Source organism: Pseudomonas sp. A1230 (assembly GCF_044218825.1).
Classification (GTDB): Bacteria; Pseudomonadota; Gammaproteobacteria; order Pseudomonadales; family Pseudomonadaceae; genus Aquipseudomonas; species Aquipseudomonas iridis.
Genome location: NZ_CP162582.1, coordinates 1,646,856 through 1,756,420, shown reverse-complemented (window position 1 = coordinate 1,756,420; position 109,565 = coordinate 1,646,856). Strand labels below are relative to the sequence as shown.

Annotated in this window: 121 protein-coding genes, 1 tRNA gene and 3 pseudogenes (2 of these 125 cut by a window edge); 47 read left to right on the top strand and 78 right to left on the bottom strand. The window is 56.4% G+C overall.

The genetic code is table 11. The annotated features are described in order from the left end of the window. The 4 genes from AB4P97_RS08445 to AB4P97_RS08430 form a co-directional block, all read right to left on the bottom strand. A protein-coding gene (locus tag AB4P97_RS08445) for a host specificity protein J (RefSeq protein WP_395602439.1) crosses the window boundary here: on the bottom strand, positions 1-1,990 show its 5' portion. The gene continues 1,574 nt to the left of window position 1, outside the view; the window shows 1,990 of its 3,564 coding nt (coding positions 1-1,990); the start codon lies at positions 1,988-1,990; its stop codon lies beyond the left edge, outside the window. A gap of 60 nt (positions 1,991-2,050) precedes the next feature. After that, the gene (locus AB4P97_RS08440; protein ID WP_395602438.1) at positions 2,051-2,548 is read right to left on the bottom strand and encodes a KilA-N domain-containing protein; all 498 of its coding nucleotides are present in this window, start codon (positions 2,546-2,548) and stop codon (positions 2,051-2,053) included. A gap of 427 nt (positions 2,549-2,975) precedes the next feature. Beyond that, entirely contained in the window at positions 2,976-3,584 is a 609-nt protein-coding gene (locus AB4P97_RS08435; protein WP_395602437.1) for a tail assembly protein, read from the bottom strand. A 26-nt stretch (positions 3,585-3,610) separates the two neighbouring features. After that, positions 3,611-4,009 carry a hypothetical protein gene (locus AB4P97_RS08430; protein ID WP_395602436.1) on the bottom strand — a complete coding sequence of 133 codons (399 nt, stop codon included), beginning with the start codon at positions 4,007-4,009 and terminating at the stop codon, positions 3,611-3,613. A 230-nt stretch (positions 4,010-4,239) separates the two neighbouring features. Between AB4P97_RS08430 and AB4P97_RS08425 the strand changes: the two genes are divergently transcribed. Next, positions 4,240-5,286, top strand: a complete 1,047-nt coding sequence (locus AB4P97_RS08425; RefSeq protein ID WP_395602435.1) for a hypothetical protein — start codon at positions 4,240-4,242, stop codon at positions 5,284-5,286. A gap of 70 nt (positions 5,287-5,356) precedes the next feature. Here the strand turns inward: AB4P97_RS08425 and AB4P97_RS08420 are convergent, their stop codons facing one another. The 30 genes from AB4P97_RS08420 to AB4P97_RS08275 all read right to left on the bottom strand — a co-directional run bounded on the left by AB4P97_RS08420 (position 5,357) and on the right by AB4P97_RS08275 (position 28,536). Beyond that, positions 5,357-6,112, bottom strand: a complete 756-nt coding sequence (locus AB4P97_RS08420; protein WP_395602434.1) for a C40 family peptidase — start codon at positions 6,110-6,112, stop codon at positions 5,357-5,359. A gap of 1 nt (position 6,113) precedes the next feature. Continuing rightward, positions 6,114-6,863 (bottom strand): phage minor tail protein L, encoded by a 750-nt coding sequence (locus AB4P97_RS08415; protein WP_395602433.1) that lies wholly within the window; start codon positions 6,861-6,863, stop codon positions 6,114-6,116. Positions 6,864-6,872: 9 nt separating this feature from the next. Then, entirely contained in the window at positions 6,873-7,211 is a 339-nt protein-coding gene (locus AB4P97_RS08410; RefSeq protein ID WP_016774017.1) for a phage tail protein, read from the bottom strand. After that, positions 7,211-10,681 (bottom strand): phage tail tape measure protein, encoded by a 3,471-nt coding sequence (locus tag AB4P97_RS08405; RefSeq protein ID WP_395602432.1) that lies wholly within the window; start codon positions 10,679-10,681, stop codon positions 7,211-7,213. The genes AB4P97_RS08410 and AB4P97_RS08405 overlap by 1 nt, the downstream gene beginning before the upstream one ends. A 10-nt stretch (positions 10,682-10,691) precedes the next feature. Continuing rightward, positions 10,692-10,985, bottom strand: coding sequence for a DUF1799 domain-containing protein (locus AB4P97_RS08400; RefSeq protein WP_395602431.1), 294 nt, complete (start codon positions 10,983-10,985; stop codon positions 10,692-10,694). Positions 10,986-11,002: 17 nt separating this feature from the next. Continuing rightward, the gene (locus tag AB4P97_RS08395) at positions 11,003-11,392 is read right to left on the bottom strand and encodes a phage tail assembly chaperone (protein ID WP_395602430.1); all 390 of its coding nucleotides are present in this window, start codon (positions 11,390-11,392) and stop codon (positions 11,003-11,005) included. Between the two features lie 3 nt (positions 11,393-11,395). After that, the gene (locus tag AB4P97_RS08390; RefSeq protein ID WP_395602429.1) at positions 11,396-12,052 is read right to left on the bottom strand and encodes a phage tail protein; all 657 of its coding nucleotides are present in this window, start codon (positions 12,050-12,052) and stop codon (positions 11,396-11,398) included. 69 nt (positions 12,053-12,121) lie between these two features. Further along, positions 12,122-12,541, bottom strand: a complete 420-nt coding sequence (locus AB4P97_RS08385; RefSeq protein ID WP_395602428.1) for a phage tail terminator-like protein — start codon at positions 12,539-12,541, stop codon at positions 12,122-12,124. Next, a complete protein-coding gene (locus tag AB4P97_RS08380; protein WP_395602427.1) occupies positions 12,538-13,134 on the bottom strand; it encodes a hypothetical protein in 597 nt (198 codons plus the stop codon). The genes AB4P97_RS08385 and AB4P97_RS08380 overlap by 4 nt, the downstream gene beginning before the upstream one ends. Further along, a complete protein-coding gene (locus tag AB4P97_RS08375; protein ID WP_395602426.1) occupies positions 13,131-13,499 on the bottom strand; it encodes a hypothetical protein in 369 nt (122 codons plus the stop codon). Before AB4P97_RS08375 ends, AB4P97_RS08380 begins: the two co-directional genes overlap by 4 nt. Positions 13,500-13,526: 27 nt before the next feature. Next, on the bottom strand, positions 13,527-13,703 hold the full coding sequence (locus AB4P97_RS08370; protein ID WP_395602425.1) for a hypothetical protein: 177 nt from the start codon (positions 13,701-13,703) through the stop codon (positions 13,527-13,529). A 34-nt stretch (positions 13,704-13,737) separates the two neighbouring features. Next, positions 13,738-14,241, bottom strand: a complete 504-nt coding sequence (locus AB4P97_RS08365; protein ID WP_395602424.1) for a DnaT-like ssDNA-binding protein — start codon at positions 14,239-14,241, stop codon at positions 13,738-13,740. Between the two features lie 57 nt (positions 14,242-14,298). Further along, positions 14,299-14,889 (bottom strand): hypothetical protein, encoded by a 591-nt coding sequence (locus AB4P97_RS08360; RefSeq protein WP_395602423.1) that lies wholly within the window; start codon positions 14,887-14,889, stop codon positions 14,299-14,301. A 45-nt stretch (positions 14,890-14,934) separates the two neighbouring features. Beyond that, positions 14,935-15,897 carry a major capsid protein gene (locus AB4P97_RS08355; RefSeq protein WP_395602422.1) on the bottom strand — a complete coding sequence of 321 codons (963 nt, stop codon included), beginning with the start codon at positions 15,895-15,897 and terminating at the stop codon, positions 14,935-14,937. A 12-nt stretch (positions 15,898-15,909) separates the two neighbouring features. Beyond that, positions 15,910-16,638: a hypothetical protein gene (locus tag AB4P97_RS08350; protein ID WP_395602421.1), complete on the bottom strand. Its 729-nt coding sequence runs from the start codon at positions 16,636-16,638 to the stop codon at positions 15,910-15,912. A 637-nt stretch (positions 16,639-17,275) separates the two neighbouring features. Continuing rightward, positions 17,276-18,370 (bottom strand): minor capsid protein, encoded by a 1,095-nt coding sequence (locus tag AB4P97_RS08345; RefSeq protein WP_395602420.1) that lies wholly within the window; start codon positions 18,368-18,370, stop codon positions 17,276-17,278. Further along, positions 18,345-19,763 (bottom strand): DUF4055 domain-containing protein, encoded by a 1,419-nt coding sequence (locus AB4P97_RS08340; RefSeq protein ID WP_395602419.1) that lies wholly within the window; start codon positions 19,761-19,763, stop codon positions 18,345-18,347. Before AB4P97_RS08340 ends, AB4P97_RS08345 begins: the two co-directional genes overlap by 26 nt. Continuing rightward, a complete protein-coding gene (locus AB4P97_RS08335) occupies positions 19,760-21,061 on the bottom strand; it encodes a terminase large subunit domain-containing protein (RefSeq protein WP_395602418.1) in 1,302 nt (433 codons plus the stop codon). The genes AB4P97_RS08340 and AB4P97_RS08335 overlap by 4 nt, the downstream gene beginning before the upstream one ends. Next, positions 21,033-21,509, bottom strand: a complete 477-nt coding sequence (locus AB4P97_RS08330; RefSeq protein WP_395602417.1) for a DUF2280 domain-containing protein — start codon at positions 21,507-21,509, stop codon at positions 21,033-21,035. Before AB4P97_RS08330 ends, AB4P97_RS08335 begins: the two co-directional genes overlap by 29 nt. Before the next feature lie 32 nt (positions 21,510-21,541). Continuing rightward, a complete protein-coding gene (locus AB4P97_RS08325; RefSeq protein WP_395602416.1) occupies positions 21,542-22,153 on the bottom strand; it encodes a putative metallopeptidase in 612 nt (203 codons plus the stop codon). Between the two features lie 436 nt (positions 22,154-22,589). Beyond that, positions 22,590-22,778, bottom strand: coding sequence for a hypothetical protein (locus AB4P97_RS08320; protein WP_395602415.1), 189 nt, complete (start codon positions 22,776-22,778; stop codon positions 22,590-22,592). Positions 22,779-22,831: 53 nt separating this feature from the next. Continuing rightward, a complete protein-coding gene (locus AB4P97_RS08315; protein ID WP_085747314.1) occupies positions 22,832-23,164 on the bottom strand; it encodes a phage holin, lambda family in 333 nt (110 codons plus the stop codon). A 603-nt stretch (positions 23,165-23,767) separates the two neighbouring features. Then, a complete protein-coding gene (locus tag AB4P97_RS08310) occupies positions 23,768-24,448 on the bottom strand; it encodes a hypothetical protein (protein ID WP_395602414.1) in 681 nt (226 codons plus the stop codon). After that, positions 24,445-25,050, bottom strand: coding sequence for a recombination protein NinG (locus AB4P97_RS08305; protein ID WP_395602413.1), 606 nt, complete (start codon positions 25,048-25,050; stop codon positions 24,445-24,447). Before AB4P97_RS08305 ends, AB4P97_RS08310 begins: the two co-directional genes overlap by 4 nt. Then, complete coding sequence (locus AB4P97_RS08300) at positions 25,047-25,517, bottom strand: hypothetical protein (protein WP_395602412.1); 471 nt, start codon at positions 25,515-25,517, stop codon at positions 25,047-25,049. Before AB4P97_RS08300 ends, AB4P97_RS08305 begins: the two co-directional genes overlap by 4 nt. Beyond that, positions 25,514-25,837 carry a hypothetical protein gene (locus AB4P97_RS08295; protein WP_395602411.1) on the bottom strand — a complete coding sequence of 108 codons (324 nt, stop codon included), beginning with the start codon at positions 25,835-25,837 and terminating at the stop codon, positions 25,514-25,516. The genes AB4P97_RS08300 and AB4P97_RS08295 overlap by 4 nt, the downstream gene beginning before the upstream one ends. Continuing rightward, on the bottom strand, positions 25,834-26,631 hold the full coding sequence (locus AB4P97_RS08290; RefSeq protein WP_395602410.1) for a hypothetical protein: 798 nt from the start codon (positions 26,629-26,631) through the stop codon (positions 25,834-25,836). The genes AB4P97_RS08295 and AB4P97_RS08290 overlap by 4 nt, the downstream gene beginning before the upstream one ends. Next, on the bottom strand, positions 26,618-27,544 hold the full coding sequence (locus tag AB4P97_RS08285; protein ID WP_395602409.1) for a helix-turn-helix domain-containing protein: 927 nt from the start codon (positions 27,542-27,544) through the stop codon (positions 26,618-26,620). The genes AB4P97_RS08290 and AB4P97_RS08285 overlap by 14 nt, the downstream gene beginning before the upstream one ends. A 265-nt stretch (positions 27,545-27,809) precedes the next feature. Continuing rightward, positions 27,810-28,277, bottom strand: coding sequence for a YmfL family putative regulatory protein (locus AB4P97_RS08280; RefSeq protein WP_395602408.1), 468 nt, complete (start codon positions 28,275-28,277; stop codon positions 27,810-27,812). Positions 28,278-28,341: 64 nt separating this feature from the next. Further along, positions 28,342-28,536: a hypothetical protein gene (locus AB4P97_RS08275; protein WP_395602407.1), complete on the bottom strand. Its 195-nt coding sequence runs from the start codon at positions 28,534-28,536 to the stop codon at positions 28,342-28,344. 99 nt (positions 28,537-28,635) lie between these two features. Between AB4P97_RS08275 and AB4P97_RS08270 the strand changes: the two genes are divergently transcribed. From AB4P97_RS08270 to AB4P97_RS08255, 4 genes are all read left to right on the top strand, one after another. Beyond that, positions 28,636-29,367 carry a S24 family peptidase gene (locus tag AB4P97_RS08270; protein WP_395602406.1) on the top strand — a complete coding sequence of 244 codons (732 nt, stop codon included), beginning with the start codon at positions 28,636-28,638 and terminating at the stop codon, positions 29,365-29,367. Between the two features lie 127 nt (positions 29,368-29,494). Further along, complete coding sequence (locus tag AB4P97_RS08265; RefSeq protein ID WP_395602405.1) at positions 29,495-29,770, top strand: hypothetical protein; 276 nt, start codon at positions 29,495-29,497, stop codon at positions 29,768-29,770. A 427-nt stretch (positions 29,771-30,197) separates the two neighbouring features. Continuing rightward, positions 30,198-31,763 carry a methyl-accepting chemotaxis protein gene (locus AB4P97_RS08260; protein ID WP_395602920.1) on the top strand — a complete coding sequence of 522 codons (1,566 nt, stop codon included), beginning with the start codon at positions 30,198-30,200 and terminating at the stop codon, positions 31,761-31,763. Between the two features lie 446 nt (positions 31,764-32,209). Further along, positions 32,210-32,974: a hypothetical protein gene (locus tag AB4P97_RS08255; protein WP_395602404.1), complete on the top strand. Its 765-nt coding sequence runs from the start codon at positions 32,210-32,212 to the stop codon at positions 32,972-32,974. Between the two features lie 51 nt (positions 32,975-33,025). Here AB4P97_RS08255 and AB4P97_RS08250 read toward each other — a convergent pair whose 3' ends face one another. Further along, positions 33,026-33,328: a hypothetical protein gene (locus tag AB4P97_RS08250; protein ID WP_395602919.1), complete on the bottom strand. Its 303-nt coding sequence runs from the start codon at positions 33,326-33,328 to the stop codon at positions 33,026-33,028. Positions 33,329-33,761: 433 nt separating this feature from the next. Here AB4P97_RS08250 and AB4P97_RS08245 point away from each other — a divergent pair, with 433 nt between their 5' ends. The 7 genes from AB4P97_RS08245 (at position 33,762) to AB4P97_RS08215 (ending at position 36,966) form a co-directional block, all read left to right on the top strand. Continuing rightward, entirely contained in the window at positions 33,762-34,166 is a 405-nt protein-coding gene (locus AB4P97_RS08245) for a hypothetical protein (RefSeq protein ID WP_395602403.1), read from the top strand. Then, positions 34,163-34,354: a hypothetical protein gene (locus AB4P97_RS08240; RefSeq protein ID WP_095135462.1), complete on the top strand. Its 192-nt coding sequence runs from the start codon at positions 34,163-34,165 to the stop codon at positions 34,352-34,354. The genes AB4P97_RS08245 and AB4P97_RS08240 overlap by 4 nt, the downstream gene beginning before the upstream one ends. Beyond that, positions 34,351-34,545 carry a hypothetical protein gene (locus AB4P97_RS08235; protein WP_085731233.1) on the top strand — a complete coding sequence of 65 codons (195 nt, stop codon included), beginning with the start codon at positions 34,351-34,353 and terminating at the stop codon, positions 34,543-34,545. Before AB4P97_RS08240 ends, AB4P97_RS08235 begins: the two co-directional genes overlap by 4 nt. 156 nt (positions 34,546-34,701) lie before the next feature. After that, complete coding sequence (locus AB4P97_RS08230) at positions 34,702-35,451, top strand: hypothetical protein (protein ID WP_395602402.1); 750 nt, start codon at positions 34,702-34,704, stop codon at positions 35,449-35,451. Further along, positions 35,448-36,011 carry a siphovirus Gp157 family protein gene (locus AB4P97_RS08225; protein ID WP_395602401.1) on the top strand — a complete coding sequence of 188 codons (564 nt, stop codon included), beginning with the start codon at positions 35,448-35,450 and terminating at the stop codon, positions 36,009-36,011. Before AB4P97_RS08230 ends, AB4P97_RS08225 begins: the two co-directional genes overlap by 4 nt. A 7-nt stretch (positions 36,012-36,018) precedes the next feature. Beyond that, a complete protein-coding gene (locus AB4P97_RS08220) occupies positions 36,019-36,540 on the top strand; it encodes a hypothetical protein (protein ID WP_395602400.1) in 522 nt (173 codons plus the stop codon). Between the two features lie 81 nt (positions 36,541-36,621). After that, complete coding sequence (locus AB4P97_RS08215; protein WP_395602399.1) at positions 36,622-36,966, top strand: hypothetical protein; 345 nt, start codon at positions 36,622-36,624, stop codon at positions 36,964-36,966. On the opposite strand, the gene AB4P97_RS08210 is transcribed toward AB4P97_RS08215, so the two are convergent. Beyond that, positions 36,935-37,387: a hypothetical protein gene (locus AB4P97_RS08210; protein ID WP_395602398.1), complete on the bottom strand. Its 453-nt coding sequence runs from the start codon at positions 37,385-37,387 to the stop codon at positions 36,935-36,937. The two genes, AB4P97_RS08215 and AB4P97_RS08210, sit on opposite strands and share 32 nt — an antisense overlap. A 269-nt stretch (positions 37,388-37,656) precedes the next feature. After that, the gene (locus AB4P97_RS08205; protein WP_395602397.1) at positions 37,657-37,845 is read right to left on the bottom strand and encodes a hypothetical protein; all 189 of its coding nucleotides are present in this window, start codon (positions 37,843-37,845) and stop codon (positions 37,657-37,659) included. Positions 37,846-37,996: 151 nt separating this feature from the next. Between AB4P97_RS08205 and AB4P97_RS08200 the strand changes: the two genes are divergently transcribed. Then, positions 37,997-38,173, top strand: coding sequence for a hypothetical protein (locus tag AB4P97_RS08200; protein WP_395602396.1), 177 nt, complete (start codon positions 37,997-37,999; stop codon positions 38,171-38,173). 15 nt (positions 38,174-38,188) lie between these two features. Here AB4P97_RS08200 and AB4P97_RS08195 read toward each other — a convergent pair whose 3' ends face one another. Continuing rightward, complete coding sequence (locus tag AB4P97_RS08195) at positions 38,189-38,788, bottom strand: hypothetical protein (RefSeq protein ID WP_395602395.1); 600 nt, start codon at positions 38,786-38,788, stop codon at positions 38,189-38,191. A gap of 99 nt (positions 38,789-38,887) precedes the next feature. On the opposite strand from AB4P97_RS08195, the gene AB4P97_RS08190 reads away from it, so the two are divergent. The 3 genes from AB4P97_RS08190 to AB4P97_RS08180 all read left to right on the top strand — a co-directional run bounded on the left by AB4P97_RS08190 (position 38,888) and on the right by AB4P97_RS08180 (position 40,250). Then, positions 38,888-39,034, top strand: a complete 147-nt coding sequence (locus tag AB4P97_RS08190) for a hypothetical protein (RefSeq protein WP_395602394.1) — start codon at positions 38,888-38,890, stop codon at positions 39,032-39,034. 23 nt (positions 39,035-39,057) lie between these two features. Then, a complete protein-coding gene (locus AB4P97_RS08185) occupies positions 39,058-39,270 on the top strand; it encodes a hypothetical protein (RefSeq protein ID WP_395602393.1) in 213 nt (70 codons plus the stop codon). Positions 39,271-39,371: 101 nt separating this feature from the next. After that, positions 39,372-40,250 carry a hypothetical protein gene (locus tag AB4P97_RS08180; RefSeq protein ID WP_395602392.1) on the top strand — a complete coding sequence of 293 codons (879 nt, stop codon included), beginning with the start codon at positions 39,372-39,374 and terminating at the stop codon, positions 40,248-40,250. 418 nt (positions 40,251-40,668) lie between these two features. Here the strand turns inward: AB4P97_RS08180 and AB4P97_RS08175 are convergent, their stop codons facing one another. Continuing rightward, positions 40,669-41,295, bottom strand: a complete 627-nt coding sequence (locus AB4P97_RS08175; protein WP_395602391.1) for a hypothetical protein — start codon at positions 41,293-41,295, stop codon at positions 40,669-40,671. Between the two features lie 56 nt (positions 41,296-41,351). Between AB4P97_RS08175 and AB4P97_RS08170 the strand changes: the two genes are divergently transcribed. After that, a complete protein-coding gene (locus tag AB4P97_RS08170) occupies positions 41,352-42,173 on the top strand; it encodes a hypothetical protein (protein ID WP_395602390.1) in 822 nt (273 codons plus the stop codon). Here the strand turns inward: AB4P97_RS08170 and AB4P97_RS08165 are convergent. Next, complete coding sequence (locus AB4P97_RS08165) at positions 42,110-43,687, bottom strand: hypothetical protein (RefSeq protein WP_395602389.1); 1,578 nt, start codon at positions 43,685-43,687, stop codon at positions 42,110-42,112. The genes AB4P97_RS08170 and AB4P97_RS08165 overlap by 64 nt on opposite strands. A gap of 193 nt (positions 43,688-43,880) precedes the next feature. On the opposite strand from AB4P97_RS08165, the pseudogene AB4P97_RS08160 reads away from it, so the two are divergent. After that, positions 43,881-44,204 (top strand): annotated as a pseudogene (locus AB4P97_RS08160) (hypothetical protein). Between the two features lie 376 nt (positions 44,205-44,580). Here AB4P97_RS08160 and AB4P97_RS08155 read toward each other — a convergent pair. Then, positions 44,581-44,790, bottom strand: coding sequence for a hypothetical protein (locus AB4P97_RS08155; RefSeq protein WP_095118632.1), 210 nt, complete (start codon positions 44,788-44,790; stop codon positions 44,581-44,583). Positions 44,791-44,894: 104 nt separating this feature from the next. Between AB4P97_RS08155 and AB4P97_RS08150 the strand changes: the two genes are divergently transcribed. Together AB4P97_RS08150 and AB4P97_RS08145 are read left to right on the top strand one after the other, a co-directional pair. Then, positions 44,895-45,137 carry a DUF4224 domain-containing protein gene (locus AB4P97_RS08150; RefSeq protein WP_095118631.1) on the top strand — a complete coding sequence of 81 codons (243 nt, stop codon included), beginning with the start codon at positions 44,895-44,897 and terminating at the stop codon, positions 45,135-45,137. A 1-nt stretch (position 45,138) separates the two neighbouring features. Next, complete coding sequence (locus AB4P97_RS08145; protein ID WP_395602388.1) at positions 45,139-46,188, top strand: tyrosine-type recombinase/integrase; 1,050 nt, start codon at positions 45,139-45,141, stop codon at positions 46,186-46,188. A gap of 107 nt (positions 46,189-46,295) precedes the next feature. Here AB4P97_RS08145 and AB4P97_RS08140 read toward each other — a convergent pair whose 3' ends face one another. The 7 genes from AB4P97_RS08140 to AB4P97_RS08110 all read right to left on the bottom strand — a co-directional run bounded on the left by AB4P97_RS08140 (position 46,296) and on the right by AB4P97_RS08110 (position 52,434). Continuing rightward, positions 46,296-46,475: a hypothetical protein gene (locus AB4P97_RS08140; protein ID WP_395602387.1), complete on the bottom strand. Its 180-nt coding sequence runs from the start codon at positions 46,473-46,475 to the stop codon at positions 46,296-46,298. Positions 46,476-46,677: 202 nt separating this feature from the next. Beyond that, positions 46,678-48,000: a cytosine permease gene (locus AB4P97_RS08135; protein ID WP_042558959.1), complete on the bottom strand. Its 1,323-nt coding sequence runs from the start codon at positions 47,998-48,000 to the stop codon at positions 46,678-46,680. Positions 48,001-48,111: 111 nt separating this feature from the next. Next, entirely contained in the window at positions 48,112-49,086 is a 975-nt protein-coding gene (locus AB4P97_RS08130) for a biotin-dependent carboxyltransferase family protein (protein ID WP_095191481.1), read from the bottom strand. Beyond that, positions 49,083-49,955: an allophanate hydrolase subunit 1 gene (locus AB4P97_RS08125; RefSeq protein WP_042558956.1), complete on the bottom strand. Its 873-nt coding sequence runs from the start codon at positions 49,953-49,955 to the stop codon at positions 49,083-49,085. The genes AB4P97_RS08130 and AB4P97_RS08125 overlap by 4 nt, the downstream gene beginning before the upstream one ends. Beyond that, positions 49,952-51,325, bottom strand: coding sequence for an acetyl-CoA carboxylase biotin carboxylase subunit (locus AB4P97_RS08120; RefSeq protein WP_395602386.1), 1,374 nt, complete (start codon positions 51,323-51,325; stop codon positions 49,952-49,954). Before AB4P97_RS08120 ends, AB4P97_RS08125 begins: the two co-directional genes overlap by 4 nt. 10 nt (positions 51,326-51,335) lie before the next feature. Continuing rightward, complete coding sequence (locus AB4P97_RS08115; protein WP_115147937.1) at positions 51,336-51,581, bottom strand: acetyl-CoA carboxylase; 246 nt, start codon at positions 51,579-51,581, stop codon at positions 51,336-51,338. A 94-nt stretch (positions 51,582-51,675) separates the two neighbouring features. Then, positions 51,676-52,434 carry a 5-oxoprolinase subunit PxpA gene (locus AB4P97_RS08110; protein WP_042558953.1) on the bottom strand — a complete coding sequence of 253 codons (759 nt, stop codon included), beginning with the start codon at positions 52,432-52,434 and terminating at the stop codon, positions 51,676-51,678. Between the two features lie 142 nt (positions 52,435-52,576). Between AB4P97_RS08110 and AB4P97_RS08105 the strand changes: the two genes are divergently transcribed. The 3 genes from AB4P97_RS08105 to AB4P97_RS08095 all read left to right on the top strand — a co-directional run bounded on the left by AB4P97_RS08105 (position 52,577) and on the right by AB4P97_RS08095 (position 56,161). Continuing rightward, positions 52,577-53,494, top strand: a complete 918-nt coding sequence (locus AB4P97_RS08105) for a LysR family transcriptional regulator (protein WP_273878541.1) — start codon at positions 52,577-52,579, stop codon at positions 53,492-53,494. 328 nt (positions 53,495-53,822) lie between these two features. Further along, complete coding sequence (locus AB4P97_RS08100) at positions 53,823-54,923, top strand: hypothetical protein (protein ID WP_395602385.1); 1,101 nt, start codon at positions 53,823-53,825, stop codon at positions 54,921-54,923. Between the two features lie 446 nt (positions 54,924-55,369). Continuing rightward, on the top strand, positions 55,370-56,161 hold the full coding sequence (locus AB4P97_RS08095) for a hypothetical protein (RefSeq protein ID WP_042558950.1): 792 nt from the start codon (positions 55,370-55,372) through the stop codon (positions 56,159-56,161). Between the two features lie 288 nt (positions 56,162-56,449). Here the strand turns inward: AB4P97_RS08095 and AB4P97_RS08090 are convergent, their stop codons facing one another. Continuing rightward, a complete protein-coding gene (locus AB4P97_RS08090; RefSeq protein ID WP_395602384.1) occupies positions 56,450-58,045 on the bottom strand; it encodes a DUF6119 family protein in 1,596 nt (531 codons plus the stop codon). A gap of 487 nt (positions 58,046-58,532) precedes the next feature. Here AB4P97_RS08090 and AB4P97_RS08085 point away from each other — a divergent pair, with 487 nt between their 5' ends. After that, complete coding sequence (locus tag AB4P97_RS08085) at positions 58,533-59,138, top strand: DarT ssDNA thymidine ADP-ribosyltransferase family protein (RefSeq protein ID WP_052491523.1); 606 nt, start codon at positions 58,533-58,535, stop codon at positions 59,136-59,138. Between the two features lie 2 nt (positions 59,139-59,140). Next, positions 59,141-59,842, top strand: a complete 702-nt coding sequence (locus AB4P97_RS08080; RefSeq protein WP_042558948.1) for a DUF6977 family protein — start codon at positions 59,141-59,143, stop codon at positions 59,840-59,842. A gap of 558 nt (positions 59,843-60,400) precedes the next feature. On the opposite strand, the gene AB4P97_RS08075 is transcribed toward AB4P97_RS08080, so the two are convergent. Together AB4P97_RS08075 and AB4P97_RS08070 are read right to left on the bottom strand one after the other, a co-directional pair. Beyond that, positions 60,401-60,712, bottom strand: coding sequence for a hypothetical protein (locus AB4P97_RS08075; RefSeq protein WP_042558947.1), 312 nt, complete (start codon positions 60,710-60,712; stop codon positions 60,401-60,403). Positions 60,713-60,911: 199 nt separating this feature from the next. After that, a complete protein-coding gene (locus AB4P97_RS08070; RefSeq protein WP_042558946.1) occupies positions 60,912-61,259 on the bottom strand; it encodes a hypothetical protein in 348 nt (115 codons plus the stop codon). 251 nt (positions 61,260-61,510) lie between these two features. Here AB4P97_RS08070 and AB4P97_RS08065 point away from each other — a divergent pair, with 251 nt between their 5' ends. Further along, positions 61,511-61,939 carry a hypothetical protein gene (locus AB4P97_RS08065; protein WP_234451916.1) on the top strand — a complete coding sequence of 143 codons (429 nt, stop codon included), beginning with the start codon at positions 61,511-61,513 and terminating at the stop codon, positions 61,937-61,939. A gap of 184 nt (positions 61,940-62,123) precedes the next feature. Here AB4P97_RS08065 and AB4P97_RS08060 read toward each other — a convergent pair whose 3' ends face one another. Further along, positions 62,124-63,041 carry a LysR substrate-binding domain-containing protein gene (locus tag AB4P97_RS08060; protein ID WP_200617814.1) on the bottom strand — a complete coding sequence of 306 codons (918 nt, stop codon included), beginning with the start codon at positions 63,039-63,041 and terminating at the stop codon, positions 62,124-62,126. A 227-nt stretch (positions 63,042-63,268) separates the two neighbouring features. On the opposite strand from AB4P97_RS08060, the pseudogene AB4P97_RS08055 reads away from it, so the two are divergent. From AB4P97_RS08055 to AB4P97_RS08045, 3 genes and pseudogenes are all read left to right on the top strand, one after another. Continuing rightward, a pseudogene (locus tag AB4P97_RS08055) lies at positions 63,269-63,376 on the top strand (hypothetical protein); the annotation flags it as partial. A gap of 89 nt (positions 63,377-63,465) precedes the next feature. Then, entirely contained in the window at positions 63,466-63,798 is a 333-nt protein-coding gene (locus tag AB4P97_RS08050; RefSeq protein WP_395602918.1) for a nuclear transport factor 2 family protein, read from the top strand. Further along, on the top strand, positions 63,792-64,568 hold the full coding sequence (locus AB4P97_RS08045) for an SDR family oxidoreductase (RefSeq protein WP_395602383.1): 777 nt from the start codon (positions 63,792-63,794) through the stop codon (positions 64,566-64,568). Before AB4P97_RS08050 ends, AB4P97_RS08045 begins: the two co-directional genes overlap by 7 nt. Positions 64,569-64,662: 94 nt before the next feature. On the opposite strand, the gene AB4P97_RS08040 is transcribed toward AB4P97_RS08045, so the two are convergent. After that, positions 64,663-65,583 (bottom strand): universal stress protein, encoded by a 921-nt coding sequence (locus AB4P97_RS08040; RefSeq protein ID WP_395602382.1) that lies wholly within the window; start codon positions 65,581-65,583, stop codon positions 64,663-64,665. Between the two features lie 565 nt (positions 65,584-66,148). On the opposite strand from AB4P97_RS08040, the gene fnr reads away from it, so the two are divergent. The 4 genes from fnr to AB4P97_RS08020 all read left to right on the top strand — a co-directional run bounded on the left by fnr (position 66,149) and on the right by AB4P97_RS08020 (position 70,494). Continuing rightward, positions 66,149-66,889 carry a fumarate/nitrate reduction transcriptional regulator Fnr gene (gene fnr, locus AB4P97_RS08035; RefSeq protein ID WP_273878601.1) on the top strand — a complete coding sequence of 247 codons (741 nt, stop codon included), beginning with the start codon at positions 66,149-66,151 and terminating at the stop codon, positions 66,887-66,889. A 510-nt stretch (positions 66,890-67,399) separates the two neighbouring features. Continuing rightward, on the top strand, positions 67,400-68,740 hold the full coding sequence (gene potE, locus AB4P97_RS08030) for a putrescine-ornithine antiporter (RefSeq protein WP_042558941.1): 1,341 nt from the start codon (positions 67,400-67,402) through the stop codon (positions 68,738-68,740). A 49-nt stretch (positions 68,741-68,789) separates the two neighbouring features. Continuing rightward, the gene (locus AB4P97_RS08025; protein ID WP_395602381.1) at positions 68,790-69,695 is read left to right on the top strand and encodes an amino acid ABC transporter substrate-binding protein; all 906 of its coding nucleotides are present in this window, start codon (positions 68,790-68,792) and stop codon (positions 69,693-69,695) included. 235 nt (positions 69,696-69,930) lie between these two features. Beyond that, complete coding sequence (locus AB4P97_RS08020) at positions 69,931-70,494, top strand: GNAT family N-acetyltransferase (RefSeq protein WP_047303411.1); 564 nt, start codon at positions 69,931-69,933, stop codon at positions 70,492-70,494. A 52-nt stretch (positions 70,495-70,546) separates the two neighbouring features. Here the strand turns inward: AB4P97_RS08020 and AB4P97_RS08015 are convergent, their stop codons facing one another. From AB4P97_RS08015 to AB4P97_RS08000, 4 genes are all read right to left on the bottom strand, one after another. Next, the gene (locus AB4P97_RS08015; RefSeq protein ID WP_395602380.1) at positions 70,547-71,470 is read right to left on the bottom strand and encodes a universal stress protein; all 924 of its coding nucleotides are present in this window, start codon (positions 71,468-71,470) and stop codon (positions 70,547-70,549) included. A gap of 129 nt (positions 71,471-71,599) precedes the next feature. Continuing rightward, entirely contained in the window at positions 71,600-72,841 is a 1,242-nt protein-coding gene (locus tag AB4P97_RS08010; RefSeq protein WP_395602379.1) for an MgtC/SapB family protein, read from the bottom strand. A 54-nt stretch (positions 72,842-72,895) separates the two neighbouring features. Beyond that, on the bottom strand, positions 72,896-73,108 hold the full coding sequence (locus tag AB4P97_RS08005) for a hypothetical protein (RefSeq protein ID WP_395602378.1): 213 nt from the start codon (positions 73,106-73,108) through the stop codon (positions 72,896-72,898). Between the two features lie 35 nt (positions 73,109-73,143). After that, complete coding sequence (locus tag AB4P97_RS08000; RefSeq protein ID WP_395602377.1) at positions 73,144-74,217, bottom strand: NAD(P)-dependent alcohol dehydrogenase; 1,074 nt, start codon at positions 74,215-74,217, stop codon at positions 73,144-73,146. Between the two features lie 278 nt (positions 74,218-74,495). Between AB4P97_RS08000 and AB4P97_RS07995 the strand changes: the two genes are divergently transcribed. After that, on the top strand, positions 74,496-75,422 hold the full coding sequence (locus AB4P97_RS07995; protein ID WP_395602376.1) for a universal stress protein: 927 nt from the start codon (positions 74,496-74,498) through the stop codon (positions 75,420-75,422). A 60-nt stretch (positions 75,423-75,482) separates the two neighbouring features. On the opposite strand, the gene AB4P97_RS07990 is transcribed toward AB4P97_RS07995, so the two are convergent. Next, entirely contained in the window at positions 75,483-76,679 is a 1,197-nt protein-coding gene (locus AB4P97_RS07990) for an MFS transporter (protein ID WP_395602375.1), read from the bottom strand. A gap of 359 nt (positions 76,680-77,038) precedes the next feature. On the opposite strand from AB4P97_RS07990, the gene AB4P97_RS07985 reads away from it, so the two are divergent. Next, positions 77,039-77,998 carry an EamA family transporter gene (locus AB4P97_RS07985; protein WP_395602374.1) on the top strand — a complete coding sequence of 320 codons (960 nt, stop codon included), beginning with the start codon at positions 77,039-77,041 and terminating at the stop codon, positions 77,996-77,998. 80 nt (positions 77,999-78,078) lie between these two features. On the opposite strand, the gene AB4P97_RS07980 is transcribed toward AB4P97_RS07985, so the two are convergent. Further along, on the bottom strand, positions 78,079-79,398 hold the full coding sequence (locus AB4P97_RS07980) for an ABC1 kinase family protein (protein ID WP_395602373.1): 1,320 nt from the start codon (positions 79,396-79,398) through the stop codon (positions 78,079-78,081). Then, a complete protein-coding gene (locus AB4P97_RS07975) occupies positions 79,395-79,859 on the bottom strand; it encodes a DUF3429 domain-containing protein (protein ID WP_395602372.1) in 465 nt (154 codons plus the stop codon). The genes AB4P97_RS07980 and AB4P97_RS07975 overlap by 4 nt, the downstream gene beginning before the upstream one ends. Positions 79,860-80,442: 583 nt before the next feature. Here AB4P97_RS07975 and AB4P97_RS07970 point away from each other — a divergent pair. Continuing rightward, a complete protein-coding gene (locus tag AB4P97_RS07970) occupies positions 80,443-82,059 on the top strand; it encodes an arylsulfatase (protein WP_395598810.1) in 1,617 nt (538 codons plus the stop codon). 386 nt (positions 82,060-82,445) lie between these two features. On the opposite strand, the gene AB4P97_RS07965 is transcribed toward AB4P97_RS07970, so the two are convergent. Both AB4P97_RS07965 and AB4P97_RS07960 read right to left on the bottom strand, forming a co-directional pair. Beyond that, positions 82,446-83,249 carry a 2OG-Fe(II) oxygenase gene (locus AB4P97_RS07965; protein ID WP_395602371.1) on the bottom strand — a complete coding sequence of 268 codons (804 nt, stop codon included), beginning with the start codon at positions 83,247-83,249 and terminating at the stop codon, positions 82,446-82,448. A gap of 80 nt (positions 83,250-83,329) precedes the next feature. After that, on the bottom strand, positions 83,330-84,139 hold the full coding sequence (locus AB4P97_RS07960; RefSeq protein WP_395602370.1) for a glycosyltransferase family 2 protein: 810 nt from the start codon (positions 84,137-84,139) through the stop codon (positions 83,330-83,332). Positions 84,140-84,719: 580 nt separating this feature from the next. Here AB4P97_RS07960 and AB4P97_RS07955 point away from each other — a divergent pair. Then, positions 84,720-84,983 (top strand): hypothetical protein, encoded by a 264-nt coding sequence (locus AB4P97_RS07955; RefSeq protein ID WP_395602369.1) that lies wholly within the window; start codon positions 84,720-84,722, stop codon positions 84,981-84,983. 6 nt (positions 84,984-84,989) lie between these two features. Here the strand turns inward: AB4P97_RS07955 and AB4P97_RS07950 are convergent, their stop codons facing one another. From AB4P97_RS07950 to AB4P97_RS07940, 3 genes and pseudogenes are all read right to left on the bottom strand, one after another. Beyond that, on the bottom strand, positions 84,990-85,412 hold the full coding sequence (locus AB4P97_RS07950; protein ID WP_395602368.1) for a DUF4952 domain-containing protein: 423 nt from the start codon (positions 85,410-85,412) through the stop codon (positions 84,990-84,992). Between the two features lie 679 nt (positions 85,413-86,091). Then, positions 86,092-86,226, bottom strand: coding sequence for a hypothetical protein (locus tag AB4P97_RS07945; RefSeq protein ID WP_395602367.1), 135 nt, complete (start codon positions 86,224-86,226; stop codon positions 86,092-86,094). Positions 86,227-86,331: 105 nt separating this feature from the next. After that, a pseudogene (locus AB4P97_RS07940) lies at positions 86,332-86,556 on the bottom strand (putative 2OG-Fe(II) oxygenase); the annotation flags it as partial. Between the two features lie 103 nt (positions 86,557-86,659). Here AB4P97_RS07940 and AB4P97_RS07935 point away from each other — a divergent pair. After that, positions 86,660-86,869, top strand: coding sequence for a hypothetical protein (locus tag AB4P97_RS07935; RefSeq protein WP_115147956.1), 210 nt, complete (start codon positions 86,660-86,662; stop codon positions 86,867-86,869). A gap of 3 nt (positions 86,870-86,872) precedes the next feature. Here AB4P97_RS07935 and AB4P97_RS07930 read toward each other — a convergent pair whose 3' ends face one another. Continuing rightward, positions 86,873-87,286: a cupin domain-containing protein gene (locus AB4P97_RS07930; RefSeq protein WP_047303372.1), complete on the bottom strand. Its 414-nt coding sequence runs from the start codon at positions 87,284-87,286 to the stop codon at positions 86,873-86,875. 276 nt (positions 87,287-87,562) lie between these two features. On the opposite strand from AB4P97_RS07930, the gene AB4P97_RS07925 reads away from it, so the two are divergent. Beyond that, positions 87,563-87,943 (top strand): RidA family protein, encoded by a 381-nt coding sequence (locus AB4P97_RS07925; RefSeq protein WP_042558925.1) that lies wholly within the window; start codon positions 87,563-87,565, stop codon positions 87,941-87,943. A gap of 312 nt (positions 87,944-88,255) precedes the next feature. After that, complete coding sequence (locus AB4P97_RS07920) at positions 88,256-90,244, top strand: U32 family peptidase (RefSeq protein ID WP_395602366.1); 1,989 nt, start codon at positions 88,256-88,258, stop codon at positions 90,242-90,244. 114 nt (positions 90,245-90,358) lie between these two features. Here AB4P97_RS07920 and AB4P97_RS07915 read toward each other — a convergent pair. Beyond that, positions 90,359-90,433 (bottom strand) — tRNA-Gln (locus AB4P97_RS07915). Positions 90,434-90,751: 318 nt separating this feature from the next. Here AB4P97_RS07915 and AB4P97_RS07910 point away from each other — a divergent pair. Then, positions 90,752-91,780: an alpha/beta fold hydrolase gene (locus AB4P97_RS07910; protein ID WP_395602365.1), complete on the top strand. Its 1,029-nt coding sequence runs from the start codon at positions 90,752-90,754 to the stop codon at positions 91,778-91,780. 71 nt (positions 91,781-91,851) lie between these two features. Here AB4P97_RS07910 and AB4P97_RS07905 read toward each other — a convergent pair whose 3' ends face one another. From AB4P97_RS07905 to AB4P97_RS07885, 5 genes are all read right to left on the bottom strand, one after another. Beyond that, positions 91,852-92,211 (bottom strand): DUF6124 family protein, encoded by a 360-nt coding sequence (locus AB4P97_RS07905; RefSeq protein WP_395602364.1) that lies wholly within the window; start codon positions 92,209-92,211, stop codon positions 91,852-91,854. Positions 92,212-92,316: 105 nt separating this feature from the next. After that, on the bottom strand, positions 92,317-92,682 hold the full coding sequence (locus AB4P97_RS07900) for a DUF6124 family protein (RefSeq protein ID WP_047303363.1): 366 nt from the start codon (positions 92,680-92,682) through the stop codon (positions 92,317-92,319). Between the two features lie 540 nt (positions 92,683-93,222). After that, positions 93,223-94,248: a GlxA family transcriptional regulator gene (locus AB4P97_RS07895; RefSeq protein ID WP_200617068.1), complete on the bottom strand. Its 1,026-nt coding sequence runs from the start codon at positions 94,246-94,248 to the stop codon at positions 93,223-93,225. 86 nt (positions 94,249-94,334) lie between these two features. Beyond that, complete coding sequence (locus tag AB4P97_RS07890; protein ID WP_047303359.1) at positions 94,335-95,495, bottom strand: radical SAM/SPASM domain-containing protein; 1,161 nt, start codon at positions 95,493-95,495, stop codon at positions 94,335-94,337. A gap of 123 nt (positions 95,496-95,618) precedes the next feature. Beyond that, positions 95,619-96,512 (bottom strand): LysR family transcriptional regulator, encoded by an 894-nt coding sequence (locus AB4P97_RS07885; RefSeq protein WP_395602363.1) that lies wholly within the window; start codon positions 96,510-96,512, stop codon positions 95,619-95,621. A gap of 114 nt (positions 96,513-96,626) precedes the next feature. Here AB4P97_RS07885 and AB4P97_RS07880 point away from each other — a divergent pair, with 114 nt between their 5' ends. The 5 genes from AB4P97_RS07880 (at position 96,627) to phnE (ending at position 100,518) form a co-directional block, all read left to right on the top strand. Continuing rightward, a complete protein-coding gene (locus AB4P97_RS07880; protein ID WP_395602362.1) occupies positions 96,627-97,028 on the top strand; it encodes a RidA family protein in 402 nt (133 codons plus the stop codon). A gap of 250 nt (positions 97,029-97,278) precedes the next feature. Further along, positions 97,279-98,142: a putative selenate ABC transporter substrate-binding protein gene (locus AB4P97_RS07875; protein ID WP_042558916.1), complete on the top strand. Its 864-nt coding sequence runs from the start codon at positions 97,279-97,281 to the stop codon at positions 98,140-98,142. Continuing rightward, positions 98,139-98,936 (top strand): phosphonate ABC transporter ATP-binding protein, encoded by a 798-nt coding sequence (locus tag AB4P97_RS07870; RefSeq protein WP_395602361.1) that lies wholly within the window; start codon positions 98,139-98,141, stop codon positions 98,934-98,936. The genes AB4P97_RS07875 and AB4P97_RS07870 overlap by 4 nt, the downstream gene beginning before the upstream one ends. Continuing rightward, positions 98,930-99,754 (top strand): PhnE/PtxC family ABC transporter permease, encoded by an 825-nt coding sequence (locus AB4P97_RS07865; protein WP_395602360.1) that lies wholly within the window; start codon positions 98,930-98,932, stop codon positions 99,752-99,754. The genes AB4P97_RS07870 and AB4P97_RS07865 overlap by 7 nt, the downstream gene beginning before the upstream one ends. Then, the gene (phnE, locus tag AB4P97_RS07860) at positions 99,751-100,518 is read left to right on the top strand and encodes a phosphonate ABC transporter, permease protein PhnE (protein WP_042558913.1); all 768 of its coding nucleotides are present in this window, start codon (positions 99,751-99,753) and stop codon (positions 100,516-100,518) included. Before AB4P97_RS07865 ends, phnE begins: the two co-directional genes overlap by 4 nt. Before the next feature lie 14 nt (positions 100,519-100,532). Here phnE and AB4P97_RS07855 read toward each other — a convergent pair whose 3' ends face one another. The 4 genes from AB4P97_RS07855 to AB4P97_RS07840 are packed head-to-tail and all read right to left on the bottom strand — an operon-like array spanning position 100,533 to position 106,804. Beyond that, positions 100,533-103,427 (bottom strand): bpX6 domain-containing protein, encoded by a 2,895-nt coding sequence (locus tag AB4P97_RS07855; protein ID WP_395602359.1) that lies wholly within the window; start codon positions 103,425-103,427, stop codon positions 100,533-100,535. Continuing rightward, the gene (locus tag AB4P97_RS07850) at positions 103,414-105,252 is read right to left on the bottom strand and encodes a hypothetical protein (RefSeq protein WP_395602358.1); all 1,839 of its coding nucleotides are present in this window, start codon (positions 105,250-105,252) and stop codon (positions 103,414-103,416) included. Before AB4P97_RS07850 ends, AB4P97_RS07855 begins: the two co-directional genes overlap by 14 nt. Next, positions 105,252-105,686, bottom strand: a complete 435-nt coding sequence (locus AB4P97_RS07845; RefSeq protein WP_115147966.1) for a hypothetical protein — start codon at positions 105,684-105,686, stop codon at positions 105,252-105,254. Before AB4P97_RS07845 ends, AB4P97_RS07850 begins: the two co-directional genes overlap by 1 nt. After that, positions 105,683-106,804 (bottom strand): AAA family ATPase, encoded by a 1,122-nt coding sequence (locus tag AB4P97_RS07840; RefSeq protein ID WP_115147967.1) that lies wholly within the window; start codon positions 106,802-106,804, stop codon positions 105,683-105,685. The genes AB4P97_RS07845 and AB4P97_RS07840 overlap by 4 nt, the downstream gene beginning before the upstream one ends. 282 nt (positions 106,805-107,086) lie before the next feature. On the opposite strand from AB4P97_RS07840, the gene AB4P97_RS07835 reads away from it, so the two are divergent. Further along, positions 107,087-108,766, top strand: coding sequence for an MFS transporter (locus tag AB4P97_RS07835; protein WP_047302110.1), 1,680 nt, complete (start codon positions 107,087-107,089; stop codon positions 108,764-108,766). 43 nt (positions 108,767-108,809) lie between these two features. Here AB4P97_RS07835 and AB4P97_RS07830 read toward each other — a convergent pair whose 3' ends face one another. Both AB4P97_RS07830 and AB4P97_RS07825 read right to left on the bottom strand, forming a co-directional pair. Further along, entirely contained in the window at positions 108,810-109,040 is a 231-nt protein-coding gene (locus tag AB4P97_RS07830) for a hypothetical protein (protein ID WP_047302112.1), read from the bottom strand. Next, positions 109,037-109,565: the 3' portion of a catalase family peroxidase gene (locus AB4P97_RS07825; RefSeq protein ID WP_395602357.1), read on the bottom strand. It continues 401 nt past the right edge of the window; the window shows 529 of its 930 coding nt (coding positions 402-930); its start codon lies beyond the right edge, outside the window; its stop codon occupies positions 109,037-109,039. Before AB4P97_RS07825 ends, AB4P97_RS07830 begins: the two co-directional genes overlap by 4 nt.

The window sequence follows — 109,565 nt, the reverse complement described above, 5'->3', positions numbered from 1 at the left end:
TGCGCCATTCCACGTCATAGCCGACCGCACCATCCACGGCGGGCCAACTGATGGTCATAGTGGCCACGGCCAGACCCTGCACAACCGATGAAGTCGACGAAAGCGAAACGCTCGCCGGCGCCGGAACGACGGTGATCGGGATCACGCTGATCGGGCGTTCTTCCAGGCGTGCACCAGTGTCGATAAAGGCAAACTTGCTCGGCTCGAACTGCAGCGCGCTGATTTCGTAGTCTCCCTCAGTGGTGCGCTTGGTGCGCAGCACTCGGTACAGCGGAATGGCCAGATCGTCGGCATCAAGCGCCCATTGCAACTGCGCCACCGGCGGTTCGCTATAGGCAACCGTGACGGTCACGGCGCGGCCGTTTACGCTCTGCACGGTCCGACCTTCGGCGCGGCCGCCCGGCAGGTTGATGATCAGTCGGTCGCCGGCCTTGGCCTGGGTGTCGCGATCAAGCGTGACCACCCGCCCCGCCACCGCCGAGATCCGGCCACCGACTTCACGACCAGCGAGCAGCGAATCGGCCACCGGGATGATGTGGCCAGGCAGCGGAATCACGCCCTCCATGCCGGTCTTGAACGACACAGTCCGGTCTTGGTTGTTGCTGAGAATTGCCCACTTGCCACGGCGCTGGGCCTCGGATGCGCGGGTGCATCCAATGGCGCTCAGCTCGGTCGGCCGGTCGCCGTAGCGGCGTTGCAGATCCAGGTCGGCGAACGGGATGACGTCGGTGTCGTAGTTGTTTGCCGGGTTGTCGTAGCTGACCAGCGCCCGTGTGTAACGAGTCTTCGCCGAGGCGCTGCCGTAAGAGAATTTTCCGTCAATCACGTTCGACCGAGTAAACACATAATCGAAGTCCTGCGCGCGCGGCATGTCTGCCTGCATTACCAGCTGGCCCTGCGCCCAGTAAGTCATGCCGCGGTAAATCGCTGAGATATCACGCAACAGCGACCAGGCGTCGGCCTTTCCTTGCAGGTTCATGTCGCAGAGAAAGCGCGGTTCCTGGCCGCCCAGTCCGTTCGGCACCATCTGATCGCAATACTGGGCAATGCGGTACAGCTCCCACTTGTCGACCATGAACGGCTTGATTCGCTTACCCAGGCCGAAACGGTCTTCGGTGCACACCCCGTAGGTGATCCACGCCGGGTTATTGGTCCAGGCCGATTTCATCGAGCCGTCCCATGTCCCGATATAGGTGCGCAGGATCGGGTCGTAGTTGCTCGGCACCATCCAGCGGCGCGCCTTGCACTTCACGGTCACCGCCGGGATGTTGGTGAACTGCTCGGCGTCGAACTCGATGTAAAGCAGCGCGGTGTTCGGATAGCGCAGCTTGGCGTCGATGACCTCTGTGTAACCGGCCACCAGCATCGTGTCGGCGATCTTGTTGGTGTTCTGGTTCGGCGTGAGCCGGCGCACGCGGATCTGCCTCCCGGTGGTGGCGTCCGGTAGATCGATGCGGCGCGAGCGCTCGTAGCGCGTGGTGGTCTTGCCGTCGACTGCATGCAACAGCACCTGCTGATAGGCGCCGCCATCAGTGGCCACGTCGATTGCGTATTCGATCCGGTAGCCGCCGACATTGCCCTGATCATCGGAGCGCTGAAGCGCAGGCCAAGCCAAACGCATGCGCACGGCCGAAAGCTGCGTGTTCGTAATAGAGCGCACCCACGGCGAATCGCTGCGCAGCTCAACGTTCAGCGATGTCTCGTTCTCGACAGATGGAATGCCGGGGATGTATGTCTGATCCACCGATCCCGGGCGCCAATCCCACTTCACGTTCGGGAAGTTGTAGTTGCCGCTGGCATCGCGGATCGGCGTGTTGTCCAGGTAAATGTCGTATTCGGTCGGTACCGCGTCGAACTCGCCCTCGCCCACGGCGATCAGCAGTTTCGCCAGGTTGGTCGAGCGCAGGCTGTCGCTCGCTTCGACCGGCGACTTCGGCTTACTGCTGCCGCCCTTCTCGCCGTGGATATCGATCTGTGCCGCTGCGCCCATGCTTTCCTCCAGGCATAAAAAAACCCGCTCATGGCGGGTATCCGGTTTCGTTGGCCAGCGCTACGCAGCGTCAAGTCCCAGAGTGAGCTGTAGCTGATCTCGCCAGTATTCAACTTGGTGAACTAGCTCCGGCTTTTTCCATCTGAATTTTGCGAGTTCTTTTCCGCTAAAACTGGCTACCGCTTGTGCGTCCCCCAGAATCTTGCATGCCCGATCAAACTGTTGCTTTTCATCCAGTTCACCGCGCAACAGAGCATCTATATGAAGGTCACACCAAACGGCGAATTTCAAATCAAGCCAGCGTGCGAACGAGACAGCCAATTTCGGATGAAGCCAAGTACCGCTCTGGTATCGACCGCGACGTGTTTCTAAAAGTGATCCAGGATCACAATTAAGCGCATCGGCCAAGGCATTCAAGTACTGCTTGGTCTCATCCTGCTTGAGCCAATCGATTGGTCGCTTTCCGTAGCGCTTCGCAACATCCGTCGCGTTGATCCAGCCCTCGCTATTAAAACGAACAGCCTGGCCTTCGTAATGAAATGGGATGACGTTGTTCATTGTGAGCTCCTTCCGCCTGGGAAAGTTGTGCAAGCAGGGGCGTAGGCGGAGCGAAACCGACCCTTTTCGGTAGCGAACCTAGCCTGCACGGGTATCCCTTTAGGGATTCTTGGGCACAAAAAAACCCCGGTGCGCAGAAGCGCTTCCGAGGCTCATTCACTGCCCGGATGACCTGTTGATCATTTCCGGTTCAGGGTGTCGGTTTCCCGACTATTTTTTGTCTCGGCGCTGATGAGAATTTTCGATCTCAAACGCCAATAACTGTATTTCTGGGACGTATAAGGTTTGCGGGATTCCGGTTGCAACAGGTCCGAACGACTTCGGACGGGCATATTTCGGACACAAAAAAAGCGCCTTTAGGCGCCCTACTTACTAAAATGTCCACACTGCCTGAAAAGTACCGACAATGGGTCAACTTGTCAATGGATCACAATTTGTCTTCGGCCAGAATCGAGGCCGAGATGATCATCCCGCCCCACCGGCGCTCGCCGATGCAGATCGGTACGGGGTTGCCGCTGGCCGTGGTGTTCTTGGCGCTTCCGAAGGCGTAGGACGGGGCATTTTCAGGGGATGCGCTTTGCTTCAAACCTTTAGCTTGAGGGCTGAGCATCTGAATGACGCCACCAGCTACCAGTCCAGCGCCCAATTGCACGGCCCAGGGCTGCCCAAAGTACGAGCCGGCCACGACCAGAACCGCACCAATAATTGTTTGAAGAAGGCCTGCCCGCTTGCTGCCAGAAATGACCGGGACGATTCGAATCTCTTGGGTTCCGCCGAGGCCCAAATCTTTTTCAGCTACGTTTTTCCTATTCCTGAAAATCGCGAAACGCATCCCCTTTCGTTCAAGGTCCTTGATCGCCGCCTCAAATCCTTCCAGGGTGCACTTGAGCGCCTTGAAGGCCTCGCCCACGGATCTGCTGCCAAGCTCACGATAGTGAGCACGGCCGAACAGCTTGATGAGCGGGCCAGAAAGAAGAATGGTGGTCATGGCTGGGTTATTGCTGAGCGTGGCTGCCAAGGCTTTTTCTCCGGACATAAAAAACCGCCCGGAGGCGGCTTCTGTCATTGCATGGTGGGTGATAAGTCCATGCTCATCGCTGAGTCTATGGATATCCTGAATTTCTTGGTGCTGCCGGCCTTGGTGTTCGTTTCCCTTTCTTTCAGGCCGCTCCCGCAGGATGACGCAGATAAAATGTGTTCACCTGGAGCAACGCGGAATTTCGCGGTCTCGCCTGAGGCGATTTCTGCTGCCCGGCGACCGTCGATGCTCACCGTCGTATCGCAGCCGCCGCCAACAAAGCCCCTGTCCCGGGTGACAACGAGTACCGAATCACCAAGCGCCGGGGTTTGAAACGCAAACAATCTTGACGATGGGACCGGGTCGGCTTCACTGGACGGAACTGGAGACGTCGCGCACCCCGCCAACAGCGCTACCGCCAACGCTCCTACGATCAATTTCATGCAGGTCATTCCTTTGCAAATCGTCAACTCTAACACCGCGCCCTCTTGACACTGCAACCTCAGTTCCGATGATTGTTAGAATGGCTGCACTCTTAACAGCTTTTTGGCTTACTGAGGCGGATAGACGCAAAACTCTTAATCTTCTCGGAGCCTTGTTAGGTGAGGCACGAGGCGGTTAATGACGATATGCTGTCCCAGCCTCATCACATTTGATTAAGGAAAATTAATTTATGCATTCTTCAGTAGGAAACCCAGAACGTAACTGTCTTGCAGCAGGTGTAGATGAATCAGACGTACTTGAGGCGATAGCTAAATCAGGCTACCCACTGCAAACACGTGTGACTGAGACTCTCAGCTCAGAGTTTTACATACAAGAAGAATGGTCATACAAGGATCGAGATAGTCATGCACTACGATCATTAGATATTCTAGCCAGTAAAAGACTTATTGACATTCACCAACCCCAGCCAAAAGTCACACCAATTTTAAATCTGTTAATCGAGTGCAAGCAGTCAGAACTTCCTTTCGTTTTTTTCGAATCAAACCACCCACCCCTTTTAGAATACTTCCCAACGATTGCAGGTTTAAAATCGGATAGCATTGAGTTAATAACTGATGACGATCCGTCTACTTGGACCATATCAACGTTAACGGCGTTAGGGCTAGATAAGCACAAATTCATTTCTGACGCACCTATATCTAGCACGCTTAGCAAGTGTACCAGACGCCAAGGAAAATCATTAGAGCTATCCGGAGAAGAGTCCTACAATGGTATCGTTTTGCCTTTAATAAAGGCTGCATCCCACTTCGAACATTCAAGATCTCCCCGTTCGACATATCAGTATTTTTCGGCAGGCCTGACTATTCCAATTGCGGTAGTAAACGCGCCAATGGTACTCGTCAACTCAAAAAACCCAAATTCAACAGCAAAATTAACTCCATGGGTTCGTGTTGCTCGCCATGAGTATGAAGGTGACTCTGATGATTGGCAGAAAGATCGTCTGTGGGCTATTGATGTCGTACACGAGGACTATTTAAGCGAATATCTTTCAAAACATGCGCTGCCCTTTGCAGAAGAGTTTGCGAGACTAACATTAAAACACCCTGAAGAGCTGGCTTCAGGAAAAGGCTTCGCTCCGAGTCTAGGAAGCAGCGCTTTCAGAGATTGCTTAACCCAACTTAAACCGCGAGCCAGAATATTGAAAGCACAGCGAGCAACGAGTATTTTAATGCGAATACTTAGCCTTCCATTTCAACTATGGAAAAGTCGTAATTAACACGCAGCACATACATACTTAACAAATACAGTTCGAGATTAAATGACTTGATGTAGAGAGACGTATGCAATCATAGAGCGTTCCGGTGTCTCAAAACTAATCTGGATTTGTCCAACCACGGCCCACCGAACACGATTACTTCGGACGGCCTGCCGTACAGATGGTGCAGTAGAAACGGCCCGGGTCCGAACGTCGCCGCATCCTCGCTAGGCAGCGCTGGATCGTTGCCGAGGAAGATGCCGGCATGATTCGGGTAAACGGTGCGACCCACTTCCATCACAATCATGTCGCCGCGTTGCGGCTGGTCCACGCGGTAGAAGCCAGCGGCCTCGTAGTTCGCCTCGTACAGGCTGGTATCGTCCTTGCTCTCCCACCAGCCGTCGGCGCGCTTGAAGGCTTCGAACTCCAGCCCCCACTCGCGCTTATACCAATCGGCGCAGACCTGCCAGCAGTCCCAGGCGCCGTGCACGAACGGGCGCTTCAGCAGCGGAACGTCGCCAGATGGCATGACAGTTCTCAGATCGCCCTCCGGCCAACTGAGTATGTGCCAAGGCATCGCGGTGGCTTCGCACATGGCGAGGTCACGCGGTGACGGCCTGCTGGTAGCGTCTGGATGCGAATGCACCACGCCGATCACTTCGCCAACGTCTTCGGCCGCCGCGTACTGCTCAGGATCGATTCGGAACTCTGCGTTCGGCTCGCTGGAGACATTAATGCAGGGGAAGTACTGTTGCTTGCGACCGATCGCCACCAAAAGCCCGCAACACTCTTTCGGGTATTCGGCTGCCGCGTGCGCCTGGATAGCGCTCAAGATGTGCTTTCGCATGTCAGCTCCGTGCGATCAGGGATACAGCTGGGAAGCCACCAAACGGCAGCGGGTTTCCTTCGCCGAAACGCGGTATGCAGCCCTTGCCGAGCGTGGCATCGCACTCGTCCAGTTCAGGGTTGTCAGTGATGACGCCGTCCTTCGTGACGTACGGTCCGGTGTAGCCGCAGTTCGGCCCGCGATATCCGCCGGTTAGGCACCAATGGCAAAGGGTTGTGGCCTGCCGCCCGATTGATTCATTGCCGACGTCGCCCGGGCTCGCCAACTCCCAACTGACTGTCTCCCCGTCCTCATTCGTCTTCTGGTCGATGTACCAGACCTCAATCGTTTCTTGAGTTGGGTCTGCCGTCGGATTGCCGGCGGGGAAGTTCGCGGCGTCGAGGTAGCTGCCGAGCGTGTGCCGCATCGTCAGCTTGAACTCGAGCAAGTCCTCGAACGCCAGACAGAGCGCGGTGATACGCCCATTCACGTTGCCCACCGACAGAGTTGGCCGGACCGCTGTGCCGTCGCCGTTTGCCTCAATGCCGTCGATCTGCATGGGCCAGGCGCTGTACTCGTTGCCCTGCCAGTAGATCGCCTTCGCCGGCAGTTGGTCGGCATTGCCGCCGGCGGCAATCAACTCGGCCGGCGTGTGCGGAATTGCGTGTCCGTGGAAGCGCAGAACATCCGCGCCGTAGTCTGTGCCGTCCAATTCAAAGAGCAGCACTTCGCTGCCAGGCTCAAGCACCTGGATGTCACTGATCAGCGGCATGATTGCCCCTTATGGATGGAATGCACGCTCGAACGTGGCGGTAAGTTTGAAAACCCCACCGCCCACCGGAGTGGGCACGGGGTTCTTGCACGTGAACAGGCCAAGCTGGCCCAAGGGAGTCGTCCAAAGGAAGGCTTTCGCGCCGGCGTGCCGATCAAGGAACGCCATGATCTCCAGTACCTTGGCTTGAGGGCCGCTGTAGGTGATCGGGTACGCGTCTTCCTTGTTGTTCGGCCCGTCGCCAACTTCCTGTTTGTAGCCGCCGCCAAACTGCGAGGTGCGTACCCGATAGGAAATCTCGGGCGAATCACCATGCTGAGTCGGCCAAGTAAATTTTTCGATGGCCATCAGCCCCTCCCATTTGTAAGACGCCAGATAGAACCGCCTGGCTGAAGCGCTCGGGCAATTGCGGTTTCAGCTTCGGTTTTCGCCGCCTGTTGAATGCCCTTGCCCAACTGCGAGGTGTCTTCCGTGCTGGCCGCGCCGCCACCTTGGGTTTGCACCGTCACTGCGACGGGGAAGTTGTAGACGTTGCCGCCACCACTCCCGCCGCCACTGATTGCGCGCACACCCAGCTGGCCACCGGCAGTACGGGTCAGAGGCATGATCGCCTCCGGCCCTGCCTCGCCCATGACGCCGGTCTGCCCGCCAGCCATACCGAACGCTGTCGGCTTGCTCACAACGGAGTTGGTGAATGCAGCGCCATTGGCGAACATTTGAACGCCACCCGACCACGCGCCACCGTCCGCTTGAATACTGCCCGGAGTGAAACCAGACAGATCACCGCTATAACCCGCAGCGGTTGAGCCTGTTGACGAAGCGGCCGCGGCTCCGCCGAAGTAGCTCGCACCCGCTCCGACCAGACTGCTCAGCAGCGCCGAACTGGCCTGACGGGTCGCGATGCGCGCCATGTCCGCCAAGATCGACTTGGTGAAATCCGAAAACGATCCCTTGCCGGTGATTGCAAAGTTGACGACCGCGTCTTCCATGGAGCTGAAGGCGTTGGTGAATAGGCTTTTGGTCTGCCCGGCAACATCACGCGCTGACTCCAGGTAGTTCTGCCACGCCGACGACGCGCCGGCGCTCCAGTCGCCTTGGGCGGTAGTCATCTCGTCATAGTTGGCCTGAACGGTATCGTGCAGATCCTGCTGCGTGTTTTTCAGCGCGGCCAGTTTCTGTGTGTACTCGTCGAGGCTCATGCCGCGCGAGCCGTCGCCGTACTGGTTGGCCAGATCCAGCTTTTGCTGATTGAAGCGGTCGTCGATAGCGTTTTGCTGATCGGTTAAACCGCGCTCCCGATCACCTTGGCCAAGTCCCGCAGCCGCGCGCTTTCCCTGCTCACGCAAGGTTTCGACTTGCTTCTGCAATGCGCTGGTGTAAGTCTGAACGGCCTGCTCCTGCTTCTTCAGTCGTCCCAACTCATTCGTTGCCAGCACGTCCAGCTCGCTGTCCGCCGCCTTCTGCGCCTTTACCATGTCGGTGCGCGCGTCGGCGATCTTTTGGTCGAGCTGAATGCGCTGCTCGGCCGTGGTGCTGGCCTTCGACTTGGCGGCTTCGAGCGCTGCAATCTCTGTCTCATATGCGGCAGTGACCTCGTCCCGCTCGTTGCCGATCAGCGCCTCGCGCTTGAGCAGATATTCCTGCTGCGAGATCAGCCCGGCCTTCTGCGCAGCATCCAGTTGTTTCTGGGTGTTCGCGTATTCGGCTTGGATTTCCTTGAGAGCGTTCTGCGCGGTGTTGTAACCGGTGAGGTCGACGGCGCCGGCAGAAGCAGCCTTGGGGTCTTTGTATTTGTCCTTGATGTTCTGGATATCTTTCGCAACGAGCTTCTCGTCAAGCAAGGGGCTGGCCGCATTTCGCTTCCTGAGTTCCTCGACGCTTTTGCGGTAATCGAGAATCTCCTTATCTCGCTTCTGCTCGTTGCTCTGGAAGCCCTCGCGGACTTTGCCGATGTGCTCTGCCGCTGCAACCGCTTTCTTTTCCTGCTGCTGAGCAAACCCTTTAGCGGCCGCCCGGCGATCCTCCTCTCCCTTTTCAATCAGGAGCTGGGTCTTCTCGGCTTCAAGCTTTGCCACGCCGTTGGCCGCAAGAGACGCCCCGTAGCTGCCGCCAATGCTTTCACCCTGCGTTTTGAAGTCGGCTATGCGCCTCTCAAGGTCTGACATTTTGTCGGCGAAGGATTTCTCCCGACCGACATTGAGCATCGCGTCCCAAGCACCTTTGGCGCCATCCGCGACGTCCTTCCAGGCAGCCTCGATAACGCCGAGATTCGCTTTCACGTTCGCGGAAACGGTGTTCAGAGAGTCCGCATAAGCCTTGCTCGCAACGGTCGCAGCTTCTTGGGTTCTGCCTTGGCGCTCAAGCGAAGTGATCTGCTCATACGTGCTGACTGTCAGGAAGTTCATCGACTCGTTCAGGGCAAGAACTGCCTTAACTGGGTCTTTGGCGATCTTCTCGAAGTTGGCGACGGTTTCTGATGCTGCTTTATCAGTAGCATCCTCAAAGTTCGCCGCGGCGGTAGCGATCATCTCGAACGAGGTGACAGGGATTCTCGTCGAGCCTGCGAGCAGAGCCAGGCTTGCCGCTGCCTCATTGATTGTCCCGTTTGACTCGGACACGGACTTGGCCATGACGCTGAGCTGCGAGGCCGTTGTTCCGGCCGTATTGCCGGTCATCGCCAGTGCGGTTGTGTACGCAGTGGACTCCGCACTGCCCTGCTTGTACGCGAAGCCAAGCGCCGCAATGGCCGCAGCTGCAGCGACGGCTCCAGCGAGAACGACACCCAGCCCAACACCCAAAGGCGGAGTTGCGGCTTTCAGTGCCGCTGCGGCCTCCTTGGCATTTTTTGTCGCGTCGGCTGCCGTGTTGGCACCTTCAGCCAGGCCAGACAGGCTTTCACCTGCTTTACCGGTATTTTCGGCCATGTCCTTGGCATTGACGGCTATGCCGGCCAGTGACTCGCCCAGCACTGCCGCCCCTGCACCGCCGGTGACCAGGGATTTGATCTTTGCTCCGAGGGCATCGAACGTGGCGCCCACGCCACCGAAAGAATCCTTGATCTGCCCACCCTGCTGAAGCAGAACCAGCAACGGATTTTGCCCACCAGCCAGGCTGGTGAAGATGTCCGTGAATTGCGCTGGAAGCTGACGCAGTGCGGCTTCAGTTTGTTTCGAGCTGACACCGGCTTTGCGAAGACCTTCGTCGAAGTCTCCCAGTTTCTGCCTGGAAGCGTCGATGCGTGTCGAGTATTCGCGGAAGGTGTCGGCATCAATCAGCCCCGCCGCTTTGTACTTCTGAAGCTGGGCCTGCTGCTGGTCCAGCTTATCGAGTGCGGCAATTGCGGGATTAATCTTGCCGAGCAGCGCTTGAAGACCTTCGGCCTGAACGCCAGTTGCAGCGGCTGCCCTCTTCGCCGCCTCAGCCTCTTTATCCGTAGAGCCGACCAGTGCATCCGATTCCGCCTGCAAGCGCCGCTTGAGTGCCGCGAGACTGCTGACCGATGAACCCGACGCATCCATTGCCGATGCACTAGAACCGACGCTGGTAGTCAGCCGCTGGTAGTACTCGCTCGACTCCAACGAGGCTTTCGCCATCGCCGTTAGACGTTTCATTGCATCGTCGGTGGACTCGACCAGTTTGCCCTCGGCGGTGGCCAGACCGGTGGATGCGGTTGCCGCTTTGTCAAAACTTGCCGCTACACCATCAGCGGCTTTTTCGGCCTTGGCGCCAGCCTGAGTCAGGCGATCCAGATCTGTTGCGGCCTGGACGGCATCGCCCGAATTTACCTCGATACCTAATTGCGCGATTGTGCCCGACATGAGTGCTCCATTACTTCGATTCGCTCATGACGAGCAGGGCCTCGACCTCCATTGCTTGAAGGTCTGGGAAAATCTCTCTGAGTTGTTTTCTGGAGGTGCCGACAAAGTCGGAGACGTCTCGAAGAGCTGTGTAATCAAGGCCGGTAGCACCGCCCATGCCGGTGCGCCACTGAGTGGACATCGCGTTGAAGAGCACGAAGGCCGGCCAGTTCTCAGCCAGCACTTCGCACTCTTCCTCGGGTATGTCTGAGGGGGACAAGCCGAACGCCGCCAGATCCGCCTCAGACGGACCAGGCTCGTACATCAGGCGGGCGACCCTTGTCAGTTTCCCAGTCGGGCCGCCGAGAATGCCTTTTGGTAAGCATCCACAATCGCGTCACCGGCGCCGGCCGAGGTTTCCACCAGGGCGCGAATCGATTCGGGGCTCAATTTGTCTTCAAAGCCCCAGCCCATGACCAATTGGGTGACCTGCTCGATCTGCCGCTCGACGTGAGAGTCGGTGATCTCGATCAAAGTGAGTTCGTCCCCCTTGGCCTTGAAGCGCTCTTGGTCTTCCTTCGCGCTTTCCTGCCAGCCTGCGAACAGCATTGCCAGCTCCTTACGATCTCGGTACTTGAACTCAAACGGCACTTTGATCGTGGTGCCGCCGACGCGCGGAATATCCACGTCGGCTTTGAACGTCGGGTTTTGAGCAATCTTGAACTTGGCCATGGATTACACCACCGCCGCGTAACGGGCTGGACGACCGGTCAGCGCCACGCTGATAACGCGAGTCATCAGGTTGTTGCGCGACATGGTCGGAGTCGAGGTGATCGACACGTAGCCGTTGTAAACGATGCTGCTTCCGCCCGGCAGGTTCAGGCGCAGAACGCGCGGCTGCTTGTCATCGTCGGCGGCCTCGCAAACATCGACATAGGGCTTGGAGGGGTCGTCGGCCACCGTGATTGAAAGCGTGATTGGGTTCTTCGTCGTTGGCATCTGCCGATCATCATCGTCAGCCAGGAAGCCGTAGGTCAGGAACTGCTGATCGCCACCGGTGGAGTTCAGTTCGGTGATTTGCGAGATCTCGGTGAACGAGGTCACTTCGCGCGCCGAACCGACGCCGGAGCCTGCCGGATATTGCTGAACGTTGGTAGTGTTCACGCCGCCCAGTGCGAATGTGCCGCTGGCGATATCGGCAACACGTACGGCACGGCCATCAAGGCGCGTCCAGCCGGAGTTAACCGCGATGATGTCGCCTTCGGCCAGACCATGCGCCGCAGCAGTAGCAACCGCCGGGTTCGCGTTGCTCAGCGAGGTGAACGGGATTGCAGTGCCATAGGCGGAAGCAATTTCGAACGTTGCGCCGTTGGGCATTTGAATGCCAGCCATTGGTGTTTCCTCTTTTCAGACATGAAAAAACCCGCTCATGGCGGGTTTCGGGTTTGCCCAATGGGCGGATTAAATTGTTGTGTCGGATCGGTATTGGAACGACACAGGCACGGTGAATGTTGTGTCGTCGGGTATGCCGGGACCGGGGTCAACCGGCGTCATGGTCACCACCGTGAGTGCGCCTTTGGTGTTTCGCTCGTAAAGCGGGAAAAGCGCGGCAATCTGATCGGCCAGCGCGCCGGCCGCCCCGCGATATTTGCCGGAGGGCGTCACGATGCTGACCTGAAACACGCCCGTGTACAGCTTGTGGTCGCCGGCTAGCGTATTGCTTCCCGTGTCGGCCGGGAGTGTGAACGCCTTCAGGTAAGTGGCGCCGTCGGCAGGCATATAAGCCTCGTTCTCAACGACGACCTTCAGCGGTACCGGCAATGCTTTAGCCCAGTTGATCAGCCTGGCTTCAAATATCGAAGCGATGAGGTTATGGCTCATACCTGGTTGTTCCTGATGGCCTCTAGCACGATCTGCTGGAAGCGGGCCACGGTAACGCGGACCATCCCGCTTGGCGCCTGGGTCGAATGTCCAAACTCCAGCGGAATCGCATATCCAAGGCTGTTGGTGATATAGCAGGTATCGCCGGCTTTGAACTCGATCGCGCCGGCAACGATCCGTGCCGTTGATTTGGCCCCGCTCGGGTCTACTTCGTCGGTCGTTGTGCTATCCGGCGAACCAATGTTGAACATCCAGTTGCCTCGGAACCGGCCACCGACATAGCCACTCGGCGCGCTGATATCCATGCCATCGTGAAGCTTTCGTCCGGGTTTGAGTCGGCCAGCTTTCGTCAGATTGGCCGGGGCATTCCGCAGTCCACTGTTGTGATCCTCGACAGCCTTGTTGTACTGACTCGCGACGACGTTCTGCGCCCAGATCTCGGGGTTGCCCACCGGTGACATGCGAATGAGGCTGTTACCCACCTCGATGATGATCTCGCGAAGACTGGCGTCGATGGCTTCAGTGGCTTGGGCTGCGAACTCGGCGAGACTTAAAGCGAAGCTGCCGGACTGGCCGGCGCCGGCGCGGCTCATGACCGCACCTGCAATTCGTAGAGGATCGGCGTGCCGGCTGGGTTGATCTCTTTCAATGGCGGGACAATCGCCCAGGTGCGCCCCTGAATAATCACCTTGTTCAGCAGTTCAGGCACCCACTCCAGCCCCTGTGCAGCAATTTTCAGCTTCTTGTCGCCCTGCTTGATGAGGCTGTTGTTCTGGAATTCCTGGCCGGTGAAGTCGAGCAGGATGCCTTGGGCGGTTTGCTCCATGGTGGCGCCCGGTGAATCCCCACCTGTTTCAGGATCGTATTCGCCCGGCTCCGTCTTGCTGATGGTCACGGGTTGGCCGAACTCTGTGATCATCTCCAGAGCCATCACGGCCATTTCGTCATAGAAGGCCATGGCGGCTCCAAATCATGAGGTAATAGTCTAACTAGTGAATCTCGCAGCCCGAGTCACATAAGCGTCGAGAGCTTTATTAGCAGTATCAACTGCTCGATTGACGACATCGCTTTCGGAAACATTCGGTCTAGCCGACAACCCTGCTATCGCAGCAAGGTAAGCTTTTTCCCAAAAAGCATTTTTTTGGTCATTGCTGATAATCATAAAACCTCCATTTAAATGAAGGATCTACGCTACCTCACGACCTTACAGCGAACAACCCACGTCGCTGCAAATAGTCAGCAAACTGTGTCGCGCTCGGGCGATCCGGCGCCGCCGGCAGCAGTCGGCCGCTGGTGTTCTGGATCGTCGCGTATTCGCGAGTCACTGCCCCTTCGACACGCTCCAGCGTCACCGCGCCTTTGCGCGTCTCGATCGGGTCGACGTCGTCGGTATGAATTTCGGCAGCCAGCGCCATTTGGCCGTACTGGATACGCGCTGGCAGATATCTGTCGGGCTTGATCTCGTAATCCAGCTCGACGCCGCGGCGCGGCCAGGATAGTGCCTGCTCGCTGTTGGACTTTCGCCCTTTCCACGTCATGCCATCCATCGCCAGTGCGGCCCGGCGCAGTAACGCCTCCTGTGCCGGAACCTCCGCCGGGATGGTCACGCCAAACTTCACGGCGTACATGGCCAGGTCTTCGGCGGATGCGTAGCTTTCGGCATCAGGCCTGCCGGTACCGTCCTCGATGATGAGAGTCATGAATCAGCTCGCTGTGGTGTTCTGGATCGAGTGCCACGTTACCGGGCACCCGGGTTATTACGCCTGCTGCAGGTCAGCAACTGCCTTTTCCAGCGATTCTACCGAAGCATTCGCCCGATACGTCACGTTGGCGGCGTCAAGCTTCGCTTTGAGACCGGCGATCTTTTCGGCATTGTCGACCGGCTCTGCAGCAGCTTTCAGGCTTGCGACTTCGGCGCGAAGCAATTCGGCCTCGCTCGCCAGGTTGTCACGCTCGCTCGTGAGGGCTTCGACTCCCTCGTGAATTGCTTTCAGAGCACCGAACAAGCGGATTGGCAGTTCGCCGGCGCCCGGGTGTTCCAGCCTCGATTGCCCCTCGGCGGCATCGATCAGTCGCAGGATGCCGTTACGCTCAGCGCGGAGCATGTCGTTGTCCTGTTCCAGACTGGCGATGGTGTCGGCACGATCCGATTCACCTGGCTGGCTGATCAGAGGTTTCAACACAGAAACTTCGACGCCCCGCTCCTCATAAGCCTCGACCACCTTCGGCCAGTCGCCAATCACAACTGCATGCGTCACACCCGCTTCAGGTCGATCAAAGTGCGCTGGGTTGCGGTACCGCTTTTCCGGATCGAAGTCCGAGTTCTGAGTGGAGTAAACCAGTTCCATAAAAGTCTCCGTAGCGGCCATCGCTGGCCGCTGTCAGGGCCAGTATCAGCCGCCGGCTGGTGGCGTGGTAGTCAGGGTGATCAGCACACCAGCAGTCACCTTGTTGCTGTTGGAATGCTTGACCCAGTTCGCAGCCGAACCCACTGCGGCAAGCGTAGGGTTCGCACCGCCAGCGGTTTCCTTCCAGCTGTAGCCGAGGACATCGATGTTGACGGTGCCTTCAGCGCGATATCCGATACCGAGGTTCTCTTCGTCGTTCACCGCGTACGAACGGAAGCCGGGCGCTTGAGATTCAGTGATCACCACGGCGTTTGGCAGCAGGCCGAAGATCACATCAGCCGGCGCGGTGTCGGTCACCAGCACTGGCTTGCCGAGAGTACCTGGCAAGCCGCCGTAAATGACGACGCCCGCCTCTTCGTAGACCTTGTTTGCGATCGCCTCGTCGACAATGTCGAAGTAAGCACTGGAGTGCATGACCCACAGCGCGATGCGGCCGAACTTGTCACCGAACTTGCGCATGCCGCGAGTCAGGGTCTTCTTGCCGTCGGTCTCGATGTTGGCCGAAACCACCATTTCAGCGTTGGAGCTGATCGAGGCGCGAAGCGCGGCAGTGGCGTACTGGATGAAACCTTCCAGAGTGGCGTCGGCAACATCGGCACCGATGATCTGGGAGAACTCGTCGACCGGACGACCGCGGCGCTTGAACGCTTCTTCGGTAGTTTGGTACGGGCCGTATTTCCACGGAGCCTTCACACCAATGGCCTCGCCGGCGCCGATCTTCTTCGCGGTCACCTTGCCGGTCGAATTGACGTCTCGATGTTCCAGCGAGCCGCCGATTTTGTAGAAGGAACGCTTGCGGAAGTCGCCTTCGATCAACTCGTTGTCGAGCACGATCGCGCCATTGGACGATTCGTTAAAGATATCGAGGTTGTCCTGGACACGCTCCAGGTATGCGGTTTGCGCCTCATCGTTGTAGATGATCAGGTCGCTGTTCACAGTCGTTGCCATGGGTGAATCCCCTTACTTGGGCAATTGCAGGTATGCGGTTTGGCCGTGCTTGCGCTGGTAGTCGCGCTTTTGCTCGGCAGTCATTTCGGAGCGCTTGAATGCAGCCTGGCCGCCACCCCCGCCCGGGGCTTGTGTCCCTGAGGCCCTTGGCCACAGATGAGGTGCGCTTTCGCGCAGTGATTCCGCCCATTCGAGCGGAGTCAGAGGAGTCTTGCCGTCTTTGCCAAGGATGACCTGGCCGGATTCATCAACGGCGACCGCTTCACCCTCTTCGTTCAGCGAGAACACGCCTTTGGCGCGCAGAATGATGTCGTCGGTTGCTTCCGGCAGTGCGCCGGCTTTCAGTGCAGCACCGCGCACCGAATCGCCCAGGACTTTGCCCTGAAACTTGGCAGCGAATGCTTCAGCCTTCTCAGCTCGCGCCGTAACGGTCTTCAACTGCTTGTCGTAGTCGCCACGCAGGCGCTCGGTGCGGCGATTGAAGACCTCATCCACCTTGCCCTCGGTCAGCAGCTTGGTTTCTTCGTCTTGGCCTGCTCGGCTGAGCAGACCTTTGACGGCGTCGATGTCGATGCCTTCGAACTGCGTTTCGAACTGAGTGAGCTTGCCGGTGGTGTCTTTCAGTTTGCCCAGCAGCTCGGTGTTCTTGGTTTTCAGGCCAGAAACGGAAGCTTCAACGGCAGTCGCGATAGCGGCCTTGACTGCCGGATTTTCCAGGTCGATTTCGTTTTCTTCTGCCACGTTGATGCACCCCTTGGGAATATGTCGCCCGCTTTACAGGCATAAAAAAACCCGCCGGAGCGGGTTTATAGTTATTCAGATCTAATCAGCTCAATTTGAAGTCGTAACACATTTCCAAAACATCGATATGGGGTGTCATCGAGGTCAGAAACCTCTCATACTCATACGCCGCACCCGATTCATGTAAACTAGAAAAAATTTGAAATGCGCCACCTGAGTTTGCAGCTCTTTCAATCCTATAGTGCGCAACCATAATCCTACAAATTCGTCGCACGTCCCTGCTTGAGACTCTCGAACGATCGCCAATCAACGAGAACGCAAATTCTATATTTTTCCTCGTTACATTTGACCTTAGAATCTCGTTACGCCTAATAAGAATCAGCGCTAGAAAAATCGAGTTAGCGACCTCTCTGGCTAGACGCCCCCTATGGAATAAGTCATATAAAATAGCCCGAAATTCACCAAGCCCCTTATTATATGATTTAAACATCGAAGATCTTCGCGAAAGGCAAGGATTAAACTCACATAAAAAGTCATATGCAAAATCAAAAACAATTTTTTTATCTACGCCATTAATATTACTTAGCATCAAATCAGCCCCGTCCCTAGAATTCGAAAAAAACTGACATCAAAGGCACTATAGGTCAAGTAATCCTGCACGCTCGAATGCCAGAGGCTCCAACAACTTCATTTGCACCAACGTCAGCGGCGCGAAATTGCGATCAAGCTGTAGTTCTGCGAAGCGCTCAATGCTCAGTCCGCCCTCGCGCAACAGCTTTGCCCGCATCGGCCCGATTGCCACGTCTTGGAACGAAGCAGGCTGCTGCTGAAGCCAGTGGTAATAGTCGAGGCTCGCGCTGACCTGCCCTGCTCCATCTGCGCCCACCGCTGCCCGCGTAGCGCCCTTGGCGAACATCTCGCTGAGCCTGGTCAGCAGAACGAACGTCGTACGGCAATTCGGGTGAAACGGTGGCCTCGGCCCGGAATCGACCGGAAACCTTCGTTTGTCCATCGACCGGCATTGTTGGCTGGTTTTACTGTCCAGCGTGGCGACCATCTCCACTTCGGACACGATGTCCGTGTTGGCCTTGCCCACCTCCATGCGCGCCTGAGACGACACATGCTGAATCGCGGTGTGCACGACCGTGCTGGCATTGCGGTTGGTGGTGGCGAGAATCCCGTCCTTGTAGCCGGCCGACTTCGTGCCGCGGATGTTGCGGATTATCTGGAAGTTCGTTTGCCCCTCGAAGAAGCCCTGCCGGATAGTGCCGGTGACGCGATCACGCTCTGCACTGGTCCAGCCCTTGATGAACGACTTCAACAGCTTGCCGCCGCCGGTGCCGCGCACACTGAGGGGATTGGTCAGCACCGCGGTGCGGATAGCCGCTGCCGTCGGCGCGACCACATCCAACGAGACACCAACCGGCGCCGAGCGGGCCAGGCTCGATGCCTCAAACTCGGCCTCATAGTTGGCGATATCGATCAGGTCGAGGTTCAGTTGCACGCTGTAGCGGTCGAAGATGCCGAGCAACAGACTGTCGACCTCTTTCAGCAGCGCCTCCAGTCGCTTCACGTTGTACTCGGTCAGATCTGACTGGGTGAGCCTGTCGCGAATCGAGCGGTCGATCTCTTTCAGGAAAGGGGCGAACTTGCCGACCTCCCCAGCCTTAAGCTTTTCGAGGAAGACAGCGTGCCGAATCGTAGCGTCAAGGATTGCTTGGTTTGCCGCCATCTACTTTGTCCTCATCGTCCAGGCCCAAGCCGTCGCCCTGCTCTGCCAGCTCGCCATCGATCTGCTGGTCTGTGCGCTCAGGCGCGATCAGGCCCAATTTGCGCAGGTACGCCCGAAGATCCGCTTTGGCGAATCCACCGTTCTGCCAGAGGCCGACCAAGGCGGTGATCATTTGTGGATCAGCCGTCAGCTCCACGAACTCCTGATTGATCTGGTAGGCGACCTTCGCGTCGTTGACGCCCATGTACGTGCAGCACCACATGATCGCCCGGGTGTAAGCCTCGCTGACGTTGGCCACGCAGCCGGCGAGCACCGACGTCGATGCAGATTGATCACCACGTGCTTCGGTCGCCGTCTTGGAAGATAGAGAGGCCACGACCATCCGGGCGCCAAGCTCAATCATCATCTGATTCTTGTCGGCCATCGCCTCCTTCACCAGCGTGTTCGGCAGTGGCTGGGCGTAGCCGAACTGTCCGCCGGCAGGCAGCATCATCGGGGCGCGGGAGCCGACGTAGACGCCGTTCTTCTCCATCCAGTCGCGCCACTGTTCATCCAGACCGGAAATCCAAGGCTGGGCTTGGCCGCACCAAAAGACGCTGTCTTCGTAGTCGGCACTGTTCCGGTAATGGCCCAGGTTGATCATGGCGATGTCGTAGAGCGGCGACTCATCAATGCTCGGATCGTTGTTCTGCGCGCCAACGAAGGTGAACGGGATCTCCTTCAGGCGGCCGGCGGCGCCGGTGGGCTTGAACTCCTGAACAACGGCCAGCGGCCCGCCACCTTTCGGCCCGGACCGGCGCCAAACACGGCAGACAAAACCATCATCCTCGAGTGCCAGTTCCCGATATTGCTCGACCACCTTGAAACCGAAGCCGTCTTCGATCTCCGGCGTCTCGCGCAGCACTACAAGGGTTAGCACGCAGTGACCGTTCACCATGCCTGTGCGCCAATTGATGATCTCTTCGGCGCAGTACGACAGGATCACCGAGTGGCCACCGGTGCCGGCGTCTTGGTGATAGTCGACGTACAAACCGTGGCGCCCAGCCTCAAGCACCTTTTCCAGCGTGCCTTGCGAGTGCTGGTAGATGCTCACACCGGAGCCGTTGGCATTGTCCTGCAGATACTCCAGCTTCTTCGCAACGACCAGCGTCGGATCTTTGTGAAAGGCCAAACCGAGGAGCCCGTTTCGTGTGTGGCCGGTGGCGTTCTTGAACACCGCCCGTTCGCGATAGGCCTTGTTTCGGTCTACGTTCTCCGGCGACTTGTCGTGAGCATTGATGTACGGCAGTCGGTCGACCACTCGATGCTGGCCGGCGCAGACATCGCGCACGGTCGCCCAGCGGTCCAGCACTTCGATGTAGTCCGCCCGCTTGAAGGAGACGTCGTTGCTCATCGGGCGTATCCCATTTTGATAGCGGTGACCGGTTTGATGATCGGGTACTCGCGGTGAATGAAGTAACCACCACCGTCGTTGGCGTGGTCGTTACCCTGGCTCTTATCCGGCTCGCCGTTGGACGCCCAGATCTGCTGTTCGAGGCCGTCGGCATAGGTCGGGCAGGTGAACGGGTTGACCAGGTAACGCCGCTCGCCTTGCGCATTGCAGAACATGGCGTTCATGGCGTTGATCCGATCTTTCACTGGTGGATTGGCCGCCGGTGCGATGACTGCGAAGCCTGCCTGCTTGAGCATGGCGATATCGGTGATGCTGGCGTTGACCGACTTGCGTGAATCACCGGAGGCGTCCGGGTAGATCCGAATCTCGCAGGTCTTTTTGAAGTCGTTTCCGTCGTGGAGCCAGTAGCGCTCTTTGATGCGTTTGATCATGTCGGGCGTGTCGTAGCCATCCATCAGCTCATCCACTGCGCGCGGCAGTCCCTGATCACGTTTGACGTGGGTGATCGCCGCCATCTTGCCGACGTTGAAGTCCATGCCAATGAACAGCGGTTCGCCAGGCTGAACTGTGTCGAAGCACTGGTTCAGCTTGCGATCGTATGAGTGGTAAATCGATCCGGATGTCAGGTTGACGAACTGGCCGTTCAAGTACGCGCGGATCAGTTGCTCGGGATACGACTCCATCAGTGATGGAATGTAGTCGTCCGGCAGGTTCAATTCGTTGTCGAAGGTGCTGGCCTGCACCAGGCCGTACATACCGGCCAGTGCCGGCTTCTCGCGGATCTGCTTAACGAACTGCTGGAAGACGAACTTGAACCCTTCAGGGGTCGTGGTCACGTCAACGCCATTCTTCAGACCCGGCACGTTGTAGCGCATTCGGGCGATAATCTTGCGCCAGGCGTGCTGCGCCTTCAGCGAGGGCAACACGTCGAGTTCATCCACCAGCGCGTGGCCGATCTTGAAGCCGACGATCGTCTGCGGCTTCTCCATCGAGCGGCAGATCGTCGTGCTGCGATACTGCCGGCCGCTGTAGAAGTCGACCTCTTTGTCGCTTTCCTTCGTCCGGACTTTCAAGCCCCAGTCGTACGCCACTTCCTCAATCGTTGGAAAGAAGATGTCGCGGATCTGCGGGTAGGTCGGCGCGAAGTAGCCCGAGTTGATACCTGGCCATTCCCACACATGCTTGCACAGCGCCGCACAGCCAACCCAAGTCTTGCCCGAACCGAACCCTGCAACAAAGCCGCGAAACTTTTGTGGAAGCTGGAGGAAGTCAGCCTGCGGAACGTTCAGGCTCGGCATCCGGCTTCCTCGCGTTGATCACATGAACCTGAACTGAGGTCGGTACAACCGGCTCACTTTCATCGTCGTTTTTCTTCTGTCGGTTGACATACACGTCGCCGACCTCCTTTGCGGCCTGCTCGAGGATCTGCATGGCCAAGCCAATGTTCTTCATCGTCTCGGCGCGCTCAACGAACCGGTTCATAGCTCGGAGGCGGAACGCGCGGTTCGCAATCGGGATCTCGGCGGTTTCTTCGCGGAAGCGAGTGCGAGTGTCATGAAAGAGGGTTTGCCACTTCGCCGCGAGGTTCACTCCGGCGCGCTTGGTGGGATCGTGCTGTTCCACCTGTTGTCGCGTCACATCAACATCGAATTCTTGCTTCACCGCTTGTGAGACTTGCGTCGGGGTGTCGAAACACGCCAAAGCCTGAACGATGAAGGCTTTCACATCGTTTTTCAGGGCTGCCATAAATTGGATTCCGTCTCATACCTGTCTCACATTCAGGCCGACTTGAGTAGACAGGTTCCGCAGGCCCTCGCAATGTTCATTTTCCCCACCTCGACAGGCTTGTTTGCAGCGTCCACTAGCTCTTGCACTTCAGGGCTTGCCCCATAGCGGCGCACCACACCGACGAACTCTTCAACGTCGTGTCCGCGCATCTCAAGCTTGGGCAATCCTTCCTGGGTGAACTTGGGTGCGCCGTATTGATCCTTGGCCTGAGCGATGTGAAATAACTCGTGCTCCACCACCGCGCAGAAGTCCGCGTCGGAACACTGGGCGCAGTAATCCGCAGCCAAGGTGATGATGAAAGCCGGCACATCGCCGAACCAATCCAGCATCTGCTGCTCCATCCGGGCCTTCTGCCAGCCGCCGGCGCGGAACGCTATCTGTTCGGCCTGGCCAACTACTGTCCGCCCCTTCTTCGTGAAGGCAGCAGATGCCCACATCACACGAATGTTCGCATCAATCAGATGGGCATGGTCTTCGTTGTGGATGCTTCCGGTGTCGGCGAGGATCTCGGTTTGTAGCCATTCCCATACTTCGGGTGCCGGCCGAAGAACGATGCCCACCGACTCCGCTATATCCGGTGGTGGAATCGGACGGGCATTCATTATTCATCCCCTAAAAAGGGGGCAGATAGGACCCAAAAGATTCTTTTCATGTGGCCCACTTTCTACTCCCCTTCTTTTTTGGAGAATCTCATGAAGCCCGCCCTCTATTTCGTAATCTTTATCGCGGTACTTGGCTATTTCGCGGCCCCCGAATGTTACGACGGTACAGGACTGATCGCCTGCTTGGCTTCGAAGCCTTGACCGTGGACTACTCCCTGTCGTCTCGCTTTGATCGCTTCCCAGTCGGGTTGTTTGGTTGTCATTCTTCTGATCTCAGAGATGAGCATTGGGTCGCGCTGGACAAAAGCGCATGAGTTGAGTGGAACGCTTTTTATGGATACAGATAATGGGTATCGAGTCCTCCAACTACAGGAAATCGATAATGCAACGTTCCATTCGAGCAATCATTTTCATCACCCTGCTGCTGTTTCCCGCTTCAACTCACCATGATGTTCGTCTGCACCTGGGCGTGCCCGTTCAACAGGGAAACGATCAGTCCTTTAGGCAGGCCGGCAGCCTTGGCAACATTCACTGCATTGGCGATGACGCTACCCAGATCGACGATGGTCTTGTTGATTTCCGGGCTCATCGGTAGAGCGTGGCGCAGGCGGGTGACGTTGCTCATGCCCTTCTCCAATGTCGCGACACGATTTAATGACTCGCGAAACGTGTCGCGACTTACTCGGCCTTGCGGCTCGGCAACTTGAAGTCAGTCACCCGATCCGCGATGTTGCGGATCTTCTCCACTCCCAGAAAGCCAACCCAGCCGCCGGCGAAGGTGGCCATGCTCTGTGGCAGGCCGAAGAAATCCAGGCCGCTGATGATGGTCAGTGTAAGGCCGCCGCAAATGGCGCCCTCCACCAGCATCTGACGACGTGTGCCGCCACCGTAAGTGATCCGCAACACAGCCATTGCGCAGGACAGCGCAGCCGCATAGAGGATCGGCGAATGCTGGCTCAACCACGCAAGCGCTATCGCCCAGGTGTCTGGTTTGTCTGGCATGTTTGGCATCTCGGTTCCTCCCCGTCAGGGAGTCAGGAATGTGGCAGGCCGTGACCTGCAGATTGAATCAGCTCCAACGGCACTCTCAGCTCGGAGCAATGGGTGTGGGGAGCCGAAAACGAAAAAGCCCCGGCAAATGCCGAGGCTCATGAATATGTGGAGATATCTTTAAGCTGAGGCCACGACCCCCGCAGTGAGCAAAACAATTCCCAAATACCAACCCCAGAGGAACACCTTCGCTTGTGAGTCTTTCTTCGCATAGACGTACACATAAAAAGGTATGACTAAGCAGAGCATGGCTTGGGGTAACGAATTTTTTATGGCAACGCAGAATATGACCAGTTGCATAGCAACCATTAAGCAGAGCCCCGACAGGAGCAAGTACATGACCATCCGATTACATCCATTTGAAATGAGTGGTGAATGTATCGGCGGCCCAATCAGAAACTAAAAGCCCGATAATGCCGGCTCTTTCTCTTTCCATATACGCATAAAAAAACCCAGCGCAATGGCTAGGCTTTCTCTAATCACTCCTACACACGCAGGAATGACAGGATGGGTGAATAGTGCGACATGACGACATGACATTGCAAGCCCTTTTGAGGCCCTTTTTTATGCCGCCTCGCTTTCCAGCACCCCGACTGCTTCAAGCATGTGTTGCGCCTCGACCAGAGCCTCGTTCACAAGCGACTCCAGCCCGTCCTTGATGGCCTTGTTCCAGCGCTGGTAAGTGCGCTCTGTAAGTCCCTGGGAATCCCAGTTCGTCATGTCGTAGTTCGAATCGGCCAGTACGATCATTTCACCAGGCTTGTCCTCTGCTACTGCGCGCGCATGCTTGTTTGCCCGGGCGACGTCAGCGTCTGCCGCCGCGTTGCGCCAATCCCACTGCCCCTTCTCCTTGTTCTCCCGGTGCTTCGGCGCCTTGATCTGGGTTACCGCTCGCTGAATGCCCTTCACCTGCTGCGGTACCGCCCAAACGAGAACGGCCTGTTGCGTGAAGCGCTGCGGTGCCGGGGTCTTCACCACGGCGACCAGCCGGCCGATGGAGTCGATCTTACGGCCACGGTGCGTGCTGTACTTCGCCACCAAGGCGTTCCAATGCCGCGGGGCGAGCTGGGCGTGCAGGAGCTTGTGCACGATGCAGTCAGCCAACAGCGCGGCATCCTTCCCGGATATCTCGCCCTTGAGCTTGCTGGCCTGCACCCGGGGCTCGACGTTGCATCCGCCGGAACTGTTGGTCGTCTCGGCGGCCAATGCCCGGACCACTGCTGAGATCACATTGTGGTAATTCATGCTGCCTGCCCCTTTTTCAGTTCTCGGGTCTTGGCCCGGTATTCGGCCTTGATGGTTTTGATTTCTTCGACGGTGTACTTGCGGGGCTCATGAGGCCCTTCCAGCCATGCCACGGTTTCGGCACCGATGCGCAGCACCAACCGGATGCGGTACTCGACCGCGTTACCGGACAGGTTGCGGTTGCACTTCACGCACTGGCGGTGAATGTTCAGCGGCTCGAAACGCAGCTCCGGGCACGCACCAACGGATCGGTAGTGGCCAGCGTCCCAGCGACTGCCGGTCATGAGGTCGTTGTCGTTCGGCATCGCGTCGCAGCTGATGCACGGCAGGTGAGCGTCACGCAGGCGGACGTATTCGTTCACGGCGGCCTGGGCTTCGCGGAGGTGATCCGCCCTACTCTTCAGCTTCTCCTTGCGCACCTGGATATCTCGGCGATCGCGCTGGGCGATGGCCTTGCGCGCTTTGTCCTGATTCTTTGGCGCGTCGATCAATGCGCATGCCGGGCTGCAAACCGCCTGCCCCATCCGCGATGGGACGAATGAGGCCCTACAAGTAGCAACGCGGCATTTCTTCGGTTTGGGCGGCTTCCGTTCAATCGTCATGCAGCCTCCTGGCTCAAGAGATCGTCGAAGTACACGCCCTGCTGAGAGAAGCGCGCGACCATCCGGTCGGTGTACGCCACGCCTTGAGCGCGATTGAACAGGCTTGTCACCGGGAAGCCGTCCGGGCCGAACAGATGGCAGCCGCCCATCATGGCCAGCTTCGTCTCGTACGGGAGGTGACGCATGACGCGGTACCACTCCGTCTGAAAACCGGCATCCTCGTTCAGAAGGATCTGCACACCGACGTGCAACTTGCAGTACCGGCGGGCATCAGCCTCGTCGCCGATCTGTGTCATCTCTGCGATGCGTTTGTACATCGCGAACCACAGCCGGTTTTGGTCGAGCGTGCGGTTCTTTCCCGGGCGCAGCGATACGACGACGAACTTCTTGTCGCGGAACATGGTGCTGAGCGCGGTGATGGCTTCGGAGAGCTTGGCCTGGCAGTTGACGCTGATCTTGTCGGTCATGGCTGCACCGCTTTGCTCATGGCGGCATCGATGGATACGATGGCCGCTTGGCGTCTTGGGTGCCTGAAGGAAACCTCATTGTTTTCATCCAGCAGCCCACGCACCTCGGCTTCGTGAAGAATGAATTCGCGGGCCTCCAGCGCAGCCTTGCGCAGCGCTTCATTCTCGGCCAGCAGCTCAAGCGCCACCTCCTCCACAGTCTTCTCCCCAAGGAATTCCTGCAGCGCTTCGGTATTGCGCTTCCAGTCTGCGCAGTCGGCACGGAATGACGCTGCTTCGGCCCACAGCAGCTTCTGGAGTTTTTGTTTGTCGATGGTCATTGAGCCGCGCTCCTTGCTTCCAATTGTTCGGCCTGCTGAATGAGCAGCGCCCGGCGATCCGCCAGCTCGTTCGCTGCCAAAATTCGCAGTTCTGTTTTTTCCTCGTCTGAGGCTTTACGCATCGCCAGCATCGAATCCTTCACTGCGGCGAGTTTCTCGCGCTGCCTTGGCGAAGGCCGAGCGATCTCACCGGTGAGCAGCGCGACGACGGCCCGACCGTCTTCAGTGACCGGCGCGACACTCAAGTCGGCCAAGTACTGCTGAGCACGGTCCTGTGGGATTCGCTGCATTTGCACGGCTTTGGTGATCGCCTGCGTCCGACGGTTGGCGTCGAAGCCGACAGACACATGCCAGTTCACTTCTTTACTGTCCTCCCGGGCTTGCCCGACCAGGCGCTCGTAAGCGCTGTTGAACGCCATGCGCGCACCAACCTTGTCGCCGGCATCAAGGACAGGTTTTGCAGCAGCCAGTGCGAGCTGGATTTCGTCGGTCAGCACCACTGTTTCAAATTCATCGTTGGTGGTCATGGCGATCGCCCAAGCCTCGTCCTTGCCCGGACGGCCGTCAGCGGCCTGGACTCGCTGGAGGATGTCGGCCATCGCCAGCTTGCCCTTCACCTCGAAGCGGCAAGCCTTCAACGCGGCCTTCACGGCGGGCACCGAGTAAGCGCAAAGATCTTCGGCCATCATCGCCGCGGTGCCTGGGTTCATTTCCTGACCCATGGCCTCGGCGGTGGCGCAGATCGCTGCAGCGAGCCCGGCAACCTGCTGGTCGTTCATTTCAAAGGTATTCATTGCGCTCTCCCGCTTGGCGCTTGGCCAAGACCATTTGCGCGGCCTGTTCGGCGGCGGAGGCGTTCGCTTCGGTGCGTTCCATCTGGCGCGCGGTTGTCCCGTTGATGCGCTGACCGGTCACCCACTGGGTGTGATAGCTCTCGGCGTTGGCCAACAGTTCGTTGAGGCTGTGGCACTTCCGGAGCACCGCGGCATCGCTGGTTTTCAGGTAGTGCGCAGCGACGTGGTGAGCGACATCGGCGCCGAGTCGGTCGACAAGTTGTCCGAGTTGGCCACCGACCTTGGCGTTCCAAACCGGCCAAGTGCTGTAGCGCTTGCGGTGGGCCATGGCGTAGTTCGCCCAGACCTTGAACGTTTTGCAGGATTGGTCTTTTGGGCCTGGCATGTCAGCGGGAATCTCAACCCGTGGCGCATCGGTGCGATCAACCACCAGCACCAAACCGCAGGACTGAGCCGGCACGACCTCGGCGGAAGCCGGGGGTGCAATTGGTTCAATGACCGGTTCATTGACTGGTTCAGAAAAGTGACTGGTTCTGGGTGCAGCTCCTGCACTACCCCCTAGTGCAGGAGATTCACTAGGGGGTGAACTTGCTGCACCACCCTGGTGAAGCTGCTGCACTCCCCCTGGTGCAGGAGGTGCACCACCATCGAGGGTCAGAAAGTAAACATTTGACGAATTGCCCTTCGGTCCACCCTTCCTGATTTCCTTGCGCAGCAGTCCTGACTCACACAACGCGGTGATGTGATTCATAACGGAACGCTTGCTGATCTCGCACTGATCGGCGATATGCTGGTAGGACGGCCAGCACTCCCCCATATCGCTGGCATTGTCCGCCAGCTTGATGAGCACAAGCTTACGAAGTGGATTGCCGACGCGAAGCTTCATCGCGGCGACCATAAGCCCCATACTCATGCTGCACCGCCAGCAACGAGCAAGGCTTTCTGGGAGTTCACACCCAACGTGAATGCCTTCACCTGATTGATCGTGTCGGTGAACTGCATGTCAGGTGTTCCTGACGCAGGATGGAAAAACAAACGTGCGCGACACATTCTGTGATTTCTGAAAACGTGTCGCGACATTGTTGGGGGTATTGACGTAAGAATTCTGTGTATTCATTATTGCCTCGCAGATGTAGCAATGAGCCGGGCCGTGAACCCGGCTTTTTTGTGCTCGCGATTTAGCCGCGAGCCTTGTGCAACTCGATTACTGCACCGACAGCCTCAAGACTCGCCGACATGTACTTGGCGTGCAGGGCGCGAATCTTCTTGGCTTCTTCCGCATCGATCTCGCCATCGTCCAGTGCAGATACAACCATTTGGTCTAAGGCGCCGCGCTGTGCAGATGCCGCAAGCGAGCGCTGGTATAGGTCTACGTTGTCCAGTTCGCCCGCTTGTGGAATCTTCACGAACACACCGCCGTACATCCCGCAGATGTAGTCGGGCAGATGCTCAGTCTTCGTTTCGCTTTCAAGCACGAAGATTTCGGCATCGCTCAAAGGCTTGCAGCCAGCCGTCTCGTAGATCTGGTTTTCTAGGCGTTTGTCTTTGATGCCAAGACGAGCAGCTGCGCAATCCATCCCACCAGGGAAAGCGTTGGACACGGCCGCCATGACTTGGCGACGGGTCTCTAGTACGGGCGTTTTCATGTCCTAGTTTTTCCTCGGGTTGGATGCGGTCAAAATCTCTTCAATGGATCTGCGGGCGGGCATGTCAGGCAGCTGTTTTACTAGAGGCTTTAGCCTCAAGCGCTTTGAAAACATCAGGCTTAGCAATGCGCAGAAACATCATTCGCGCCCTCGGGATTCCGTACTTCCTCCAATCGCTTACCGATGGAGGGCGTACTTCGCACAGCTCGGCCACTCGAAAGGTGCCGCCGAGAGCGTCGATAATTTCATTTGGGTTCATGCCTGATTTCTCCGGCTATTCGCACAGATCGAGATATTAGGCATACCTTTTATTTAGGTCAATAGGAATACCTTAGATGCCTAGTGTTAGGCTCCCCTAATGACGACACTTCAAGAACGACTAAAGCTGGCCATGGCTGGTCCGCCCAAGGTTTCCCAGGCTTCTCTTGCACGGGCCTGTGGGATTCGCGCGCCGTCTGTAAATGACTGGCTTTCAGGGAAAACAAAAACCATCGAAGGGCAGAATCTTTTAATCGCTGCTGATTTTCTGAAGGTACAACCAATGTGGCTGGCTACCGGAAAGGGATCGATGCGCAAGGGCGTGGATGGCGGGCTTTTACCCGATAGCAAGGAGAGCAACGTAATTTCCATTGATTCACGAAGGAAGTCTCTCGATTCCAGCTTTATAACGATCCCACAGATGGACGTGGCCGGATCAATGGGCGCCGGAAGGGTTCCCCCCGACCATATCGAGGTGATCAGGGATATTACCGTCCACCTCGACTGGCTTCAGACGCAGGGATTGTCTTATTCAAAGCTGGAGAATTTGGCCATCATCGATGGTGATGGCGACAGCATGGAGGGAACGTTCCGCAATGGTGATGCCCTGCTGGTGGATCGCGGCATAACCGAAATACGCACCGATGCGATCTACGTTTTCACGCTGGATGGTGAGCTTTTTATTAAACGGCTCCAGCGACTGACAGGCGGATCTCTGCGCATGATTTCAGACAATCCGGTGTACCCTGCAATCATGATCGACGGTGACATGCTTGCGCGCGTGCATATCCAGGCCCGAGTTCTGCTTGTGTGGAACGCTCGGAAGCTTTAGGTATAAGCCATGTCCCTCACCAAGCCCAACCAGCAACTGCGCCGCGACCTGAAAGAGGCTGCAGTCCGGTTTGGCTGCTTACTCGGATCAGGCCAAAGGCGGCAAAATCATCGGGACGTTTGAATAGATGACAGATCTGATCCAGCAGCTCGATGGTCCACGGACTGCACAGCAGGAGCTGTTCTATGATCTTGAGGATGCGAGCGCGGTCATTCGCTGGGCAATGGGCGAGCTGACCGGCATGGCTAAGTGTAATAAGACCCCAGACGAAGTGATGGCGCTGATGAAAATTTGCGCGCTGTTGGATGCTCAACAGCAGAACCTGAGTGGCTATGCGGATGAGGTGAAGGCGGGGAGGATTTTGCGAGGCGCTGGGCTTCTTGATTCTGCCCACCCCTTCTAAATCCCACCCCCAAGCCTTTCTACTGCACGCGCATAGAAGGCAGTCGCCCCATCCCCCAGCTCCCGCCAATCATCATCGTCGATCACACCAGTTCGCTTGTACTCGTCCGCTAGCTAAACCAGCTCGTCACACTGCTACTCGGCGATCATCCAGACTCCGGATTCTTTACCTATTTAGAGCCAGGCGGCCAACGCTTCCTGCTTCCGATCGTCTCTTACAGCAGATTAAGGGGCGAGTGCTAGTTTCACCAAGGCAGCGGACGGCATTTTTTAATCAAAATCAAGAGCATATCTAGACCAACAACTTGGATCCAAAAAACCTGAAATAACAAATGCAACTCATTGTTATTAAAAGATTTTTTACAAAAACAGCTCACCTTATCCGAATTTTGGCCGATGCCTTCCTAAGGAACCATGGAGTCATCGGAATGAGAAACAATCAGCCCGTAACACAGCGTGAGATTACACTCGCACCACAGCAGAAGCTCATCTCAACGACAGATGCTCGAGGAGTCATTACGTACTGCAATGACGCCTTTGTAGAGATCAGCGGTTTTGATAAGGCCGATCTAATTGGTGCTCCGCAAAATATCGTACGTCATCCTGATGTCCCCCCTGCTGTCTTCGCACACATGTGGACTGCTCTCAAGCAAGGCCGACCATGGATGGGTATCGTCAAGAACCGCTCAAGAAATGGCGATCACTACTGGGTCAATGCCTACGTCACGCCAATATTTGAAGGCAGCCAGGTGGTAGGCTTCGAATCAGTCCGAGTGAAACCATCGACTGATCAGATACGCCGTGCTGAATCCCTCTATAAGCGCATCAGCCAAGGAAAGCCGGCAATCCCTCGGCAAGACCGCTGGCTGTCCGCTCTATCGAATTGCCTGCCGTATGTAGCCATCGGTTTGGCAGGCTGCTCATTCGGTTTATTCTTCAGTGCACCTATAGCTACAGCCTTGGCTATAGGCATAGCAGTGCCGATCGGGTTGCTCTCTTCGCGCTGGCACACTCGGGGAACTCTGCGCCTGCTACAGATGGCCGAACCCTCTACCTCCGACCCACTGATCGCCCAGATGTACAGCGATGCGAGCGGACTAGAAGCTCGTCTAGAGGCAGCCTTCGTCAGTCAGACTTCGCGCCTGAAGACTTGTCTCACACGCCTACAAGACACAGCCGAACAGCTCACTGCGCTGGCGGAGCAATCCGACGTGCTTGCCGCTGATAGCTCGAAAGGCCTGGATCGCCAGCGTGTAGAAACAGAGCAGGTCTCTGCAGCGGTCAACCAGATGGCTGCAACCACACAGGAAGTCGCCAGCCACGTCCAAAGGACGGCTGATGCCACCCAACAAGCCAACCAGCTGACCAGCCGAGGTCGTGATGTGGCCCGGGATACCCGTGAGGCTATCGAGCGGCTCTCTGCTGTTGTTGGCGAAACAAGCCTGACGGTCGCACAATTGGCCAAGGACAGTAGCGAAATAGGCACAGTCGTCGACGTAATCAAAGGCATCGCCGATCAAACCAACCTATTGGCACTGAATGCCGCAATCGAGGCTGCACGGGCTGGCGACATGGGCCGAGGTTTCGCGGTAGTAGCTGATGAGGTTCGCCAATTAGCCCAGCGCACTTCGCAATCGACCACGCAGATCCATGATCTGATCACCAAGCTACAAACTTCGTCCAACAACGCAGTACAGACAATGGAAAGCGGTCACCGCCAAGCCCAAGAAGGCGTTTCTTGGGTACTTGAGGCGGACAAAGCCTTGGTGGGTATCAGCGAGGCGGTTTCCAATATCACGGACATGACCACGCAGATTGCTGCTGCCACGGAAGAGCAAAGCGCCGTGGCCGAGGAAATCAGTCGCAACATCACAACGATCGCCCACTTAGCCGACCAAACTTCTGGCCAAGCACGCGAGTCGGCTAATCTGAACAAGGAATTGACCAAGACAGCGTCTACGCAGTATTCGTTGGTCGAGCGCTTTAACCGATAGCTGAACAACTTTCTCAAAGAGCCCGCCCAGTGCGGGCTTTTTCATGCCTAACAAAAATAAATTAGGCATACCTATTGACTGAAAAAGAAGGAGTGCCTAATGTTCGCTCCATCGCAGCGACACACAGCCATTGCGAAGGGCCTCAACAGACCCGCCGCTCTTTCACAATTTGGAATCTTCGCGGATCGATCCCCGGAATCGGGCATAGCGCGAAACACAAACTTCGATCCCCATGCAGGCTCTGGAACCTGCCGGACTCCCCTAATGGGAGGACGCCAAACCATGCAAGCCAGCCGGCGAAGAACACCGAACACGAAATGTGTGACGCCGGCTAGGTGGGGAAACCGCGGCGCCGCGCATGGAGCGGACAGCAACACGGAATTTTTCACTGATGCACCTGGTGTCGGGTGCATTGGGAAAACAACCGATCAAGCACGGAGCATCAAATGAGCGAACAAACACTTCAAGCGCTGCTTGCTGAGCGCGTCACCGCTTTTGCAAACAGCGACAAGCCAGTCGAAATCATCGATGAGCATGTAAAGAAGATGTTCACCAGCGTGATCGACAACTGCTTCGGCCGTTACGGCGACATGGGCAAGCAGGTCGAAGAGGCGATCAAGGCTGCGCTGCCAGCCAATTTGACCGAAATCTTTGAGCTGACTCGCTACAACGCAATGATCGCCGCTGCTTTGAAGGAAAAGTGGGAAAACAGCGGCGTCGAGGCCGACATGGTGCGCTTGGCGCAGAAACAGATCGATGAAGTGCTGAATAAGGACGCGCCGCCTGAAGTGATCAGTTTGCAGGATCTACTGAAAGCCTTCGTCGAAGACCACAAAGAGTCAGCGGCCGAAGAGCATTGGGAAGCCCCAGACATCCGTTTCCAGCCATCAGACTACGGTGGCATGCATATCTACTTCGACAAAAAGCCAAAGGACCACGGTATTTCAACCTACTCCAGAAGCACTGAGCGCAGCGAGTACATGCTCGACAACGCGATCCACATTAGCTTCGACCGTCACGGGAAAGACCGAAACGAAAAAGGTCATGAGATCGGATCGGTGTACGCCGCCAAGATCGACAACGAGAAGATCAGCCAAACCCTGAAATTCCGCTCTCCATTCGAAAAGATGGTCGCTGCACTCTATTTCGGTAAATCCAAAATCATCGTCGACTGCGATGAGGATGAGTTCAGCTACGGCATCTACGACTGAACAACCAGCACCATCACAGCCTGTAGTTGGCTGCACGATCTTCTATGTCGCTCAGTCTTCGATGTAATCAGATTTTGGAGTGGGCCAATTGTTCGCAAGGTCTTGGAACACTTGCTCGACCCAATCAGCATCAGAGGCCGCCTTCAATCCCACATAGTCATTGCCAGCACACCAAGTCTCGAGCCTGAATAGGAGGTTATCAGTGTTCTGATTTCCAACGTCAGTAGTTGAGATAAAAGCAATCCCGTCGACAGTGACTCGAAGCTGAACATGAGTAGAATCATCGACTGATGCGATGAGTTGCTTGACGGATTGACGACTGAGTGCTCCCGGTTTCGTTAGGTCGATCTGCATTGCGTTCAAACCTCTGAAAAATGAAAAACTACTGATCTCAGTTTGAGATAGGGTCTCCGATAGCGATATTTCTACTTCCGCACTTGCACACTGGAATGCGAGCTTCGGACCGCTTTCGATAGTACTCATAATCGCTTGCGGGAACAGTTTCAAAGCCCTGCCAGTGCCCCTCTGTTCTGCCCCTGTCGTCCGAGCTACTGATAAGCACACCTTCGTGCCCGCAACTCCCACATGTTGCCTTTCGACTGCTGTCTGACCAACTCATGTTGACGTCCTTTTCTTTGGTGCCTTCTAAAATTTAGCAGGCCTTTCCCCTTCTGCTCGCCCAACACAAGTACGAATGCACTCTCCTCCGCGCCCAACCGCAACCAGCGGAGCGGATGAGTGCATCCGAGTTTTGTTGGATCAACACCCCGCCACCCTGGAGACGACCATGTCAGCTCTACGCAAGCTCATCCCGGAAGACGACTTTCTCGACACGAAGGCTGGTCAGGAATGGCTTACCGAATCAGTCGACGATCTGCTGTGCCGACGCCACATCGAAGCACCGAATCCGGTGGGCCGAAGCAAGGTTCTGGTCAACGCCGATCACTTGCCGGAAGCCCTGACGGATTACATGGCCGCGAGCCCAGATCCTGATCGGTACATCGAGAAGATTTTGATCGAGCTGATCAGGCGTGGAGAAGGTGGGATTTTGCACGCATGGGCCGTTGAGGCTGTTGGTGGCGACCCGCAGATCATCCGGTCGCTGGCCATTGACCTGGTCGCGGAACATGCCAACGAATACCGAGACGCCAAGCGCGAAAGCGATCGCGTCGAGCAGGAGTGCGGGTTTTGAGCCCTCACATCCTGATCGACCAAGCCCTTGATGGTGTATCGGCGCCCGCCGGCGAAGAAGACATCAGCCTGCTGGTTCAGGGACTGATCACGCGCCTCTTCACCGACGGCGCGATCACCATCGACGAGTTCAACCACTACTGCAAACGTCTGCGTGACACCTGTCAGCGGCGCAAGGAGGAAGCATGAGTACGGCACCGGTTAAATCGCTGATCGACGAGCAGCTCGAGGACATCGAACACAAGATCGCCCTGCTCGGCTTCGGCCTTCCATTCAATGAGGTGATCGGCCGCAAGCGCGAGGATCTGGTCGCTAATCTCCCGCAGCGCCTGGCGCCCTCCATGAAGGGCAAGCGCATCGCCGTGAGAGTTCGGCCGTGACCGGTCGCCAATGGGTGCGCCGCCTGATCATCTGGCGCGGCGCGTTCTCTTCCCTTGGCGTTTTCACCTTCCTGATGCTGCTCAGTGCCCTCGCCGACCGCATCACTCAATAAATCCATCTTTCAAAGCTGCGCACATGCGCGGCGGGAGATCGTCATGCCTGCACCAAACCTCGCCCTCTGGGAAGAGGTCGAAAAGACCGACCCCAAGTTCACCAAGGAATACACCGGTCTCGGCGGCTTCACGGGTACTGCAGTGAATGCGCAGTATCTGGCCAAACGCGCTACTGAGCAGTTCGGCCCATGCGGAACCGGCTGGGGTTACGACGTCATCGAGGAACGCTTCGATATCGGCGGCCCGCTTTTGAACAAAGAAGGTTCGGTGCTGGCACATGCCCAGGTGCACACCCTCAAGGTCGCGCTTTGGTACTTGGGCGGCGACGGTGAGCGCAAGACAATTACGCACTACGGGCACACACCTTTCATCACTCAGAACAAATTCGGAAGCATCAGCACTGACTTCGATGCCCCAAAGAAATCCCTCACTGATGCGATCGGCAAGTGCCTGAGCCAGCTCGGCTTCTCCGCCGACGTTCGCCTAGGTCTTTACGACGACATTCACTACGTCAACGAACGCCTGGATGAAGCCGAAATCGAGCGCGCCGAAGACAAGATCGAAGCGAAGGAACGTCTGGCTGCCGAATACCGCGATTGGCTGGCTGAAACACTCCACTTGATCGGTACCGCGCAATCACTCAACGAGTTGGAACAGCTCTACAAATCGGCGATGCGCAAGATGGCACTGCGTCAGAACGACCCAGAACGCGAATCACACAAACTCAAATTCACCCGCGCCAAGGACGCCCGCAAAGCGGACCTTGAGGACGCTATGGAGGGTGCAGCATGACTGACCTTTACAAGCTGAATCGGCAGATGGCCGAACTCGCGGCTCTGGCTGACACAGACGACGACGGACTGCGTAAAGCCATTCAGGACACAATGGATGGCATCAAAGGCGAGTTCGAAGTGAAGGCTGACAACGTCGTCATGCTGCGCCGGAACATCGAAGGTGACATCGACGCCATCGACAAGGAGGTTGATCGTTTGAACGAGCTGAAGCGCATCAAGAAAAACACTGTTGGCCAACTCAGCGACTACCTGCGCCGGAACATGGAGGCCGCTGACATCAAGTCCATCAAGCGACCTCTGTTCACCATCACACTCGCGCTCTCGCCCGAGAAGGTCATTGTCGACAACGAGCAAGCAGTGCCTGACGAGTTCGTCACGTTAAAGAGCGTGATCACTCCCGACAAAAAAACTATCGCCGTGAAGCTCAAAGAAATCCGTGATCACAACGACGCGGTGCGCAAGCGCATCGAAGCCGGCGAAGACGCGGCGCATGAACTGCTACCGGAACCTGTCTGGGCTCACCTTGAGCGCGGCGAAAGCTCGATCCGGATCAAGTGAGGCCAGCATGATCAGCAACCACCTCAACGACGTCGAGCGGCGGCGTCAGGACGCAAATGACCTTTGCGCTCAGATTGCCCAGTACCTGGCCGCGGGCGGAAAGATCGACGTGCCAGAACCGGCGCCGATCAAGTTCACCAGCACCTCCGAGCGAAAGCATCCTCCAAGCTTTCAGCGACCGAAGGTGAAGGACGAAACAACCGCTCGCGTTGCGCGAATCCGGGAAATGGCAAAGACGCTGACCCGGAACGAGATCTGCGAGCGGGAAGGAATAGCGCTGGCCACGCTGAAGGCGATCGCCTGCAAGCACGCCATCAAGTTTCAAGTGCGGCAGAAAATCGGAACGGCGCCGAACAAGGTGCCGCCAGATGTTGAAGCGCGATTGGTCGCCGAGATCAATAACTGCATCGCCGGCGGCATGAACCGGAGCCAGTGCTGCAAGGCTCTGGCGATCAGCTACAACATGCTCGACCGGATCGTCCGGGACAGCGGGATCGACTTCCCAAAGCTGAAGCCTGCATTCCGATGAGACGAACCATCAACCAGGCGGCTACGGGCCGCCGACAGACCTGGCTGGACTTGCCGGCCAGCGGAATTGAAGAGGTAGGCCATGGCCAAGAGTGGACAAGAACGATCGGCGAAAGCCGCAGAGAAGCGGATCGAATACGACGAGAAGGAGTTGCGGCACCGGTTACGACTGGGTACCCGGCAGAAGCTTGATGAACTGATGGCCTGGAACGGCATCGAGGAGATGAGCGAGGCGGTGCAGAATCTAATCCTGAACGCTCATACGCTCGGACCGACTCTCTCATATCAGGCAATTCAAAGTCCGCGCCACAAAGTGCTAATAAGTGAAAACGTGGCGCGGATGTTTCAGAAGAAAAGCCTGGCTGAGTTGAGGCGAGATCCAGGTGACGAACCACCTACCGAGCGCTTGAACCATCTATTTGATTAACCGACGGATTATTGATTTCCGCACCGGTGATCGCTCGAATCGCTGCGGAGTCGACGTCTGCGCCTGCAACTGCGCAGTTGAAGGCCATTGCAACGGACGCATACACTCGAACGTCTGGATCTGCTTTTCCCGGGAATGACTCCAGCGCGTCCTTCCCTGCCTTCGCGACGCTGGACCTTCGTTTGACGGCCAGAACAGAAGAAAAATTCTCATCAAGTGATGATTGAAGCGCGTTCGTCGAGCCGGAAAGGCCGGACCATGCGGTGGAGGCTGAACCACTCGCAAGCGGTGCGAAAACGGCGCCGGCTAAGGTACCGGTTGCGGCCATGACAAACCGGCCTGAGTTCAAAACTCCACCATTTTTTGCGTGATAGTTCTGCAGAGCAATACAGTAAGTCATAGCAGCTGTGAATGATTTCACGGCATCATCATTGGTACAAACCGAATTGCAAGGGAGCTCTTTGGGTGTCCATGGCCAAACAGGCTCAGACTTCCACAAAGAACATCCTGATATAAGTGAAAAACCTAAACCCAAGCAACACCATTTGACGTTCCTGTCGTTCATCTTCGATTCACTCGCTGGCTTCGAATGTGCTCCAATATCAATAGCTCGTATTTCGGCGATATCAAGGTGCCATCTAAAACTTTGCAAAGGCCGCCACCAGCCCGTGCCATCGTAAATCGGATGTTTCAACTAGCGCTTGTAGCTAAAACGAATCGGTCTGCCGACTCCATGTAGCTGGCCAGGTCGATCACCTCCCGAAGGAACACGACCACCTCCAGCTTCACTGGGTCGTCGGGCAGCCCTATCCGTTTCAGCATCGCTTTAGCGTCCTCTTCGATCGCCGCTAGCGCATCAACATCGCTCTGCAACCTCATGTCGGCCTCCTGCCAGTGTGAGTTGAGTCATAGATACACCACCTGGTGACGAGCCGGCCAGCGGAATTGAAGAGGTAGGCCATGGCCGAGGAACAGGTACTAACGGCGGAGGCTATCAAGCAGCGCAGGAAGGCAGCAGGAGGTTCACCAGTTGCTGTTGATGAACCTGATCGCCACCGACTTCGATACCCAGGCGAATATGCTTCGCTGTGTCACGACACCTTATGAGCTTACTGCGAAGGTGTCACAAAGTTTCCGCACCAAGAGCATGGCCGCGCTGAGCGTCGACCCTAGCGAGCCAGAAGACGAAATCGTCGAGCCCCCTTAGCTTCTAGATGGCATGTCACTCCATCCTTTTGGCCCTTTCCCACTCCGTTTTCATTATTCGCTGACTCAACGAAATGATTTCCTCACATGCCTCCATCGCTCCGCCCTTGGAAATGCTTACTTGATCCGCAGCACGTTGAACCACGGCTGAAAGCTTTTGAAATGCGGGCTCATCCGGATTAGAAAGGAGCTGGATCTTCGCGCCGAGTGAAAACACCGACATCATTAACCTCCTTTTTTCAACCCCCCAAGACTCCACCAAAGTAGCGGCGGCTGACGGATCATGAGAGTCGACTTTTGCAATAAAACTTTGATGGATATCTCTACTTTCGGTATGAACCTGCATGATGCAGATTGCCGCAATATAGTCTGCGCAAGTGTTGCGCAATTCGTTTATCCAATTTTGACGGCTTTCTTTTACAGCTACTGCCCTAGCGAGCTTTTCTTGGCTACTTACTGATTTCTTATAGGTTGAGACCGAAACCCAAGAACCTGCCAGGACTGCAAAAATTGTAAGACCGAAACCCAAAACAACGGTCCAATCAGTTCCCGAATCAACTACAGCCCTGATTTCGGGGATCCTGTTAAGCGTCATCACCACATTTTCAATCGTCACAACCGCTCCTTTACCGGCTCCGTGCCGGGCCGAACACAAATACCCCACTTCTAAGAATCACGCCAGCCGGCGAGGCAGGCGTATGCCTGGAGAATGCTTATGAGCACTTTCGCTGTGCTTGGAATGACCATTGATGTCGCCACCGCCGAGGCGCGCAAGAAAACGAGCGGCACCCGCAAGAACCTAAAGGCGCCAGGCGGCGTCGAGCCAATACCGGAGCCTGAGTGTGGTTCGCAAGCGTGCTGAGAAGATCATTGGGGGGGGCTACAGTGCGTCAGCTCTCGCCATTGTTCGACGCACCGCAGTACGCCGAGCAGTTCATGGAGCTGGCTTGCAAGACTTTGCGCTGTCGTGATCTGAAGATCAGGGCAAAGGCAGTTCTGACCGACGTCAAGGGAAAGCCAATCCTCAATCCGAAAACCAAGGTGCCTAAGGTCGGCTTTACCGATTGGCCGCAGATGCAAGGAGCGCAGGCAACATAATCTGCACATGATCAACCTACGGGAAATCGCTTTGGCTACTTGGCAAAGTCGGCATGAAGAGGCAGGATAATGGCGAATTGGCATGAATCAGGGAAGAACATATGCAATACGCTCTGTGCAGAAATGATGGAAAAACTTGGGAAGCTTATGCATTTTCAAGGCTAGGCCACTCGGAGTTAAGCGATAAGCGTAACAATCTTATCTGTACAATGTGCGGAGCACTGGCATGGTTCCGAAAGGAAAGTACCCACGGTCACCCCGCTCACTTCTGTGCCCACCACAACAATGAATGCGAGTTAAAAGCAGAATACGTAGTTGTCGACCAGGATAAGGGAGATGGTACTGAAGCGGTAGATATGCTGAAAAGCAGTGGCGATATCATAGTACGTCTCGACAAAGAAAAGGGTGGTGATATCGATGTAGCTCCACCTGCAGAGCTTCCAGGCGGTCCGGCTTCGCAAGACGGAAGAACACACCTTGTAAAAGGTGGGGATAGATTGTCGAGTCAGGAGTTTACCTTACGTCGAATTCTGCATCGATTAGTACAGAGCCCTGATTTTCGGAACTCCTCCGCAAAATTAACTTTTTTTAAAAAGGGCGATGAGCCTTATATCTCAGGCTGCGTAAAGGATATCACTCGTGCATTCAGCGAGATTTCAAAGGAAGAAACAAGTGAGAACCCCATGTTCTACTGGGGACCAATCACCAGCGTCAAAACAACGCCAGATGGAAAGATCTGGTTAAACTCCTCTCCACAATATCAATCTGTCAGCGTGGCAATATTCCCAGACATTGCTGATGACTTCATAAAAAGCTTTAATATTGATGAGCTAGATGATTTAGCGGGTGCACACATCCTCGTCTCTGGAAAGTGCTTTTTCACCGGAAAGCAACAATCTAAACCTATCATCTGGTGCGGCGCGGTGAATCAAATTGTAATTCGACGTTATCGAGCAGCCAACTTACAAGTAGCTGGATAACACCAAGCATAGGCCAGGCACCCATTGGTTGCCTGGTACTGTTTATTTTTTTTCGCACCGCGTCATGATCAGAAGAGAACTCACACATATACACGCTTTGAATCGCACAAAAGTCCTTCACTGGCATCATCATATCACCGCGCATATAGCTCAGAAGTTTATGCGCCTCCACGTGGACGTGGTCAGCAAATAGAGTTTGATAAGCCCGGCTTGCATTTCCCGGGGGAGTGTTACCGAAGTCATTTGGACAGTTGGTCCACCGCCTAAAAAGCTCCAACTGAGCGTCACTTGCAAACTGATTATCTTCCTGCATTCAGAACTCCTTGTCTCGGTCCTATGCCGGGCCGAACACAAATACACCACTTCTACGAATCACGCTAGCCGGCGATGGTGGCACACGAGCTTCTTGGGAGTCCACTCATACAATTGATTGGCAGCGTGCAGCCTCATCCAGCAGGTATCGAAAGTTAGCCTTAGCTTCTTTACGAAAGTGCATTAAACGCTCAATATCACTTTCTTCCCTATCACCCGTCGGCTCCCAGTTTTTACCCAACCGGTTACAAACATCCAATGCGAACTGCGTAGCAACTTGCATATCAATTACAACGCCAACCTCCAATGGCTCAAGCCCATTGATATCAATAGCTTTAAGGGCTTCCCAGTGACTCGGCCACTCCAGGTGAAATTTAGCTTCAAGATATGGGCCAATAGTATCACTACCAAAATACTCTTGCTGCACGGCATCTTTGAGTAGCTTGGTTTTCACTAAATGCTTATCCGCCAAATAGATCAATATTCCTCTTAATCGCCTTTTTTTCTGAACTTCCTCAGCAATACGCTGCGCTTCTTGATTTTTAGACTGTCGATTACTTATTGAAAACGCCCCCCATATGGCGGCAATCGAGCCAACTGACTGAACCCAACTCGCTAACTCACTACTTGTTAGATTAAGCAGCGAAACTGTAAAGATCACCGCTAGGGCAAGTACGACATTCGGCACCGACAACCAAGGTTTGAACAGCGCCTTACCGCATTCATTCAGCATCCTTTTCCCACTCACCTTGACATTTGACCGGCGAATATACCCGGCGAGGTTCCCCTATGTCCGCACAACATCCCCGAATTGTCTGCCAGTTCAGCTGCGGCGCTGCCTCGGCGGTGGCCACCAAGCTGGCATTGACACAGTACTGCGCGACACACGACGTGCAGATCATCAACGCGCTCCTGGCAAACGAGCACGAAGACAACCGGCGCTTCCTTCTAAACTGCCAAGAATGGTTCGGACAAAAAATCGTGCAACTGCGTGACGAGAAGTACGGCGCCGATATCATCCAGGTGTTCCGGCGCGAGCGATTCATGAAAAGCCGGAACGGCGCGCCATGCACCAAGTTACTGAAGCGTCGTCTGCTCGATACCTGGAAGCAACCGGGCGACATAATGGTGTTTGGCTATACCGCCGAAGAAGTCGACCGTCTGGAAGACTTCCGCGAGCGCAACCCCAATCGCCCTGTCATCGCGCCCCTGATAGACGCCGGCCTTGGTAAAGAGGACTGCAAGGCAATGGTCGAGCGTGCAGGGATCGAGTTACCGCTGATGTACCGCCTGGGCTACGACAACGCTAACTGCATCGGCTGCGTGAAAGGTGGCGAAGGCTACTTTCGAGCGATCCGCGAAGACTTCCCAAAGCAATTTGAAGAGCTTTGCCGTGTTCAGGATGAACTTGGCCCAGGCTCGTACCTGCATCGCGACCGCAAGACCAATATCCGATTCTCTCTACGTGACCTTCCGCCTGGTAAACCCCGCCGAAACGAGGCGTTACCAGCTTGCTCTTTCTTTTGCGAGATAGCTGAAGCCGACTATCAACCAAGCGGTGCGGACATAACGTCGGGCAGAGCGTTAGCCGGTATACGGTCAACAATCTGAGCCTTCAATTTGCGATGCAGAACACGATGACAGTTGGCGCACAGGCATCGCAATTGATCCAGGGTTGTCTTGTGCTGCTCGCCCATATCTGCGACCTGGATCGCTTCATGATGAACCTCAATACAAGCCACCCCAAAATCGCCGTACGCTTCGACAGGATCTGTTCCGCACTCCTCGCAGAATAGCCGGCCATGTTTCTTGATAAATGAAGCTTTCTTGGCCTTAGAAAGACCCGGTGAGCGTTCACGTTTCAGGTGGTACACCAGCTTGACTTGGCCCTCGGCCCACTCCCTATCCTCAGTGTCTATGGGTATTTCAAGCGTCTCGACTTGCTCACCTTTGGGGACGACTTTGTAACCCGCAGCTTCCAACAGCTCGAAACAGACGGTCCCCTTTCCCGCAGTGAAATGCTTGGGCATTACCTTGAATCCCAACGCTTCCGTTGCAGCGAGGCCGAAGACCTGCTTGGGAGCTAGTCTGGCATTAGCATCAACTAACAGGTCGTAGTCGATAGAGGGTCCAAAATCCTCTGCCAGGACACCTTGAAGGAGATATTGGACTGCTTTCCAAATGTACTCAGCAGTGACCTTACGTAATTCTTCCGCCGGCAAGCGAGCGTTGCCTGCCAGCCCAGTCCCGTCTACGGAAACTAAGGCTTGTGTTGCAATTACCGCTTCCAAATCAGGGGCGTCCAAGAAGCCAAAAATTACGCTACCCAATGCAACTGAAATGGCCGCCAGGTAGCAGCCCTGGTTACCGTTACCATTTGACTGGAGAGGTGAGTTTTTCTTCGGCAGAAGTTTTAGGATTTTGTCGATATGAGCCTTCGGCGAGATCGAAGTCGATAATGCGATCCAGTTGATCGACACCAAAAATCCTGTAGCAGCCCAGCTTGCGCCAATCGCTCCAAATTCTTCTGGCTTTGGAGCTTCTGCGTAATTATTGATTGCGATGCCAATAGCTTTGATCCGTCCATTAGCGTAGGACACCACTACATCCCCAGGCTCCACCTGGGTTAAATTTTCATAAGTTTTGTTGCGAGCGCCATTTTTATTGGTTTTCGGCGACCAAATATAGCCACCGTCAAACTCGGCCTTAAAGGTCTGCTTATGGTTTACCCACCAAAATTTATACCGGGCGGCTAACGTGTCCTCAAAGTCGCGTAGGCGTGCTGCCGAATGCTCTACTGCCTCCGGGGAAAAAATATCAGGATGCCTAACCACAACGGCTTCAAATGCGAAATCCTGTAAACCAAGGCTGAGTAGAGCTCTGTAGCCTTGCGTTTCTGCCTCACGGATAACCACCCTCTCAACGCCCGAAACGATCCCGTGTTTTTCGAGCATGCGCCACGTATAAGCAGCAGGCTGTCGCTTCCCATGCTTCTGGAGCAGCGTCTGCTCGTAAGACAACACAGCGAGAATCGACTCAATCTCCGCCGATGAAGTTGCACCAAACCGCTCAAGAGCAATGCGTTCCGCTTCTAGCTTCAGGGTTTCAATCTTGTGTGCGTCCATGTTTGCTCTCTCCGATGAGGAGCAGATTCTAAAGCAGGTGGATGGCATTTCGACATATCTACATTTCACGACCTACCGACGTTCTGCTTACACAGTGCAAATTGAGTATTTGCAGAATTACAGACTGATCTAATAGCTCTGAAACCCCTCCCCTTCAAAGTCAGCCGCTATAGCGGCAAGGACGAGTTCGCCCATGGAAACGATAAAACTGATTCAGCCGGTGCCGGTTGTGCGCGATGAAAATGGGATGTTCTGGCACCCGGAACTGCCGCCAGTTGATGAAGGTGATGGCGATAAGTGCAAGAAGTGGATCGCCGAGCAGCGCGTGGTCGTGAAGATGACCAGCATTGAGGACGCGCCGGACGAGATCTCGGAGCGCTACTTCGACTCCCATGATCCGGATTGCAGCTACTGGGATCCGGATAAGCCGGAAGGCTAAGGCTGGTTCTGCCTGTCGATTCACGACACCGACGATGGCCCGGTCTGCTGGTGGGCACGACGCGAGATGACGCCATGATCCTCGCCCCGCTTTACATGTCCTACCTCATGTACAAGGGGCCGTGGCGATAACAAATTGCCCAGTCAAATAGTCGGGAAACCGACAGTGGAATGCAATGAACATTGAGGCTCACAAAACGAGGAAGACCTCATGAGACATTTTGCAGAAGCTGTTATTGCTATAGCACCAGTATCAAGTCGCAAGTCGAGAAATCGTTTCTTCGACGACTTTGACAGGTGGAGCAATCGCATATTCAGGAAGGGCCTTATCAATATCTACCAACGTCAAGAACTACGACTGCAAATCGCGGGAGCCTACCTCGCAACGCTAATGTAACCCCTCCCCAACTCGACAGCCTGGCCCTGTACGGCCAGGCTGCGGGGGAATCACTCCCTCAAAACCAATTCAGCACGCGCAGTAACCTCGCAAATGCTTGTTCGTTAGCGAAAAACGCCAGCAACACCAAACCTCCTCCCATGACGGTGACAAGAACACCACCCACAGCGTCGATGGCGATCAGAAATATTCCCAGAGCCATGAATGCGGTACCGAGCGCACCTAGCAACGTCCGGCTTTGCTTCTGCTCGGGATACTTGTTGAACATCCGCTTACTCCCACATCAGTTGCGCATCGATCAACTGTAGCCCAAGCGCAACCACCCGATATCAACCACCTTCTGCCGCCACGCGCGGCATGGAGCAATACCTCATGGAAACCGAAATCCTCTCCGACGAGGAACTGGCCGAACTCACTGGCTACAAGGCCCGTGCCTACCAGCGCCGCTGGCTGATTGATCGCCAGTGGGTGTTCGTCGAAAGCCGCGGCAAGCGCCCGCTGGTTGGTCGGATGTATGCCCGCATGAAGCTGGGCATGATCCCCCCCACGATTGCCGATCCGAACCCGCCGCCGGCTGCACCGGTATGGACGCCTGACTACTCGCGAGTGAATTGATATGCGCCCCCGCAAGGCCGACACACGCAACTTGCCGCCTCGGATGTACCAGTGGACGCGAACACGAAAAAGCGGAAAGGTTTGGATCGCATATTACTATCTAGATATGACAGGCAAGGCGATCCCGCTGGGCAAGGATCTGGACTTGGCCAGGGTCAAATGGGCGGAGCTGGAGGCGAAGGAAAAGCCGCTTGATCTGCGCACCATGAAAGGAATCTTCGACCGATATATCCGCGACATCGTATCGAAGAAAGCGGCGCGGACGCAGAAGGACAATTTGGCGGAGATCAAGCAGCTTCGGCCGATGTTCGACAGCGCTCCTATCGACTCAATCACCCCAGCAACTATCGCTGGGTACCGCGACGCGCGGACAGCGAAGGTCCGGGCGAATCGCGAGATTGCCACCCTCTCCCACGTTTTCAACATTGCTCGAGAATGGGGGCTGACGACCAAAGAAAATCCCTGCCAAGGCGTACGAAAAAACAAGGAAACACCGAGGGACTATTACGCAAATGATGTGGTTTGGGATGCTGTTTACGTGAAGGCAGCTCAGGAGCTGAAAGACGCGATGGATTTGGCCTATCTGACCGGGCAAAGACCGGCCGATGTCCTGGTCATGAGGAGGGACGATATCGAGGGAAATTACTTGGGTGTGCAGCAGAACAAGACACACAAAAAGCTGCGTATCCAGATGACTGACGGTGATGAGCCAAACAGCCTGGGCCTGTTGATAGGGAAAATGGCCGAGCGCAATGCTCAGCACATTTGCAGCTATTTGATCGTGAGCGCACGCGGCAAGCGGATGACCGCGAAGATGCTTCGCGATCGATGGGACGACGCCAGAGAAAGGGCTAAGAAAGAAGCTGAAGAAAAAGGCGATGTTCAGCTGGCGGAGAAAATCGGAGGCTTCCAGTTCAGAGACATCAGGCCGAAAGCGGCGTCGGAAATCCTCGACGTCGGCGATGCGAGCCTACTCTTGGGGCACACCAAAGGAGACATTACCGAGCGCGTCTATCGACGAATTGGCGCCATTGCCAAGCCATCAAAATAGCCCCAAAAACCGTTACAAAACTCAAAATCCGCCCCTTGTAGAATGCGGGCTGTAGAGGTGTCAAAAAATAAACGTATCGTAACGAAAAGCGGCTACAGGCCACGGTTTCATTGGCTTTGCATATCGGTCTTGAAAACCGTCGACTGTAACAGGTCCATGAGTTCGAATCCCATCGCCTCCGCCATATTTGTACCGACAAAGCCCTGATTATTCAGGGCTTTGTCGTTTCTGGCATTCGGGAAATTTGCTCCTCTCTCTATGGATCGTTTCCGCATCTTTTCGGGCATTTCCGCAACCCTACATTCCAGACCGCCCTCTTCCCGTCAATTTTTCAAACGCCAGATTTGATGAGATAGACGAGTTTAGACTGAGGCAAAATGCTAGTTTCGGCCAGAAGCAGTCACTGGAAACCCATCGGCGAATTCATAATCAGCTTCCAGTTGCCTGCTCTTCCTTGTTAGAACAGAAGGGATCAGTGACTGCAAGATGCTACTCTGCCAGCCCTAACTGCAACCGGCTTCGATGGGATAAACCTGCTTGCAGGGCAAACGCCACGACCACCGTCGCCGGAGCCGAAAAACTGCTCAGTCCATCTCCGGCAAACATCAATGCCAGTCCCAGCGCTGTAGCCCCGAACCACGCCGTCAGCCCCACCGGATTGAATGCCGCCACTCGCTCCAGCGCCGCCACATCACTGCGTCCACAGAGAATCTGCGCCAGCGCTACGCCGACCCAGGCCACGACGAAAATCCCCTGATAGGCCAACGCTTTGAGGAGGTAGGCGAACACGTCCGCGAGCATCAAACCGTAGACGATCACGCCGACCACCAGCGCCCACACCATGTACGAACCGCGTACGCCGAAACGGCCGAAGAACGCCTGCATGTTCAACGTCGCCAGGTAGTAATTAGCGGTGTTGATCCGGGTTTGCGTGGCCCAGACAAAAAGCAATCCCCACAGCCCCATCAACTGCAGGATCGCCATCACCACCGACACTTCGTTCAGCGCGCCGTCGTGGGGAATGCTGCTGACCAGATAGATACCCGCCGCGCCATTGAGCAGGAACGTCACTGCGTAGAACGGCATGCCGAAGTTCCAACGACCGTGGTACTCGGCGTCTTCAGATTTGCCGAAACGTGCGTAGTCGAAGGTGAACAACATCAATACCCAGACGCCCATGTAGGCGACGAAGCAATGCCACCAGCCAAATGCGTCGGGGGTTGCCGGACCGAAATCCAGCCATTGCGGCTGGTAGCCATAACGACTGATCGACAGCCCCACCGCCACCAGCAGACCGCCGAGGTAAATCGGCAGCAACACGCCGTTGAGCTTGTCGAGCCAGTGTTGCACGCTGCCCAGAATCATCGGCACGCTGTAGAGCACCACCGCCAGTGCCGCCAGCGGATAGATCAGTTGCGGATACAGGTGGTTGAGCGCCACGGCGATCACCGAGCCTTCGAATACCGCGTAGTAGATCGCCGTGGAAAAGAAAATCAGCGTCGCCAGGCACGCTCCGGTGCTGCCGAACAACAGCCGTGAAAACAACGCCACCGACAAGCCGCTGCGAATCGCGAAACGGCTGAGCACACTGTTGACCAGACCGTAGCTGATCACCGACAGCACCATGCCGATCAGCGCATTGCGCGCACCGAACGACAGCGCCAGTGACGCCCCGACCACGATGTAGAACATTGCACTGCACACCGCCCACCAGGCCATGGTAAGCGACAGTCGCCCCATGCGCGCCTGGCTCGGTACGGGATGATGGGCCGGATCCTGCCCGGTTTGACTCGATTGCGATAAAGCGGCCATATGCGTGAACTCCAGAACCAGTCAAAGGTTGAAGCGCGGGCAGCCGTCACCGCACCGAAGCGCGGCGCTGGCTTACCGTTTGGCATGGCCCGCGCGATGCGGCGGGCAGAATCAGGAAGGGAACAGCTTGCTCAGGCAGCTGAGTTTTTTCTTATAGGAACGTCGCGCTTGCAACGCCTCTTCGAGGGTCACCGCAACAAAACGGGCCTTCTGGTTGGGTTGCATCTGGCCGATCAGGTCGAGGTCGGCGCTGATCACCGTGCCGATCATCGCGTACCCACCACCGGACACTGCGTCACGGTGCAGGACAATCGGCTCGAGGCCGGCCGGCACCTGGATCGAGCCGATCGGGTAACAACTGTCGACGATGTTGGACGGATCGGACCCGGCACCGAACGGCTGCTCTCGTGGCTGAAAGCTCAGCGCGCTGCCGCCCTTGAAGCGATAGCCAATACGGTCTGCTTCCGAGCCGACCGTCCATGGTTCGGCGAAAAAGCTCTGTGCCGCAGACTCGCTCAAGCGCTCGTAGTACAGGCCCGGCACCACCCGCAGGGTGATTTCGCCGCCCAGCGATTGGCGCAACGCCATGGGCAGACTGGCACCGGCGCGGCCCTTACCGCTGGCGGCGCCTACCGGCAATTCGTCGCCTGCGACCAGTCGGCGCCCCTGAAAACCGCCGAGCGCACCGAGCGCGTAGGTCGAGCGACTGCCGAGCACCACCGGCACATCAATGCCCCCCGCCACCGCCAGATAAGCCCGAGCGCCGGCCTTGGGAAAATCGAAACGCAGCACCTGGCCGGCCTTCACCTCAAAGGCGGTGTCGTGGTGCATTTCCACGCCCTCGACCCGCGGTGTCATGTGCGCACCGCAGACCGCCACCAAGGCGTCCTGCTGAAATTCAAGCTCCGGGCCCAGCAATGTGCATTCCAGCGCGGCGGAACCCGCCGGGTTGCCGACCAGTTGATTGGCCGCACTCAGGGCGTATTGATCGAGCGCACCTGACGGCGGAATACCCAAGTGATAATACCCTTCGCGGCCCAGATCCTGTACCGAGGTCGCCAGACCGGGTTTGAGTACCTTGATCATGCCAGCACCTCCTGCAGCGACTTGGGATAACCGATCGGATCGGCGACAAACGCATCCAGCGAAAACTCCACCGGGCGAATTCGCAGATCAAAGCGTCCGGCGTCCACTTCGGTCACAGCATGGTCGTAGGCCTCACGATCGATCGGCTTGAACTGCACGATGTCGCCCGGACGGAAAAACACCATGTGTTCCTTGAGGTAGGCGAGGTTCTGTTGCGGGTCGTAGATCGGTGCCGGCGTGACGCCAAACATCTGATAGCCGCCGGCACCGCGCACCGAATAAATGCAGCCGAAGCAACCGCCATGACCAAGGGTCAATTTCGGCGTATCGGTGCGTGGTCGCAGGTACTTCGGCACCTGCAACTGGCGCTCACGTTCAACCATTTGAAACATGAATGGCAGCCCCGCGACGAAACCGACCATCGAGACAAACCACGGTGCCCCACTGTGAGCGGCGATGAACGCATCGACGTCCGCCAGACCGTTAATGCGCGCGGCGTATTCCAGGTCTGTGGCGCTGGGGTCCTGATGGCGGTCGCGAAAACGCATCAGGGTTTCGTGGGTCCACGGGTCGTTGTACAGCACCGGAATCTCGATGATCCGCGTCTGCAGCGTGCGTTCGGCAACCGCCGCGGCTTCGGCGCCCTTCACCGCTTCGAGCAAAGTGTGCGGGGCAATACGATCCGGATCAAAGCGGATCTGAAACGAAGCATTGGCCAGACACACATCCAGCACGCCATCCAGCGCCAGCCGTTCCACCGCGCGGGTGACGGCCAGGCCTTTGAAGAACGCATCGAGGGACATGCTGTCGCTGACTTCGGCAAACAGATGCTCGTCGGCGCCGAAGCTGTAACGGATCGGTGTGCTCATGCTTCACCTCCACTGCGGCGCTCGGCCAGCCAGGTTTCCAGGGTGCCGGTGTGGAAGTCAGCGCTATGCAGCCACGGTTGTTTCAGCAATTCGCCGTGCAGCGCCAAGGTACTGGCCATGCCGGTCAATGTGGTTTGCTCTAACGCCGCCATCGCCCGGCGTAAGGCTTCGGCGCGATCAGCACCGTGCACGATCAGCTTGGCCAGCAGCGAGTCATAGTAAGGCGGCACGCGGTAGCCTTGATACAGATGAGTGTCGACGCGAATGCCTTCGCCCTGCGGCCAGATCAGTTCTTCAACCAGCCCGGGACTGGGGAAGAAATCCCGCTCCGGGTCCTCGGCGTTCAGGCGCATCTGCAGCGCGGCACCGTTGAGTTGAATGTCACTCTGCTTAAAGCCCAGCGGCTCGCCGCCGGCAATGCGCAACATGGCTTGAACCAGATCGATGCCAGTGACCAGTTCGCTGACCGGATGCTCCACCTGGATCCGCGTATTCATCTCGATAAAGAAGAACTCGCCGGTGGCGTCGTCATACAGATACTCAAGGGTGCCGGCGCCTTTGTAGCCTAGGGCTTCGGTCAGGCGCACGGCGCTGGCACAAAGAGTTTCGCGTTGCTGCTGACTGAGAACCGGCGACGGCGCTTCTTCGAAGATTTTCTGCCGGCGACGCTGCAGTGAGCACTCGCGTTCAAACAGATGTACAGCGTGCTGACCGTCGCCCAGCACCTGCACTTCAATGTGCCGCGCTCTGCCGATAAACCGTTCCAGATACACCGCACCATTGCCGAACGCGGCCTGGGCTTCGCGCTGGGAACGGGGAAACTCTTCGCGCAGTTGCTCGACGTTTTCCGCCAGACGAATACCACGCCCGCCGCCACCGGCCGAGGCCTTGATCAACAGCGGGAAGCCAACGGTTTCGGAAGCCTTGAGTGCCGATTCGACGTCGAACAGTTCACCCGGCGAACCCGGCACCACCGGCACCCCCGCCGCTTGCGCGGTGCGTCGGGCTTCGGCTTTATCGCCCATTCGGCGGATCGTCTCTGCGCTCGGCCCGACAAAAATCGCCCCGGTCGCCACAACAGCTTCGGCAAAATCAGCGTTCTCCGAAAGAAAGCCGTAACCCGGGTGAACCGCATCGGCACCCGTGGCCTTCAAGGCGCCAAGCAACGCTTCGACATTCAGGTAACTTTTATCGGCGCGGGCCGGGCCGAGGACGTGTACCTCATCGGCCATGCGCGCTGCCTGGGAATCGACGTCCGCCTCGCTGCACGCGGCAACAGTGGGAATCCCCAATTCCTTGGCGGCGCGAATAATCCGCACCGCGATCTCGCCACGGTTGGCGATCAGTAATTTATGAATACCTTGGGTCATGATCGCGTCCTCACTCGTCGTCGAGTGTTGCGATGACTTGACCCGGCTCCACCGGATCACCGTCTTCTACCAGGAATGCGCTGAGGCGACCGGCCGTCCCGGCGGTCAGTTCGGAAAACTGCTTCATGACCTCGATCAGGCCAATCACCGTGTCGGCGCTGACCTGCGCGCCCTCCTCGACGTAGTTCGCCGAGTCTGGAGTGGCTTTGCGATAGAAGGTCCCTGGCAACGGGGTGATAACAGTGTGTTCGGCCATGTCTGTTCCTTTTGGAATAGTTGTAGAAAGGCAGGCAAAAAATGCAGCGTTGAGCTAACCCTGGCGTCTGTGTGCCAGGTGTTTTCGCAAGAGTTCAGCGTGGTGCGCGCACCTTGATCCCGGCGTTATCGAGTGCTTTGCGTGTGGCCTCAACCAGCGCCAGTGCACCCGGGGTGTCGCTGTGCAAACAGATCGAATCGAACTCGATCGCCAGGTCTTCACCCTCGACCGTGCGCACCACGCCTTGCTGACAGGCGCGCAATACCCGCGCGGCGACCTGCTCCGGGTCGTAGGCGCGCACGTTGCGGGTGAAGACGATGGAGCCGCTGAGGTCGTATTCGCGGTCGGCGTAGAACTCGCGGATCACCGGTTGGCCAAGTTCTGTGGCGACTCGCCAGATCACCGAATCGGGCATGCAATACAGCAACAACTCAGGCTCCAGGCGTTGCAGGTTTTCCACCAGCAGACGCGCGGCCTCCTCGTCACGGGCCAGGTGCATATAGAGCGCACCGTGCGGTTTGATGTGCTGCAGGGCCACGCCCTGAACCCGAGCCAGTTCACGCAGGGCGCCCAACTGGTAAAGCATGTCGTCGACCAGTTCCTGGGCCGGCGCGTTGATGTGCCGACGGCCGAAACCGACCAGATCACGAAACCCCGGATGCGCGCCGACCGCCACGCCCAGACGCTTGGCCTGTTCGACGGTGCGGCGCATGGTGCCGGGGTCTCCGGCATGAAAACCGGTGGCGACGTTGGCCGAGCTGATGAAACCCATCAGTTCATTGTCGACGCCATCGCCGATGGTCCATGGGCCGAATCCTTCACCCATGTCCGAGTTGAAATCTACTGCTTGCATGACGCTTGCTCCTGACGCTTGTGACTTCATGCAGTGCAAGTTAAATTTCCGCCACCCCCTTGGGAAGATCTATTAACAGATAGGCCATCTTCTGAAAAACAGATAGCCTCAGAAAACAGCGTCTTCATCGACCGGAGTGTTCATGTCACTTACCTTGCGCCAAGTGCGCTATTTCGTTGCCACGGCCGAGATCGGACAGATCTCCCAGGCCGCGATTCACTTGAATATTTCGCAGTCGGCGGTGACCACGGCGATCAAGGAACTGGAGGGCATACTCGGCACGCTGCTTTTCCAGCGCTCGGCACAGGGCATGAGCCTGACCGATGCCGGGCGGCACTTTCTGAACCGGGCCTATGTGATTTTGCGCAGTGTCGATGACGCGTTGAACAGCCCGTTGCCGGACATCCGCGCCAGCGGGGTGTTGCGCCTGGCGGCGAGCTACACCGTGTTCGGCTACTTCCTGCCGCACCATTTGCAGCGACTGGAGCACTGGCATCCCGACGTGACCATCGAAGTCCACGAACAGGAACGGCAAGCCATCGAACAAGGCCTGCTCGAAGGCCGGTTCGACATGGCCGTGGTGCTCACCGCCAACCTCACACACCCGGACATCGTCTCCGAAACACTCTTCAACTCCGAACGCCGGTTATGGCTGCCCAGCCACCATCCATTGTGTGAGCGTTCGGCGGTCAGCCTTGCCGATGTGGCGAAGGAACCGTTCATTCTGCTGACCGTCGACGAGGCCGAACAGAGCGCCATGCGCTATTGGGGAGACGCTCGCCAACAACCGAACGTACGGGTCCGCACCAGCTCAGTGGAAGCGGTGCGCAGCATGGTTGCCAATGGCAGCGGCGTGGCAATCCTTTCGGATCTGGTACACCGCCCCTGGTCGCTGGAAGGCAAACGCATCGAAACCCTGACCATCACCGACAAGGTGACGCCGATGAGCGTCGGCCTGGCGTGGCACCGTGAACAGGAGTTCAGCCCGGCGATGCACGCGTTTCGCAATTATTTCCACGATGCATTTTTGGCGCCGCAACAGCTGTCTGCGAGACGCTGAAAAAAGCCAAAAGTCCTGCCCTCTTTTTGTTGTTTTTTAGGATGAGCTTTTTGAGTCATTTCCGTGCTGTTGTGACGCAAAGATTCTGGCTGTTTGTTGTCATTCACGAACGACCGCTATCGGCCAAAAGCGGACGTTCTGGAGCGACCGCTGTGGGCCGGAAGCAGTCACTCGAAGAGTCTTCGAAAGCCGGGACGGTTCATTTCACAGTCTAATCCCAACCTTCAACTGCTTTAGCCTCTTTTGGACGGGTCGATAATCCGGAGTGGGCTGAATACCTTTGTATTGCTATTATTACGGGACTATTCACGCGAGCAAGGAAGCAAAGATGGCCGCAGTAAGTAACTCAGTTGTTCACCTAACGATGAGGTTCGAGAGAACAACTCTCGCTATCGGAACGGGAGTGGTTTATGAGCGTGATGGGAAATATTATGTCGTGACCGCTTGGCACAATCTGACAGGCCGCCACCCCGACAATCTGAAATTTCAGAGCAGTCAGAATGCAGTACCAGATAACGTTGTCGTTAACCTTGTAGTGAGTCACCCCCCATTTGGCGCGACTCGAATGTCAGTCATTCTTCCCCTGGCGGATGAAGATAAATCGCTATTTTTGATTCATCCAACGAGATGGCCGCGTGTTGACGTCGTGGCTATTCCGTTCGACCCGATGGGGAATTTCAAGTTTGAGTACTGGAACTCCGATAATCAGATTGTGGAAGGACTCATTTCGCTTCTTAATACTGATGTTCCTACTGAGCTTTGTCCTATACAGCGCTACTTGGTGCCGGACAAAACTATTATTGATAAATGGATGGATAATGTTGAAGTTACCGAGGAGCTCTTCATTCCTGGTTACCCCCACAATGTTCAGGACGACTACTCACAACCTGTATGGAAACGGGCCACGATAGCCTCATCTGTTCAGAAAGGATTCAATGGTCAGCCAAAATTCCTAATCGATAGTGCCTCGAAGAGTGGCATGTCTGGCTCTCCGGTTCTTTACTACAGTCCAAAGGGTAGCATCTCGATTGGAGGTGGGAACTATCGATTCGGAACTGACGTCGCCATACTTGTAGGGGTATACGTAGGTCGAGAAGCAGTGACCGATAAAGCAGACCCGCAAATCGGCATCGTGTGGCATCGCTCGGTGATTGACGAAATCATTGATGGCGGGTGTTTTGAGCGGCTTCCATACGACATCGAGGTCAAGTCGGATGAGCTCGATAAAGCCATTAACGAAGAGTTTAAAACCTGTTCGAAGAAAGGACTGGCTAACATTCTAAATCCGGATATGCCCTCTCGACTCTTTGTCCGCGACCGCGTACTTCAAAAGTTGCAGGGTCGTGCGGTGCCAAAAGAGGTCGTTGAAGCCATGGTGAGATTGGCAAAAACTTATGAAGGACCGCTTGTTCCTGATGACGATATTTAATAGCTAGACTCGCAGAGCCTCGATCCGGACTGCATCCTGTTTCTCTATCAATGATAATGTCCCCAAGGAGTGAACCGCTAACTGGTAAGAAAACGTACTTTAGTAAGTGTCGAGAGGTGAATTGCGCCAGGCGCGTCGAAGAACTGCTTCTGGCTTGGCCGAACGACTATTATTGGCCGAAAGGCGTTCGTGAGCGGCAGTATGGCCGTTAGCTGCCGCTCCTGACCGTCGGCTTCCGGCCAGAAGCTGCCACTCAATGGTATCTATCAAGCCAAGGATGATTCACTAGAGCATTGCATGCATGCCCCGATGGATTCCAACCTAGAGGAGCTAGCAACTGATCCCCGTACATAGCGCTCCAGCAAGTGAACGAGGCCAGCTATGATGTCTAGTCTGCTAGAGTGGGTGAAGCCGGCACGAGGCTTTCAGGTTGAAGGGTGATACGGATGCCAAGCAAGAAAGATGAAGATAAGATCCCACGGGTTCGCTTTGTAACTGGCCACGCTACTGAGCTAGTTGAATCGCTAACATTCCACGTTGACCCTATAACTGGTATTCCCAATATTGCAGAATTAGACCCTAGTACATTACGTAGCGAAATATCCTACCAGAAACAGAATGGTAAGGATAAAGTGATCTACTCAACGCCGGTTATGAGTTTTTCGGCATTAAACGAAAGTCATCTAGATCAGCTCAAGAAACAGTTCGATTACTTAATTGCAATTGATACCAACACAATCGAAAAGCCCAAGCGTACGCAAGGATGCAGAGTTAGCGTGTGTGCAAGCAGCGCAATTAGCCAATCGTTAGATTCTCTGTCAGCGGATGTGCAGTCACAACCAGTTGCCGCCTACTTGATTTTGGATCCTGGCCCCACCGTGAATCCAGAACCTCTCGGATGGCATTTGAATATATCTCGTCTCACCACCATTTCAGCTTTGAGCTCAAAGCGAGTGGGCGTGATTGTTGATAGTGAGCTAGGGCTACTCCCCGACATCAATGCTCGAAAGATCCCCTACTACGGCGAACACATGTTACCCGGCAACATGACGCTGATTTACGCCTCAAGCGATAAGCCAGAGATATTTGTCAACCAGATGCTTAAACACTGTGACGCAATGGCTGAGCTTGGGCTTGCCGAGTTTAGGAAGAGTGACCCTAACTTGCTGTCACGCCTACGTGGTCAGAAATACGGCACTGCCATCTGTGTCCCAATCGTCCAGAAGAAGCAAAAGTGAATAGCCCTCCGCTTACCTTCTAGGCTGCTGTGTACCGAAAGCGGTCTGATCGGACCGTCAGCTTCCGGCCAGAAGCGGACATTTGAGTCGGGACAGCTTCCAGTGAGAAGCAACCGTTCGGTGGCAGGGCTGCTTGCAGCCAAAACATGCAACTTAAAACTTGTAGCCATTTAGGTAAAAGTATATCGGCGTCACGCGCGGGTTGATTATAGTGGCAGAAAAAAATCGCATAGCCTGTTAATATGACCGTTTGCACACGCAGTTGATTGATCAAGAGCTTAACAAAAATTACTTATTATGTTTGGAGATATAGATTCTCGGTGTGAGGTCAAAACTTCTTACCATTTTCTGCCAAGACTCGACGGCGAGCAGAAACTGTATCGAGTTAAACTCAGTAATTCTCTGGATTTCGTTTTCAAATACAAACCAGATTGCTGCTGCGTTGAATTCTTGATCAAAACTAATCGCACCTCGCTTGATGAGTTCAACGGCATCCCTTGACTGCTCTATATTGTAAATGAGCTCCGGGCTGGTTTCCGATATCTTGACTGAGATGATCTCCTTATCCTTAAAAAGGTCGGCTACCTCCACGCGGTACTGTTTCTTACCTCTCTCCATCGACTGTAGCTGTGTGAGTTGTCGATCAAGAAGCACATATCCTTGTTCTGCACATTGTTTTTTATTGAAGTAGGATTCGCGATAAATAAGCTTGTCGTCGACAGGCTCCTCGGCATCGATCTTACGTTGCTTCTCATCGCGCCAACGTATGTAGTCAGCTTCGTCAAGTGGCTCCATTAAGATAGTCTCGATCATGTCAAGCGAGTGCTTCAAGTAATCCATGAATGTCTGATTGAACTTGTACCAATCACCATTCCTCAAAAAATAGTGGTAGCCGTCGTAAGCAATCGGTAAGTCGAGTATTTCTTTTAGATCTTGAGTGAACACGCCATGATCGCCGCTCTTAAACTGCACGCTTACAGAATTGATATCGTCAATGTCGTTATGTTCAATGAGGAAGTCGCTGATTCTATCAACCGTCAGGGAGTTGCCAATATTTTTACGGTGGATCCCTGCCTCCCCGGACCTCTTGGCAGAGAGGCGATAGTCGTAATCATGAAAGCTAAAGCAAATAGCTACGCCATACACGTGGAACTCGTCGATTTGAACATCGCCCTGTCGGTTTTTGAGGGATATGAACAGTAATTCGTCAAGTTCATTACGTAATTCATCCGCGACGGCTTCCAACTTTGGAAGACGGATAATTTCTTCGCCTCTCAGGCCTGCTTCTATACGATCAAATATTTCTGAAAGGTCGAGTGGGTTTCGATCCATATCCATCTGGATTGAGTCAGCAAATATGATATTACGCTCACCCCACAACTCTCTGTCCGAAGCTCTGAGTTTTAGGTGGTCGACCGACTCACCGGGCTCATAGCCATTGGGTTGGAATCGTTGGTAAGAGGATACGTCCTGCCTTTTAGTACCCGTAAAATAACGGCTTTTTTTAAGCAAGATCGTGTTTTCATCCGCCATACGAACGGCTAGGTCTATTCCGAAATCGTACTGAATTAATTTGGAAAGATAGAAATGAGCTTTTCCTAGGCTCACAGCGTAGATTTGTTCTGGTTTATCGATGTGGTGACTCAGCAGCATCCCAAAATGGAAGGTATTGGTGGGTTTGATGACATCGTCATTGAAAAAATCTCTGTAAGTATCCCACCACCAGATGTCATTTCCCTTCACCTTATCGGAGAAATAGAAAGTCATCGAATAGCTATTCGAGATGTGGGTTTTCTGCTGATGGAGTCCGACGCCAGCCAGTTTTTCTTTTAGCTGAACGAGCTTGGAGTGCTTGACCTTATAGATATTGTAAGTGTTATTCATGGCAAGTCCCTTTGAGCGCTGGGCGCTAGCACAGTCAAAATGCCATCCCGCAACAACTAGCGCACTCGATCCGGAACAGCTTGGTCGGCTTCGGCGCCTGGTTACAAAATTGCATTGCTTTAGGATAGACATGAAATGGCATTTTTGCTGCCTTTTAGATGGCCGCTTTCTCTTTTGGAATCAACCAGTCGATGCATCGGACTGTATTGTATCTAGCCTCGGCCTCAGAATCGGGGCAGTGCGTGTCCGTGCGACTTCGTCTGGGGTCAACGTGACGGTTTATGGGGAGAGCACACCTTTGGCCTGGTCGGCGCGACGGTGGAAAGGCATTCGATTCTGCTGTAGAGCTCCTTTGGACCATTTTTGGTCATACACCTGGTAATGGCCTATGGACATTGTTTTTTGCGCAATTTAAGTTAAAGTCTAGGAATCACGTTTCCGAGGCTGGTCGGAATTCGGACACACAAGAACAACAAGGAACGTTTTTATGATTCAGCAAATAGTGCAAGATCGGAAGATAGAATATCTGATACATTTTACCCGAACTTCGAACTTGACTAGCATATTAGTTAATGGCCTCATTCCCCGCTCCATACTACAAGACAATCGAATTCAGTTCGTTCATAATGATGATCATCGTTTTGACGAGCGTGAAAACAGAACTTGTTTATCCATTAGCTTTCCAAACTGCAAAATGTTTTACCCAATGACTCTAAATTATCCTGCTGATGATTGGGCTGTAATCAGATTAAGCCCGAATATTCTTTGGGAGCTTGACTGCTTATTCACAGAAACCAATGCAGCCACAAGATACATAAAAGAAACCCCTGACAACGCACTGCGAGGAGCTGTAGCACTAGAAAAGCTTTTTGCGGGTGAAGAGATTCGGCAGCAACAACAACTAAAGAGTTTCGACACCACCGACGTTCAAGCGGAGGTCATGGTTTCTGGTATAATACCGCCAAATTACTTTGTCGATTTAAATTTTCATTATCAAAATAGAATAAAAGACTTGGTTGGATTGCAAGCGCTAGCTAAAACCTTTCCTCAGTATCAGTGGAAGATTCGTCCAGAGTATTTTTATCAGAGGTAATCATGGCTGAAAGACCTGTTTTCATACCTGTGGCGGATCCTGAATATCTCGTTAAAACCACGTTTGTTAGTTTTGACTGGTTTCCGGGATTTTCAGTAGCACAAAAACAGAGAAGTATTGCTTCGCTTCACAAAAATATATCTGAAAAACTAAATATTGAAAGCGTATTGGAAATTTCTTCAAAGTCTTTAACTGAAGATGGCGTAAAAGCGAGCGCCTTTAATTTGATGATTGAGACAAAAAAGTACAATAGAAAATTTAGCGTGGAATGCGCTTTCCAAGCGAGTAAAACATTTGAAAATGGAGGGCCGTTTGTAGATATACTGGATAAAAACTCAAGAGAAGCAAAAAAAGATGAGAGATTAAAAACAAGCGGGCGATTAACGGCGTTCAGATTCTATCAGAATACCTGGCCGCTTGAGCCGAAAACGCTTTTTTATGACTGGCTATATATAAACGCACTTAGCAATAATGAAAGTATTGCTAGAGCCATACTAAACTATAAGTGCTTCACTGATATAGAATTCAACCATGAGCGCTCAATTAACTGCCAAGCTTATTCGGCAGCGCTCTATGTATCTTTATCAGAAAGAGGTCTTCTAGAGAAAGCATTAACATCTCCGGAAAATTATACCAAAATTATAAATAGCTATAAGGTAGATGGCGCGCGCAACAATATTTCAAACAAGCAAATGCTTTTGTAGCTTGAAGGTTAAAGTCGCATTTTTAGCTATGTACTATGTAAAAAAGGCGGGCTTTCTACAAAGCTGGCTTTCGCCCTGTAGCCGAGAGGATGCAATGTATTGTTTGTGACTCACCAAAAACCTCTTTAAAGACTAAGAGCTTTAATGGCATTTCTTGATGTGTTGTTAAGCTTCACTGCGTGTAATCTTTCGGACGCGCTATGTGCGTCTACTTTTGGCTATTAGCGCTCGGAGACGCGGGCTTAGCTCCCTTGCGGCTCGAATCCTCGGTTATTTTTTGGCTTGTTGGCTGGCTGTCGGGGTCCTGTCGTGTTGGCCCCAATCGGCAAGGAGCCCGACCAATTCGCCACTCCGAAGTCCGTTGGATCCGCCCTTATGACGAGGTATGCAAATGCAGCGCGACGAAGCACGGAGCTGTCCTAATCGCTTAATTACATCCTTGGGTGAATTCGGCCAAAAGTGGCCAGATACGAACGTCAGCTTGTGGCCGAAAGCGGACTGCCTGGTACGGCAGCTTTCGGCCAGAAGCTGCGTTTTGGAAAACTAAACCTGAGATTTTCATTTGTCAAACAGAGTCCAGCCATGGCGAATGCCGTCAAAGTCTTTTGCCGTAAAAAATAATGTAAGTTCCTCTGGGGCAAATTTCTTGTATAGCCAGTGTCCGGGAATAGGGCCTCTCGTTACCAGGTACTCCAAGCGGTACTTTTGGATAGCTGCCGAACTGAGGCACGTTGAATTCAGCTCAAATCCGTCACCTTGATTGAGCGCCCAGAGCTTTTCAACAAGACCGTCATCAAGTACGACTGCTTCAGCCGTTGCCATCAGATGCTGCGCATGAAGTTTTTTTTGGAGCCTGTGGCTTCTAGCCATAAATTAATCTACCTGTAAGCGTGCGGGCATCGTAGTGCGGTAAGTGCCCAATCCTCTCTATGAGAGCGCATCGGGGTGTGATCTGAGGCTAAGTCTCGGGCAGCGGATGAGCCAACCGGTCGCCTATTGGGCTACCCCTTCCGCCGAATGCCGGTTGAGCCCCGGCCAGATCACACCCCCATGCGAAAGAAGCTGAGGACTACTCCCGTTCCTTTGCATCTCGGTAATAGCTATCACATACGACTTCAAGTAAATCTTGGGTGGCCTCGGTCCGCATGCGCAGAACTGTATCCTCAAGTTCTGCTTTGTGTTTTGGCTGCGAGGAGAATGCCCTAATGTCGTTTGCTAATTGAGTCGACATATGTGGATGTAGCGATATGTATTGCTCTAAAGAAAGCTCCTTTTCAGGATGTTTCTGTGCGCAAACTTGGTAAAGAGCTGCACCACCGACGGCCATCTCATGTTCGCTGGCAGCATGTGCGGTCGACGCAAAAGTGCAGCCAATAAGCGCGGCGAACACACCAATACGAGCTTTATTCAACGGCATTTATAACTCCAGCTTTCATGTGATATGGCATCGTTGCCGACGCGAGCCTATCGGCCGCACCCTAGCAATTCTTTAGCTCCACCCCACTACCGACACCATCCTAATGCACTCCCATCCGCGCTCAACGGCAACCAGCGGAGCGGATGAGTACATCCTCGTTTCGTTGGCCATCGAAGACCAACGCCTCTAACTTGAGGTGACGCTACCGGCATGGTCAAATACGTAATAGCCCTTTGCTACGGCAATCTCAGTTGAAACAGAATCGCGGAATAATCATATTTTTCTCGGCAATGACTTTGCTCTTTATCTTGGTACAGGTATGGCATGCGAAGACCGCTCCGGAAGAGAAAATGCAGGAGCGGGAACGCCAGCTCAAAGGTCTCGCGCTCATCATGAGTGTTCAGTCTGGAAAAATATCTGATGAATCAACTCGCATCGATACGGTGACCTACAGCGATGAGGTCATGCGTATCTCTTACACACTTACAAAAGTATCGAAGGACGAAATCGATACCGATGAGTTCACCAAGGACACAAAAGCGCTCGCAGCTTCTGCATTCTGTAATGAAAAAGGTTTAGGACAATTCGTAAAAACGGGTCTTTCCATTAACCTTCTCTACCAGGATTCAACCGGCTCACCCATAGTCGAGTTTCAGATCGGCAAGTCCGACTGCCTCTGAAAGCTATCCGCTCAAGCCCGCCTCTCTCGCGGGCTTTTTTATCTGTGTCGTAGCCGCAATGAAGACGCGCAGCTACGCACATGGAAAGCATCTTTCGCAAACTGGAATGCTCCACCCGCGCAGCCGCCACTTTGAAAGGACTGACACTGGGATTGATTGCCTGAGCCAGGTCCGAAGGGCTTAATCATGCGACCCCGTCCTGATCGGCTTGACGGGCGCGTACCAACTCAATGAATGCCTTGGCTGCCGCAGATGGGTTGCGGCGGTTCGGGTAGTACAGACACAGTTTGTCCCTGGGCGGTGTCCATTCTTCGAGAACCTGCACGAACTGTCCGGCACGGATTTCGTGGTGAACGTCCTGCGCCATGAAAAAGCCGAGCCCCATGCCCTCCTGCACGGCCGCCTTGACCACACTGGGTTCATCCAGCGTAAGCGGCCCGCTTACATCGAGACGAGTCACTTCTGCGTCCCGCTCGAAATGCCACGGGAAAATCGCCCCATTGGGTAGTCGCACGCGAATGCATCGGTGCTGGAGCAGCTCGGATGGCGTTTGCGGTTTGCCGTGCTTTTCAAAGTACGCCTGCGAGCCGACCACGGCGTACCGTTGCGGCTGGCCGAGGGGGATCACGATCATGTCGTTCGGAACGAGACTTGCCGAGCGCACGCCGAAATCGAAGCAGTCCGCAACAATGTCCACCAGACGGCCTTCGGTGACGAGGTCGATGTGTACTTTCGAGTGTTGCTGCAAGAACTCCATCACCAGGGGCATGAGCGCTGATCGGGCAGCGCTGGCAAACGCATTGATGCGCAGCGTGCCCGAGGGCCCGGCATTGTGCGATCGAACGGCATCGAGTGCGGCGCGCAAATCCTGCAAGGCGGGCCCCACCTGCTCGAGAAATATCCTGCCCGCTTCGGTAATGGCCACGCTACGGGTCGTGCGATTGAACAACCGCGATTCGAGGCGGGCTTCCAGTTGCGCAATGGTGTTGCTCAACGCGGTAGTGGAGACGTGAAGATCGATCGCGGCTTTGCGAAACGACCCCCGGCGTGCGACCGCTATAACCGCGTCCAGCTCGCTGAGGCCTAAACGCTCGTGTGACATGGATTGTCCTGAATATCGGGATGGGTCATACAGGTTTGTCCCAGTTGAACAAACTATCCGTCTGGCAGCAAGATCACTGCAGGTAATCCATCCAGGAGATCAGCGAATGAGCCTTCAGCCTGTCAGCAGTGTCGACACGTACTTTGACCTCATCAGCTCAAGCGATCTGGTTGCTACTGAATGCTCGACCCCTCAAGCCTGTCATTCGTCGCTGAAGCTGGCTGTGCTCGGCGAGCACCGTTCGCACGCACATGGAAAGTATCTTCCGAAAGCTGGAGTGCTCGACCCGAGCGGCCGCCACCTTCAAGGCAGCGAAACTGGGGTTGATCTCCTGATCCTCGAGCTGAATGGATGCCTCATTGCATCAGGCACGCTTACAAACGCACCCAAGATCGCTCCATACAACCCGATTCAGGAGAACGACATGCCCCTTCAACTCCCCGACGCCGTGAAGTTGTACTTTGCGGACAGTAACGATGGCGATGCAGCACAACTTGCGAGCTGCTTCAGCCCTGACGCCACGGTATGCGACGAGAGAAAAACATACGAAGGCATCGCTGCTATCACAGCCTGGCAACAAGATGCTCGCAAGGCCTTCGCGTATCAGGTCCACCCACTACAAGCCCTTCAAGAACAGAACAGACTCACGGTCATTGCGAACGTTGTCGGGAATTTTCCCGGTAGCCCGCTTCAACTGAGCTACGCCTTCACGCTGGAAGACGGTCGAATCCGTTCACTGGAGATCACGCCATGCTGACTTCAGGTTTGACTGGCAAGCGGGTCCTGGTCACCGGTGGCACCAAAGGCATCGGCATGGCTGTCGTCGAGTTGCTAATGGCCGAGGGCGCGAAGGTCATCACTTCGGCCAGGCAGGTGGACGTGGAAATGCCGGGCGTAGTTCTGATTGCGGCTGATCTTTCGACCCGGGAAGGTTGTGACGTGCTGATCGCAGCGGTCCAGGAACAGTTCGGCGGTGTAGACATCATGATCCATGTTCTGGGTGGTTCGTCGGCACCCGGCGGAGGTTTTGCTGCACTGGACGAAGAGCACTGGCAACAGGAGCTCAGCCTGAACCTGTTGCCGGCGGTGCGCCTTGATCGAGCCCTGCTCCCGGGAATGCTGGCGCGCAAGGAAGGGGTTGTTATCCACGTCACCTCCATCCAGAGTCGGCTGCCACTGCCGGAATCTACAACAGCTTACGCGGCGGCCAAAGCCGCGCTTTCGACATACAGCAAAAGCCTGTCGAAAGAGGTTTCGCCCAAAGGCATTCGCGTAGTTCGGGTTTCGCCGGGCTGGGTTGAAACCGAAGCGTCGGTCGTATTTGCGGAGCGACTCGCGAAGGAAGCAGGTACTGACTATCAAGGGGGGAAAGACATCATCATGAAAGCTCTTGGAGGTATCCCGCTCGGACGCCCATCGACGCCTTCGGAAGTTGCTGACCTGATCTGTTTCCTGGCTTCACCGCGAGCGTCATCGATCACTGGAAGTGAATTCGTGATCGACGGCGGAACGCTACCAACGGTTTAGGCTACTGCTTGCAAGGAAAGCGAAAAATAGTGACTCCATCCGTCATCGTTTGCCGCTTTCGGTTGAAAGCGGTTGATGATGAACGGCTGGCCGGTCAGGCTGCAGAAGGTAGCGGCCTGACCATCATCAAGCTGCACGGCGCGCGATTTATCAGGCATTGCGCCGTGCCGCCGATAAAATCGTCGAGGCCGTGATGGTAGGACGTACCCAGTACCATCAGGTCGAACGCGTTCTGTCGGGCAAACTGTTCGATCACCCGGTAAGGGATACCGGTCAGCAAGTGCCTGTGTTTTTCATCGACAACATAGCGCTCGGCCAGGGTATCGAACGCCTCTTGCTGAGTATCGGTGATCGCATCGCGCAAACTGTGATCCAGACTCAGGTTCGGCACACTCATCGCGGCATCACCCACTACGGACCAATTGCTCACGTTCAACAGATGCAACGACGCTCCGCACTCTGATGCCAATGTCGATGCCAGGCCGAGTATCCGGTCGTTGAGCCCTTGGGTCAGGTCCTCAAGGTGGGAAAGGTCTACGGCCGCCAAAATCTTCAAAGGCTTCGGGTTCGCTGCATCGGTGACCAGGTGCAAACAGGCTGGGCAATCGCGCAGCAACATCCAGTCCAGTGGCTGATGAAACGCCCGATCAAGGGCCGGAACATGATGGGCGTCCTTGATTACCAGATCGGCGTGGAAGTCATTGACGTACTCAAGCACATGCGCCGGTGTGGACCTGACCCAGACCACTTCGGTAGTGACTTGCTCGCCGCTGCCACGCTCGAATCGGGCTTGCTGTTCCAGCCAATGCCGATGCACCTGCAAATAACCTTCGCGTGCCTGCGCCATGGCGTTGTGGTCAAACAGACCGGCAAGCGCCAAGGCCTGCACATAATCGAACGCCACGATGTGCAACAACGCACCGCTGGCCCGGGCCAATGCCTGGGCGCGGTCAAACGCCGGAGTGCGAGTCATTTCGGCGGGTGCGATCAATAGAATGCGTTTGAGCTTGAACATGAGGTACTTCTCCTGACGATGCTTCGCCGGCCTGATTGCCAGCCCGACATCCGTGTCCGGTTTGATGTAATCGCCGACTACTTGCGCGCTGCCTTTTCAGCCATCCGCTTGACGCGCTCATTGGCCTCGACGGCTGCACGCTCCGGTGGCTGTAGCCAACAGAGGATACTCAGCACGATGATGGACGAGCGCATGTTCATGATTTCCCCTTGGTGAATCACTGCTCTGTTAAATCGCTGAACTGAGTATCTGACGATGCCCGCTCCGGGCTCTGATTTTTGTCAACAAACGAGAGCATCGATGGGTAGCGGTGATCGCTGCTGTGTTGTTTCTTTACGAGTGTTCGTTACGCCTGAGCCACTGGCCGCCGAAATTGAAAAACGGGGCAACGATTGCTTTACATCAAGTATCAACATCAACCTTGAAGCTCAATAAAGGCGAAATTGCCAGCGCCTCGCTAATCCGGGCACTCCGCTCGTCTGCAATCAAGGTGAAAGGCCAAATGAAAAGCACTCGCGCCGCTACGACGCCTATGCTTATCACGACCCTTGGAGGCGCCTTTCCCATGCTTGAAGCTCATTCTCCCCCGCCACTGCTCAAAGCTGCCTGTTCCAATTGCAGTGTGGTGGAGTTATGCCTGCCGATCGGCCTGACGGGTTCGGAGGTCGATCGACTCGATACACTGATCGTGCAGCGATACAAGGTGAAGAAAGGCACCGCTCTATACCGGGCAGGTGATCCGCTGCGCTCGCTGTACGCTGTGCGCATAGGTTCGTTCAAGACCAGCGTGCTGTCCGTCGATGGCCGAGAACAAGTGACGGGGTTTCATATACCCGGCGAAATGCTCGGCCTGGACGCCATCAGTGCCGATCAACATGCTTGCACTGCGTATGCCCTGGAAGACAGCGAAGTTTGCCCGATTCACTTCGCGCAACTGGAAAAACTGGCGCAAAGCCTTCCTTCCCTGCAGCACAATCTCAACAAACTGCTGAGCCGGGAAATCGTGCGCGACCACAGCATGTTGATGCTGATGGGCAACATGAACTCCGATGAGCGCCTGGCGGCATTCCTGCTCAACCTCTCGCAACGCCTAAGCGTGCGCGGCTATTCCTCCAAAGAGTTTGTGCTGAAAATGCGCCGTGAAGAGATCGGCTCCTACCTTGGGCTGCGTCTGGAGACCATCTGTCGCGGCATTGCCCACTTGCGCGATCAGGGACTGGTGGAAATCGCCGGTCGCGACGTGAACATCCAGAACATGGAAGGCCTCAAGCACATGGTGTCCGGCTGCAATCGCCAGAATCAATGACCCCGTCCGCAACGCAGATCGATAATGCGCGCCCGTCCCGGTTTTGTGCGCCCTCGGGCAAGCCGTTGCAAAGCGACGGGCGTCCTGTACCAATGAATTTGAAATAATCTGGCTTTCTACGCGTTGAACATCCCGTCAGAAGACCAACACAGCGATTGCTGTGGCATCAATCAAAACAGGCAAGGGGGTTGAGTTTCAGAACTTAGCCCTGCTTTGCTTTGCCAACGCACTAGCACTAGCACTAGGCGGTAGCGGGTTTATTACCGCGTTCTTTGGAGGGCTGCTACATGGCTTGAGTGCCAAACCAGGTGGCTCACGGCTTGCAAATCGTATTGATTGATAATTATCAGAAATGCCCCCGTCTGCCGGTACTAGTGTTGTGACGAGAGCGTGACTAAGCGTCTGTCCGAACAGCTCTCATATAGCGAAGTTTGGGCAGGAGCATGAGCCTGCTTCGCAGTGCATTCGATGGTTGAGCGGTAATGCGTTTCGCAGATCGAGGGGATTCCGATGGCCGACTCAAGCAAGAAAATGAACCTCATGGGGCTCACCACACTGGTTGCGGTAAACATGATGGGCTCAGGCATCATTATGTTGCCGACGAGCATGGCCCAACTCGGGGCTGTTTCATTGTTGTCATGGATCGTCACCGCTGTTGGCTCCATGGCCATCGCGTATTGTTTTTCCCAATGTGGCATCTACTGTCTGCGCTCAGGTGGGTTATCCGCCTACACCGAAGAAGCGCACGCAAAATCAGGTTTTTTCCTGTGCTCTTATCTGTATTTCCTGTCGCTGGCCATCGCCAACGTGGCGGTAGCCATCTCCGCAGTGGGATACATGACATCGTTCATGCCTTGGCTGGGAAGCGGCGCCATTCCATTGTTCATCGGAACGGTCGGCTTGCTCTGGTTAACCACCGTGGCTAATTTTGGCGGCCCTGGCATCACGGGCAAGATTGGTGCGGTTACTGTCTGGGGGGTGATCATCCCCGTGGCGGGCTTGAGCATCATCGGTTGGTTCTGGTTCAAAACCGATCTGATAGTCGCAGCCTGGAACCCGAACAACCTGCCGACATCCGAAGCGATCAGCAAAGCGATTCCTCTGACCCTCTGGGCCTTTCTCGGCATGGAGTCGGCTGCCCAGGCCTCTGACGCGGTGGAAAACCCCTCGCGCACCGTGCCGCTGGCATGCCTGTTCGGCACACTGGGGGCAGCCGCAGTCTATGTGCTATCGACGACGGTCATTCAGGGCATCATTCCCAATGCCGAACTGGCCAACTCATCAGCCCCTTTCGCGCTCGTGTATGCGCATATGTTCAACCCCACGGTCGGCAACATCATCATGGCGCTCGCGGTGATGGCCTGTGTGGGATCACTGTTGGGCTGGCAGTTCACTCTGGCGCAAACCGCCAAGATGACGGCTGATCAGGGCATGTTCCCAAAACTGTTCAGTAAGGTCAGCGCACACAATGCCCCCGTCGTCGGGATGCTGGTCTGTGGCGTGCTGCAGACCTTGATGGCGCTGTCGACCATTTCGCCAAACGCGAGTGCACAGTTCGGAAAACTCGTCAGCCTCGCAGCGGTGACCAATCTGATCCCCTACGTGACGGCAGCAACCGGGCTGCTGGTCATGATGTACAAAGCCAAAGTCAGCGCAGGCGTATACACGCGCAACACTCTGCTGTTAGTGGTTGCAGTGGCCTATTCCTTGTATGCGCTGTATGCCTGCGGCAAAGACGCCGTGTTCGGCGGCATCCTTGTTCTGGTGTTCGGCTACTTGCTCTACGGTTTCCTCGCTAAACGTTTTGTCGACGCCCCTGCGCCTGCTGGCACTCGGGCCGAAGACCCTTGATCCAAGTCTTCAGTACGGTACAGATATCTGAATTCGAGGAAGCCCTTCTATGAACGTAAAACTTGCCAAATCAAACAACCTGCTGCTCGTCTGCATACTGGCGCTGCTACCGATAATGGTCCATGGCAACACGCTTGAGCGCATACGCGCGAGTCACGCTATCACTCTCGGCTACCTACCTGACTTCGTGCCTTTCAGTGATCAGGCAGCCGATAAAGCCAGCGGTTATGCCATCGATCTTTGTCTGAAAATAGCCGAGAAGGTCAAGACCGATTTGAATTTGCCTGAGTTGAAAATTCAATACCAACCTGTCTCACTCAAAGACGAGATGAATGACGTCAGTTCGGGGAAGATCGACATTCTTTGTACGCCGACCCCACCCACACTGGCACGGCGAAAGATCGTCAGCTACTCGGTGCCGATTTACACTGCCGGTCTCTCGGCAGTGGTCCGCCAGAATGCTTCCGAAGCCTTGCTCAATGTGCTGGGCGGCAAGGTGGCTTATACAGGACCAACGTGGCGAGCGACTGTGAACCTTGGTCTATCCAATCAGACGTATGTCGCCATCGCTGGCGGTGTCACCGAGACGTGGATACATCAGCAGATGCGATTGCTGGGTGTTGTAGCCACTTTGGTCACAGTAGAGAACACAGATGCAGGTCTCAATCTGGTTGCCAGTGGCAAAGCCGATGCGTTCTTCGCTGAACGCATGATGCTCGAGCATCTGCTAACCAGGAATTACCCTTCAGGAAACCTGGTACTGCTAGAGCGGATTTTTGAGTACGCACCGACTGCAATGGCAGTGGACCGGGAGGATGAAGATTTCCGTCTGCTGGTCGACACTGCGCTGAGCGAAATGTATCGATCCGGCGACATTGAACGGGCCTTCGAAAAATATCTGGGGGGAGCCGGTGATTCGGCCAAAAAGCTATTCAAGATCTATGCAATACCTTAGCGACGTGATGAAAACACGTTTGAGTGCTGATTCCAGCGCCATGGGCCGGCAGAGCCTAAGACTGCACCCGCCCCACCTGCCCTTCGTCGATTTACATCCAACCGATGCCAATGAAAAACCGCGATGGCCGGTGTCTGACTTAGATCAGATGCAGCCGCGGGCAACGGTGTAGAAGGAAGCCAAGCGGACGTTTTTTCACCGCGCGCCAGCCTTTCAACTGGATGGAGGATGACCCATGCTCACCGTTAAAGACCACAACGATCAGGCCGTAGCCGCCTATGCGGCGGTCTCCGGCCAATATTGGATTGAGGCGCTCAAGGACGGCCGCCATGTGTTGATCCGCCCGCTCTCGGAAAAGGATCGCGAGCGCGAATACAACTTCATCAAGCGCCTGTCTCCCGAATCCAGGCACATGCGCTTTCTTGCCCAGATCAGCGAGCCCGGCACCGCCCTGCTCGACCAGTTGATGGACACCGACAACAAACAGCGCACGGCCTTCATTGCACTGGTTCACGAGCACGGCAAGTTGATCGAAATCGGCATCAGCCGTTATGCCGCCACAGGCGAACATCAATGCGAATGTGCCGTGACGGTCGCCGATGAATGGCGGCACTTGGGCCTGGGCACATTGCTGATGGAGCACTTGATCAAGGCTGCCCGCCACAACGGTTTTCGCCAGATGTATTCGGTCGACGCCGCGAGTAACGCGTTGATGCGTGATCTGGCCAAAAGTCTAGGGTTTGAGACTCAGAATGATCCAGACGATCCGCGCCAGGTCATTCATCGACTTCACCTGTAAAAAATCGCCTCGTGATGTGTCGGCCAACGACTCATCACGGGGCGATCCAGATTCAGGACTGCAAGGTGTGTTGCGGCTTGATCGCCAACACACTGCACGGAGCTCGATGCAGCAGCTGTTCGGCGGTGGTGCCTAACAACTTGCTCAAGCCGTGGTGCTGCACCGTTCCCATCACAATGACGTCAATCTGCATCTTGTCGGCGAACTCGCAGATACTCGGCACCGGCGCGCCCTCGATGAAATGTCGGCATGGATCTGGTACGCCGTGACGCTCGGCCAGGGCCGCAAACGCCTCATGCTGAGCGCTACCCAGCGTTTCATGAATACCGGTGGCCAACGGCAATGCGCCGAACCCCATGTCCGTGGTGTAAACCGTCGTCCAGTCATACACATGCACCAGCTCAAGTCTGGCATCACATTGCTCAGCCAGTCGGGTGGCTGCATCAAGGATCTGGTCGTTGAACAGGCAATCCTGTTCTTCGCTGCGCAAGACATCGACGATGGCCAGTACATTGCGCGGGCGGGGATGAGTGTCGTCAGTTACCAGGTGAACCGGCACTGGACAATCGCGTAACAGTTGCCAATCCAGCGGGGTATAAAAAATTCGCTTCAACGCGGACTCGTGCTGGGCATCCTTGATGATCAATATCACCGGCATCTCATTGACGAACTGCAGGATCTCGGCAAAGGGATCCTGAACCCAGACCACCTCGGTGGTGACCTTGATGTGATGCCTTGCCAGCAATGACGCCTGCTCTGTGAGCCACTGACGATGGGTGCGCAAATAACCATCGCGGGCCAGGCGGATTTGCTCAGGGGCAAACAGGCCTGCCACCGCCAGTGCTTGCACATAGTCGAAGGCCACAATATGCAGCGGCACTTGCATGGCCTGGGCAAGCGCCGCCGCGCGCTCAAACGCCGGCGTGCGTTCCATGACGGGAGGAGCGATCAACAGTAAATGCTGAGTTGGCGACATTGGATACCTCGGCACGCGGCCAGCCATAAGGAATAGACCTTCAGCGTGAACGCTGCGGCCGCAAGCACTTTGATCTTTATCAGCAACTGCACGGATTTTGACGGCGCCGGGTTGCGAGTCAGCTTGCGATTAAATCAACACGTAGCCGACCCACATCGCAAGCGTCAGCAATAGCTGGCCCGGAATCACATAGGCGGCGAAGCGTCTGCCGCCGCTGACCCAGGCCACTACACATTTACTCACCGAGTTACTGCTGACGGCAATCAGCGCGGGCGCGGCTATGGCGTCATATGGCAGCTGCCCCGCTTTGGCAAGATTCGCCACGGAGGCTGTGGCGGAATGCGCATCGGCAAAACCTGTCAGGGTCGCCGTGAGCATCATTCCCGCTTGGCCAAAGTTGTTGAGCATTACCGATGACAGTAGCGTGATGCCGGTCAGGGTCAGCGTCACGATTATTGCGAGTTTGAGATTGAACGCGCCGGAGGTCTTGATCGGCTCGCTGCGGGTACCCCGTGTCGGGTCGGGAAACATCAGGCAGGCTCCATAAGAGACTGTCGCTACCAAGCCGAAACCCAAAGGCGCCCACACGTCGCGCAGCAATTCCGGATCAACCATGGCGAAGATCAGGCCGACCTGAACCACCGTGGCAAGATTGGACAGAATGGCGGCCGCGCTGAGGATCCTGATGTTGTCCGGTTCATGAACGACTCGCTGGCCCATGGTGGCGATCGTTACGGTACTCGAAGCGAACCCCGACGCGATTGCGCTGATCACGTAGCCATAGCGGGTGCCCAGCATACGCACGGCGATATGACCGGTCGCGCCGACCAGCATCAGCAACACCGTCAGCGTACAAATAGTGCGTGGATTGATCGCGGCGTAGGGTCCCATGTACCGATCCGGTACCAATGGCAACACGACCAGCGCCGCGATCAACAAGATCAGGCCGTCGCGCATTTCAGCTTCGGTCAATTGGCTGTTGGCAAAATGATGCAGCGTCTGGCGATACGCCAATAAACCCGCGATGACCACGCCAAGGGCAATTGCCAGTGTCGGCGCAGTCGTACACAACGCACCCAAAAGCAACACCGTGATTAACGCCACCTCGCTGGTTACCCCGGGATCGTCGCTGAGGCTGCGCCAATACGCGACGCTAATCAGCAGCGTCACACAGGCGGCGATGATCCCCAACAGCAGGCCACCGCCAACTTGCAGCGCGACATAGCCCAACAAAGCGGTAATGGCGAACGTGCGCAAGCCGGCGCAGTGTCGCGCATCGCCAGTGCCCTTGTGCCGTTCACGCTCAAGGCCGATGAGCATGCCGATCCCCAACGCCGCCGCGGCACCGGAAAGATCGAAAACTTCGTTCATGATGGGTAACGCCGCGCAGGGTTTGCGAACTGCCCTGCACGCAGCTCAGAGCGATCATTCAACGCTGGCACCCATCCGGTGAGCCACAATCGGCCTCGTTGGCGTCTGAGCACAAGCATTTGGCCAGACATGAGGTGCATTGATGCGGGCCTGAAGCACATCGACAAAATCCTGCGCAGTCTTGACGCTCCTGAAGCTCACAACCCAGCCATCCAGGTGCACGACCCAGACATGGGGCGCCTGTCTTTCGGTGATCTCGATGTTCATGAAAACCTCGACTTCTGCGTCAAATCCATATGCTTTCAAGGAGTGATTGCCACCTTCATAACGCCGTCGCGTTGATGCGCGAACAGTTCATAGGCGGCTTCGATATCGTCCAGTTTGAATCGGTGAGTCACCAGCGGCGAGAGATCTACCGCACCGCTCTGCACCACGCCCATCAAGCGACGCATGCGTTCCTTACCGCCCGGGCACAGGGTGGAGACGATGCTGTAATCGCCCAGGCCCGCGGCAAACGCGCCGAGCGGGATACGCAAATCGCTGGAATACACGCCGAGGCTGGATAGGCGCCCACCGGGGCGCAGGACTCGCAATGCCGACTCGAAAGTGCCCTGAGTGCCCAGCGCTTCGATGGACACATCGACGCCACGGCCATCGGTCAGCGCCATAATCTGCTCCACCACGTCACCGTCATTGAAGTTGACGATATCGGTCGCGCCCAACTGGCGGGCCACACTCATTCGTTCAGGCACCGCGTCCACACCGATTATGCGGGTGGCGCCTTTCAGGCGCGCCCCGGCCACGGCACACAGGCCGATGGGCCCCAAGGCGAAAACGGCGACCGTGTCACCAATAGCGATCTCGCCACGTTCAGCGCCGGAAAACCCGGTAGACATGATATCCGGGCACATCAGCACCTGTTCGTCGCTCAGTCCATCGGGAATCGGGCACAGGTTGGCCAGCGCATCCGGTACCAGCACGTACTCGGCCTGGCAGCCGTCGAGGGTATTGCCGAACTTCCAGCCGCCGATGGCCTTGAAGCCATGCCGGGTCTCGGGGCCATCCTGCGAGCCGCAGCCACACAGGCAGGCATAACTTTGCCCGCTGGGGGTAATGGCGCCGGCAATCACCCGCTGCCCTTCGACAAATCCGCGGACTTGCGAACCCAGTCGTTCAATGACGCCGACCGGTTCGTGGCCGATGGTCAGCCCTTTGGCCACTGGGTACTCGCCGCGCAAGATATGCACATCGGTGCCGCAAATGGTCGTGGTAGTGATGCGGATCAAGGCATCCAGTGGCCCTACTTCGGGGATCGGCTTGTCGTCGAGCACGATGCGGTTCTTTTCAACGAAGATCGCGGCTTTCATCGTGGCCATGGTGACTTCTCCCTGCGCCAGTGGCGCGTTTGAGTTCAGCACTCGACCCGAGCTTGCGCCGCGCCGTCAGACCGCAGGTTGATAATGGTCAACAATCGGTGGATGAGCCGGAATGCCCGACCGCGCATCCGCTGGTGTGATTGATCAGCCAGGCATTTGACAAATATCAAGCGCCCCGCCGCCGCCCGCGCCAGGATCGGTGCATGTCGCTGCCGTTGCTCCTGAACGTTTGAGTTTGTGAGCGCATTACTGCTGTGATTACCCACGGGAGTTTTGTTATGTCTGATCAAGCACGCTTCATGCTCGTCGCCTCGCCGCTGATGAAGAACAGCCCTGCGTTCGATCGCGCCGCCGCACTGGCTAAAGCCTCGGATGCCGCACTGCACATCGTGGCGTTCGATTATCTGGAGGGTCTGGCGACCGCCGGGCTGGTCAACGAACAGGCCCTGGAACAGATGCGCCTGGGCTACGTCGAGCGCCATCACCAATGGCTCGAAGACCAGGCCCGGCCACTGCGCAAAATCGGTGTGCACGTCACCACTGAAGTGGTGTGGGTTGACCGGCCCTTGCAGGAAATCCTCATCCACCTGCGGGAACAGCCAATGGCTGCGCTGATCAAAGCACTGGAGCATGAATCGCTGCTATCACGCCTTATGTTCACGCCGCTGGACATCCACCTGCTGCGTGAATGCCCGGTACCGCTGCATTTTGTCAGTCACGTACAACATGCCCTGCCGCGTCGGATCGTTGCCGCCGTCGATCCCTTCCATCGCGATGGCCAGTACGAGGGACTCAACGACCGGATCCTGAGCGAAGCGGCAAGGCTGGCGAGTACCTGCAACGCCGAACTTGACGTGATCTATGCCCATGACCTGTCGTCCCTCAGCGCCGACGAATTCGGCTTTGATAACGCGTCCGCGTTCTTTTCCTCCAGCGCCGCCAAGAGGCTGTTTGACGCCCAAGGCGAAGCCTTCCAGGCGCTGGCTGCGCGCAACAATATCCCCGCAGAAAACCAGCACATGATCATGGGAGATCCAGCCAAGGTGCTTTCCAGCTACGCCGATGCGTACGACGTCGATGTGATCGTAATGGGCCGTGTTGCCCATCGAGGGATAGGCCGACTGGTCGGCAGTACGGTGGAACATCTGTTGTACAAAATGCCTTGCAGCGTGTGGGTGGTGGCGCCGCAAACCCTTTCCCTCTGAAGAGTGCCATCAGGCTGCCGCTCCACTTCCCGGGGGGCCGATGATGTGCGCATGAGTATGTCAGGCCGTCACGTTCGACTCGGCAAGATGAACTTCAGTGGCACTGCGCCCCGCCAGCCAGGCGAGCATGGACGCAGCAACCAACACGGCCGCACTGAGCTCGAAGGTGGCTTTATAACCGCTCAGATCAAACGCCAGCCCGCCAACGATCGCCCCTCCTGCGATAGCCAGTTGGACGATGGCCACCAGCATACCCCCGCCGGTTTCCGCATCATCGGGAAGCGTTTGCGCCAGCCATGTCCACCATCCAACGGGAGCGGCCGTAGCGACCAGCCCCCAGAGGCCGAGCAACACCGCGGTCAGCCACGGCGACGCGCCGAAGTTCACTAAAGCCAGCGCGATGGCAGCCATGATCAGAGGGATAACCGTCAGCGTGCGGTAGAGGCTATTGCGGATGAATTTTTCGATCAGAAAGGTTCCGATCAAACCTGAAAGCCCCAACCCCAGCAGCATGAAAGACAATGTCGAGACGCTGACACCGGTCACCCCCTCAAGAAACGGGCGCAGGTAAGTGAACAGCATGAACTGCCCCATGAAAAATACGCTGACGGCGACCATTCCTAATGCGACCGGCAACTGTTTCATCAGTCGCAGGGCGTTGCCGCTGCCTGTCGGGCGCTCGGTCTTGAAGGACGGCAGACTCATCATCAGCCACACGGCCGCCAGTGCGGCGACAGGAACAACACAGAAAAACGCACCGCGCCAGCCGATCAGCGAACCCAGGAAGGCGCCTGCTGGGGCGGCGATTACCGTAGCGAGCGCGTTGCCACCGTTGACGATGGCCAGCGCACGGGAAACTTGATTTGCCGGCACCAGACGCATCGCAGTTGCCGCCGACAATGACCAGAAGCCGCCGATGGCGATGCCGATCAAGGCACGCCCAGCCATGAATGACGGGTAGCCCGGCGCCAGCGCGACGATCGTGCCGGACACGATCATCAGCAAGGTGAGGCACAGCAGCAACTTCTTGCGTTCGACGCGAGCAGCGATCGATGCAATGACCAGGCTTGTGATCAATGCAAAGGCACCGGACACAGAAATCCCCTGCCCTGCCTGGCCTTCGGTGATGTGCAGGTCTGCCGCAATAGGCGTCAGCAGGCTGACGGGCATGAATTCTGAAGAGACCAACGCGAATGCGGCCAACGACATGGCCAGCACCGCGCTCCAGCCGCGTTTTTCTGTAGAAAGGAAAGTCATGGGAATTACCTGTGGTGCCAGAAGCGTGTTGATGTGATGCGCAGGGGTTCAAGCGGTTTGTCGCCGGCGTGAGCACTCCCCTGTAACAGATCGACACATTGTCCCGGTCAATCGGCTCGGGCCCTAGTGCATTCCTCTTGAATGCTTGCCTATTCCTGTGAGGATGCAGGGGGGGGCAGCAGCGAACCTCCACCAGCATTTGCGCCATTCCACCGGCATGAGCCTCAGTAGCAAAGTGGTTCGGACGCCGCACGCCTTGCCCGACCTATCCGATTGCGGTACAAAACGAGCAGTTGTACGACAACATAACAATAACCCGCACGCCATCCCGAATGGCCGAGCACTGTTCGAGATCTGCCATGCCCCGCTCTACCCTTGCGCAAACAGCTCCGACACCCTTCCCCCGCCATCTGGCCGTGATCATTCTTCTGTGCATGGGCTGTGCTTTCGCCGGCAACCATGTGGCGGCACGAGTCGCTTTTGATGATGGCGTGGGGGTGTTGCTGGCGATCTTGCTGCGCTCGGGCGGGACTTTACTGGTGCTCGCCATCCTGGTGCTGTGGCAACGGCAAAGCCTGCGTCTGCCGGCAGGTGCCTGGCGCTGGCAGTTACTGCTGGGTCTGCTGATTACCGCGCAAAGCCTGTGTCTGTACTCCGCCGTCGCTCGGATCCCGGTAGCGCTGGCGCTGCTGGTGGCCAACGTGTTTCCCATTCTGCTGGCGTTGCTCACCTGGGCGATGGGCGGCCCGAGACCGACCGCACGCACCGCAGCGCTGATGGGTTTGATTCTGGTGGGGCTGGTGTTTGTGCTGGACGTGCCCGGACGTCTTTCGTCGACGACCGGCGTCGGCCCGGAATGGTGGCTGGGCGTCACGCTGGCATTCTGCGCCGCCAGCGTGTTCGCCTGCGCGCTGTGGATCACCGACCACAAGTTGTCTCAGGTACGCGGCTCGGCGCGCAGTCTGTTGACCATTTTTATCGTCTTCAGCAGCATTAATCTGGCAGGACTGACGGGCGCCTTCCCAAGCGGACTGAACCTGCCCGCGACCTCCACCGGATGGCTGGCCCTTGCCACGCTGGTGGTGCTCTATGGCACCGGTTTCATCGTCCTGTTCATTTCCGTGCCTCGGCTGGACATGCCACGCAATGCGCCGGTCATGAACATCGAGCCGTTGGCGACGTTGTTGATGGGGTGGATTGTGCTGGACCAAATGCTCAGCACAGGGCAGGTTCTGGGCGGGGTGATTGTGGTCACCGGCATCGTATTGCTGACGTATCGCAAATCAACTATCAAGGCTGAAGCCAAAGCTGTCGTGTGAGAATTGCTCGACAACGAAGCGATGTGCAACTGAAGTGGCCAGACGTAAGCCTGCCGGGATATTTTTCGTTCGGGAATCGCTCAAACCACGTAAGGCTCGAACAGGCATCGCACATCCACCCTCGCCTTTAGCTTCGAGGCCACCAAGTACAACCCACCCACCTTGCGATGCAGAAACAGAACATCCACCGGTGGCGTGTGCCAGAAGTCACGATCGGCACCCAGTTGCCACCCTGCATCGCGCAAGCGTCCTGCGAGGTCAGACATCGCAAAGTCATAGGCACCTTGATACCGCAGTGGCTCGCAGGCCTGGGCGATGAGGTCGGTCAGCAATAACCGATGCCTGGTCAGGGTTTCATGCTGAAAGTAGCCCACTTCCAGCGCCGCCTCGGTGATGGCGGCGCGGTCTTCATGCAGGCCTGCAACTAGCAGTTTGCGAAATGCCTCGGTGCTGTTGCGGCTATAAAGGCGCGTGGCACCGAAGTCGAGCAATACGATCTTCCCGGTGTCTTGCTGATAAAGGTAATTGGCAAAATTGGGGTCGGTCTGGACGCACTGAAACTCAAACACCTCGCGCAGAAGCAGGCCGAACAGCAATGTCACGATCCGGTCGCGCTCTGCCTGTGGCGCGTGTTCAAGGCTTTCCAATGCGGCGCCGTCGGCGAAGGACATCACCAGAATGTTCGGCTTACTGAACTCGGCATACCCACGAGGAACCAGAAAGTCCGGACTGTCGGCTAACAGTTCATGAAAGCGCTGTAAGTGCTGAGCTTCTTTCAGGTAATCGGCTTCATTTTGCAGTTGGGACTTGGCCTCCTGGAGCAGTGCTGTGACGTCCATGCCGGGAGGCAGCAGCCCGGACATGCGCAGCAAAGTAGCGACGTTATCTACATCGCTGGAAATACTTTCGCGCACACCCGGATATTGCACCTTGATCGCCAGACGTTGCCCGTCTTTGCCTTTCGCAGCATGAACCTGGCCGATGGATGCCGCCGCCAAAGGCGTGAAGGAAAACCGTTCGAAGCGTCCTTCCCAGCCCTTGCCCCAGCTTTCGTCAAGGACTGCTACCAACTGGCTCATGGGTATCGGATGCGCGTCGGATCGCAGACGAGAAAGTATGTTGCTCAGCTCGCTCGGTAACAAATCACCCGCATCCATTGATAACAACTGCCCAACCTTCATGGCCGCACCACGCAATTGCGACAGTTGCTCGGCCACCCGTTGCGCATTGCCCGGGGTCAACAGCAGATCACTGAACGCCGGACGTTTACCTTGAGCCAACTGCCGCACACCTTCGGCCAGCATGCCGCCCGCCACACCGGAGGCCAAACTGCCAAAACGCAATAGCCGCGACAAGCGACTGCCCGGCACTGCAGACGATTCGGGCCGGCGCGGTTTCACGAAAAAATGACTACGGCGATTGCGCCAATAAGCAGGCAAACGCTAGCCACCGCTGTCAGGCGAAATCGCATCGGCAGGTACCAGGCGTGCAGGTTCACAGCCCGGACCAACTGCCGGTCTTGCCAGTAGTGGACGACAAATCCGACGATCAACAGCAAGCAACCCACTGGCACCGGTAGCAACGTGCTGAGCCAAGCGATAAGCGCCGGGATGACGCTCCATATAAGCCGGTTGCGGCGCAATTCGGCACTCATGTTTTGCACTGACATGGCGAAGCCCCAGTGCAACGCGCCGACGAAGCTCAGGATGACCGCGCCATAGTTGACCAGCGCCACCGCCAAAAACGGCCGATATTCCACAGACGTGAGGATGAGTAGCGCAAGACCAATAAACGGCAGCAAACCACCGTAGCCCAGCAGGACAATATGCCTTGGCGGCGAGATCGAAGACGACACGTTCATTTCAACTGCTTCCACTGCCCGATATACAAGACTGTAGACCCAAAAGCCCTGGCCTGATGCCAATGCTTTTGACCTGAACACTGGGTCAGACCCCTTTCCATAAAGAACCGGCCGTTTGGGTCTTTTTCTGCCCTTGGTGACGGGTAGTAGTCGGCCAATAGCGGGCGTTCGAGAATCGTGCGCTCGCAGTCATGTCGGCACATGGCTAACCGAATCAATCACTTTGTCGATGATTAAAATGGCCGCCGGATCACGGGCCCTTTGCTCGAAGCAGCCATTCAGGCTTCGAAGCACTAACAGCCTCCAGAAGCGTTCGTGTTTGCTCAGTAATTTCAAACTGCACAGGGACACTCGATGATGCGAAAAGAAGATTTATCTTTACCTGGATACGCGGCCCCTGGGCGGATGGGGTGCCACCATCGATCTGACGGTAGAGCTGTAAAGCCCATGAAACAACAGCTTACAGTCGAGAAACTAATACTGGATTATTAGCAATTCGTACCTACGCTCTTCACGGGGGATGCACTTTAAGGACGGTCGGGGGCTCGTCTCAGGTACTCACGCAAGTACGCAGGAGCTCAACATGAACCGGACAAAGTTATCAACGGCGTTCGCTGTATCAATACTGTTGTCTGCAGTGGTTTTCCCCGGCCTCTCTCAAGCCGCCGACAAAACAGCCCCTAACATTGTAGTCATCATGGGTGACGATATTGGCTGGTCCAACATCGGTGTCTACAACCAAGGCATGATGGCCGGTCGAACACCGAACCTCGACCAGCTCGCGGCTGAAGGCATGCGTTTTACCGACTACTACGCCGAGGCCAGTTGTACCGCCGGGCGGGCCAACTTCATCACCGGCGAACTGCCGATCCGTACCGGGATGACCACTGTTGGGCAGGCCGGTTCTCCCATTGGTATTCCCGCCGAAGCCTTGACCATCGCTACAGCGCTGAAATCCATGGGCTATTCCACGGGCCAGTTTGGCAAGAATCACCTAGGCGATCTCAACGAATTCTTGCCCACCGTGCACGGGTTCGACGAATTCTTCGGCTACCTCTATCACCTCGACGCCATGGAAGACCCGTCGCACCCCAACTATCCGCAGGAGCTTCTTGCCACCGTTGGCCCGCGCAATATGGTCCACAGTTGGGCGACCACCACCGATGACACCACAGTCATGCCGCGCTGGGGCAAGGTCGGCAAACAGAAAATCGAAGACGCCGGCACGCTCTATCCGGAACGGATGAAAACCATCGACGAAGAGATTCGCGACAAAGCCTTCGCCTTCGTCGACAAGGCCAAGCAGGACAACAAACCGTTCTTCCTCTGGCTGAATCCGACCCGCATGCACATCGTTACGCACCTGTCTGACAAGTACGAAGCCATGCGCAACTCGCAAAATGGCTGGTCGGAGCAAGAAGCCGGCATGGCACAGCTCGATGATATCGTCGGGGACGTCATGGCCAAGCTGAAAAAAGACGGCATGGATGACAACACCATTGTCATTTTCACCACTGACAATGGCGCGGAAAACTTCACTTGGCCGGATGGCGGCACCACGCCGTTCGCCATGGGCAAAGGCACCGTCATGGAAGGTGGATTCCGGGTTCCGGCGATCATTCGTTGGCCTGGCAAGGTACCGGCCAATCAGATTGCCAACGGCATCATTTCGGGTATGGACTGGTTCCCGACTCTGGTCGCGGCGGCCGGCAACCCGAACATCACTCAGGAACTGCTCAAAGGCAAACAACTGGGCGACCAAACCTACAAGGTGCATCTTGACGGCTACGACCAGACACCGATGATCACGGGCAAGGGGCCGTCGACCCGTAACGAAATTTTCTATTTTGGCGAGAGTGCGCTGGGTGCGGTGCGAATAGGCGACTACAAATATCGCTTTATTGACCAGCCAGGCGGCTGGATGGGCGCCAAGGTGGCGGTCGACGTACCGATCCTGACCAACCTGCGCCTTGACCCCTTCGAACGTATGGGTTGGCCGGAGAATCAGGCAGCGCAAGGTTCGCAGCAGTATTTCGACTGGTTCAAATACCAGTTCTGGCGCTTCGTGTTCGTCCAGCAGCAAGTCGCCAAGCTGGCGGAAACGGCTATCGAGTTCCCGCCGATGCAAAAAGGCGCGAGCTTCAACCTCGATTCGGTAAAAGCCAAGATCGCTGCGGCCCGGGCGGAGATGGCCAAGTAAGCAGTCGGGTAAACGGGTGGTCGGTGTTCGGTGTTCGCCACCCGTATTTATATCGCCATTGTCCAATGGCGCAGGGTTGAGCGTTAAAACCACCTGGTTGAATGCCTTGAGCAAGCGTGGTTCACCACTGCGGAGGAATCCCGATTGAGGTTGACTGAATTCCGCGGGGCGTGAAGTTGCGGGTCAGCAATGGCTGAAATTGACCGGAGTTTGCCAATTGCGAAGGGCCGCAACCGACCCAAAGCCGACAGCCGGTAATGCCGCGACTGTGAAACGAGTGAAGAGATCAACAAGTGACTGCATAGCTGCGATTGAGCGTGCAAAGCGAATGCGGATTCGCAAGTTAAAGCTTAAAAAGCACGAACTCAATCGACTGGCTGTATAGCTTATTTTTTCTTCTTGAATATTTTATTCATATAGTACTTGAGGCTGAAACGATCTTTCGGTCGAGGTTTGTAGTGAGTTTTGTTTCTTTGAGCCGGATCGATCGCCAAAGTACTGGCGGTATAGTAATAAAGCGCTATCGACCTGCGGGTGATGTGCTCTGGTGTTGTTAAAGGCTCTGGGTGCCCATGATTGCTGTCTTTGTCTGTATTGAAAATGACGCAGCGATTGTAAACAGGCAGGATTTTCTTAAGGCAGGTCTTCATCTGGATGTCCCACAATTCCAAATTACCCCCATATTCTTCTTTCCAGTCCTTATTTAGATAAATAATGATATTCAGCCTGCGCTCGACGTTAAGCCTCTTATTGAGCCTGAAGTCCGAGTGCACCCCCAAAAAACCACCACTTTTCGTTTCATGCAAACCACCGCCGGTAAAGTAGGGGTCAGGTATCAATCCTTCGATGCCTGTTAACTTCTCGAGAAATTGCAGCATGGGTGCGGAGTTGAAAGCATTGAAAATAGTCTTTAAAAATGGAGAGCATTCATTTGGGCTGATTTGGCGTTTTCGTTGCCCTTTATAGCCGCGCTCGTAGAGCATTTCGTTGTTGGTTGGTTCGACCGGGAAATTTGAGCAAATACTTGCAATCAGATCTTCATGCAAGAAATTTTCGATGACTATGTGCGGAAATGGCGTAGCCTGAACATAGTGACTAGCCAATGAATCACCAAAGGCGCTGGCGCTGTTCTGGTCGAAATCAAGCTCAGGTGAAAGGTTCATGGGTAGTGTTTGAGTAATGACTGCCATTGTTACTCCGATATTTAATACAACGACTTGTGGTGACTTAAAGCAAATCCGAACGCACGGTTCGTGCATGCCGGTGTGGTTTAATCATTACTGTTAAATTTGTTCAGGCGCTTAAGTATATTGTTGTACATTCTGGTTCGTCTATGAGTCTCTCCATAGCCGCCAGCCGCTGCGACAGTGCCGGACTGGATATGATCGAGATAGCTGAAAATTTTACGTGACGATAAAGACTCAATGACATAGCCAAGCTCGATCATGCGGTCTTGAAGGGTATATCCAGGAACACGATCATCCATCGAAAAGTGCATGCCATGCTGTTTTACAAGTTTGCAGTTCCACAATGTGCAGAAGCTCTTCAAATAGACTTCTCTATAGGGCTTTGGTGCTCTGGATCGTAATCCAAAAGAGATTTTAAGGCGTCTATAGTGATGTTTTAATAGTCGAGAACTAAAGCGCCAAGCAGTTCTCGCAGCGCCTCGATTTATTTGCTCTACACACCCAACGGCTAAGACTTTTTTGTTTTTTATGCATCTGTTCAGCATCATCGGAAAGACATTTTTATCGAAAATAAATGTATCGGTGTGCATCAAGAATAAATAATCAGTTTCAATTCGCTCCAAAACCAGGTCGAGTGCTTTGCCGTGTGCGATATGGCCTAGTTCTGGTTCAGAAACAGATCGTTCGATTAAATTGATCCAATCAAGTGTTCGTAAGTACCGGGTGCTTTCATCGGCCGAATAGTTGTCAACCACCCATATTGGGGCACCGTTGCTACCAAGGTGTTGGCGCAATAACTCCAAGCATATCTTAGTGATTTCTGGTGTTTTGTAATTCACTATGACTATACTGAAGTTTTTTGGGGGATCAGTCGGTGGGTCAACGTCATTCATTTTTTAGCTCTCAATTATATTGTATTTATATGTGGGCTTGTAGAGTCTGTATCCGGTTTAGAATTTTGTCTATCCGAGGCCTTACGCATCTTTAAAGATCACTATTAAAGTCGCTTTGTCATGCACTAAACTCACATGATTTACTCGCGCCTGATGAAAGCAGCAGATACCGTCCACATCGTATTCTGATCCACTCTACAGGTAAATATCCCCGAAATAATTCGTTACATCGAAACGCTATCCAGGTATGCCCACCCGGTAGCTTCGAATATGCACAAAGCTTCAGATCTGACACAGCTGAAGCTAGCATTCGTGCTGCACGATTAAAGAGACCCTCCGCAATCGATGGCTAAAAACTGCAATTACAGCTTTCAGGCACTTCGACAATCCTTACAAGCGCCTTCGCCGCGAGACAATTGAGTAACGAGTTTGTCAGCAACGAGTATAGTCAATGGATTGATGCCGCGCTCTCGAGCGCGGCGATCGTCCGCTTCTGGCCCTGAGTGTGTAAAAACGTCAGATTGGGTTTTCTATACTGACGCTAGAAAACGCGCACCGATCTGCTGAAGCATTGGAGGTTTTGCCGCAGCAGCAGCGCTCTCTTGGAGAAGCGCTGACCATGATCGTTGAGATGATCGTCGCCGAACACAGCGTTGCGCCGGCTCATAACAAGGCAATTGAGGAGGTGTTGCCAGGCGCTGTTCGTCAATTCGATGAGGATCAAGCACATTTACAGAAGCGGTTTTCGCAAGTATTGAACCCGTTCATGCGCAACGTCCCGCACCCGAACCTTTCGATCTACTTAATGGGCATCGCGGCACACGTGATCATCCATATTTACTGACTGTGCTCAGATCTCTTCGGTATTGATGGATACAGTGATGTTGAAGAATTTTATTTCTGACCACGAATTACGTTTGTTCACCGGCGTCTCCTCGGAGCCCATGCCGAGCAGATACCATCGCTGGGTTTTTTTATCGCGATAAGAATAAAATGTTGAGTCCCAGCCGCAGCAGATAAACCGGAGCATCGGAAGGTTGAAAGTCTGGTTCATGTATTTTTCCGCTTCAAGGGCGTCTGAGCCTTTTACGCGGTACTGAGCAATGAGAGGCTTTCCCTGTTCATCATTGTTTTGAGTGCATTCCACGTACTCTACAAAATCAGGCTTGTCGCTTAGTTTTGCCAGAAAGTCATCGCATCGAGGTTTAGCCATCGCGCAGCTGGCAAGCATTGAAAAACTTATCAAAAAAAGCAAGGAGATTAATCTGTTCATTTATTTTTCCACGATAAGTTTGCCAATGTATTTCCCTCTGCCGTCTTTCATGCGCTTATTAATTAAGTAGCCGTAGATATCATTCCACTTCAGTAATTCTTACAAGGTCACGCATCCCTCTGATAAATGACCGATGTGAATATACCGACTGCTATTCCCTGTTGTGCCTTCAACCTCAATCAGGAACCAGACGTCATTGCAGCGTACTCTTCCTGGGCGTGCGGCCTTGTAACCGGCTGTAGAAATATTGGCATGAGACTGATCCGGAGCCCCCTAGCCTTCCCCGGTCAATCTCAGCGTCGTAATGGCAGCCACGGTTGTTCCGCTCAGGAACATCGCGGGGGCACGCAGGATCAGTCCCGGTATCAACGTGACCAAAGGCACGCCTATCAGATACCAGGAACCTAGATAAAGCAGACTGCCAGCCGTGCTTGCGTAAAGCAGCAAAGGACAGATCAGGAGGATGGCGAAGACAAGATCACTTCGAAAGCTCACTGGCATTTCCCGGCCCTCGTTAGCAGATGCGTACTTGCAGTGACAGGATAGTTAACGAGGAGGATTTCGTCGGTTCTACTGGTACTTCGAGAAACAGTGCGGATTTACTGATGGTGCAAGCACGAAATTGCGCATGAGGAGCCGGCGGCGAACTGTTGGTCCAGGCCGCCGGCATTGAGGATCGCTACTCTACGGTGCAGATCCAGCGGTGGTTCTGCCGGTAAGGTGCGCGGGTGAAGTGGACGTCTGAAACCAGATTCATGCCGCGCTCCTGGAGCGCTTCGGCCAGTTGTAGGAGTGTCTCTGCCTGGATAGTCATCGCTGTTACCTCATCAGATTTACTGCGTTCATAATTCTTGACCGAACAGGCAACTGACTAATTCAAATTTTCTCTTGGGCTTGCACGGGCTGCCCTGAACAGGCTTCAAGCGCCGAAGTTAAACGCAATGGAAATCCGCGGCCTCGTTCCTTCATAACGTTTCACCGAGTGCATCAACCACGACGGGAACATGAGGAAAGTGCCACTTTGGGCAACACACGTAGTGCTAAAACCCGCACTGAGGCAATCTTCAACTCTCATGCGTAAAGCAGGATTGTAGGTCGATGCAACCATGCCGCGGGGGTCGATGAATTCCAGATCACCGCCCACATTAAAAAAGTTAAAGCACGTTGGCGCCATGTTGCCTTGAACTTCACGGCACGCAGGCATCGTGCTAAAACGGCAGCTACCCGTTTTGCAGGAAAGTCACCGAATGCCCAGGATACAACCGGCCAGTAAAGAGGCCGCAACCGCCGCAGACATCGAGCGATCAATCCAGGCGCTAAACAAAATGGCCGAACGCTTGTGGGGGGATGGTCGAGAAGCGGAAGCCAAAGCCCTTCTCGACGCACTTGATGCATTAAACCGTGCGCTCGACCGGATCCGGATTGGCGAGAGTCGCCGGGTTGTGACACTGCACTAAACCCTACGGCTTGAGAATCAACAGCGGGTCGCCCTTCTTCACAATGTAAGTCGCCAACTCCGAGCCCTTGTCAGTACCGATGTTCTTGGCGATATGCGCCACACCCTCCGGAATAAACAGTGAATCACCGGCCTTCAGCGTCACGGGCGCCCTGCCCTCAAGTTGATATTCAAATGTGCCGCTGATCACGTACGCGACTTCCACGCCCGGATGCGCATGACGTGGCGAGGTCACGCCGGGTTCAAAATCGACTCGTGCCTGAATCACTTCGCGGTCGGCGGCGCCGAGATCCTGGCGAACCAGATCAGTTCGGCTCAAGCCTTGCTGCCAGCTTTTAGGCTGCGTATCGGCGGCGTGTGCGATGCCGATCATCGAAGCAAGTATGGCGGCAGTAGTCAGGAACAATGGACGGCGCATGATGTTGCCCTCTCAAACTCAGTGGTGTGTGGTGACGCCACTTTGAACAGGGCTTGTAGTGCTGATGTGTCGTGAATTCTTGGTTTGTTATTGGCGTGTGTACCCGGCCGGGATTGATACACGCTTATACAAACGTTTCATCTTTCTGTCTGTGTGGGAGCGACCGCCCCTGAGGTGCGAAGCGTGACTGGCCTCCATTCGATTGACCAAACGGGCCATGTCGGCAACGAATCTGTAAACTGCGGCGATCTTTACTCGCTCAGACAAGGGACCCACATGGCCAACCAAGACATCACCTTCACGCCCGATCCGGATGCCGAGTCCATTTCCTCCGACGTCGCGACCTTCGGCGGGATCATGGTTTCCACCCAGATTCCGACCCGCGCCGATGGCAGCCTGGAACTGGGCGGCATCACCGAGCAAAGCGAGTGCACACTGCAAGCGCTGAAAGTTGCACTGGAACGTGCGGGCAGTTCGATGGACCGGGTCATGCATCTGACCATCTACCTCACCGACATGGCTGACCGTGCCGCGTTCAACGAAGTTTACAAGCGCTTCTTCGCCAAACCGTGGCCGGTGCGGGCGGCGGTTGGTGTTGCCTCGCTGGCCGTTGAAGGCATGCGCGTGGAAGTGACAGCAATGGCTGCCAAGGCCTGATCGCGATGGCGCACAGATAGTCGACATCTTTATTGACTGATCCACTGCCATCTCGGGCAAGCCCGCTCCCACAGGGTTTTGCGGTGGTCGCGAGATCTGTGTATGGCACAAATCACTGTGGGAGCGGGCTTGCCCGCGATGGCGGCGGGTCAGGCAACATTGATGTTGGATGTGCCTGCCCCTTCGCGAGCAACCTTGCCCCCACAGGGTTTGGCAGGGTGGCGTTTGCCATCGGGCAGCACGGGCGTGCCCGGCGCGCATTTCGGGGCTACAATGCGCGCCTCAACCGTGACAGCCTGACTAAAAAAAACTATGTCCTTGCCCAAGCATCATCTGGAATTGCTCAGCCCTGCCCGCGACGTGGCCATTGCCCGCGAGGCGATCCTGCACGGCGCCGACGCCGTGTACATTGGTGGCCCAAGCTTCGGCGCCCGCCATAACGCCTGCAACGAAGTGAGCGAGATCGCCGAGTTGGTGGAGTTCGCCCGCAAATATCATGCGCGCATTTTCACCACCATCAACACGATCCTGCACGATAACGAACTGGAGCCGGCGCGCAAGCTGATCCATCAGTTGTACGACGCCGGTGTCGATGCATTGATCGTCCAGGATCTGGGCGTGATGGAGCTGGACATTCCGCCGATCGAGTTGCACGCCTCGACCCAGACCGACATTCGTACGCTTGAACGGGCGAAGTTCCTCGATCAGGCAGGCTTCTCGCAATTGGTGCTGGCTCGCGAACTCAATCTGCAGGAAATCCGCGCGATCGCCGATGAAACCGACGCCGCCGTCGAGTTCTTCATTCACGGCGCGTTGTGCGTGGCGTTCTCCGGTCAGTGCAACATTTCCCACGCGCAGACCGGGCGCAGCGCCAACCGTGGCGATTGCTCCCAGGCCTGTCGCTTGCCGTACACCCTTAAAGACGAAAAGGGTGGCGTGATCGCCTACGAAAAACACCTGCTGTCGATGAAAGACAACAACCAGAGCGCCAACATCCGCGCCCTGGTCGAAGCCGGTGTGCGCTCGTTCAAGATCGAAGGTCGCTACAAAGACATGGGCTACGTGAAGAACATCACCGCCTATTACCGTCAGCGCCTCGACGACGTGCTCGAAGATCGCCCGGACCTGGCCCGCGCTTCCAGCGGCCGCACCGCGCACTTCTTCGTGCCCGACCCGGAAAAAACCTTCCACCGCGGCAGCACCGATTACTTCGTGACTGATCGCAAGATCGACATCGGTGCCTTCGATTCGCCGACCTTCACCGGTTTGCCGGTGGGCACGGTCGAGAAAGTCGGCAAGCGTGACATGCAGGTCGTGACCCACGAACCGCTGTCCAACGGCGACGGTTTGAACGTACTGGTCAAGCGTGAAGTGGTCGGCTTCCGCGCCAACATCGCCGAGCCAAAAGGCGAGTTCGAAGAAGACGGCGAGAAGCGTTATCGCTACCACGTCGAGCCGAACGAAATGCCGGAAGGCTTGTACAAACTGCGTCCGAACCACCCGTTGAATCGTAACCTCGATCACAACTGGCAGCAGGCGCTGCAAAAAACTTCTTCCGAGCGTCGCGTCGCCCTGAGCTGGGCTGCGCGTCTGCGTGAAGAGCAGCTGGATGTCACCGCCACCAGTGAGGAAGGCATCAGCGCCAGCGTCACCCTGAACGGTCCGTTTGGCGTTGCCAACAAACCTGAGCAGGCACTGGAGCAGTTGCGCGATTTGCTCGGCCAACTCGGCACCACGCAGTACCACGCCACCGACATCAAACTCGATGCGCCACAGGCATTCTTCATCCCTAACTCGCAGCTCAAATCCCTGCGCCGTGAAGTGATCGAAGCGCTGACCGCCGCCCGCGTCGCCGCTCATCCGCGCGGCGGCCGCAAAGCCGAAACCACGCCGCCACCGGTGTACCCGGATTCGCACCTGACGTTCCTCGCCAACGTCTACAACCAGAAAGCGCGCGACTTCTATCATCGTCACGGCGTGAAGCTGATCGACGCCGCGTACGAAGCGCACGAAGAAGCAGGCGAAGTGCCGGTGATGATCACCAAGCATTGTCTGCGTTTCTCCTTCAACCTGTGCCCGAAACAGGCCAAAGGCGTGACCGGCGTGCGCACCAAAGTCGCGCCGATGCAGTTGATCCACGGCGATGAAGTGCTGACGCTGAAGTTCGACTGCAAGCCGTGCGAGATGCACATCATCGGCAAGATGAAAGGCCACATCCTCAACCTGCCGCAACTGGGCAGCGTGGTTGGCCACATCAGCCCTGAAGACCTGATGAAAACCATCCCGCGCGCACCGCACTGAGTGGTCGGCGTGCGCGGTGCTTCGGCGCCGCGCACGCCTGCCCTGCTCCATCGAGGCCAAATCGCAGGCATAAAAAAACGCCAACTTCTTTCGAAGTTGGCGTTTTTTGATAGATGGCAGGGGCGGCTGGATTCGAACCAACGCATGGCAGGATCAAAACCTGCTGCCTTACCGCTTGGCGACGCCCCTACAGCACTTGTCAGCGGCTCCGTGAGGATCACTGCAAGAACGGGGCGCAATTTATCAATATTCGTTACGTTTGGGAAGCCCGAAATGAAATATTTTTTGTTTTAAAACAGCGACTTATTTTCTTGGCCGGATTTAGCCCAATGATCGGCCCGTTTGGCGGCGTGTATCACACTGTGTACCTACCCCGCCGCGATACAGCGGATTTCAACATCGCCCCTCTTCGACACAGGCCAGATACGTCTCGGCGCTCAAATGCACTCAAGGTTTGAAGGGTTCATTCGCAACCCTCATCCGACAGTTCGCACAGGAGACGTCACCATGAAAATGGCACTGCACACCCGCAAAACCGCATTCGGACTTTCGATTCTGGCGCTGTCGTTGTTCGGCGCTTTGGGTGCGGCTCAAGCCCAAACCGCAGAACCTGCGGCTGCGAGCTATTCCGCGCCCTCGCCGTTCGGTCCGCTGAAGCATGTGAAGGCGGGTGTGCTGGACGTCGCTTATGCCGAAACCGGTCCGGCCGACGGCCCGGTGGTGATTCTGTTGCACGGCTGGCCCTACGACATTCACAGCTACGATGAAGTCGCGCCATTGCTCGCGGCCAAGGGTTATCGCGTACTGATGCCGTATGCGCGGGGTTATGGCGATACGCAGTTCCTCTCCAAAGACACCCTGCGCAACGGCCAACCGGCGGCGCTGGCCAGTGACGTCATCGACTTCATGGATGCGCTGAAGATCAAGCAAGCGGTGCTCGGCGGTTATGACTGGGGCGCACGCTCGGCGGACATCGTCTCGGCGCTTTGGCCGGAGCGGGTCAAGGCGCTGGTAGCGGTCAGCGGCTACCTGATCGGCAATCAGGCGGCCGGGCAGAACCCGCTGCCGCCCAAGGCTGAATTGCAGTGGTGGTATCAGTTCTACTTCGCCACCGACCGCGGCCGCGCTGGTTATGCGAAGAACACCCACGACTTCGCCAGGCTGATCTGGCAAACCGCTTCGCCTCAGTGGAAGTTCGATGACGCAACCTTCAATCGCTCCGCCAAAGCGCTGGAGAACCCCGATCACGTCGACATCACCGTGTTCAATTACCGCTGGCGCCTGGGCCTGGTGCAGGGCGAGGCGAAATACGCGGCGCTGGAGCAGAAACTGGCCACCGCCCCATCAATCAGCGTGCCGACCATCACCCTGGAAGGCGACGCCAACGGTGCACCGCACCCGGCGCCGGAGGATTACGCCAAGCGCTTTACCGGCAAGTACGAGTTTCGGCTGATCAACGGTGGCATTGGCCACAACTTGCCGCAGGAAGATCCGCAGGCGTTTGCCAAGGCTGTGATTGATGCGGATCACCTTTAAAAGTCTTCCCCTACCCGCACAAAAAAGCAGTCAACCGCTCAGGCTGACTGCTTAATGGCTAACGTGCGTGATTACTCCGTTGGCACAACGATATCCAACGCCTTGTTGACCGCCAACTCTCCCAACATGACCACTTGCGCGATACCCAACAAGGTATGGCGGTTCGACCCTTCCAGCAGCCCTGCAAAATTACCGAGCATGACCGTGGCAGACGCTAAAGAGCCGCTGGCATTGGTCAGCAAGGACTCGGCGTCGGACTGCGGGTTGACCATGAACATAGTGCTGGGCGTATAGGGTGTTGCCATGATCCCGGCTGCCGGCAGCAGGTAATGGTCAAGCGCACGCTCTGCCGCTTCGTGGAGTTTTCTTGAGTTGGGTGATGCGTACGGCGACGCCGGATCTGTGGCGGGTGGTTCGGGTGTCTTGGACATCAGCTGAAACTCCATAAGAGCCAGAAGGCCTGAAGCGTCACGATCGCGACCGCAGACGCTTGTGTGCAATGAGGGAGCAAGCCCCCTCACTCATCTGCATCGCGACTATTGCGGCAAGCGCTGGTTATCCAGGACTCGCCCGACCACCAGTTCGCTGAGCATGATCACCTGCTGCAGCACCAGCATCTTTTTGCGGTGTGGCCCCTCCATCAATTCGGCGAACTCACGCGCCATGTCACTGGCGGACGACAAGGTTTCGTAGGCCTCGACGAGCAGCGTTTCGTCATCCACCGTGGGGTCGATGAGATAGATCCTGCCGGTCTTGCGTGTGGGGATTGAAGTCTTCAATGCCGAGGGATTGAGATAGAAGTTGATCGCGCGTTCTGTTGCCTCTTTGATGTTTTGAGGTTCGAGCGCGGCGTCGTAGGGGATTGGATCGGTTTCTGGCGGGTTTGGCGTAATTTTGAACATAGATGACACTCGCTTAGCAAAAAATAAGGAGCCATCACTCACGCTACCAAACGAGGGTGGTGACCATTACGCAGGTTGGTAGACCGGTCTAAGCGAGTAAACCCCGGCGCTCCCGAAAGAGCCCCACGCATGGCCACCATATAAAACCGAGTCCCGAAAAGAGACTGTATATAGCGGCGCATTACGCTTAGAGGACGGGCTACCAAACCCGATCACTGTTTTGCAGTGACAGAGAAACGATACAGCCCGCCTCAAGGCGCGTAAGCCGGCGGATTCTGGCGTACGCGTAGGCAACGGCGCAAGGTGGTGTAGCCGTTATGGCGTAACAGTGCGTGTAATTTAAACGTGTGCGCGCAGTGGCGTTTAAGTGCCGCAACGGACGTGAATCCTTCGTCCCCTTTGCGGGTCAATTTCAGTCCCCTCACATCAAAAGATCGCAGCCTTCGGCAGCTCCTACAGGGGCCATTGTAGGAGCTGCCGAAGGCTGCGATCTTTTGATGTGAAGGTTGTAGGTACGCCGACTTGGATACCGGGTTTGGGTTATTTGACCAGTCGTTTTTCCTTCGAAGGTCTATACCCGAAATACGAGCTATAGCACTTACTGAAATGACTCGGCGAAACAAACCCGCACGCCACCAGCACTTCCACCTGCGACAGCTCGGTGTGTTGCAGCAAGCGCCGTGCTTCGGTGATGCGCAACTCCAGGTAATAGCGCTGCGGCGTGGTGCCGAGTTGTTCCTTGAACAAGCGCTCCAACTGGCGCCGGGAGCGGCCGGCATACACTGCCAGTTGTTCCAGTTCCAACGGTTCTTCGAGGTTGGCATCCATCAGCTTCACCACTTCACGCAGCGGTGCGCTGACGCAGATATTTTCATCCGGTTTGATCCGTCGATAACGCGACTCCTCGAAGGCGAGGATATCCTCCACGCCCTCGACCAGGGCTTTGCCATGCAGGTTCTTGATCCAGTCCAGTGCCATGTGAAACGCCCCCGACGGGCTTGATGCCGTGAGTCGGTCGCGGTCGATGACGTAGGGTTCGCTGCTGACGTGGGTGGTCTTGGCGATTTCGGTCAGCGCCGGGCGATGTTCCGGGTGGATCGCGCAACGATAGCCGTCGAGCAATCCGGCGCGGCCTAGAAACCACGCGCCATTCCACAAACCGGCGAGGCTGACACCGCGTTCTGCTGCCGCTTTCAACAGGCTGATGAACTCGTCACTGGCGCGCAGTTCGGTTCGATAGCCGCCGCACACCACCAATAAATCCAGATCCTGAAGCGCCGCCAGATCAATCCGCGCATCTGGCCGAATCACCAATCCCAGATCGCTGATGACCTCAGCTTCACTCAAGCCAAACGTGCGCGTAGAAAACAGCTCTGCGCGCAACAGATTGCTGGTGATGATCGTGTCCAGCGCCTGGGTGAAGGCCGGCAGCGAAAAGTGTTCAAGCAGTAAAAAACCCGCGCGCGTCACGCGGGTCTGGTCAGCGGATTGCTCATTCAGATAGCGGAGGTTCTTGCCCTTCATGCCCCCGCTGAATTGACGTCGTTCGATCAAGGTCTGGTCCATCGGTCATGTTGTTATGCGCCGATAGTTGGCCTGAACCGCGCCGGAGTCAATCACGCCTGTTACTGACCGGGTCATCCTGACTGCGTTTACACCGCTGAAAAAAGCCCGGCGCCCACTCGCCCTTCCAGGCGACCGAAGAGCACGTAGTGTTGATAGCCGCTGGTGAAAGCGCCGGTGGAAACGGCGTGGCGCACGTCATCGTTCAGTTGAAGGTATTGGGCTTCATCGAAATTTTCGGAACTGACCTCGCCGGCCCGGCCGAGTTGCTCGCTATCAATCGGCAGACCCGCAATGGTGCGTTGCTGGAAATCGATCATGCGATTGATTGCATGACTTTCAAGCACGCCCTTGCCGGGGTGCATCGCGTAGATGTGCATCCCCTTGTTTACGCACCGATTGCACATGTCGACACAGTTTTTCTGGGTATCTTTACGCTTCATCAATTCGTCGACATTGATGTCCAGATACTTTCCGACCTGATATTCGCTTTGATTGAAGATGGTGCAGCAAAGCACTGTATTGCCGTTGCAGTCGATCACCAGCCAGTTATCTTTGAGTGTGCACGCTTGCTTATGGAAGTGTTGTACGACATTGACCAGATCATCGTAAGGCGGCAATGCCAGCCTTTTCAGGGTCTCGTGGTCAGTATCGGTCACGGAAGGATCGCGTTCGACAATGGCCAGCGCCTTCTCCAGCGGCATCATCACGGAATACCCCGTGTTGAATATAAAGCCGAGACGTTCACTGAACTCGCGCATCAGTGCTTCTTCTGCCAGGTTGTCCAGATACCGATGGTAATAAACCTCGACATTGGTGTTCAGACCATGACGCTGCACGATTTCACTCAGCGTGATCATGTTCTGTTTTACAACTTCGATGTCCCCCCCTACATGCCCCTTCGCGTAGGTCTCCTGGTAAAACCCTGACAGCGAAATACGGAAGAAACCCGGCTCGGCCAACAAGGCTTTTTCCATGTTCTTGGCCAGGTTCAGGTTAGTGCTGACGCCACTGTTCATGCCGGCTGCATTGATGATCTCGATGAACTCGCCGATCTTCGGATGCACCAAAGGCTCAGTCCAGTTGTAGAGAAAAATCGCCCGAACGCCTTCACGTTTGGCTTTCTCGACGATCTGCCGGAACATGTCGAGTTGCATGGCTTTTTTGAAGTTGAGGTTTTCCGAGTTGCCCATCGGGCAAGAGGGGCAACTCAGATTGCAGGCGCCGACGATATCGATGTACATGTTCATGATGAGTAAAGCCCCTTGAGCTCAACGCTACTCTGGTCAACGCCGCAGGCTTTCGGGTTGCCGGATGTGTTAGTTATTTGACGACATTGAGCACGTCCAAGCAAAAAGTGCACCACACGCCTGCTAAGCCATTAACTTCACAACCCAATCGATAAATACTCGCAACTTGAGACTGATATGCCGGTTCGGCGGATACGCGATGTAGAGAGGCATCGATTCAAGTTGCCAGCCCTCGAACAGCGGCACTAGCTCACCGCGTGCCACCGGGGCGTCGGACATGTACCTGGGCAGCCACAGCACGCCCATGCCGGCCAGACCCGCCGCAAGGTAGGCATTGCCGTCGTCGACTGCCAAAACATGGCGACCCTTGATCTGCAGGCTTTGCTTATCGTTATGCAGGGCATACGGCATGGGCTTGCCGGTGCGCGCCCATAGGAACGCAACCACGCGATGATGGGAATCTTCCAGCTCCTGCGGATGCATCGGCGTGCCGGAGCGAGCGAGGTAGTCGGGCGCGGCAAACACGCCCAATTGCAGATCCGCAACCTTTCGCGCCATCAGTGACTGGTCCAGCAACTCGCCGCCGCGCACCACGCAGTCGACGTTCTCATCGATGATGTCGACGATGCGATCGCTGACGCCCATGTCGATCTGAATGTCTGGATACCGCGCGTGAAATTCGGGCAATGCCGGGATCAGAATCAAGCGAGCGAACGGGCTTGGCACGTCCACGCGCAATCGTCCACGTGGCGATACCGAGGCACCGGGCAAACTGGTTTCGGCGTCCTCCATGTCGGCCAGCAACTTGATCACGCGCTGGTAATACGCCGCACCGTCAGCCGTGACATTGACCTTGCGCGTGGTGCGATTGAGCAATTTGACCCGCAACCGCGCCTCCAACTGCTGGACCAGTTGCGTCACGGTGGTCTTGCTCATGTGCAGGGTTTCAGCGGCTTTGGTGAAGCTCCCCGCCTCGACCACCCGTGCAAACGCCTGCATTGCATCAAAACGGTCCATTGCTCGGCTTCCGATTGTTTGGGTTTCACAAACAGTTAACGCCAAGCTTGCGCGTTTATCGCGCACCTGCAAATCCCTAAAGTTGGGCCATCACCTCATTGATGGAGCCCCCCCATGACACAGCGCGATGTTGTTTTCCCACTTACCCGCCGGACCCTTTACGAGCGCCATCGCTACTCACCGGCGATACGCTCCAACGGTTTTCTGTTTGTCTCGGGCCAAGTCGGCAGTACGGAGGACGGTACGCCGGAGCCGGATCTGCAGAACCAGGTGCGTCAGGCTTTCAATAACCTGAATGCAATTCTCGACGAGGCCGGTTGCACGTTCGAGGATGTGGTCGACGTCACCCTTTTCATGGTTGATCCGCAATCGAAGTTCGAGACGATCTGGAACATCGTGCTGACGGAGTTCTGGGGCGAAGCGCCGCATCCGACCGTTACCGCCGTTGGCGTGACCTGGCTGTATGGTTTCGACTTCGAGATCAAAGTGATCGCCAGACTCCCAGAAAACCACTGACTGCCCCTTGTAGGAGCTGCGGCACGCTGCGATCTTTTGATCTTGTTGTTAAAGATCAAAAGATCGCAGCGTGCCGCAGCTCCTACAGGGGTTGTCCGGGGGCATCAAGTGTGACCAAAGCTCATGCGCACTGGCCTTTGAACCCACGAATGCGTATAACCTCGCCGTTTCGTCTAACCTGACTTTGCGCCCAGCCTCGACTGCACAACGGCGGCGCTTCGACTTTGACGCTCACGAAACGGAGAATTCCATGCTCAAACGAACCCTGGCACTGACGGCCGGCCTGGCCCTGTCCCTTTCCGCGCTAGCAGCGCAAGCCGCTGATGTGTTGCGGGTCAGCGCCATTCCCGATGAAGCCCCGACTGAACTGCTGCGCAAGTTCGAGCCATTGGGTGCGTATCTGGAACAGCAATTGGGCATGAAGGTGCAGTTCGTCCCGGTGGCCGATTACCCGGCAGTGGTTGAAGCCTTGGCCACCGACCGTCTCGACATGGCCTGGCTGGGTGGCTTCACGTTTGTGCAGGCACGCCTGAAGACCGACGCTACCACTCCGGTGATTCCGCTGGTGCAGCGCGAACAGGATGCGCAGTTCACCAGCAAATTCATCACCGCCGACCCGAACGTCAAAAGCCTGGCCGATCTGAAGGGCAAGACCTTCGCTTTCGGTTCCGTGTCGTCGACTTCCGGCAGCCTGATGCCGCGCTACTTCATGCTGAAAAACGACGGTATCAAGCCTGAAGCGTATTTCAGTCGCGTCGCCTACTCCGGTGCCCACGACGCCACGGTTGCCTGGGTGCAGGCTGGCAAGGTCGATGCCGGTGTGTTGAACGCCAGTGTCTGGCAAAAACTGGTGGACGCCGGCAAGGTCGACACCAACAAGGTCAAAGTCTTCGCCACCACTCCGTCGTACTTCGATTACAACTGGACTGTGCGCGGCACACTCGACCCGGCGCTGGCGGCGAAGATCAAAAAAGCTTTCCTTGATCTGGATCCGGCCAACCCTGAACAGAAGAAGATTCTCGATCTGCAGGCTGCGAGCCGTTTCATCGACACCAAGCCTGAGAACTACAAGGGCATCGAGGAAGCCGCCCGCGCTGCCGACTTGCTGAAATGACGCTACGCCTCACCCACGTCAGCCTGCGCCACGCCAATGGAGTCGATGCCCTGCGCAGCATCGACTTGCAGATTGGCGTCGGCGAACAAGTCGCGATCATCGGCCCGTCCGGGGCCGGTAAATCGAGTTTGCTCAACCTGCTGGCCACCGCACTGCGGCCCAGCAGCGGCGAGATCGAAGTGCTCGGCGAACGCGCCTGGCACTTGTCTGCCCGCCAGCGACAACGCCTGCGCGCGCGTATTGGCCTGGTGCATCAGGCGCCGCCACTGCCGCTGCGCCAGCGCGTGGTCACAGCCGTGCTGGCCGGCAAGCTCGGACAGTGGAGCTTGGGTAAAAGCCTGCTGAACCTGCTGCATCCACTCGACGTGCCCGGCGCCCGCGCGGCATTGGCACGGCTCGATCTGGGCGATAAATTGTTCGCCCACTGCCAACAACTATCGGGCGGTCAGTTGCAGCGCGTCGGCATCGCCCGAGTGCTGTATCAGGCGCCGGAGATTCTGCTGGCCGACGAGCCGGTGTCGGCGATGGATCCGGTCATGGCCGGGCACACGCTGACGGTGCTGTCGCGCCATGCCCGCGAACATAACGTCACGCTGGTGGCGAGCCTGCATGCGGTGGACCTCGCGCTTTCGCACTTCCCGCGCATCATCGGCTTGCGTGACGGGCAAATTCTGTTCGACAGCCCTGCCGGTCAAGTCAGCCACGACATGCTCGACGCGCTGTACGCCAATGAACATCTGCAATCGCCGCCCTCGGCAGTTGCGCCTTTGCCTGTGCAGATTCCGCGATGCTGAAGGCCGATTCACGCGATCCTGCGGCGTGGCCGCGTCTGCTGCTGACGGTTTTGGCGATTGCGGTGCTGTGGCCGGGAATCCAGCTCAGCGAGCTGAATCTGGGCGTGCTGCTGCCCGACAGTCAGAATGAAATGGGCCGGTTTGTCGCGCAGTTCTGGCCGCCCGCTCACGATGAAGATTTTTTGCAGTTATTGTTTAAAGCCACGCTGCAAACTCTGGCGATTGCCACGGCAGGCATGGCGTTGGCGCTGTTGCTGGCGGTGCCCGCCAGTTTGCTCGCCAGCCGTGCCTTGTCGCTGTCTGCCGCTTCACGGGGTGGCGTGCCTAGTCGTTTGGGTCGTTTGTTGCGCTGGCCGGTTCGTGGGTTGCTGATCTTCCTGCGCAGCGTGCCGGAAATCGTCTGGGCGCTGTTGTTCGTGCGCGCCGTGGGCCTCGGCCCGGCGGCGGGCGTGCTGGCGATTGCGATCACCTACAGCGGCATGCTCGGCAAGGTCTACGCAGAGATTTTCGAATCCACCGACCAGCGTCCGGCGCACGCGCTGTTGCAGTCGGGCAGCGGTCGACTGGCGAGTTTTGCTTATGGAATCTTGCCGAATGTCGCCGGGGAATTGCTCTCGTACACGGTCTATCGCTGGGAATGTGCGATCCGCGCTTCGGTGGTGATGGGTTTTGTTGGCGCCGGTGGCCTGGGCCAGCAAATCGACCTGTCGATCCGTATGTTCGCCGGCGGTGAGGTCGCGAGCATTCTGCTGACGTTCCTGCTGCTGGTGCTGGTGGCCGATCAACTCAGCCGTTTGCTGCGCTGGAGGCTGGCATGAACCGTCTGATCAATCTGCTGCTGATCGCCGGCATCGGCGTGGCCGTCATCGCTTCGTTCATCTACTTAGGGCTCGACCTCGGCGAGCTCGGCAGTGCCACCAGCCTGAAACAGATGGGCGCGTATGTGCAGCGCTTTCTCAGCCCGGATCTGAGCGCCGATTACTTGAAAGCGATCCTCCATGGCTCGCTGGAAACCCTGGCCATGTCGGCGCTCGGCACCCTGCTCGCCGCGCTGCTGGGCATCGTCCTCGCCCTGCCCGCTGCAGGACGTTTCGGCTGGCCGCTGCGCAGTGCTTCGCGATGGCTGCTCAATGCTCTGCGGGCCATTCCGGAACTGGTCTGGGCCGCGCTGATGGTGCTCGCCGCCGGGCTGGGCCCAAACGCCGGGACGCTGGCCCTCGCCCTGCACACCACTGGCGTGCTTGGCCGCTTGTTCGCCGAAGCGCTGGAAAACACCCCGCCGCAACCGGCCGAAGCGATCCGCTTGCAGGGCGCTAACCCCGTCCTCGCCTTCTGCTACGGCACCCTGCCCAACCTCGCCCCACAACTGCTCGCCTACGTCCTGTACCGCTGGGAAAACAACATCCGCATGGCCAGCGTGCTGGGTTTTGTCGGCGCGGGCGGATTGGGGCAGATGTTGTACGTGAGCCTGAGCCTGTTTCAGGAAGCACAGGCCAGCACGGTGATTCTGGCGATGCTGGTGCTGGTGTTTGCGGTGGACTGGTTGAGTGCGTGGAGCCGCCAGCGCTGGGTGAAAGCGTAGGCGGCCTGACGGGTTCAATTCAGCGAAAGGTTGTGTTGAGTGGCGGTGTCGACGTTGATATGGCTTAAGCGTCCATGATCATCGAACAGCAAGTAATCGCTGCCGACACAACGCACCCGCATACCATGCATAGGCCATTGCAGGTAAGCGCAGAGGCGGTCGCTGCCGGTGTGGATGAAGTGAAAGCGCGTCCCCTGATCGTGGGTCAGGTAGTTGATGAGCAACCATTGGCCGTGCAGCTCCGCACTAACCAGATCGAACTCAGAGACGTCCAGATCGGGAAGGCAATAGCGCTTGCGCCCGCTGGGCCACTCCACTTCCAATGCAGCTTCGGCATGGTTCATTTGGGCTTCGATCACCTGTCCATTGTCGTCAAGCAGTCGGTAAGCGTCCACAGTGTTCGCGTGACGCAGCAAATCCCGACTGATCAGTCGCCGGTCGGGCAGTCGGTAGTGCCAAAGATATGAGCCTTGCTCAGCCCCCCTCTGCCACAGATATTCGTTGTGCACGTCATCTTCCAGGGCAAAGATCGGCCCCGGCAGATCGCTCACATGCCAAAGGGTTTCGAATCCGCGATCAACATCCACCACGCGCAATTGTCGACCCCGACCAATCGTCCAGTTCGAGCCGTTGAACGAGCGGGCGAACACATCAAACACGTGCACACCCAGATCCGTCGCGCTGCGCGTGACCAGATCGAGTTTGCTGATACGCCAGACTTCACCGCGTCGGGCCAGCACCAATACCACTTGCCGACCGTGGGCCAGGACGATTTGTTCGGCGGGCACCGCGAAATGGCACAGCGTCTCGCCATTCGCGTTGATCACCACCGCCCCCGCCTCGCCCAGCGCGAGCAAGTAACGCCCGCCCTCAAGCAACACCGCGTCCATGATCTTGCGGCTGCCCATGAACGGCGCTGTCCATTCCAGTGCGTCACTGACCTTGCACAGCGCAACGTTGGCCGGTCGTTTCGGCAACTGCCCAGGCAGATCGGCCTGCAGCAGTTTGTCCTTGCTCATGCTGACCAGTGCCTGCAACTGTTGATGGGACAGATGGCCCTGGCCCTCGACCTGATCTGCAATGATCGCATGCGCGGTGGCGCCGGCCAGCCATGCCAGCGCGCCCGCCTGGTTCTTGTGCTGCAACAGCGCCTCGGCGAGTGCCGCGCGCTCGGCGTGGCGCGTGGGGTCATCACGCAGTTGCTCGACCCAGTCGCCATACGCCTGCAAGGTATCGGGCAACAGAATGGCGCGTTTGACTAACGCGCCCACGGCCAATGCGCCGCCAGCCGCTTCGGCATCCAGCAACCACTGCGCTGCGCGGTGGCGTTCGACGGTCAACGGCCAGATCACCTCAACGGCTTGCAGCCAGAGCCCTTTGCGCGTTAGCGATTCGGCCCACTCCAGACGCAAACGGTCGGCGCCTTCAGGGTACTTGTCTTGCAGCAGGCGCACGGCGTCGGCGAAGGCGTCATCCCGCCGCGCGACCAGCAAGGCACGCTGCCAGCTACCGGCCAGGCACAGCAGACGCACGATGGTTGCGGCTGGCATGTCCCACGCCAGCGCGAGGTCCGCCGCCTGCTGGTGACGCCCGTGTTTTTCCAGATAGTCGAGCGACTCCTGCTGCACCTTGAGCAGTTCGGCGAGGACGAACACCGCCTCCTCTATGCGGCCCTCGCGATCCAGCCGCTCGAAGGTCTGCCGATAGACCTGGCGCAGATGCGCTTGCATGTCGTGCTCAAAGACGATCGCACGCGTCGGCCCACGGCTCTGGTCGATGCTCAGATCCTGACGCCGCTGCGGTGTGCCGAACGATTGTTCGCCGCTACTCTGTTCCCCACCCAAGGGAATGGCATGACGCAACGCCTCTGCAAAGTCGCCGTCCTCGAACATCTCGAGCATGCGCTGCATATAGGCGGCCTGACGTTTGCCATACAGGGCCGAAAGGCGCGAGTGTTGGGTCATGCGCGTGACCCAGCGCCGCCAGCGGGCCGGTTTGGCCTTGACAGGTGTGCCCCGGGGCTCGATTGGCGATGCCGGGCTACGCGGCGGCGCACTTTGCACCGGCACCGGCCGACGCAGCACGTGGCGCAATCCGGCCAATATCAGGGTCAGGGCAATGCCGCCGATCAATGTACCCACCACCACGGCGCTGATCTGCACCGTAACCGGTGTCGCTGTCTTCGCGGGCAAGCCTTGCAAGTCGGGGTTATGGCCCTGCGATCCCATCCAGAAAATCGCCACCAGAATCACCAGGGTCACGCTGAGTTTCAGCCACGGCAAAGGCGTGTCCGGTTGCTGCGTCCAGCCCGTTTCGCTGGCAGCAGTGACCTGACGGAGCGGCGCCTGCGCGGTTTTTTGCTGACGCTCCAGCAAGGCTTTCATGACCTGTGCCTGCTCAGGGCTGACCGGGCGCAAGGCATCACCGAGAATGTCCCGAACATCCGTGGCCACGGCCAATGGTTCAAGCACAGGTTCCGGCAGCACGTTGCGACAGTCATACGTGTCGAGCAATGTCAGGCCGTCGAGAGCAATCCAGTCACCCGGCGCCAGGGCCACAGCGTCGCGTAAATGCAAGGCGCTGACATGGCTGCCGCGCACCAGCCAGACGTCGGCGGCCGGCAGGCTGCGAATTTCCTGCTTGTCTAGCAACGCAGAACTCAGCGCGTTGCCCTGGCGGATCAACGGCCAGCCCAGCAGAGCCTCGCACTGCACGGAAACCGGCTGACGGAAGCGCAGCAGATCACCGTCGGCGAACCGGTAGACACTGGCCCCGGTTTGCCATTGTTCGATCATCCGCCGAGCGCGTTCGTGTTCGCCGAAGCGCTCCGAGGAGAACCAAAGGCCTTCAATGTGTTGATGACCGGCCAACACCGGACGGCGGATCAATGCGGCTTCAGGTCCAGTCATCGGTGCCTTCCTTCTTGTGCGGCTGATTTTTACAGAACACTTGTAAACGCATCAGGCGCTGGGGCACTGAATACACCAGCAGTTCGCGGGCACTGGTCAGTGCGGCGATCACACCGCTGAGCGGGCAAAAACTGAATTTGACGATGGGATCGGCGGTGGTGAACAACACGTTCTGACCGCCTTCGCAGTACACGGCAATCGCATGTTGGCTGGGCGAAAGCAACAGCAGCGAATAACGCTCGTTGTCTTCCTGCAAAAGGCCGATGCCCTTCCAGCCGGGCGCCAGATCAACGTGTTCGTCCTCGAACGGCGAGCCTTTTGCCGAGACAATGCGCCAACGCTGGGCCCCGTCGTTGTCCAAGGTCAGCAGTGCACAGCCGCCGAAAGAAGCGCGCCACAGGTAACTGGCGGCAAATAGCACCTGACTGACATCATCGGCAACGCCCACCACATACGCAGCCGTAACATGACCGTCAGCGTTGACTGAATGGGTGTGCAGCCGGTCGCCCTCTCGACGCACATAAGCCACGGCATCACCGTGAACCTTGGCGATGCACAGCACCCCGTCCGCCAAACGATGGGTATATCGGGTTTTTGGCTTGGCCGGTGTGCGTCCGGTTTCCACCACCCAGAACGCCAGATGGCCCTGGCTATCGAGAAGAAACAGGCGGCCGGTCGAGTGATTGCGCAAGCCGATTGCCGGCAGGAAAGAAGCAGTGCCCGGTGGCAACTTGAGCTCGGCGGGGCTGGGTTTGTCGACCGGTTTCAGCCCGGGCATGCTCCAGAACGACAGCGTGTGCTGATCACTCAAAACCGCCCCCAGCGCCCGCCCGAAGAACGTCGCCGTCAGCGGTGTCAGCCCGGCAGACCAGAGATTTCGGCGTATCTCGAGTGCCTTCTTCTGGTTCTGTTCCGGCAGCTTGATCACCACCACGCCCGGTTCGTCGAGCAACTTCAGGGCAACATGCGTACCGGCACTGGAAACCACCGGCTGCAAGGTCAGCGACACACGCGGCACACAACCCTTCGCGGCCGGTGCGGTCGCCGCCACTTCACCCTCGAAATTTCCTTTGAGCAACTGCAACGCGAGGCGCTCATCGGGTATCGGCAAGGTCACTCGCCGCGAACCGGCCGCTTGCAGAGCGAACGACAGACTGCGCCCATCGAGGCTGCGCAGTACCTGGACGCGATGGCTGCACGATTGCCGCTCGGTCACCGGCAAGCGTTGTCCGACCAGCCAGCATTCGCCGACAGGTTCGGGCTGCGCACTCAAGTAATCACGCCAGGCCTGCCAATGCTCAGGTGCGACACTGGTAAACGTGCGAGCGCTTAGCAAACGCTTGAGTTGCGCAGCACTCTCGAACGCATGCAGTTCGGGCGTCTGCTGCAAAATGCCCCAGCGCAACTCGGCACCGGCATCTTTCGCCCGACGTGCGAGCAAGATCAGCAGTGCCATGTGCACCAGCCGTGCGGCGCCCAATTGCAGCGGGCCGGCGTCAAACAAGGCGACGATCAAACGACTGGCCTGCTGTGCGCGGTACTGCGGTGCAAGAAACAGATGCTCCCCGACCACTGCCCGGCGCAGAAATTCATCGGGCACTTCCTCGGCCAGCAGCCATTCGCTGGAGAGCAAGCGGTCATAGGGCCCGCGCCGGTGCAAATCACTCAGGCCATCTGGCTCGGGCACCCCGCCCTGTTGCAGACCGCGCAAGGGCCCGAGCACCGGGTTCAGACGTCCGAACAGGTCGGCGAACAGCGGCAGTTGTTCAGGCGCAAACCATTGCAGCCATTCACGCCAGGGTTGCAGCGATTCCGGTAATTGCATCAGCGGCTCGCCCAGTAAGCTTCGATCCGCTGCAAATGCTGCGCTGTCACCGGCAATTGGCGATCCAGCGGCACTACGGCGGGCGGGTCACGCCACAACAACAGCGGCGCACGCGAGAATTTTTTCGACAACGCCTGCGCCAACAGATCGGTCGGCACATCGGGTTCCCAACTGGTGGGCAACCATAACCCCGGCGCGCGTTCGTCCGCCGCCGCGTAGGCGATGCCTTCGACCCAAGGCAGATCAGCAGCAGCACCGCTGAGCACCAGCACATCGCGATTGGCTGTGGCCTGCAAACGTGCTGCCTGCGCCTCGGGGATCAGCAATAACCGTGCATACAAACGCTGCGCGACCTCGCCCCAAGCCACCGCAGCCTGAACGTCTGCCGGCACCCGGCGCGGACGCCAGGCCCAGTTCATCACCGGGATGTTCATACGGCTGGCGTCAGCAAACGAGCCAGTTGACCACGAATTTCTTGCAGCGCTGATGGCATGGTCTGCTCGTTGAAATTCGCATCGATTTCGCGCAGCAGACCTTCGAGCAAGGCGCCGGTTGGCTGTTCGGTTCGGGCCAGATAATCCTCACCGGTTTCCAGCAAGCGACTGAGGCGTGACATCGGTTGCAAGGTCGCCTCTTCGACGGCGCTGAACAAATGACTGTTATTGGATTGAGCGAAGATCTCGCGCAGCACTTCGCGACCATGCTGCTGGGTTTCCTTGGTGGGCAGCACGTACAGCAACGGCCACAGGTCCGCTTCGCTGGCTTCAAGGCGTCCACTGAGCAACGCGGCGGCAGCGATCAGGCGCTGGGATTTGACGATACGTCGATCGGACAACTGAATGCCAGCACCACGCAGACGGCGGATGGCTTGGGCCAACGCAGGGCGCACAGACCCCAGATCTACGTTATTCATAGCCTGGCCTAGCGTGTCCAATTGGCTCAGCCCCAACAGTTGTTGCACCGGTCGCTGCTCGGATTGCCAACCGCCGGCCAACATCGCCTCAAGCTGATTGTCCGGCACCGACTCGACAAACAGATGCAGCAGGAATCGGTCGCCAAACGCGGCCAGGGCTTCATCGTCCGGCAGGCCATTGGAGGCGCCGACACAGACTCGCAACGGGCACTGGATCTGCGTATGCCCACGACGGAAACGGCGTTCGTTGAGCACGCCAAGCAACGTATTGAGGATTGCCGTCGAGCCGAGGAAGACCTCGTCCAGAAAAACAATGTCAGCTTCCGGCAGCATGCCGCTGACGTCGGTTTCCACTGTGCCCTCACGAAGTTTTTTCAGATCGACCGCGCCAAACAGTTCCGAAGGCTCGGTGAACCGCCCAAGCAAGTATTCGAAATAGCGCCCGCCCATCGATTGCGCTACCCGACGCACCACCGCACTTTTGGCTGTGCCGGGTGGGCCGATGACCAAAATATGCTCACGCGCCACGGCGGCCAGAACAATCAGCTCGGCCAACTGCTCTCGGCCCACCAGCCCCTCCGTGGCGACTCGCACGGCCTGACGGATTTGCGCGGCAGCGCTCTGCAATGAAGCATTCATGGGTCTCGTCCCTGAAAAGTGAATTCTTGAGTAGGTGCTGATCGGCAGCTATCGGCCAGCGCCGACCGATCTTTAATTGACAACACTGGAGTGACCGATGCTGGCGAGTGGATATCTGTCAGAAGCTGATTATGCTTCAAGAAACCTCGCACACCCGCGAGGCGGTCAGACTGTGCAAGTTTCACGCGACAGCAATTGCGGCATACGCCACAAGGCCAGAGTGCGATAAAGCGGTAATGGGGAACTCCGGCCTACAAAAAACACGTACGACGGAGTACACCCATGACCACAATCGACACGACACCCACAGGCAATCCACCTCGCAGCGGCGGCATCACCAAGGAGGAGCGAAAGGTCATCTTCGCTTCGTCCCTGGGCACGGTGTTCGAGTGGTACGACTTTTACCTTTACGGCTCACTGGCGGCGATCATCGCCAAGCACTTTTTTGCAGGCGTCAACGAGACCACCGCGTTCATCTTCGCTTTGCTGGCGTTCGCTGCCGGGTTTGCCGTGCGGCCGTTCGGCGCCATCGTGTTTGGCCGGCTCGGCGACATGATCGGGCGCAAACACACGTTCCTGATCACCATTGTGATCATGGGTGTGTCCACGGCTATCGTTGGTCTACTGCCCGGATACGCAACCATCGGCGTCGCCGCGCCAGTCATCCTGATCACCCTGCGCCTGCTGCAAGGCCTGGCGCTGGGCGGTGAGTACGGCGGCGCGGCGACTTACGTGGCCGAACATGCACCACCGGGCAGACGCGGCTTTTTCACTTCATGGATTCAAACCACCGCGACCCTGGGCCTGTTCATGTCGCTGCTGGTGATCCTCGCCTGCCGCACCGCGCTGGGCACCGAAGCGTTCGAAGCCTGGGGCTGGCGGATACCGTTCCTGCTGTCGATCCTGCTGCTGATCGTTTCGGTGTACATCCGCCTGCAACTGAGCGAGTCGCCGGTGTTCCAGAAGATGAAGGCTGAAGGCAAGGCGTCCAAGGCGCCGCTGACTGAATCCTTCGCGCGCTGGGACAACCTCAAAGTGGTGATCATGTCGCTGCTCGGCGGTACGGCCGGTCAAGCGGTGGTTTGGTACACCGGGCAGTTCTACGCGCTGTTTTTCCTGTTGCAGACGCTGAAGATCGACCCTCAGACCGCCAACCTATTGATCGCCGGATCACTGTTGATCGGCACGCCGTTCTTCGTGATCTTCGGTAGCCTGTCCGACCGCATCGGCCGCAAGCCAATCATCATGGTCGGCTGCATTCTGGCAGCGCTGACTTACTTCCCGATCTTCCATGCGTTGACCCAGTACGGTAACCCCGACGTGTTCATTGCCCAGGAGAAAAACCCGGTCAAGGTGATCGCCAATTCCGATCAGTGCTCGTTCCAGTTCGACCCGGTGGGCAAGGCCAGATTCACCAGTTCCTGCGACCTGGCCAAGACCCTGCTGGCGAAACGCGCGATTCCTTACGAGAACGTCGAGGCCGAGCCCGGCACCGTCGCGCAGGTGCGCATCGGTGACAAAGTCGTCGAGAGCTTCGAGGGCAGCGCCCTGCCCGCCGCTGACTTCAAGGCGCGCAACGATTCGTTTACCGCCAATCTGAGCAGCGCACTGAAGGAAGCGGGCTACCCGGAGAAAGCCGATCCGGCGAAAACCAATTACCCGATGATGTTGCTGCTGCTGACCATTCTGGTGATCTACGTGACCATGGTGTATGGCCCGATTGCGGCGTGGCTGGTCGAGCTGTTCCCGACCCGCATCCGCTACACCTCGATGTCGCTGCCCTATCACATTGGTAACGGCTGGTTCGGCGGGTTCCTGCCGACCGTGGCTTTCGCGATGGTCGCGGCCACGGGTGATATCTACTACGGGCTGTGGTATCCGATCGTGATTGCGGTGATGACCGCGATACTCGGCACGTTCTTCCTGCCGGAAACCAAGGATCGCGACATTCTCAAAGACTGAGTCCAGGGCTCCGCCCTCTTGAACGGAGGGCGGAGCGCAGCCCCTAACGCAGCATCCAGCGTGACAGCAGTCGCGCACTCAACGGCAACATCCAGTACACCATGTTGAAAGAGATCAACCCGGCCACCACCACTTTGAACAACCATCCCGGCCACTCCAGGTCGGCCAGCTCCAGCAGCGTCGCCAACCCCCATGGCATGCTCACCGTGAGCGGCAAGACGACCAGCCATGACAACACCCATTGCTTCCAGCGAGCGCCCGTATTGCTACTCATGGTCGCTGCCGCCTGAGTACCGCCCGCTGATAAAGACGATCACGCGCCAGCGTCATCGGGTCGGCGCTGAGACTGATGCCGTCGAGCAAGCGTCCCGGGCTGAACGCCAGACGTTGCTGGGCGAGTTGCTGAGTCTCGGCCGGTTCCAGTGCATCAAGGCTGAAAACCCCCAGTTCAAGCTCCTCGTTCTGACGCGACCACGCAATCGAGCCATCTTCGACAGCGTCTCCCGGCGCTGCCAATTGCAGCACCAAGCGCATCTTCAACGAGCCCTTGCTCAGTCGCGCGCTGATTTCCTCCTGCAAGTAATCAGCGTGCATCGCCGCCGCTTGGGCGTCACTCAGTGATGGCTGCATGAGCAGTGGTTCGATGCGGTAACGGCCAATCAGCTGATCGCCCTTGCGATTGGTGAACACCAGCGAGTTAACACCGAAGTATTCGAGCCCCGCATAGCTACGGGGTGCGGGTTTAGGCGCTTCCAGGAAATGCTGAGCCCGTGGATGGTTCGCCAGAAAGGTTTGCAGT

Bases quoted from the DNA above. Each gene is read 5' to 3' on its own strand.
- AB4P97_RS08440 (WP_395602438.1), bottom strand. From the start codon at position 2,548: ATGAACAACGTCATCCCATTTCATTACGAAGGCCAGGCTGTTCGTTTT.
- AB4P97_RS08435 (WP_395602437.1), bottom strand. From the start codon at position 3,584: ATGTCCGGAGAAAAAGCCTTGGCAGCCACGCTCAGCAATAACCCAGCC.
- AB4P97_RS08430 (WP_395602436.1), bottom strand. From the start codon at position 4,009: ATGAAATTGATCGTAGGAGCGTTGGCGGTAGCGCTGTTGGCGGGGTGC.
- AB4P97_RS08425 (WP_395602435.1), top strand. From the start codon at position 4,240: ATGCATTCTTCAGTAGGAAACCCAGAACGTAACTGTCTTGCAGCAGGT.
- AB4P97_RS08420 (WP_395602434.1), bottom strand. From the start codon at position 6,112: ATGCGAAAGCACATCTTGAGCGCTATCCAGGCGCACGCGGCAGCCGAA.
- AB4P97_RS08415 (WP_395602433.1), bottom strand. From the start codon at position 6,863: ATGCCGCTGATCAGTGACATCCAGGTGCTTGAGCCTGGCAGCGAAGTG.
- AB4P97_RS08410 (WP_016774017.1), bottom strand. From the start codon at position 7,211: ATGGCCATCGAAAAATTTACTTGGCCGACTCAGCATGGTGATTCGCCC.
- AB4P97_RS08405 (WP_395602432.1), bottom strand. From the start codon at position 10,681: ATGTCGGGCACAATCGCGCAATTAGGTATCGAGGTAAATTCGGGCGAT.
- AB4P97_RS08400 (WP_395602431.1), bottom strand. From the start codon at position 10,985: ATGTACGAGCCTGGTCCGTCTGAGGCGGATCTGGCGGCGTTCGGCTTG.
- AB4P97_RS08395 (WP_395602430.1), bottom strand. From the start codon at position 11,392: ATGGCCAAGTTCAAGATTGCTCAAAACCCGACGTTCAAAGCCGACGTG.
- AB4P97_RS08390 (WP_395602429.1), bottom strand. From the start codon at position 12,052: ATGGCTGGCATTCAAATGCCCAACGGCGCAACGTTCGAAATTGCTTCC.
- AB4P97_RS08385 (WP_395602428.1), bottom strand. From the start codon at position 12,541: ATGAGCCATAACCTCATCGCTTCGATATTTGAAGCCAGGCTGATCAAC.
- AB4P97_RS08380 (WP_395602427.1), bottom strand. From the start codon at position 13,134: ATGAGCCGCGCCGGCGCCGGCCAGTCCGGCAGCTTCGCTTTAAGTCTC.
- AB4P97_RS08375 (WP_395602426.1), bottom strand. From the start codon at position 13,499: ATGGCCTTCTATGACGAAATGGCCGTGATGGCTCTGGAGATGATCACA.
- AB4P97_RS08370 (WP_395602425.1), bottom strand. From the start codon at position 13,703: ATGATTATCAGCAATGACCAAAAAAATGCTTTTTGGGAAAAAGCTTAC.
- AB4P97_RS08365 (WP_395602424.1), bottom strand. From the start codon at position 14,241: ATGACTCTCATCATCGAGGACGGTACCGGCAGGCCTGATGCCGAAAGC.
- AB4P97_RS08360 (WP_395602423.1), bottom strand. From the start codon at position 14,889: ATGGAACTGGTTTACTCCACTCAGAACTCGGACTTCGATCCGGAAAAG.
- AB4P97_RS08355 (WP_395602422.1), bottom strand. From the start codon at position 15,897: ATGGCAACGACTGTGAACAGCGACCTGATCATCTACAACGATGAGGCG.
- AB4P97_RS08345 (WP_395602420.1), bottom strand. From the start codon at position 18,370: ATGGCGGCAAACCAAGCAATCCTTGACGCTACGATTCGGCACGCTGTC.
- AB4P97_RS08340 (WP_395602419.1), bottom strand. From the start codon at position 19,763: ATGAGCAACGACGTCTCCTTCAAGCGGGCGGACTACATCGAAGTGCTG.
- AB4P97_RS08335 (WP_395602418.1), bottom strand. From the start codon at position 21,061: ATGCCGAGCCTGAACGTTCCGCAGGCTGACTTCCTCCAGCTTCCACAA.
- AB4P97_RS08330 (WP_395602417.1), bottom strand. From the start codon at position 21,509: ATGGCAGCCCTGAAAAACGATGTGAAAGCCTTCATCGTTCAGGCTTTG.
- AB4P97_RS08325 (WP_395602416.1), bottom strand. From the start codon at position 22,153: ATGAATGCCCGTCCGATTCCACCACCGGATATAGCGGAGTCGGTGGGC.
- AB4P97_RS08320 (WP_395602415.1), bottom strand. From the start codon at position 22,778: ATGAGCAACGTCACCCGCCTGCGCCACGCTCTACCGATGAGCCCGGAA.
- AB4P97_RS08315 (WP_085747314.1), bottom strand. From the start codon at position 23,164: ATGCCAAACATGCCAGACAAACCAGACACCTGGGCGATAGCGCTTGCG.
- AB4P97_RS08310 (WP_395602414.1), bottom strand. From the start codon at position 24,448: ATGAATTACCACAATGTGATCTCAGCAGTGGTCCGGGCATTGGCCGCC.
- AB4P97_RS08305 (WP_395602413.1), bottom strand. From the start codon at position 25,050: ATGACGATTGAACGGAAGCCGCCCAAACCGAAGAAATGCCGCGTTGCT.
- AB4P97_RS08300 (WP_395602412.1), bottom strand. From the start codon at position 25,517: ATGACCGACAAGATCAGCGTCAACTGCCAGGCCAAGCTCTCCGAAGCC.
- AB4P97_RS08295 (WP_395602411.1), bottom strand. From the start codon at position 25,837: ATGACCATCGACAAACAAAAACTCCAGAAGCTGCTGTGGGCCGAAGCA.
- AB4P97_RS08290 (WP_395602410.1), bottom strand. From the start codon at position 26,631: ATGAATACCTTTGAAATGAACGACCAGCAGGTTGCCGGGCTCGCTGCA.
- AB4P97_RS08285 (WP_395602409.1), bottom strand. From the start codon at position 27,544: ATGAGTATGGGGCTTATGGTCGCCGCGATGAAGCTTCGCGTCGGCAAT.
- AB4P97_RS08280 (WP_395602408.1), bottom strand. From the start codon at position 28,277: ATGAAAACGCCCGTACTAGAGACCCGTCGCCAAGTCATGGCGGCCGTG.
- AB4P97_RS08275 (WP_395602407.1), bottom strand. From the start codon at position 28,536: ATGAACCCAAATGAAATTATCGACGCTCTCGGCGGCACCTTTCGAGTG.
- AB4P97_RS08270 (WP_395602406.1), top strand. From the start codon at position 28,636: ATGACGACACTTCAAGAACGACTAAAGCTGGCCATGGCTGGTCCGCCC.
- AB4P97_RS08265 (WP_395602405.1), top strand. From the start codon at position 29,495: ATGACAGATCTGATCCAGCAGCTCGATGGTCCACGGACTGCACAGCAG.
- AB4P97_RS08260 (WP_395602920.1), top strand. From the start codon at position 30,198: ATGAGAAACAATCAGCCCGTAACACAGCGTGAGATTACACTCGCACCA.
- AB4P97_RS08255 (WP_395602404.1), top strand. From the start codon at position 32,210: ATGAGCGAACAAACACTTCAAGCGCTGCTTGCTGAGCGCGTCACCGCT.
- AB4P97_RS08250 (WP_395602919.1), bottom strand. From the start codon at position 33,328: ATGCAGATCGACCTAACGAAACCGGGAGCACTCAGTCGTCAATCCGTC.
- AB4P97_RS08245 (WP_395602403.1), top strand. From the start codon at position 33,762: ATGTCAGCTCTACGCAAGCTCATCCCGGAAGACGACTTTCTCGACACG.
- AB4P97_RS08235 (WP_085731233.1), top strand. From the start codon at position 34,351: ATGAGTACGGCACCGGTTAAATCGCTGATCGACGAGCAGCTCGAGGAC.
- AB4P97_RS08230 (WP_395602402.1), top strand. From the start codon at position 34,702: ATGCCTGCACCAAACCTCGCCCTCTGGGAAGAGGTCGAAAAGACCGAC.
- AB4P97_RS08225 (WP_395602401.1), top strand. From the start codon at position 35,448: ATGACTGACCTTTACAAGCTGAATCGGCAGATGGCCGAACTCGCGGCT.
- AB4P97_RS08220 (WP_395602400.1), top strand. From the start codon at position 36,019: ATGATCAGCAACCACCTCAACGACGTCGAGCGGCGGCGTCAGGACGCA.
- AB4P97_RS08215 (WP_395602399.1), top strand. From the start codon at position 36,622: ATGGCCAAGAGTGGACAAGAACGATCGGCGAAAGCCGCAGAGAAGCGG.
- AB4P97_RS08205 (WP_395602397.1), bottom strand. From the start codon at position 37,845: ATGAGGTTGCAGAGCGATGTTGATGCGCTAGCGGCGATCGAAGAGGAC.
- AB4P97_RS08190 (WP_395602394.1), top strand. From the start codon at position 38,888: ATGAGCACTTTCGCTGTGCTTGGAATGACCATTGATGTCGCCACCGCC.
- AB4P97_RS08180 (WP_395602392.1), top strand. From the start codon at position 39,372: ATGCAATACGCTCTGTGCAGAAATGATGGAAAAACTTGGGAAGCTTAT.
- AB4P97_RS08175 (WP_395602391.1), bottom strand. From the start codon at position 41,295: ATGCTGAATGAATGCGGTAAGGCGCTGTTCAAACCTTGGTTGTCGGTG.
- AB4P97_RS08170 (WP_395602390.1), top strand. From the start codon at position 41,352: ATGTCCGCACAACATCCCCGAATTGTCTGCCAGTTCAGCTGCGGCGCT.
- AB4P97_RS08165 (WP_395602389.1), bottom strand. From the start codon at position 43,687: ATGGACGCACACAAGATTGAAACCCTGAAGCTAGAAGCGGAACGCATT.
- AB4P97_RS08155 (WP_095118632.1), bottom strand. From the start codon at position 44,790: ATGTTCAACAAGTATCCCGAGCAGAAGCAAAGCCGGACGTTGCTAGGT.
- AB4P97_RS08150 (WP_095118631.1), top strand. From the start codon at position 44,895: ATGGAAACCGAAATCCTCTCCGACGAGGAACTGGCCGAACTCACTGGC.
- AB4P97_RS08145 (WP_395602388.1), top strand. From the start codon at position 45,139: ATGCGCCCCCGCAAGGCCGACACACGCAACTTGCCGCCTCGGATGTAC.
- AB4P97_RS08140 (WP_395602387.1), bottom strand. From the start codon at position 46,475: ATGCCCGAAAAGATGCGGAAACGATCCATAGAGAGAGGAGCAAATTTC.
- AB4P97_RS08135 (WP_042558959.1), bottom strand. From the start codon at position 48,000: ATGGCCGCTTTATCGCAATCGAGTCAAACCGGGCAGGATCCGGCCCAT.
- AB4P97_RS08130 (WP_095191481.1), bottom strand. From the start codon at position 49,086: ATGATCAAGGTACTCAAACCCGGTCTGGCGACCTCGGTACAGGATCTG.
- AB4P97_RS08125 (WP_042558956.1), bottom strand. From the start codon at position 49,955: ATGAGCACACCGATCCGTTACAGCTTCGGCGCCGACGAGCATCTGTTT.
- AB4P97_RS08120 (WP_395602386.1), bottom strand. From the start codon at position 51,325: ATGACCCAAGGTATTCATAAATTACTGATCGCCAACCGTGGCGAGATC.
- AB4P97_RS08115 (WP_115147937.1), bottom strand. From the start codon at position 51,581: ATGGCCGAACACACTGTTATCACCCCGTTGCCAGGGACCTTCTATCGC.
- AB4P97_RS08110 (WP_042558953.1), bottom strand. From the start codon at position 52,434: ATGCAAGCAGTAGATTTCAACTCGGACATGGGTGAAGGATTCGGCCCA.
- AB4P97_RS08105 (WP_273878541.1), top strand. From the start codon at position 52,577: ATGTCACTTACCTTGCGCCAAGTGCGCTATTTCGTTGCCACGGCCGAG.
- AB4P97_RS08100 (WP_395602385.1), top strand. From the start codon at position 53,823: ATGGCCGCAGTAAGTAACTCAGTTGTTCACCTAACGATGAGGTTCGAG.
- AB4P97_RS08095 (WP_042558950.1), top strand. From the start codon at position 55,370: ATGCCAAGCAAGAAAGATGAAGATAAGATCCCACGGGTTCGCTTTGTA.
- AB4P97_RS08090 (WP_395602384.1), bottom strand. From the start codon at position 58,045: ATGAATAACACTTACAATATCTATAAGGTCAAGCACTCCAAGCTCGTT.
- AB4P97_RS08085 (WP_052491523.1), top strand. From the start codon at position 58,533: ATGATTCAGCAAATAGTGCAAGATCGGAAGATAGAATATCTGATACAT.
- AB4P97_RS08080 (WP_042558948.1), top strand. From the start codon at position 59,141: ATGGCTGAAAGACCTGTTTTCATACCTGTGGCGGATCCTGAATATCTC.
- AB4P97_RS08075 (WP_042558947.1), bottom strand. From the start codon at position 60,712: ATGGCTAGAAGCCACAGGCTCCAAAAAAAACTTCATGCGCAGCATCTG.
- AB4P97_RS08070 (WP_042558946.1), bottom strand. From the start codon at position 61,259: ATGCCGTTGAATAAAGCTCGTATTGGTGTGTTCGCCGCGCTTATTGGC.
- AB4P97_RS08060 (WP_200617814.1), bottom strand. From the start codon at position 63,041: ATGTCACACGAGCGTTTAGGCCTCAGCGAGCTGGACGCGGTTATAGCG.
- AB4P97_RS08050 (WP_395602918.1), top strand. From the start codon at position 63,466: ATGCCCCTTCAACTCCCCGACGCCGTGAAGTTGTACTTTGCGGACAGT.
- AB4P97_RS08045 (WP_395602383.1), top strand. From the start codon at position 63,792: ATGCTGACTTCAGGTTTGACTGGCAAGCGGGTCCTGGTCACCGGTGGC.
- AB4P97_RS08040 (WP_395602382.1), bottom strand. From the start codon at position 65,583: ATGTTCAAGCTCAAACGCATTCTATTGATCGCACCCGCCGAAATGACT.
- fnr (WP_273878601.1), top strand. From the start codon at position 66,149: ATGCTTGAAGCTCATTCTCCCCCGCCACTGCTCAAAGCTGCCTGTTCC.
- potE (WP_042558941.1), top strand. From the start codon at position 67,400: ATGGCCGACTCAAGCAAGAAAATGAACCTCATGGGGCTCACCACACTG.
- AB4P97_RS08025 (WP_395602381.1), top strand. From the start codon at position 68,790: ATGAACGTAAAACTTGCCAAATCAAACAACCTGCTGCTCGTCTGCATA.
- AB4P97_RS08020 (WP_047303411.1), top strand. From the start codon at position 69,931: ATGCTCACCGTTAAAGACCACAACGATCAGGCCGTAGCCGCCTATGCG.
- AB4P97_RS08015 (WP_395602380.1), bottom strand. From the start codon at position 71,470: ATGTCGCCAACTCAGCATTTACTGTTGATCGCTCCTCCCGTCATGGAA.
- AB4P97_RS08010 (WP_395602379.1), bottom strand. From the start codon at position 72,841: ATGAACGAAGTTTTCGATCTTTCCGGTGCCGCGGCGGCGTTGGGGATC.
- AB4P97_RS08005 (WP_395602378.1), bottom strand. From the start codon at position 73,108: ATGAACATCGAGATCACCGAAAGACAGGCGCCCCATGTCTGGGTCGTG.
- AB4P97_RS08000 (WP_395602377.1), bottom strand. From the start codon at position 74,217: ATGGCCACGATGAAAGCCGCGATCTTCGTTGAAAAGAACCGCATCGTG.
- AB4P97_RS07995 (WP_395602376.1), top strand. From the start codon at position 74,496: ATGTCTGATCAAGCACGCTTCATGCTCGTCGCCTCGCCGCTGATGAAG.
- AB4P97_RS07990 (WP_395602375.1), bottom strand. From the start codon at position 76,679: ATGACTTTCCTTTCTACAGAAAAACGCGGCTGGAGCGCGGTGCTGGCC.
- AB4P97_RS07985 (WP_395602374.1), top strand. From the start codon at position 77,039: ATGCCCCGCTCTACCCTTGCGCAAACAGCTCCGACACCCTTCCCCCGC.
- AB4P97_RS07975 (WP_395602372.1), bottom strand. From the start codon at position 79,859: ATGAACGTGTCGTCTTCGATCTCGCCGCCAAGGCATATTGTCCTGCTG.
- AB4P97_RS07970 (WP_395598810.1), top strand. From the start codon at position 80,443: ATGAACCGGACAAAGTTATCAACGGCGTTCGCTGTATCAATACTGTTG.
- AB4P97_RS07965 (WP_395602371.1), bottom strand. From the start codon at position 83,249: ATGGCAGTCATTACTCAAACACTACCCATGAACCTTTCACCTGAGCTT.
- AB4P97_RS07960 (WP_395602370.1), bottom strand. From the start codon at position 84,139: ATGAATGACGTTGACCCACCGACTGATCCCCCAAAAAACTTCAGTATA.
- AB4P97_RS07950 (WP_395602368.1), bottom strand. From the start codon at position 85,412: ATGAACAGATTAATCTCCTTGCTTTTTTTGATAAGTTTTTCAATGCTT.
- AB4P97_RS07945 (WP_395602367.1), bottom strand. From the start codon at position 86,226: ATGACTATCCAGGCAGAGACACTCCTACAACTGGCCGAAGCGCTCCAG.
- AB4P97_RS07935 (WP_115147956.1), top strand. From the start codon at position 86,660: ATGCCCAGGATACAACCGGCCAGTAAAGAGGCCGCAACCGCCGCAGAC.
- AB4P97_RS07930 (WP_047303372.1), bottom strand. From the start codon at position 87,286: ATGCGCCGTCCATTGTTCCTGACTACTGCCGCCATACTTGCTTCGATG.
- AB4P97_RS07925 (WP_042558925.1), top strand. From the start codon at position 87,563: ATGGCCAACCAAGACATCACCTTCACGCCCGATCCGGATGCCGAGTCC.
- AB4P97_RS07920 (WP_395602366.1), top strand. From the start codon at position 88,256: ATGTCCTTGCCCAAGCATCATCTGGAATTGCTCAGCCCTGCCCGCGAC.
- AB4P97_RS07910 (WP_395602365.1), top strand. From the start codon at position 90,752: ATGAAAATGGCACTGCACACCCGCAAAACCGCATTCGGACTTTCGATT.
- AB4P97_RS07905 (WP_395602364.1), bottom strand. From the start codon at position 92,211: ATGTCCAAGACACCCGAACCACCCGCCACAGATCCGGCGTCGCCGTAC.
- AB4P97_RS07900 (WP_047303363.1), bottom strand. From the start codon at position 92,682: ATGTTCAAAATTACGCCAAACCCGCCAGAAACCGATCCAATCCCCTAC.
- AB4P97_RS07895 (WP_200617068.1), bottom strand. From the start codon at position 94,248: ATGGACCAGACCTTGATCGAACGACGTCAATTCAGCGGGGGCATGAAG.
- AB4P97_RS07890 (WP_047303359.1), bottom strand. From the start codon at position 95,495: ATGAACATGTACATCGATATCGTCGGCGCCTGCAATCTGAGTTGCCCC.
- AB4P97_RS07885 (WP_395602363.1), bottom strand. From the start codon at position 96,512: ATGGACCGTTTTGATGCAATGCAGGCGTTTGCACGGGTGGTCGAGGCG.
- AB4P97_RS07880 (WP_395602362.1), top strand. From the start codon at position 96,627: ATGACACAGCGCGATGTTGTTTTCCCACTTACCCGCCGGACCCTTTAC.
- AB4P97_RS07875 (WP_042558916.1), top strand. From the start codon at position 97,279: ATGCTCAAACGAACCCTGGCACTGACGGCCGGCCTGGCCCTGTCCCTT.
- AB4P97_RS07870 (WP_395602361.1), top strand. From the start codon at position 98,139: ATGACGCTACGCCTCACCCACGTCAGCCTGCGCCACGCCAATGGAGTC.
- AB4P97_RS07865 (WP_395602360.1), top strand. From the start codon at position 98,930: ATGCTGAAGGCCGATTCACGCGATCCTGCGGCGTGGCCGCGTCTGCTG.
- phnE (WP_042558913.1), top strand. From the start codon at position 99,751: ATGAACCGTCTGATCAATCTGCTGCTGATCGCCGGCATCGGCGTGGCC.
- AB4P97_RS07855 (WP_395602359.1), bottom strand. From the start codon at position 103,427: ATGACTGGACCTGAAGCCGCATTGATCCGCCGTCCGGTGTTGGCCGGT.
- AB4P97_RS07850 (WP_395602358.1), bottom strand. From the start codon at position 105,252: ATGCAATTACCGGAATCGCTGCAACCCTGGCGTGAATGGCTGCAATGG.
- AB4P97_RS07845 (WP_115147966.1), bottom strand. From the start codon at position 105,686: ATGAACATCCCGGTGATGAACTGGGCCTGGCGTCCGCGCCGGGTGCCG.
- AB4P97_RS07840 (WP_115147967.1), bottom strand. From the start codon at position 106,804: ATGAATGCTTCATTGCAGAGCGCTGCCGCGCAAATCCGTCAGGCCGTG.
- AB4P97_RS07835 (WP_047302110.1), top strand. From the start codon at position 107,087: ATGACCACAATCGACACGACACCCACAGGCAATCCACCTCGCAGCGGC.
- AB4P97_RS07830 (WP_047302112.1), bottom strand. From the start codon at position 109,040: ATGAGTAGCAATACGGGCGCTCGCTGGAAGCAATGGGTGTTGTCATGG.